The sequence below is a fragment of the Bacillus sp. FSL R5-0659 genome (assembly GCF_038008785.1).
Lineage (GTDB): Bacteria > Bacillota > Bacilli > Bacillales > Bacillaceae > Bacillus > Bacillus safensis.
In genome coordinates, this window is sequence record NZ_JBBOZU010000001.1 from 2651022 (window position 1) to 2763291 (window position 112270).

Annotated in this window: 127 protein-coding genes, 22 tRNA genes, 3 rRNA genes, 3 pseudogenes and 1 riboswitch (2 of these 156 only partly in view); of the genes and pseudogenes, 34 read left to right on the forward strand and 121 right to left on the reverse strand. The window is 41.9% G+C overall.

Annotated features, from left to right (window positions below):
* On the forward strand, positions 1-219 hold the 3' end of the coding sequence (gene pckA / locus NSQ72_RS13550) for a phosphoenolpyruvate carboxykinase (ATP) (protein WP_039180849.1). 1368 nt of this gene lie to the left of the window's left edge; the window shows 219 of its 1587 coding nt (coding positions 1369-1587); its start codon lies off the left edge, out of view; it ends in the stop codon at positions 217-219.
* Positions 220-261: 42 nt separating this feature from the next.
* Here the strand turns inward: pckA and NSQ72_RS13555 are convergent, their stop codons facing one another.
* Genes NSQ72_RS13555 through NSQ72_RS13580 form a run of 6 tightly spaced genes read right to left on the reverse strand, consistent with a single transcriptional unit; the run spans position 262 to position 5398 of the window.
* A complete protein-coding gene (locus NSQ72_RS13555) occupies positions 262-504 on the reverse strand; it encodes a DUF2584 domain-containing protein (RefSeq protein WP_025092385.1) in 243 nt (80 codons plus the stop codon).
* 39 nt (positions 505-543) lie between these two features.
* On the reverse strand, positions 544-1338 hold the full coding sequence (locus NSQ72_RS13560; protein WP_144490428.1) for an alpha/beta hydrolase family protein: 795 nt from the start codon (positions 1336-1338) through the stop codon (positions 544-546).
* Between the two features lie 26 nt (positions 1339-1364).
* Complete coding sequence (locus tag NSQ72_RS13565) at positions 1365-2846, reverse strand: phytoene desaturase family protein (RefSeq protein WP_260774642.1); 1482 nt, start codon at positions 2844-2846, stop codon at positions 1365-1367.
* Complete coding sequence (locus NSQ72_RS13570; protein ID WP_341084289.1) at positions 2843-3970, reverse strand: glycosyltransferase; 1128 nt, start codon at positions 3968-3970, stop codon at positions 2843-2845. The genes NSQ72_RS13565 and NSQ72_RS13570 overlap by 4 nt, the downstream gene beginning before the upstream one ends.
* Positions 3955-4701 (reverse strand): lysophospholipid acyltransferase family protein, encoded by a 747-nt coding sequence (locus NSQ72_RS13575; protein ID WP_151284030.1) that lies wholly within the window; start codon positions 4699-4701, stop codon positions 3955-3957. Before NSQ72_RS13575 ends, NSQ72_RS13570 begins: the two co-directional genes overlap by 16 nt.
* Complete coding sequence (locus tag NSQ72_RS13580) at positions 4670-5398, reverse strand: carotenoid biosynthesis protein (protein WP_341084290.1); 729 nt, start codon at positions 5396-5398, stop codon at positions 4670-4672. Before NSQ72_RS13580 ends, NSQ72_RS13575 begins: the two co-directional genes overlap by 32 nt.
* Before the next feature lie 174 nt (positions 5399-5572).
* Here NSQ72_RS13580 and NSQ72_RS13585 point away from each other — a divergent pair, with 174 nt between their 5' ends.
* From NSQ72_RS13585 to NSQ72_RS13595, 3 genes are read left to right on the forward strand one after another with little or no spacing between them, the layout of a single operon-like run.
* Entirely contained in the window at positions 5573-6574 is a 1002-nt protein-coding gene (locus NSQ72_RS13585) for an ABC transporter substrate-binding protein (RefSeq protein ID WP_341084292.1), read from the forward strand.
* Positions 6575-6589: 15 nt separating this feature from the next.
* Positions 6590-7360, forward strand: a complete 771-nt coding sequence (locus NSQ72_RS13590; RefSeq protein WP_144490433.1) for an ABC transporter ATP-binding protein — start codon at positions 6590-6592, stop codon at positions 7358-7360.
* A gap of 34 nt (positions 7361-7394) precedes the next feature.
* Positions 7395-8141 carry an ABC transporter permease gene (locus NSQ72_RS13595; RefSeq protein WP_422388274.1) on the forward strand — a complete coding sequence of 249 codons (747 nt, stop codon included), beginning with the start codon at positions 7395-7397 and terminating at the stop codon, positions 8139-8141.
* Between the two features lie 32 nt (positions 8142-8173).
* Here NSQ72_RS13595 and ytkD read toward each other — a convergent pair whose 3' ends face one another.
* On the reverse strand, positions 8174-8650 hold the full coding sequence (ytkD, locus tag NSQ72_RS13600) for an RNA deprotection pyrophosphohydrolase (protein WP_039180876.1): 477 nt from the start codon (positions 8648-8650) through the stop codon (positions 8174-8176).
* Positions 8651-8898: 248 nt separating this feature from the next.
* Here ytkD and NSQ72_RS13605 point away from each other — a divergent pair, with 248 nt between their 5' ends.
* Complete coding sequence (locus NSQ72_RS13605; RefSeq protein WP_224929199.1) at positions 8899-9510, forward strand: TerD family protein; 612 nt, start codon at positions 8899-8901, stop codon at positions 9508-9510.
* Positions 9511-9532: 22 nt separating this feature from the next.
* Entirely contained in the window at positions 9533-10318 is a 786-nt protein-coding gene (locus NSQ72_RS13610; RefSeq protein WP_039180879.1) for an AIM24 family protein, read from the forward strand.
* A 28-nt stretch (positions 10319-10346) separates the two neighbouring features.
* Here NSQ72_RS13610 and NSQ72_RS13615 read toward each other — a convergent pair whose 3' ends face one another.
* From NSQ72_RS13615 to NSQ72_RS13630, 4 genes are all read right to left on the reverse strand, one after another.
* Positions 10347-10655, reverse strand: coding sequence for a hypothetical protein (locus NSQ72_RS13615; RefSeq protein WP_024425787.1), 309 nt, complete (start codon positions 10653-10655; stop codon positions 10347-10349).
* Positions 10656-10698: 43 nt separating this feature from the next.
* Positions 10699-11103 (reverse strand): phage holin family protein, encoded by a 405-nt coding sequence (locus NSQ72_RS13620; RefSeq protein ID WP_064497782.1) that lies wholly within the window; start codon positions 11101-11103, stop codon positions 10699-10701.
* Between the two features lie 155 nt (positions 11104-11258).
* Positions 11259-11450, reverse strand: a complete 192-nt coding sequence (locus NSQ72_RS13625) for a hypothetical protein (RefSeq protein ID WP_024424925.1) — start codon at positions 11448-11450, stop codon at positions 11259-11261.
* A gap of 127 nt (positions 11451-11577) precedes the next feature.
* Positions 11578-12015, reverse strand: coding sequence for a Dps family protein (locus NSQ72_RS13630; protein ID WP_039180885.1), 438 nt, complete (start codon positions 12013-12015; stop codon positions 11578-11580).
* A 131-nt stretch (positions 12016-12146) separates the two neighbouring features.
* Between NSQ72_RS13630 and ytzI the strand changes: the two genes are divergently transcribed.
* Positions 12147-12293 (forward strand): YtzI protein, encoded by a 147-nt coding sequence (gene ytzI / locus NSQ72_RS13635; RefSeq protein ID WP_059375225.1) that lies wholly within the window; start codon positions 12147-12149, stop codon positions 12291-12293.
* A gap of 8 nt (positions 12294-12301) precedes the next feature.
* Here the strand turns inward: ytzI and NSQ72_RS13640 are convergent, their stop codons facing one another.
* Positions 12302-12739, reverse strand: coding sequence for a FixH family protein (locus tag NSQ72_RS13640; protein ID WP_341084294.1), 438 nt, complete (start codon positions 12737-12739; stop codon positions 12302-12304).
* A gap of 118 nt (positions 12740-12857) precedes the next feature.
* Positions 12858-13331 carry an S-ribosylhomocysteine lyase gene (locus tag NSQ72_RS13645; protein WP_003217624.1) on the reverse strand — a complete coding sequence of 158 codons (474 nt, stop codon included), beginning with the start codon at positions 13329-13331 and terminating at the stop codon, positions 12858-12860.
* Positions 13332-13457: 126 nt separating this feature from the next.
* Here NSQ72_RS13645 and yidD point away from each other — a divergent pair, with 126 nt between their 5' ends.
* Positions 13458-13682: a membrane protein insertion efficiency factor YidD gene (gene yidD, locus NSQ72_RS13650; protein WP_041107381.1), complete on the forward strand. Its 225-nt coding sequence runs from the start codon at positions 13458-13460 to the stop codon at positions 13680-13682.
* Between the two features lies 1 nt (position 13683).
* Here the strand turns inward: yidD and NSQ72_RS13655 are convergent, their stop codons facing one another.
* On the reverse strand, positions 13684-14250 hold the full coding sequence (locus NSQ72_RS13655) for a beta-class carbonic anhydrase (protein WP_024424929.1): 567 nt from the start codon (positions 14248-14250) through the stop codon (positions 13684-13686).
* A 214-nt stretch (positions 14251-14464) separates the two neighbouring features.
* Here NSQ72_RS13655 and NSQ72_RS13660 point away from each other — a divergent pair, with 214 nt between their 5' ends.
* Positions 14465-15448 carry a metal ABC transporter solute-binding protein, Zn/Mn family gene (locus tag NSQ72_RS13660; protein ID WP_047203536.1) on the forward strand — a complete coding sequence of 328 codons (984 nt, stop codon included), beginning with the start codon at positions 14465-14467 and terminating at the stop codon, positions 15446-15448.
* Between the two features lie 77 nt (positions 15449-15525).
* Here the strand turns inward: NSQ72_RS13660 and NSQ72_RS13665 are convergent, their stop codons facing one another.
* Positions 15526-15768, reverse strand: coding sequence for a type B 50S ribosomal protein L31 (locus NSQ72_RS13665; protein WP_034665302.1), 243 nt, complete (start codon positions 15766-15768; stop codon positions 15526-15528).
* Positions 15769-15944: 176 nt separating this feature from the next.
* On the opposite strand from NSQ72_RS13665, the gene NSQ72_RS13670 reads away from it, so the two are divergent.
* The 4 genes from NSQ72_RS13670 to NSQ72_RS13685 all read left to right on the forward strand — a co-directional run bounded on the left by NSQ72_RS13670 (position 15945) and on the right by NSQ72_RS13685 (position 18789).
* Complete coding sequence (locus tag NSQ72_RS13670; protein ID WP_039180899.1) at positions 15945-17276, forward strand: cytochrome ubiquinol oxidase subunit I; 1332 nt, start codon at positions 15945-15947, stop codon at positions 17274-17276.
* Positions 17277-17298: 22 nt separating this feature from the next.
* Positions 17299-18345, forward strand: a complete 1047-nt coding sequence (locus NSQ72_RS13675; protein ID WP_169510868.1) for a cytochrome d ubiquinol oxidase subunit II — start codon at positions 17299-17301, stop codon at positions 18343-18345.
* Positions 18346-18413: 68 nt separating this feature from the next.
* A complete protein-coding gene (locus NSQ72_RS13680) occupies positions 18414-18572 on the forward strand; it encodes a DUF1540 domain-containing protein (protein ID WP_008342921.1) in 159 nt (52 codons plus the stop codon).
* Between the two features lie 25 nt (positions 18573-18597).
* Positions 18598-18789 carry a hypothetical protein gene (locus NSQ72_RS13685; RefSeq protein WP_041086813.1) on the forward strand — a complete coding sequence of 64 codons (192 nt, stop codon included), beginning with the start codon at positions 18598-18600 and terminating at the stop codon, positions 18787-18789.
* A gap of 105 nt (positions 18790-18894) precedes the next feature.
* Here the strand turns inward: NSQ72_RS13685 and menC are convergent, their stop codons facing one another.
* The 6 genes from menC to NSQ72_RS13715 all read right to left on the reverse strand — a co-directional run bounded on the left by menC (position 18895) and on the right by NSQ72_RS13715 (position 26338).
* Entirely contained in the window at positions 18895-20019 is a 1125-nt protein-coding gene (menC, locus tag NSQ72_RS13690) for an o-succinylbenzoate synthase (RefSeq protein WP_058838180.1), read from the reverse strand.
* Complete coding sequence (locus tag NSQ72_RS13695; RefSeq protein WP_144464268.1) at positions 20006-21466, reverse strand: o-succinylbenzoate--CoA ligase; 1461 nt, start codon at positions 21464-21466, stop codon at positions 20006-20008. The genes menC and NSQ72_RS13695 overlap by 14 nt, the downstream gene beginning before the upstream one ends.
* Positions 21467-21539: 73 nt before the next feature.
* Entirely contained in the window at positions 21540-22358 is an 819-nt protein-coding gene (menB, locus tag NSQ72_RS13700) for a 1,4-dihydroxy-2-naphthoyl-CoA synthase (protein WP_039180914.1), read from the reverse strand.
* A gap of 14 nt (positions 22359-22372) precedes the next feature.
* The gene (gene menH, locus NSQ72_RS13705; RefSeq protein WP_341084298.1) at positions 22373-23200 is read right to left on the reverse strand and encodes a 2-succinyl-6-hydroxy-2,4-cyclohexadiene-1-carboxylate synthase; all 828 of its coding nucleotides are present in this window, start codon (positions 23198-23200) and stop codon (positions 22373-22375) included.
* On the reverse strand, positions 23182-24927 hold the full coding sequence (gene menD, locus NSQ72_RS13710) for a 2-succinyl-5-enolpyruvyl-6-hydroxy-3-cyclohexene-1-carboxylic-acid synthase (protein ID WP_144491303.1): 1746 nt from the start codon (positions 24925-24927) through the stop codon (positions 23182-23184). The genes menH and menD overlap by 19 nt, the downstream gene beginning before the upstream one ends.
* A complete protein-coding gene (locus tag NSQ72_RS13715) occupies positions 24920-26338 on the reverse strand; it encodes an isochorismate synthase (RefSeq protein ID WP_059375200.1) in 1419 nt (472 codons plus the stop codon). Before NSQ72_RS13715 ends, menD begins: the two co-directional genes overlap by 8 nt.
* A gap of 378 nt (positions 26339-26716) precedes the next feature.
* Here NSQ72_RS13715 and NSQ72_RS13720 point away from each other — a divergent pair, with 378 nt between their 5' ends.
* From NSQ72_RS13720 to NSQ72_RS13730, 3 genes are all read left to right on the forward strand, one after another.
* Complete coding sequence (locus NSQ72_RS13720; RefSeq protein ID WP_039183276.1) at positions 26717-27655, forward strand: 1,4-dihydroxy-2-naphthoate polyprenyltransferase; 939 nt, start codon at positions 26717-26719, stop codon at positions 27653-27655.
* Between the two features lie 118 nt (positions 27656-27773).
* The gene (locus NSQ72_RS13725; RefSeq protein ID WP_341084302.1) at positions 27774-28508 is read left to right on the forward strand and encodes a TraR/DksA C4-type zinc finger protein; all 735 of its coding nucleotides are present in this window, start codon (positions 27774-27776) and stop codon (positions 28506-28508) included.
* Between the two features lie 86 nt (positions 28509-28594).
* Complete coding sequence (locus NSQ72_RS13730; protein ID WP_024424942.1) at positions 28595-29071, forward strand: TspO/MBR family protein; 477 nt, start codon at positions 28595-28597, stop codon at positions 29069-29071.
* 77 nt (positions 29072-29148) lie between these two features.
* On the opposite strand, the gene NSQ72_RS13735 is transcribed toward NSQ72_RS13730, so the two are convergent.
* The 24 genes from NSQ72_RS13735 to NSQ72_RS13850 all read right to left on the reverse strand — a co-directional run bounded on the left by NSQ72_RS13735 (position 29149) and on the right by NSQ72_RS13850 (position 36462).
* A tRNA-Glu gene (locus tag NSQ72_RS13735) sits at positions 29149-29220 on the reverse strand.
* Between the two features lie 7 nt (positions 29221-29227).
* Positions 29228-29318 (reverse strand) — tRNA-Ser (locus tag NSQ72_RS13740).
* A gap of 3 nt (positions 29319-29321) precedes the next feature.
* A tRNA-Asn gene (locus tag NSQ72_RS13745) sits at positions 29322-29396 on the reverse strand.
* Positions 29397-29402: 6 nt separating this feature from the next.
* Positions 29403-29479, reverse strand: a tRNA-Ile gene (locus NSQ72_RS13750).
* A gap of 17 nt (positions 29480-29496) precedes the next feature.
* Positions 29497-29570 (reverse strand) — tRNA-Gly (locus tag NSQ72_RS13755).
* An 11-nt stretch (positions 29571-29581) separates the two neighbouring features.
* Positions 29582-29657, reverse strand: a tRNA-His gene (locus NSQ72_RS13760).
* 25 nt (positions 29658-29682) lie between these two features.
* A tRNA-Phe gene (locus NSQ72_RS13765) sits at positions 29683-29755 on the reverse strand.
* Between the two features lie 18 nt (positions 29756-29773).
* Positions 29774-29850: transfer RNA gene (locus NSQ72_RS13770), tRNA-Asp, on the reverse strand.
* A 4-nt stretch (positions 29851-29854) separates the two neighbouring features.
* A tRNA-Met gene (locus NSQ72_RS13775) sits at positions 29855-29931 on the reverse strand.
* 23 nt (positions 29932-29954) lie between these two features.
* Positions 29955-30047 (reverse strand) — tRNA-Ser (locus tag NSQ72_RS13780).
* A gap of 7 nt (positions 30048-30054) precedes the next feature.
* Positions 30055-30131, reverse strand: a tRNA-Ile gene (locus NSQ72_RS13785).
* A gap of 4 nt (positions 30132-30135) precedes the next feature.
* Positions 30136-30209 (reverse strand) — tRNA-Met (locus tag NSQ72_RS13790).
* A 25-nt stretch (positions 30210-30234) separates the two neighbouring features.
* Positions 30235-30307: transfer RNA gene (locus NSQ72_RS13795), tRNA-Ala, on the reverse strand.
* A gap of 8 nt (positions 30308-30315) precedes the next feature.
* Positions 30316-30392: transfer RNA gene (locus NSQ72_RS13800), tRNA-Pro, on the reverse strand.
* 7 nt (positions 30393-30399) lie between these two features.
* Positions 30400-30476: transfer RNA gene (locus NSQ72_RS13805), tRNA-Arg, on the reverse strand.
* A gap of 10 nt (positions 30477-30486) precedes the next feature.
* Positions 30487-30572: transfer RNA gene (locus tag NSQ72_RS13810), tRNA-Leu, on the reverse strand.
* A gap of 12 nt (positions 30573-30584) precedes the next feature.
* Positions 30585-30656, reverse strand: a tRNA-Gly gene (locus tag NSQ72_RS13815).
* Between the two features lie 30 nt (positions 30657-30686).
* Positions 30687-30769 (reverse strand) — tRNA-Leu (locus tag NSQ72_RS13820).
* A gap of 8 nt (positions 30770-30777) precedes the next feature.
* A tRNA-Lys gene (locus NSQ72_RS13825) sits at positions 30778-30853 on the reverse strand.
* A 37-nt stretch (positions 30854-30890) separates the two neighbouring features.
* Positions 30891-30966, reverse strand: a tRNA-Thr gene (locus tag NSQ72_RS13830).
* A gap of 33 nt (positions 30967-30999) precedes the next feature.
* Positions 31000-31075, reverse strand: a tRNA-Val gene (locus NSQ72_RS13835).
* A 548-nt stretch (positions 31076-31623) separates the two neighbouring features.
* A 5S ribosomal RNA gene (gene rrf, locus NSQ72_RS13840) occupies positions 31624-31739 on the reverse strand.
* Positions 31740-31800: 61 nt separating this feature from the next.
* Positions 31801-34731, reverse strand: a 23S ribosomal RNA gene (locus NSQ72_RS13845).
* Between the two features lie 182 nt (positions 34732-34913).
* Positions 34914-36462 (reverse strand): 16S ribosomal RNA (locus tag NSQ72_RS13850).
* Together the 16S, 23S and 5S rRNA genes form the textbook arrangement of a ribosomal RNA operon.
* 392 nt (positions 36463-36854) lie before the next feature.
* Positions 36855-36956: riboswitch (TPP riboswitch) on the forward strand.
* Positions 36957-37054: 98 nt separating this feature from the next.
* On the opposite strand from NSQ72_RS13850, the gene thiT reads away from it, so the two are divergent.
* Positions 37055-37630, forward strand: coding sequence for an energy-coupled thiamine transporter ThiT (gene thiT / locus NSQ72_RS13855; protein WP_039180928.1), 576 nt, complete (start codon positions 37055-37057; stop codon positions 37628-37630).
* Positions 37631-37870: 240 nt separating this feature from the next.
* Here the strand turns inward: thiT and NSQ72_RS13860 are convergent, their stop codons facing one another.
* The 3 genes from NSQ72_RS13860 to NSQ72_RS13870 form a co-directional block, all read right to left on the reverse strand.
* Complete coding sequence (locus tag NSQ72_RS13860; protein WP_151284635.1) at positions 37871-38425, reverse strand: GNAT family N-acetyltransferase; 555 nt, start codon at positions 38423-38425, stop codon at positions 37871-37873.
* 157 nt (positions 38426-38582) lie between these two features.
* Positions 38583-40130 (reverse strand): flotillin family protein, encoded by a 1548-nt coding sequence (locus NSQ72_RS13865; RefSeq protein ID WP_039180936.1) that lies wholly within the window; start codon positions 40128-40130, stop codon positions 38583-38585.
* 11 nt (positions 40131-40141) lie between these two features.
* Positions 40142-40672, reverse strand: coding sequence for a hypothetical protein (locus tag NSQ72_RS13870; protein ID WP_059376341.1), 531 nt, complete (start codon positions 40670-40672; stop codon positions 40142-40144).
* Between the two features lie 207 nt (positions 40673-40879).
* Here NSQ72_RS13870 and NSQ72_RS13875 point away from each other — a divergent pair, with 207 nt between their 5' ends.
* On the forward strand, positions 40880-41359 hold the full coding sequence (locus NSQ72_RS13875) for a DinB family protein (protein ID WP_180272435.1): 480 nt from the start codon (positions 40880-40882) through the stop codon (positions 41357-41359).
* 40 nt (positions 41360-41399) lie between these two features.
* Here the strand turns inward: NSQ72_RS13875 and NSQ72_RS13880 are convergent, their stop codons facing one another.
* Positions 41400-42608, reverse strand: coding sequence for an iron-containing alcohol dehydrogenase (locus NSQ72_RS13880; RefSeq protein ID WP_341084304.1), 1209 nt, complete (start codon positions 42606-42608; stop codon positions 41400-41402).
* Between the two features lie 27 nt (positions 42609-42635).
* Entirely contained in the window at positions 42636-44105 is a 1470-nt protein-coding gene (gene betB / locus NSQ72_RS13885; protein WP_144491466.1) for a betaine-aldehyde dehydrogenase, read from the reverse strand.
* A gap of 207 nt (positions 44106-44312) precedes the next feature.
* On the opposite strand from betB, the gene cudC reads away from it, so the two are divergent.
* Positions 44313-44870: a choline uptake/conversion transcriptional regulator CudC gene (cudC, locus tag NSQ72_RS13890; RefSeq protein WP_059376350.1), complete on the forward strand. Its 558-nt coding sequence runs from the start codon at positions 44313-44315 to the stop codon at positions 44868-44870.
* Positions 44871-44942: 72 nt separating this feature from the next.
* Positions 44943-45015: transfer RNA gene (locus tag NSQ72_RS13895), tRNA-Ala, on the forward strand.
* A 53-nt stretch (positions 45016-45068) separates the two neighbouring features.
* Here the strand turns inward: NSQ72_RS13895 and NSQ72_RS13900 are convergent.
* From NSQ72_RS13900 to NSQ72_RS14015, 24 genes are all read right to left on the reverse strand, one after another.
* The gene (locus NSQ72_RS13900) at positions 45069-45257 is read right to left on the reverse strand and encodes a hypothetical protein (RefSeq protein WP_341084307.1); all 189 of its coding nucleotides are present in this window, start codon (positions 45255-45257) and stop codon (positions 45069-45071) included.
* Positions 45258-45373: 116 nt separating this feature from the next.
* Entirely contained in the window at positions 45374-46177 is an 804-nt protein-coding gene (locus tag NSQ72_RS13905; protein ID WP_341084308.1) for a peptidoglycan recognition protein family protein, read from the reverse strand.
* 19 nt (positions 46178-46196) lie between these two features.
* Positions 46197-46460 carry a phage holin gene (locus NSQ72_RS13910; RefSeq protein WP_341084309.1) on the reverse strand — a complete coding sequence of 88 codons (264 nt, stop codon included), beginning with the start codon at positions 46458-46460 and terminating at the stop codon, positions 46197-46199.
* Between the two features lie 11 nt (positions 46461-46471).
* Complete coding sequence (locus NSQ72_RS13915; protein WP_008344062.1) at positions 46472-46684, reverse strand: BhlA/UviB family holin-like peptide; 213 nt, start codon at positions 46682-46684, stop codon at positions 46472-46474.
* 56 nt (positions 46685-46740) lie between these two features.
* On the reverse strand, positions 46741-46887 hold the full coding sequence (locus NSQ72_RS13920) for an XkdX family protein (RefSeq protein ID WP_224929347.1): 147 nt from the start codon (positions 46885-46887) through the stop codon (positions 46741-46743).
* On the reverse strand, positions 46888-47241 hold the full coding sequence (locus tag NSQ72_RS13925; protein ID WP_445285746.1) for a hypothetical protein: 354 nt from the start codon (positions 47239-47241) through the stop codon (positions 46888-46890).
* Positions 47238-48650 (reverse strand): pyocin knob domain-containing protein, encoded by a 1413-nt coding sequence (locus NSQ72_RS13930; RefSeq protein WP_341084314.1) that lies wholly within the window; start codon positions 48648-48650, stop codon positions 47238-47240. The genes NSQ72_RS13925 and NSQ72_RS13930 overlap by 4 nt, the downstream gene beginning before the upstream one ends.
* A 102-nt stretch (positions 48651-48752) precedes the next feature.
* A complete protein-coding gene (locus tag NSQ72_RS13935) occupies positions 48753-48896 on the reverse strand; it encodes an XkdX family protein (protein WP_034624530.1) in 144 nt (47 codons plus the stop codon).
* Positions 48893-49213 carry a hypothetical protein gene (locus NSQ72_RS13940; protein ID WP_126682237.1) on the reverse strand — a complete coding sequence of 107 codons (321 nt, stop codon included), beginning with the start codon at positions 49211-49213 and terminating at the stop codon, positions 48893-48895. The genes NSQ72_RS13935 and NSQ72_RS13940 overlap by 4 nt, the downstream gene beginning before the upstream one ends.
* A 13-nt stretch (positions 49214-49226) precedes the next feature.
* Positions 49227-50543, reverse strand: a complete 1317-nt coding sequence (locus NSQ72_RS13945) for a hypothetical protein (protein WP_247543660.1) — start codon at positions 50541-50543, stop codon at positions 49227-49229.
* Between the two features lie 230 nt (positions 50544-50773).
* Positions 50774-51979, reverse strand: a complete 1206-nt coding sequence (locus tag NSQ72_RS13950; RefSeq protein WP_126682239.1) for a hypothetical protein — start codon at positions 51977-51979, stop codon at positions 50774-50776.
* Positions 51980-51981: 2 nt separating this feature from the next.
* Complete coding sequence (locus NSQ72_RS13955; RefSeq protein ID WP_073979164.1) at positions 51982-52158, reverse strand: phage portal protein; 177 nt, start codon at positions 52156-52158, stop codon at positions 51982-51984.
* Positions 52155-52484: an XkdW family protein gene (locus tag NSQ72_RS13960; RefSeq protein ID WP_144494261.1), complete on the reverse strand. Its 330-nt coding sequence runs from the start codon at positions 52482-52484 to the stop codon at positions 52155-52157. The genes NSQ72_RS13955 and NSQ72_RS13960 overlap by 4 nt, the downstream gene beginning before the upstream one ends.
* 10 nt (positions 52485-52494) lie before the next feature.
* Positions 52495-53367, reverse strand: a complete 873-nt coding sequence (locus NSQ72_RS13965; protein ID WP_341084317.1) for a hypothetical protein — start codon at positions 53365-53367, stop codon at positions 52495-52497.
* A gap of 15 nt (positions 53368-53382) precedes the next feature.
* Entirely contained in the window at positions 53383-53766 is a 384-nt protein-coding gene (locus NSQ72_RS13970) for a phage tail-collar fiber domain-containing protein (RefSeq protein ID WP_047203992.1), read from the reverse strand.
* A gap of 11 nt (positions 53767-53777) precedes the next feature.
* Positions 53778-54701 (reverse strand): YmfQ family protein, encoded by a 924-nt coding sequence (locus NSQ72_RS13975; protein ID WP_341084318.1) that lies wholly within the window; start codon positions 54699-54701, stop codon positions 53778-53780.
* Positions 54685-55734: a baseplate J/gp47 family protein gene (locus NSQ72_RS13980; protein ID WP_341084320.1), complete on the reverse strand. Its 1050-nt coding sequence runs from the start codon at positions 55732-55734 to the stop codon at positions 54685-54687. Before NSQ72_RS13980 ends, NSQ72_RS13975 begins: the two co-directional genes overlap by 17 nt.
* Positions 55727-56149, reverse strand: coding sequence for a DUF2634 domain-containing protein (locus NSQ72_RS13985; protein WP_024423252.1), 423 nt, complete (start codon positions 56147-56149; stop codon positions 55727-55729). Before NSQ72_RS13985 ends, NSQ72_RS13980 begins: the two co-directional genes overlap by 8 nt.
* A 14-nt stretch (positions 56150-56163) precedes the next feature.
* Positions 56164-56430, reverse strand: a complete 267-nt coding sequence (locus NSQ72_RS13990; RefSeq protein WP_341084322.1) for a DUF2577 family protein — start codon at positions 56428-56430, stop codon at positions 56164-56166.
* Positions 56427-57437, reverse strand: a complete 1011-nt coding sequence (locus NSQ72_RS13995) for an XkdQ/YqbQ family protein (protein WP_341084324.1) — start codon at positions 57435-57437, stop codon at positions 56427-56429. The genes NSQ72_RS13990 and NSQ72_RS13995 overlap by 4 nt, the downstream gene beginning before the upstream one ends.
* Positions 57438-57448: 11 nt before the next feature.
* Entirely contained in the window at positions 57449-58117 is a 669-nt protein-coding gene (locus tag NSQ72_RS14000) for a LysM peptidoglycan-binding domain-containing protein (RefSeq protein ID WP_058838044.1), read from the reverse strand.
* Positions 58110-62249: a transglycosylase SLT domain-containing protein gene (locus NSQ72_RS14005; RefSeq protein ID WP_341084325.1), complete on the reverse strand. Its 4140-nt coding sequence runs from the start codon at positions 62247-62249 to the stop codon at positions 58110-58112. Before NSQ72_RS14005 ends, NSQ72_RS14000 begins: the two co-directional genes overlap by 8 nt.
* Entirely contained in the window at positions 62250-62387 is a 138-nt protein-coding gene (locus NSQ72_RS14010) for a hypothetical protein (protein WP_095285871.1), read from the reverse strand. It abuts the gene before it with no gap.
* A 41-nt stretch (positions 62388-62428) separates the two neighbouring features.
* The gene (locus tag NSQ72_RS14015; protein WP_012011040.1) at positions 62429-62869 is read right to left on the reverse strand and encodes a phage tail assembly chaperone; all 441 of its coding nucleotides are present in this window, start codon (positions 62867-62869) and stop codon (positions 62429-62431) included.
* A gap of 185 nt (positions 62870-63054) precedes the next feature.
* Between NSQ72_RS14015 and NSQ72_RS14020 the strand changes: the two genes are divergently transcribed.
* Entirely contained in the window at positions 63055-63111 is a 57-nt protein-coding gene (locus NSQ72_RS14020) for a putative holin-like toxin (protein ID WP_231730857.1), read from the forward strand.
* 286 nt (positions 63112-63397) lie between these two features.
* Here NSQ72_RS14020 and NSQ72_RS14025 read toward each other — a convergent pair whose 3' ends face one another.
* The 18 genes from NSQ72_RS14025 to NSQ72_RS14110 form a co-directional block, all read right to left on the reverse strand.
* Positions 63398-63841: a phage tail tube protein gene (locus NSQ72_RS14025; protein ID WP_024423257.1), complete on the reverse strand. Its 444-nt coding sequence runs from the start codon at positions 63839-63841 to the stop codon at positions 63398-63400.
* A gap of 1 nt (position 63842) precedes the next feature.
* Positions 63843-65189 carry a phage tail sheath family protein gene (locus tag NSQ72_RS14030; RefSeq protein WP_039180985.1) on the reverse strand — a complete coding sequence of 449 codons (1347 nt, stop codon included), beginning with the start codon at positions 65187-65189 and terminating at the stop codon, positions 63843-63845.
* Positions 65190-65192: 3 nt separating this feature from the next.
* Complete coding sequence (locus tag NSQ72_RS14035) at positions 65193-65405, reverse strand: hypothetical protein (RefSeq protein ID WP_039180988.1); 213 nt, start codon at positions 65403-65405, stop codon at positions 65193-65195.
* The gene (locus tag NSQ72_RS14040; protein WP_039180991.1) at positions 65392-65847 is read right to left on the reverse strand and encodes a phage tail terminator family protein; all 456 of its coding nucleotides are present in this window, start codon (positions 65845-65847) and stop codon (positions 65392-65394) included. Before NSQ72_RS14040 ends, NSQ72_RS14035 begins: the two co-directional genes overlap by 14 nt.
* 4 nt (positions 65848-65851) lie before the next feature.
* Positions 65852-66349, reverse strand: coding sequence for an HK97 gp10 family phage protein (locus tag NSQ72_RS14045; RefSeq protein WP_341084326.1), 498 nt, complete (start codon positions 66347-66349; stop codon positions 65852-65854).
* Positions 66346-66702, reverse strand: coding sequence for a YqbH/XkdH family protein (locus NSQ72_RS14050; RefSeq protein WP_039180997.1), 357 nt, complete (start codon positions 66700-66702; stop codon positions 66346-66348). Before NSQ72_RS14050 ends, NSQ72_RS14045 begins: the two co-directional genes overlap by 4 nt.
* Complete coding sequence (gene yqbG, locus NSQ72_RS14055; RefSeq protein WP_039181000.1) at positions 66699-67082, reverse strand: protein YqbG; 384 nt, start codon at positions 67080-67082, stop codon at positions 66699-66701. Before yqbG ends, NSQ72_RS14050 begins: the two co-directional genes overlap by 4 nt.
* A gap of 13 nt (positions 67083-67095) precedes the next feature.
* Positions 67096-68019 (reverse strand): phage major capsid protein, encoded by a 924-nt coding sequence (locus NSQ72_RS14060; protein WP_341084328.1) that lies wholly within the window; start codon positions 68017-68019, stop codon positions 67096-67098.
* Positions 68020-68041: 22 nt separating this feature from the next.
* A complete protein-coding gene (locus NSQ72_RS14065; protein ID WP_341084330.1) occupies positions 68042-69130 on the reverse strand; it encodes an XkdF-like putative serine protease domain-containing protein in 1089 nt (362 codons plus the stop codon).
* A 38-nt stretch (positions 69131-69168) separates the two neighbouring features.
* Positions 69169-70626, reverse strand: a complete 1458-nt coding sequence (locus NSQ72_RS14070) for a phage portal protein (RefSeq protein ID WP_039181005.1) — start codon at positions 70624-70626, stop codon at positions 69169-69171.
* A complete protein-coding gene (locus NSQ72_RS14075; protein ID WP_180272438.1) occupies positions 70623-71924 on the reverse strand; it encodes a PBSX family phage terminase large subunit in 1302 nt (433 codons plus the stop codon). The genes NSQ72_RS14070 and NSQ72_RS14075 overlap by 4 nt, the downstream gene beginning before the upstream one ends.
* 8 nt (positions 71925-71932) lie before the next feature.
* Positions 71933-72577, reverse strand: a complete 645-nt coding sequence (gene terS / locus NSQ72_RS14080) for a phage terminase small subunit (protein WP_024423266.1) — start codon at positions 72575-72577, stop codon at positions 71933-71935.
* 151 nt (positions 72578-72728) lie between these two features.
* Positions 72729-73247 (reverse strand): sigma-70 family RNA polymerase sigma factor, encoded by a 519-nt coding sequence (locus NSQ72_RS14085; RefSeq protein ID WP_039181011.1) that lies wholly within the window; start codon positions 73245-73247, stop codon positions 72729-72731.
* A 127-nt stretch (positions 73248-73374) separates the two neighbouring features.
* Positions 73375-73527 (reverse strand): XtrA/YqaO family protein, encoded by a 153-nt coding sequence (locus NSQ72_RS14090; RefSeq protein WP_371412189.1) that lies wholly within the window; start codon positions 73525-73527, stop codon positions 73375-73377.
* Between the two features lie 50 nt (positions 73528-73577).
* On the reverse strand, positions 73578-73979 hold the full coding sequence (locus NSQ72_RS14095; protein ID WP_059375845.1) for a hypothetical protein: 402 nt from the start codon (positions 73977-73979) through the stop codon (positions 73578-73580).
* A 50-nt stretch (positions 73980-74029) separates the two neighbouring features.
* Positions 74030-74269 (reverse strand): hypothetical protein, encoded by a 240-nt coding sequence (locus NSQ72_RS14100; protein ID WP_107163135.1) that lies wholly within the window; start codon positions 74267-74269, stop codon positions 74030-74032.
* Positions 74247-74399, reverse strand: coding sequence for a hypothetical protein (locus NSQ72_RS14105; protein WP_181286102.1), 153 nt, complete (start codon positions 74397-74399; stop codon positions 74247-74249). The genes NSQ72_RS14100 and NSQ72_RS14105 overlap by 23 nt, the downstream gene beginning before the upstream one ends.
* Positions 74396-74659, reverse strand: a complete 264-nt coding sequence (locus tag NSQ72_RS14110; RefSeq protein ID WP_341084333.1) for a helix-turn-helix transcriptional regulator — start codon at positions 74657-74659, stop codon at positions 74396-74398. The genes NSQ72_RS14105 and NSQ72_RS14110 overlap by 4 nt, the downstream gene beginning before the upstream one ends.
* 159 nt (positions 74660-74818) lie before the next feature.
* Between NSQ72_RS14110 and NSQ72_RS14115 the strand changes: the two genes are divergently transcribed.
* From NSQ72_RS14115 to bioB, 3 genes are all read left to right on the forward strand, one after another.
* The gene (locus tag NSQ72_RS14115; RefSeq protein WP_341084335.1) at positions 74819-75196 is read left to right on the forward strand and encodes a helix-turn-helix domain-containing protein; all 378 of its coding nucleotides are present in this window, start codon (positions 74819-74821) and stop codon (positions 75194-75196) included.
* 237 nt (positions 75197-75433) lie between these two features.
* Positions 75434-75784, forward strand: a complete 351-nt coding sequence (locus NSQ72_RS14120) for a hypothetical protein (RefSeq protein ID WP_039181025.1) — start codon at positions 75434-75436, stop codon at positions 75782-75784.
* Between the two features lie 152 nt (positions 75785-75936).
* Positions 75937-76932 carry a biotin synthase BioB gene (gene bioB / locus NSQ72_RS14125; protein ID WP_341084338.1) on the forward strand — a complete coding sequence of 332 codons (996 nt, stop codon included), beginning with the start codon at positions 75937-75939 and terminating at the stop codon, positions 76930-76932.
* Positions 76933-76967: 35 nt separating this feature from the next.
* On the opposite strand, the gene NSQ72_RS14130 is transcribed toward bioB, so the two are convergent.
* From NSQ72_RS14130 to NSQ72_RS14145, 4 genes are all read right to left on the reverse strand, one after another.
* Positions 76968-77441 (reverse strand): hypothetical protein, encoded by a 474-nt coding sequence (locus NSQ72_RS14130; RefSeq protein ID WP_024423274.1) that lies wholly within the window; start codon positions 77439-77441, stop codon positions 76968-76970.
* Between the two features lie 171 nt (positions 77442-77612).
* A complete protein-coding gene (locus NSQ72_RS14135) occupies positions 77613-78446 on the reverse strand; it encodes an undecaprenyl-diphosphate phosphatase (protein ID WP_039183288.1) in 834 nt (277 codons plus the stop codon).
* Between the two features lie 127 nt (positions 78447-78573).
* Complete coding sequence (locus NSQ72_RS14140; RefSeq protein WP_039181030.1) at positions 78574-79716, reverse strand: AI-2E family transporter; 1143 nt, start codon at positions 79714-79716, stop codon at positions 78574-78576.
* A gap of 65 nt (positions 79717-79781) precedes the next feature.
* The gene (locus NSQ72_RS14145) at positions 79782-80174 is read right to left on the reverse strand and encodes a DoxX family protein (protein ID WP_341084339.1); all 393 of its coding nucleotides are present in this window, start codon (positions 80172-80174) and stop codon (positions 79782-79784) included.
* Between the two features lie 197 nt (positions 80175-80371).
* On the opposite strand from NSQ72_RS14145, the gene NSQ72_RS14150 reads away from it, so the two are divergent.
* Entirely contained in the window at positions 80372-81364 is a 993-nt protein-coding gene (locus tag NSQ72_RS14150; RefSeq protein WP_064498113.1) for a Gfo/Idh/MocA family oxidoreductase, read from the forward strand.
* 73 nt (positions 81365-81437) lie between these two features.
* Here NSQ72_RS14150 and NSQ72_RS14155 read toward each other — a convergent pair whose 3' ends face one another.
* The 8 genes and pseudogenes from NSQ72_RS14155 to NSQ72_RS19365 form a co-directional block, all read right to left on the reverse strand.
* Entirely contained in the window at positions 81438-81962 is a 525-nt protein-coding gene (locus NSQ72_RS14155) for a type 1 glutamine amidotransferase domain-containing protein (RefSeq protein ID WP_341084342.1), read from the reverse strand.
* A 90-nt stretch (positions 81963-82052) separates the two neighbouring features.
* Positions 82053-84041: a methyl-accepting chemotaxis protein TlpB gene (tlpB, locus tag NSQ72_RS14160; RefSeq protein WP_058838059.1), complete on the reverse strand. Its 1989-nt coding sequence runs from the start codon at positions 84039-84041 to the stop codon at positions 82053-82055.
* A gap of 164 nt (positions 84042-84205) precedes the next feature.
* The gene (locus NSQ72_RS19340; RefSeq protein WP_369880186.1) at positions 84206-85153 is read right to left on the reverse strand and encodes a methyl-accepting chemotaxis protein; all 948 of its coding nucleotides are present in this window, start codon (positions 85151-85153) and stop codon (positions 84206-84208) included.
* A pseudogene (locus NSQ72_RS19345) lies at positions 85145-86182 on the reverse strand (HAMP domain-containing protein); the annotation flags it as partial. The gene NSQ72_RS19340 and the pseudogene NSQ72_RS19345, both read right to left, overlap by 9 nt.
* 172 nt (positions 86183-86354) lie before the next feature.
* Complete coding sequence (locus tag NSQ72_RS19350) at positions 86355-87305, reverse strand: methyl-accepting chemotaxis protein (protein WP_445213898.1); 951 nt, start codon at positions 87303-87305, stop codon at positions 86355-86357.
* A pseudogene (locus NSQ72_RS19355) lies at positions 87300-88346 on the reverse strand (HAMP domain-containing protein); the annotation flags it as partial. The pseudogene NSQ72_RS19355 and the gene NSQ72_RS19350, both read right to left, overlap by 6 nt.
* 125 nt (positions 88347-88471) lie before the next feature.
* The gene (locus tag NSQ72_RS19360) at positions 88472-89422 is read right to left on the reverse strand and encodes a methyl-accepting chemotaxis protein (RefSeq protein WP_369880190.1); all 951 of its coding nucleotides are present in this window, start codon (positions 89420-89422) and stop codon (positions 88472-88474) included.
* A pseudogene (locus NSQ72_RS19365) lies at positions 89414-90544 on the reverse strand (cache domain-containing protein); the annotation flags it as partial. The gene NSQ72_RS19360 and the pseudogene NSQ72_RS19365, both read right to left, overlap by 9 nt.
* A 99-nt stretch (positions 90545-90643) precedes the next feature.
* On the opposite strand from NSQ72_RS19365, the gene NSQ72_RS14180 reads away from it, so the two are divergent.
* Positions 90644-91384, forward strand: a complete 741-nt coding sequence (locus NSQ72_RS14180; protein ID WP_039181052.1) for a protein-glutamine gamma-glutamyltransferase — start codon at positions 90644-90646, stop codon at positions 91382-91384.
* Between the two features lie 21 nt (positions 91385-91405).
* On the opposite strand, the gene NSQ72_RS14185 is transcribed toward NSQ72_RS14180, so the two are convergent.
* From NSQ72_RS14185 to NSQ72_RS14210, 6 genes are all read right to left on the reverse strand, one after another.
* Positions 91406-91654, reverse strand: coding sequence for a hypothetical protein (locus NSQ72_RS14185; protein ID WP_039181054.1), 249 nt, complete (start codon positions 91652-91654; stop codon positions 91406-91408).
* Between the two features lie 24 nt (positions 91655-91678).
* Positions 91679-92710 carry an NAD(P)H-dependent flavin oxidoreductase gene (locus NSQ72_RS14190; protein WP_341084350.1) on the reverse strand — a complete coding sequence of 344 codons (1032 nt, stop codon included), beginning with the start codon at positions 92708-92710 and terminating at the stop codon, positions 91679-91681.
* 16 nt (positions 92711-92726) lie between these two features.
* Positions 92727-93128 carry a secondary thiamine-phosphate synthase enzyme YjbQ gene (locus NSQ72_RS14195; RefSeq protein WP_039181060.1) on the reverse strand — a complete coding sequence of 134 codons (402 nt, stop codon included), beginning with the start codon at positions 93126-93128 and terminating at the stop codon, positions 92727-92729.
* Positions 93129-93240: 112 nt separating this feature from the next.
* The gene (locus NSQ72_RS14200; protein WP_024423287.1) at positions 93241-94533 is read right to left on the reverse strand and encodes a hemolysin family protein; all 1293 of its coding nucleotides are present in this window, start codon (positions 94531-94533) and stop codon (positions 93241-93243) included.
* 48 nt (positions 94534-94581) lie between these two features.
* Positions 94582-95256 carry a zinc metallopeptidase gene (locus NSQ72_RS14205; RefSeq protein WP_024423288.1) on the reverse strand — a complete coding sequence of 225 codons (675 nt, stop codon included), beginning with the start codon at positions 95254-95256 and terminating at the stop codon, positions 94582-94584.
* Positions 95257-95337: 81 nt separating this feature from the next.
* Entirely contained in the window at positions 95338-95562 is a 225-nt protein-coding gene (locus NSQ72_RS14210) for a hypothetical protein (protein ID WP_341084351.1), read from the reverse strand.
* A 126-nt stretch (positions 95563-95688) separates the two neighbouring features.
* Here NSQ72_RS14210 and NSQ72_RS14215 point away from each other — a divergent pair, with 126 nt between their 5' ends.
* On the forward strand, positions 95689-96675 hold the full coding sequence (locus NSQ72_RS14215; RefSeq protein ID WP_341084353.1) for a potassium channel family protein: 987 nt from the start codon (positions 95689-95691) through the stop codon (positions 96673-96675).
* On the opposite strand, the gene NSQ72_RS14220 is transcribed toward NSQ72_RS14215, so the two are convergent.
* The 5 genes from NSQ72_RS14220 to NSQ72_RS14240 form a co-directional block, all read right to left on the reverse strand.
* Positions 96672-97073: a YugN-like family protein gene (locus NSQ72_RS14220; protein ID WP_024423291.1), complete on the reverse strand. Its 402-nt coding sequence runs from the start codon at positions 97071-97073 to the stop codon at positions 96672-96674. The genes NSQ72_RS14215 and NSQ72_RS14220 overlap by 4 nt on opposite strands.
* Positions 97074-97116: 43 nt before the next feature.
* The gene (locus NSQ72_RS14225) at positions 97117-97320 is read right to left on the reverse strand and encodes a spore germination protein (RefSeq protein ID WP_231730856.1); all 204 of its coding nucleotides are present in this window, start codon (positions 97318-97320) and stop codon (positions 97117-97119) included.
* A gap of 111 nt (positions 97321-97431) precedes the next feature.
* Positions 97432-98787, reverse strand: a complete 1356-nt coding sequence (locus NSQ72_RS14230; RefSeq protein WP_024423293.1) for a glucose-6-phosphate isomerase — start codon at positions 98785-98787, stop codon at positions 97432-97434.
* Positions 98788-98913: 126 nt separating this feature from the next.
* The gene (locus tag NSQ72_RS14235) at positions 98914-100086 is read right to left on the reverse strand and encodes an iron-containing alcohol dehydrogenase (protein ID WP_047203925.1); all 1173 of its coding nucleotides are present in this window, start codon (positions 100084-100086) and stop codon (positions 98914-98916) included.
* A 120-nt stretch (positions 100087-100206) separates the two neighbouring features.
* Positions 100207-101370 (reverse strand): iron-containing alcohol dehydrogenase, encoded by a 1164-nt coding sequence (locus NSQ72_RS14240; RefSeq protein ID WP_251181220.1) that lies wholly within the window; start codon positions 101368-101370, stop codon positions 100207-100209.
* 144 nt (positions 101371-101514) lie between these two features.
* Between NSQ72_RS14240 and NSQ72_RS14245 the strand changes: the two genes are divergently transcribed.
* Positions 101515-101751: a DUF378 domain-containing protein gene (locus NSQ72_RS14245; protein WP_003212952.1), complete on the forward strand. Its 237-nt coding sequence runs from the start codon at positions 101515-101517 to the stop codon at positions 101749-101751.
* A 58-nt stretch (positions 101752-101809) separates the two neighbouring features.
* On the opposite strand, the gene yugI is transcribed toward NSQ72_RS14245, so the two are convergent.
* The 3 genes from yugI to NSQ72_RS14260 all read right to left on the reverse strand — a co-directional run bounded on the left by yugI (position 101810) and on the right by NSQ72_RS14260 (position 104095).
* On the reverse strand, positions 101810-102202 hold the full coding sequence (gene yugI / locus NSQ72_RS14250; protein ID WP_008345795.1) for a S1 domain-containing post-transcriptional regulator GSP13: 393 nt from the start codon (positions 102200-102202) through the stop codon (positions 101810-101812).
* Between the two features lie 198 nt (positions 102203-102400).
* Positions 102401-103594 (reverse strand): aminotransferase, encoded by a 1194-nt coding sequence (locus NSQ72_RS14255; RefSeq protein WP_341084354.1) that lies wholly within the window; start codon positions 103592-103594, stop codon positions 102401-102403.
* Positions 103595-104095: an Lrp/AsnC family transcriptional regulator gene (locus tag NSQ72_RS14260; RefSeq protein WP_003213765.1), complete on the reverse strand. Its 501-nt coding sequence runs from the start codon at positions 104093-104095 to the stop codon at positions 103595-103597. It abuts the gene before it with no gap.
* Between the two features lie 175 nt (positions 104096-104270).
* Here NSQ72_RS14260 and NSQ72_RS14265 point away from each other — a divergent pair, with 175 nt between their 5' ends.
* The gene (locus NSQ72_RS14265) at positions 104271-105095 is read left to right on the forward strand and encodes an alpha/beta fold hydrolase (protein WP_024425926.1); all 825 of its coding nucleotides are present in this window, start codon (positions 104271-104273) and stop codon (positions 105093-105095) included.
* On the opposite strand, the gene NSQ72_RS14270 is transcribed toward NSQ72_RS14265, so the two are convergent.
* A complete protein-coding gene (locus NSQ72_RS14270) occupies positions 105092-105352 on the reverse strand; it encodes a YugE family protein (protein WP_039181076.1) in 261 nt (86 codons plus the stop codon). The genes NSQ72_RS14265 and NSQ72_RS14270 overlap by 4 nt on opposite strands.
* An 83-nt stretch (positions 105353-105435) precedes the next feature.
* On the opposite strand from NSQ72_RS14270, the gene NSQ72_RS14275 reads away from it, so the two are divergent.
* Positions 105436-106611, forward strand: coding sequence for a MalY/PatB family protein (locus tag NSQ72_RS14275; RefSeq protein ID WP_341084355.1), 1176 nt, complete (start codon positions 105436-105438; stop codon positions 106609-106611).
* A gap of 133 nt (positions 106612-106744) precedes the next feature.
* Positions 106745-108037 (forward strand): sensor histidine kinase, encoded by a 1293-nt coding sequence (locus NSQ72_RS14280; RefSeq protein WP_039181080.1) that lies wholly within the window; start codon positions 106745-106747, stop codon positions 108035-108037.
* Here the strand turns inward: NSQ72_RS14280 and NSQ72_RS14285 are convergent, their stop codons facing one another.
* Positions 108038-108214: a hypothetical protein gene (locus NSQ72_RS14285; RefSeq protein ID WP_162860193.1), complete on the reverse strand. Its 177-nt coding sequence runs from the start codon at positions 108212-108214 to the stop codon at positions 108038-108040.
* A 91-nt stretch (positions 108215-108305) separates the two neighbouring features.
* Between NSQ72_RS14285 and NSQ72_RS14290 the strand changes: the two genes are divergently transcribed.
* Positions 108306-108698: a kinase-associated lipoprotein B gene (locus NSQ72_RS14290; protein WP_039181082.1), complete on the forward strand. Its 393-nt coding sequence runs from the start codon at positions 108306-108308 to the stop codon at positions 108696-108698.
* On the opposite strand, the gene kapD is transcribed toward NSQ72_RS14290, so the two are convergent.
* A complete protein-coding gene (kapD, locus tag NSQ72_RS14295) occupies positions 108695-109312 on the reverse strand; it encodes a 3'-5' exonuclease KapD (RefSeq protein WP_059375878.1) in 618 nt (205 codons plus the stop codon). The two genes, NSQ72_RS14290 and kapD, sit on opposite strands and share 4 nt — an antisense overlap.
* Before the next feature lie 217 nt (positions 109313-109529).
* On the opposite strand from kapD, the gene NSQ72_RS14300 reads away from it, so the two are divergent.
* Both NSQ72_RS14300 and NSQ72_RS14305 read left to right on the forward strand, forming a co-directional pair.
* On the forward strand, positions 109530-110708 hold the full coding sequence (locus tag NSQ72_RS14300) for an MFS transporter (protein ID WP_221885112.1): 1179 nt from the start codon (positions 109530-109532) through the stop codon (positions 110706-110708).
* A gap of 108 nt (positions 110709-110816) precedes the next feature.
* Positions 110817-112270: the 5' portion of a transglycosylase domain-containing protein gene (locus NSQ72_RS14305; protein WP_341084360.1), read on the forward strand. The gene runs 448 nt beyond the window's last position; only the first 1454 of its 1902 coding nucleotides appear in the window; the start codon lies at positions 110817-110819; its stop codon lies off the right edge, out of view.

The following is a 112270-nucleotide window of genomic DNA, read 5'->3' on the forward strand; positions in this document are numbered from 1 at the left end:
GACAATGCTGAAATGATCACTGATGACATCTTCGGACTACACATCCCGCTTCATATTCCTGGTGTACCAGATGAAGTGCTTCAACCTGCTAAAACATGGGATGATCAAAAGGCTTATCAAGAAAAAGCACACTTCCTTGCCAATGAATTTAAAAAGAACTTCCAAAAATTCAGTCACGCGGCAAGTGACATTGAAGCCAAAGGCGGACCACTCGTATAACCAACTAAAAAAAGCTGAGGAGATTCAATCCCTCAGCTTTTTTTAGTTTGTTGAATGCAATGACACAAGGCGGTATGTCACCTTCGTGACATTGTCTGTCAGCTCTAGTTTTTCAACATGTGCTGTCCCTGTTTTTTCTCCGTCTTTCGTTTTGCGCACCTCAAGTGGAATATTTAATGGATAAATGCGGTATCCATCCTTCATGAGTTCAAATACATTTTCTTCAATTCTTGTCTCTTTTCCCTTTGTGACAATCATTGTATTAAATTCAACAGGCATTCCCATAATGAAAATCCCCCTACTTTCTATATTTCGTTATAATGCTTATTTTAACACATTTCCGCTTTTTCGGCTGTGCATCCATGTGGTCAGCCTTCTCACAATTTCTCGATTATGCTGCGGCGGGAAATAGTGGTTGTATCCATGGAAATACCACGTCTCCACAGACTTCCCGTGCTGGCGCAGTGCATCTTCTAACAAATATGCATGCTCAATCGATACATTTTGGTCCTCTTCTCCGTGGATGATCAGGACAGGTGCTTCAATTTGATCCACATCATTTAAAGGGGTTCTGTTTTCATATGCCTCTGGCACCTTATGCGGCGGACCGCCAATCACACGTTTCATCATCCGTCTCATATCCACACGCTCTTCATAAGTAAGTTTCATGTCACTGACGCCTCCCCATGTGACAAAGGAAGCCGCCTCCTGTTTCATTTCTACAGCGGTCCAGATGCCCATAATACCGCCTCGCGAAAAACCAAAGATATGAATGCGATCCTTCTTCACTTTTTTGTGCTGCTTTAACAGCTGAAAGGCAGCAAAAGCATCTTTTCGATCTTCTCCGGCAAAATCTTCGTTCCCTTCGCCTCCTTGGTTTCCCCGGTAAAAGGGAGCAAAGACGACAAAACCCTGCGCGGCAAATTGCACAATCCGGCCAGGTCTGACCATCCCCACATTTTTAATGCCGCCTCGTAAGTACAAAAAGCCGTCGTAGAGACCTTCTCCGGCCGGCTCAGCGAGCAGTCCTTTCATCCGAAGTCCATCTGCCTCATAGGTCACTGTATATAAGTGAATATGCGGATGGGGCGACGGAAACCTTCTTTTTTCCACAATCACTCGATTTCTCTCCTTTTCATCTCTGTTTACGTCCATTGCTTCAGCATCGCTTCTGCGACAAGCTGGCCTGATTTTGTCACCATTGGCGTGCCGCCGCCTGGATGACTTGTTCCCCCAACAAACCAAAGTCCTTCAATGTCCTTTGACTGATTATTGATGCGAAAGAACGCCTGTTTGAATGAGTTTGAAGACATGCCATAAATGGCTCCACGATATGCCCCCGTTTTCTGCTGCAGATCGAGCGGGGTTTGAACCGCTTCATATTCGATCAGCTCATCCAAACCAAAAAGACCTTTTTCCATTAATTTGTTTTTTACATGCTGACGATATGTCTCCTTTAGCATGTCCCAATCTTGCTCATTTGTCACATAAGGTGCATTGGCCAGTACAAACAGGTTGCTTCTTTCCGGTCCTCCGCTTAAAGCTGGTTCTGAATGACCTGAATAGCATATGTAAAGCGTCGGGTCTTGAGGCAGTTGTTTTTTCTGAAAAATATCCTTGAATTCTTGCTCATAATCCTCAGGGAAAAACACATTGTGATGAGCCAGCTGCTCATAGACTTTAGGTACACCTAATAAAAGAACAAAGCCAGACAACGACGGTTCAATACCAGCCAGTTTTTGATTTAAAAAACGAGGACGGTCTTTTTCATCTATAAGATGACGGTATACAGTCAGCGCATCTGCTCCTGCAATGACTTGATCTGCCTCATACATCTGCTGATCCGTCTCCACTCCTTTGATCCGCCGACCCTTCACATGAATCTTGTTTACTTGTTCATTGAGGTGAATCTGAACGCCTAATTCTTTTGCCAGTGTCTCAAATGCCTCAACTAAACGATACGTACCGCCTTGTATTCCATAAATCCCTTTCTCCCCTTCTAAATATGCCATCATGTTAAAAATAGCCGGCGCTTCGTAGGGAGAAGAGCCGATATAAGTGGCATACCGTCCAAACATCGCCAATGTATGGGGATGACGGAAATATTGACGCAGCAGGCGCTGAACGGATGTGAACGGTTTGACAGCGAGAAGTGCTTTCATCAGCTTTAAATCCGCCTTATCCTTCCAGCTCAATAACAAACGATTTAAAAACTGCTCCTCTGCCTTTTGAAAAAGCGTCTTTGATTCCTGTAAAAATGCGCGGTATTGCTTCGCATCTTCAGGACTGAATACAGCAATTTGTGACTCCATTTGCTCAATATTCGGCGTAAACTCGACCATATGGCCATCTGAAAAATTATTTTTGGTCAGCGGAGAAATCGGATAAAAGGTCACATAATCCTCCATCCGTCTATGACAGGCTGTAAACACTTCTTCAAAATATGCCTTCATTGTAATGGTACTCGGTCCTAAATCAAAAGAGTAGCCTGCCTCGTGATGGCGCTGCAATTTCCCGCCTAAAGCCGCTTCTTTTTCTAAAATGGTGACCTGAACCCCGCGTGACTGGAGACGGATCGCGGCTGATAATCCGCCAAGTCCGCCTCCGATGATGATCACTTTTTTCATTCGTACCTTCTCCCTTTCCATTCATACCCTTCTTTTTTCAGACCGATTTTCATAGAAGCAAAACCGATAGCAATCAGGCTTAAAATACTGACAGGCAATAAAAAAGCCATCGCAGATGTCCGCCCATTTTCAGTATCTATTGCCGCTTTAATCGACACACCCAGCCCATAGCAAAGAATCGCTAAACATATGCTCAAAACATCCAGCTGAAACAATGCGATCATGAAACAAATGACAGGAACCAAATAAAGGAGGGTGTATAAACAAAAGACACTGCTTAACAAAGCAATGCTTCGATTCACACCTGGGAATAAATTTTTCCGGTAACCTTCCCAAACCTCTTGTCCACTCTCATACATTCTCATATACACAAATGGATGAATGCTTGCAAGTGTGAACGGAAAGCCTTTTTCCTTCACACGTCTAGCCAAGGCCATATCATCAACTAGTGAATCCTTGATCGCTTCATGCCCGCCAATATCGTGATAACAATTCTTTTCAATGGCAATAAAACCACCATGTGCTGCGGCAAAAGCGGGGTTCTTAGATTTCCTTACCCATTTCACTGGCAGATGACAGCCAATGGTAAACATCATCATAGGAACCACAAGATGCTCAAAAAATGTACCTGTTTTCTGTTCTGGAAAACCTGACAGCATGCCCGTTTTTTGCATGCATAACTGCTTGTACACTGATTCAACTGCCCCTTTTTTTAATCGGACATCCGCATCTAAAAATAGCAGCCAGTCAGAAGCAGCAGCTTCCGCGAGCTGAGAACAGGCATATGATTTACCAAGCCAGCCGCGCTTTAATGGTTGACCTGACTGGACACGGATCCACGGGTATCTTTCTGCAAAGCGTTCCACCATCGCTCTTGTCTGATCTGTCGAATGGTCATCAAGAACGATGAGCTCTTTCGGGTAAAGACGTTGATCAACGATCGACTGAAGACAGGCTTCGATCCGATTTTCCTCATTTCGCGCTGGAATCAGAATTGATAACGAAATAGGTTCACCCGGTGGAAAGGATGCTGGCTTTAAAACAGGAAGCTGCCTCATATTCCATATGGTGAAAATAAACTGACAGAGCAAGAGTACACTGATCACAGTTAGGAAGACCGCCATGTTTTCACCCACTTTTTAAAGGAATCAAACGCATCACTTGTTGACTGACTTGTCCTTGTCATCTGTCTAAATTCTTGATTGTTTGAAAAATCAGGATCTGCGATGACCTGTGCTTGATGTGCGTTTAGCTGCGTTTCAAGCAGATCTCTGAGCAGATGCGTCACGTCCTTGCTTCGAAGTGCCCCGCCAGATACTAAGGTATCTTCCCCAAACAAAGCAGATACTGTCGGCTTTTGAAATTGATTAAATGTATAATGCAAGGTCACAGGCTTCACCACGACTTGCTCAAATTGTCTCACTAAAAATGAAGCCCCGCCCTCTAATTCAAGCGGCCGCATGTCCTGATGCATGATTTTCCCCTGTGGAAAAAGCCATACAGCCCCGCCAGCCTGCATGTTTTCTCTAGCCGTCATTAATGCTTGCTTCACACTTTTCAGATTCTCTTTCTGAACCGGAAAGGCACCTAGCTTACGAAAAAAGGCATATTGCTTCAGCTGCTTCTCTTCCATCATCATATAGTGATCGAGTTCGGACGCTTTTTCTGTTAAAAGAAAGAGGATCAGTCCATCCCACCATGAGCTATGATTGGCGAGATAAAGAACAGGCAGCTTCTCGTTTGGGTCCACAGCGCCTTTCATCATCACGCAGCGAAAATGTTTATGAAGTAAATACCGCTCAAGATAAAGAGAAAATATACGTCTAAACGATCGGCTTTTGTCGCTTTCTTTCAAATTGAACCCTTCCTTCACACAAAATAACAATGATCAGTGCTAAATAAAAAATAACCTCGAGCCCGCCCTTTAATGCCAGCACACCAAAAAAGAACACCATTGCCTGATAAATACGGCTCGTCCAGTTCAGAGCCTTTTGATCAATCTGAACAAGCGGGAAGAGAAAGGAAAGTCCTGCTCCAATCATACCCCAGCTCACAAAATTCTCAAAAGGAATACCATAAAAACCACCGCCGTCATACCACACCCAAAATTTCCGTTCAGCTGCTACTGGGTCTAATATGAGGTCAAGCAAGACAATCCATATCCCCGTTTCGACCGCTCGTTTCCACTTCGACTGCTGACTGGATAAAAAAAGACTGTTTAAAAATACTCCAACCCATGCAAAAGCAATGGTTAAAGGCACCCCTGCCACTAGAAAACCTAACGTTGGATAATAGTCATAAGCCCCGAAAGGAAACCCGGTTGTGATCCCAATCCATTCAACCGTAAATGTCAGCACGCCGACAATGGCTGCCCGTTTGATCACAATTCCCCATGAACCATAAATATTTCGCCCAATCTCTATCACACAGCAGGCATACAGCACAAGGAAAATGCCATTTGCAAATTGAAGCCATGCTGGCACCTCAAAAAAGACCATTAATATGAGCCCTATTAAATACCACCCAAGAAATACCCAACTCACTCTATACACGAAACCGCCCCTTTATTTCTTCCAAATTCAAGAAAGTATTCATGCTTCTAGTATAGAAAAAAAGACACGTTCTATAAATAAACAATGCGCTTCTTATTTTCATCTAGGCACTCACCAAAAATCCCTTTTGACATACTTTAATTAGTGATCTAGAACAAAGGAGGCGAATTACTCTTGAATCGTTCCATCAAAGTCAGACTGGCATTCATCGTCGTTGTCCTGCTCTTTATTCCATTTGTCGCCTGTAAAAAAGAACAAGAGCAGACCGTACAAGTAGCCGAGGTGACCCATTCGGTTTTTTATGCTCCGCTATATGTTGCCTTATCTGAGGACTTCTTCAAAGAAGAAGGGCTAGAGGTTGAATTAAAAACGACTTGGGGCGGCGATAAAACGATGACAGCTCTCTTATCCGGTGGTGCAGATATTGCCCTGACCGGTTCTGAATCCTCTATCTATGTAGAGGCTCAAGACTCAAAAGACTCTGTCATCAACTTTGCACAGCTGACACAAACAGACGGTACATTTCTTGTTTCAAGGGAGAAAGTGAGCGAATTCTCTTGGAATCAATTAAAAGGAAAAGACTTTCTTGGACAGCGGAAAGGCGGCATGCCGCAAATGGTCGGTGAATATGTCCTGAAAAAGGAAGGCATTGATGTAAAAAAGGATCTCCGCATGATTCAAAATATTGATTTTGCCAATATTTCAGGTGCTTTCTCCTCTGGAACTGGCGATTTTGTGCAGTTATTCGAACCGACAGCATCCTTAATTGAAAAAGAAGGCAAAGGGTACATCACCGCCTCCTTTGGAGAGGCTTCCGGAAAGGTGCCGTATACCACCTTCATGGCAAAGAAAAGTTACTTAGAGGAAAACAAAGAGACAGCAGAAGCCTTCACTCGTGCCATTTACAAAGCGCAGAAATGGGTGGAAGCCAAGCAGCCGGAGGAGATTGCCAAAACCATTCAATCTCATTTTCCTGACACAGAACTTGATGTCTTATCAACAGCCATTAAACGCTACAAACAGCAGGAATCCTATGCAACAGATCCCCTTCTGAATGAAGAGGAATGGAACAAATTGCAGGAAATTATGAAGGAGAGCGATGAATTGCCGAAATTTATCCCGTACAAACAACTTGTCGATTCATCCATTGCAAAGAAGGTCACAGAACATAAATAGAATAGGAGGTAGCACATGTCTTTCCTTCAAATTGACCATGTGACCCACACGTACTTCTCTTTAAAAGAAAAAACAACGGCCATACAGCACATCAATATGGAGATAGACCAAGGAGAATTTATCTCATTTATTGGTCCCAGCGGTTGCGGAAAAACCACCCTGCTGTCTATCATTGCAGGAATAACGCCGCCTTCTGAAGGCCGAATTTTAATCGAAGGAAAAGAACCGAATCAAAAGGAGCATCAAATCGGCTACATGCTCCAGCAGGATTATTTGTTCCCTTGGAAAACCATCAAGGAAAATATCATTCTCGGATTGAAAATTACCAAACAAGATTCACATGAAGCCACCTCCGCCGCTCTTGGCTTACTGCCTAAGCTTGGCCTTCATGATGTAGAGGAAAAATACCCGAAAGAGCTGTCAGGCGGTATGAGGCAGCGTGCGGCTCTCGCCCGAACGCTTGCAGTGAATCCCGGTCTGCTTTTACTAGACGAACCCTTTTCAGCTCTAGACTACCAAACCAAACTAACATTAGAGGATCTCGTCTTTCATACACTCAAAGACTATCAAAAAACAGCGGTCCTTGTGACACATGACATTGGCGAAGCCATTGCGATGAGTGACCGCATTTTCTTATTCTCAAAGCATCCTGGCTCGATTCAGCGGATTTTTACCGTTCCAGATGATCTGAGGACTCTTTCTCCTTTCGAAGCAAGACAGACCCAGAGTTTCCAAGAGCTCTTTCAAACGATTTGGAAGGAGCTGAAAACCGTTGAAACACAGTGATCTTTTACATGAAGCCTATCGCAAAAAATACCGAATGGAAAAACGCATGACCCGAATCTATCAATTCATTATTTTCGCCAGCTTCTTTTCGCTTTGGGAGCTTGCCAGTCATTTTCGTCTCATCGATCCACTGATATTTAGTTCACCATCTGCGGTCTGCCAATTGTTTGTCCAAAAAATATCCGATGGGTCTTTAGTGAATCATATGAGTATTACATTATTTGAAACGATGCTCGGATTTCTACTTGGTACCTTTTGCGGCATTTTGCTTGCTGCCGCCTTATGGTGGTCCACCCGCCTGGCAAACGTTCTTGATCCTTATTTAGTCATTTTAAATGCCATGCCAAAAGTTGCCCTCGCCCCGATTTTAATTGTTGCCCTTGGGCCTGGCATGATCAGTATCGTTGCCATGGGCGCAATCATTAGTGTGATCATTACGACGATCGTCATTTATACAGCCTTTCAAGAGGTCGATGAGAATTATTTAAAGGTGATGAAAACCTTTGGTGCGAAAAAAAGCGTCGTCTTTCGCGAGGTCATTTTACCAGCTAGTATTCCAACGATGATTTCTGCGATCAAAGTCAATGTCGGCCTTTCTTGGGTTGGGGTTATTGTGGGGGAATTTCTTGTTTCCTCAAAAGGGCTCGGCTACATGATCATTTACGGCTTTCAAGTCTTCAACTTTACACTCGTGTTCTTAAGTCTTTTCATTATTGCTGTGTTTGCGACCATCATGTACCAGCTTGTGGAATGGCTCGAACGCCGTTTTCTTCAAAAATAAAAAAGCACAGGGAATGTCTCCCTGCGCTTTTTTTAACGAATTAAACCGTTTTTTTCTAAATAAGCAAGACTTTGTCTTAACACATCATCTTTCATAATAAAACTGAAATTCTTATTTTTTGCGATGGATCTTGGCAAGTCTGCGAAAAGAACGGGTCCTTTCGTTTCAAAATACGTGTCTTGCTTCACTAGCTTTTCAATATCAGCGAAATAAATATTCTTGACAATGACCTTTTCTCTGCCCAGCACCTGATATTGACCAATATACGTTAATTCACGAACAACAGCACCCGTCTCTTCTTGAATCTCCCGTATAGCAGCTTGGTCTGCTTCTTCATCCGGCTCAACTTTCCCTCCTGGAAACTCATAGCCCCGATCCTCATGTTCAGTGAGCAGCCACTTCCCTTGGTAGCGGCAGATGGCCCAAACATGCTTAGGATGACTTGAAAAAGGCTTCCCCTCAAAAGAGAGCTTGACCGTATTATGATAATAGTCTTTAAATACATGCATGTGAAATCCCTCATATCCTGTCCTTGCTTCTTGTAAAACATCATACCACAGATCACATTTATCTGAAGAATTTTTATCAAAAGTGAAACAAACGAGTGGTTCCAACTCGTCTGTATCTAAAATGAGGTATTGTTGCTAAAACCTTTTTATCATCTCCAACTTCACCCAATTTTAATCATGAAACCTTTTATCCCTATATGACGTAAATGAATCAGTGTTTGTCCTATGACAACAAGGAGGAAATCAGCATGAGTATAAAAAATGGGTCAAAACAAGACGCACCCCATGAGGTGATCAAGAAACACCTCGTGAAAGGGCAAAAGTTAGATTTAACAAAAGACAATCCAGCGGTCGACCAAATTCATATCGGGCTTGGCTGGGACCTGGCCGGTCAGCCAATTGATTTAGATACGCAAGTGTTTCTTTTAAATGAAGAGGACAAACTGTTGTCTCCTAAGCATCTGATCTATTATCACCAGCAGCAAAGCTTAGACGGAGCTGTTCGTCATCTTGGTGATCATCAAGTTGGCGGAGGGTATCGAGACAATGAAATGATTATTATGCAATTAAGCAGAGTCTCACCTGATATTCATAAAATTGTCGTCACAGCCACAATACATGATGCACACGAACGCCAGCATCATTTTGGACAAGTCACTAATGCCTATGTGCGCCTTACTGATCAAATCTCGCAGCAAGAGATTTGTACCTTTCAGTTAACAGAAGATTATTCGTATTGTACATCCATTATATGCGCAGAACTCACGAGAGATCAGGAGGAATGGAAAATCACTGCGACCGGGCAAGGGACTACTCTAGATTTACATGATTTATGCCGCATCTATGGATTCACATCTTGACGCAGGAAAGGAGCCGGCACCCATGGGATTTCATTTCATCACAATAGAAGAACTTACCTTACAAGCAGAAGGCAGCGGAATCTTTTTTGCCAAAAAGGGCGCAATGATTGCCGATCAAGGAAGTTTCCAATACCGCAAGCGATTACTTGGAACGAATAAAGGAAATATGGTCAGCCAAGTATTTAACCATATCAGCAGGAAATTCACAGGTGAAAACCTTGAGATGATGGAAGTGAGTGGACAAGGTACTTGCTATCTGGCTGATTCAAGCGAGCATGTAACAGTGATTAATCTTGAGCCAAGCGGTCCTTGGCAGCATGTAAGTGTAGAAAGTGAAGATTTACTTGCCTTTACTGAGGAATGCCATTACGGCGTCACACCAGTAGGCGTTGGTATTTTATCGCAGAAAGGACTGTTTACATCAAAACTCTCTTATCAAGGGCACGGAGCGCAGGTCGCCATCAAAACGAATGGAAATCCGCTCATTTTAAAAGCCCCCTGCCGCGTAGACCCTGACGCAATTGTCGCTTGGACGGGCAAAGCACCAAAGGTCAAATTAGATGTGAACTGGAAAACTTTCATTGGACAAACATCTGGTGAATCCTATTTATTTGAGTTCCAAGAACAAGACCAAATTGTTATTATTCAGCCATCTGAGCGCACATCTGGCTTACGGGTTGGCTTAGATGATAATCGCTATAAGCCTCAGAGCCAAAGCTCCTCTCATGAATTCACCAATTCACAGCAAGAAAATAGAGGCGGCGGGATCACTGATCTGATCGGAGGCATTTTACAACCGCGAAAATAAAGCATGTAGAGATTCTCTACATGCTTTTTCAATTCATCAAACCATTTGTCTCAATAAAGCTCCTTGTCTCTTCATTGCCGAGCTCATAAATCATTGTGTAAATCTCTTTTCTTTTTCTATCCATTTCATCATTTGGACTATCATAATGATATTCAAGAAAAGGAACATGTGCCCGAAAGAAGCCTTTCCAATCTGTCATATACTGTTCATCGAAATAGTCTCTCAGCTGCAAAATTTGATCATCATCTGCTTCTATTTGAAATTGCCAAGCCGCTGCATCTCTATGCTGCGATATCGATCCATCTTGTACGGATACATAGTAGGTGTGTCTCGCCATCTGAATCATCCTTTTTCCTTTAGTATGACCAGATATAAGGAAATTACGGCTTTTTGCGCAATTTATTTTTCAACATGTCCAATACATCAATAAACAACTGTGGAATGGGAACTCCAAGGGCTCTGGCTGTCGAGACGATTTGGTAAGATTCATAAATAATATAAAAGATGATCGCTAAATCCTTAATCGCCCCATTTGTCTTCAGCATGACATCAAAGAAGTGTGCCATAGATATTAAGGAGACTGTCACAATCTTTCGAACAAGCCGCGTAAAAAACCGCTTCATTGTGAGCTGTCCAGTCAAAGATTCTCTTAGGCTTGAACAAATTAATTCAATAGCCATCAACGTTACTAAAATCATCAGTAAATACCCTGCTCCACCAAACAGAAAGCCCATCGCCGACAAACTCACTGTAACCAACGAAAAGATGCCTAAATCCTTGCTCACTTGGCATCAACATCCTTTCAAAGTGGAACTCCTTACCTCAATAGTATATGCAGGATTTTCGCAATAGCTTGGACGACAAAAAATAAAGGCGCTGTTATGTACGCAGGGATACGAATGAGACCAAAAAAGCCGCCCCATGAGGCGGCTTCTCTTTTTTAGACTCTAACATCAATAAATGAAGCATCTGAATCCTTTGGCTGAACAGCTTGAGGCTGCTGCTGCACTTGATCCAGCATCACCATAGCTTGTGCTGTATTCGTAGCAAGCTGTGAATTCAACAAACTAATATTGAGTGTCTTTTGAATGCTCGCTACTTGCTGACTCATCATTCCTGCAATAGAAGACATCTTCTCCCCTCCCTTCTCTTTTCTCTTCGGCTGAAAGCCCTATGATTTCAATGGGCTGTCTGTCCCGATTCCAATAAAAAAAGAATGTCGATCGATATATGACCGACATTCTTTTCCTATACGTGTATTATCCTAAATATGCTTTAAGCATCCAGTTGTGTTTTTCAATGGATTGATGAATCGCAAGCAGCATATCACCTGTTGTTTCATCGCCAACCTCTGCAGCCAGCTCCATTCCTTTCTTTAATTCCTCAGCGATATTGGAGAAATCATCATATAGATTTTTCACCATTTGCTCCGCTGATTCTTTGCCTTCTGCTTCTTGAATGCTGGAAATTTCTAAGCACTCTTTCATTGTCGCAACAGGCTGTCCATTTAAAGCTAGCATACGCTCAGCCAAATCATCAATATATGTAGCTGTTTCTGTATAGAGTTCCTCAAATTTCTCATGGAGTGTAAAGAAATCTTTCCCCTTTACATACCAATGATAGTTATGTAATTTCACGTAAAGTACAGTCCAATCAGCTACTTGTTTATTGACAACGTTTAATAAATTTTCAGACATGTTTATTCCTCCTTATGTAATTGCGTTTAGTATGAGAATACCCTTTTCTTATTATACTGAAACCTGCCGTCAATTTCTTCTATTTTGACTGCATGAAATATATGTTAATATGGAAATAAGGAGGGAGTTAGATGCTGTTACTTGGGATTATCAGCTTTATCATTATCTCAATCGTTGTCTTTTTATCATTATGGACGACATCGAAGGCTTATGAATATAAGCATAAAGTCGATTCACCACAAGATACTGAACCAAACCAACGTCCTAATCCAAAATGAAACCGCTTTTAATGATGTGAGGTTTTTTCATCTTCAATAGATGAACTCTCTTTCTTCACCTCACCTACGTGGATGTTCGTTTTCGGCATATTATGCTGCTGTTTAGCTGTCACATGGACTTGTATGATATAAAGGCCATCTTTTTTGAAGGCTGTGTGCAATTCGTATACACCTTTGTTTTCTTTCTTTGGCTGAATCATCTTACTGTTATCCTTGTCGCCATCTTTCCACACTTCAAATTGAACATCATCTGCATCATCAACAGGCGTATCACCGTATGTGACAGCTGCTTTTACTATAACGCTTTCATTTTTCTCCACTTGCTCAGGTCCTGTAAGCTTTACTTCTAATAACTCAGGCACTTCCCCTTTTCCGCTGTTTGCTGCAGAGTTTCCACATGCACTTAATAACGTGAGCATCAGAATTATTCCCAACATTTTTCGCATCGTGCGTTTCCCCCTTCTTTTACTGACATGTCCATTTTAACAAATATCCCCTATTTTGACATCACTGTTGGAATTCAAATAAAAAACCGGACATCTAAATGTCCGGTTCATCATTCTTTTAACCAAATACTTTTAAAAGCTCTTCTTGATCCTGAGAAAGCCAGAAACGCATTAAACGTTTTGCTCCTTCAAGATCATGAAGCTTCGCTTGGCCGCATTGCTCTTCGTTTGCAGCAGGAATTTCTGTTACTTCAACTGCATCCTTGAATGTTGCATCAAGAAGTTCAACGATTTCTTTTGGAGTTGGTGCACCACTGACAACTAAATAGTAGCCTGTCTGGCAGCCCATTGGAGAAATATCAATGATATCAAAATGATCATATTTCTCTGAGTGTGTTCTAATATTAAACGCAAGCAAATGCTCTAATGTATGAATCGTATCAGGTTTCATCGCCTGCTTGTTAGGCTGACAAAAACGAATATCAAATTTATTTACTTCTCCATCTGATCCCACTTTATGAACGCCGCAATGACGAACGTATGGCGCTTTTACAGCATTATGATCAAGTTCAAAGCTTTCAACTGAAGGCATAATCACCACTCCTATAATTGCAATTTCCTATATTATAACATATTTCTCCGACCAGTTTAGTTTATAAAACTTTCCTTCCTTGTCCTTTTTTCTTATACTGTGGAAGACAGACAAGGAGGAACCTCTATGAAACAAATTTTTATCGGCATGATACGCTTTTATCAAAAATGTATTTCCCCTCTTACACCGCCAAGCTGCCGGTTTTATCCAACATGCTCAAACTATGGACTAGAGGCGATCAAAACGCATGGCGCGATCAAGGGTGGCTGGCTGACCATAAAGCGAATTTTGAAATGTCATCCGCTTCACCCTGGCGGCATCGATCCTGTTCCGCCTAAAAAGGAAAAGTAACTTACTTTTCTTCATATCCGTTGACAACTAAGTCAAGCTTCCCTGTTCCAGGGTCAATGACAAGCCCATGTACAGGTACATCTGATGGAAGAAGCGGGTGATTTTTTACTACGGACACACTGTCCTTTACGCTCTCTTCAACTGAACTAAAGCTTTTGAGCCACTGTTTAAAATCAATTCCTGAGTATTCCAGTACTTCAATACGCTTTTCTGGAATACCACGCTCAACGGCTTTATTTAAAAGTGTCTGGCTGTCAATTTTGCTCATCCCGCAATCATGATGCCCAATGACATATACCTCGTCAGCATTTAATTCATACACAGCAACTAAAATGCTTCGCATAATACTTCCAAATGGATGAGAAACAAGCGCTCCAGCACTTTTGACAATCTTAATATCGCCATTTTTCATGTTCATTGCACGCGGAAGCAGTTCAACAAGTCTTGTATCCATACACGATAGAATGACAGCTTTTTTCTGTGGAAACTTTGTTGTTGTAAATTCTTCGTATTTCTTTTCTTCAATAAATTGTTGATTATATTCGATGATTTCATCTAAAAGTTTCATACGTTTGTCCATTCCTTTATCTTTTTTTAAAAATAAATATAGCACAATGTAAGAAATTTCGTCACGTTTTGCAGCTTATTTTTTCAGAGGAAACATCTGCTGACGAAAATTTTTTATTTTCCTCTTTTCAAATCGTAATTATTACGATACAATAACTCAGGACATTAAATCGTAATCATTTCTATCTATTAGTTTGAGAGGAGACATTTTCTACATGAAAAAAATCTTTTTTATTTTAACAGCTGCTTTATTCGCGATCGGCCTTGCCGCGTGCTCAAGCAGTGCGGGCACTAATGCTTCAAAAGGAAAGGCAGACGGGAAACTAATCATTTACACCACGATCTTCCCAATTCAAGATTTCACTGAAAAAATAGGCGGCTCTCACGTTCATGCTCAGAGCGTGTATCCTGCCAATGCAGATGCACACAGCTTTGAACCAAGTTCGAAAACGATGGTTGAAATGGCTGAAGGTGATGCCTTTATCTACAGCGGCACAGGGGCTGAAGCATTCGCAGACAAAACTGCTGCCACATTAAAAGACCAAGGTGTGAAAACAGTCAAAGCAGCCGAAGGCATCAAATTGTTATCGACAAATGAAGAACATGCACATGAAGAAGGCGAAGATCACGATCATGAAGGTGAAGACCACGACCATGACGGGCACGATCACGGAGATAAAGACCCTCATGCATGGTTAGACCCAGTTTATGCGCAGCAAATGGCGAAAAACATTAAAGACACACTCGTCTCATTAGATCCAGATCATAAAAAAGAATACACAAAAAACTATGAAAATCTAAAAAAAGATTTACAATCCCTTGATCAAGAATTCAAAACAACGTTATCTAAAGCCAAACATAAAGAAATTCTTGTTTCTCACGCAGCTTATGGTTATTGGGAAAAGCGCTATGGCATTGAGCAAATCAGCGTTTTAGGATTATCTGCTTCCGAAGAGCCTTCACAAAAGCAGCTCGAAAACATTGTACAAAAAGCGGAAAAGCATCACATTCAATACGTTATTTTTGAAAACAACGTCAGCAGCAAAGTATCAGATACAATCCGCAGTGAAATTGGGGCAAAAAGCTTAACCCTTAAAAATCTAGAATCCATTACTGAAGATGATGCCAAAAATGGCGAAAGCTACGTCAGCTTAATGAAACAAAACTTAAAGACCTTAAACACCGCTTTAAATGATTAATGTTTTGAACCCCGGGCTTTATCAGCCGGGGTTTTTTGCTGTAAAAAAGCACACCGTTATCAGGCGTGCTTTTTTGATTACATTTGATATTTTTTCTTAAACAACTCGGCTCTTCCGCCTTTTTCTCCGAATTTTTGACGTCCTGTATAAAAAGGATGCGTATCAGAGCTTGTTTCTACTTTAATGACAGGATACGTTTTCCCATCTTCCCACTCTACTGTCTCATTTGATGTCTTTGTTGATTTACTCAAGAAGCGGTAACCGCTGTTTACGTCCATAAATACAACTTCATGTGAGGTTGGATGAATATCTCTTTTCAATGTCAAAACTCCTTTCGTTATCAAAACGTAATGATTACGCTTTATAATTATATTCTACTCCCTCTTATACAACTTGTCAAAAAACAAGCTTTCTTAGTCAGGAAGAATAATCTAAAAATGGTGGAGAATAATAAGCATCATGAAAAAGAGAAGCGATAAGAAAGGCGGAGAAAAAATTGACTGATCTCGTTTTAGCTAGAAGCCTGTTCGGCACAACCATGGGCTTTCATATTATTTATGCCTCGCTTGGCGTTGGCATCCCGCTAATGATTTTGTTAGCTGAACTCATCTTTCAAAAAACGAAGGACCCGCATTATGCCATCATGGCCAAGCGATGGACAAAAGCACAGGCAGTTCTGTTAGGGGTCGCCATTCCAACAGGTACTATTGCTGGTACGCAGCTTGCCCTTTTATGGCCAGGTTTTATGGAGGTTATCGGAAAAGTCATGTCACTGCCATTCCAGATTGAAATCTATGCGTTCTTTATAGAAGCATTATTTATGTCTATTTATGTGTATGCAGCGGATCGCCTATCAAATGCAATGCGCATCATTACGGTTATTTTTATCGTCATTGGTGCAGCTGCATCAGCGATTCTGATTACAAACGTACATGCTTTTGAAGGGACACCTGCTGGCTTTCAGATGGTGAATGGAGAAATCACAAACATCGAGCCTTGGAAGGCCTTTTTCAATCCAAGCTTTGCTGTGACTGCTACACATGTTGTGCTGTCTGCTTTTACAACAGGTGCTTTTGTCATTGCTTCCGTTGCAGCTTTTAAAATGCTCAAAACTAAAAAAAATGAGAAGCTCTATACATTTCATCGAAAAGCCCTTTTTCTTGGACTCATTGTAGGAGGACTTTTCTCTTTTCTCACAGCCTTAAATGGCCACGAATCTGCTCAGCTTCTGTATGAATATCAGCCTGAAAAGCTGGCTGGAGCTGAAGGTTTATTTGAAACTCAATCACATGCGCCTCTTGCAATAGGTGGTTTTACGGATGCTGATGCGCAGGAAATTAAAGGTGCGATCGAAATTCCTTGGGCGCTTAGTTTTCTTGCAGGAAATAGCTTCGATACGGTGGTCAAAGGGTTAAATGATTTTCCCCGTGACGAGTGGCCACCTTTATTTATACACACATTATTTAACGGCATGGTCATTATTGGATCGGTGCTCATTCTATTTGCGGTATTGGCACTGCTTTACCGTAAAATTTTAAAACGTGAAAAATTTCCGAAGTGGCTTCTTTTTCTTTACTTATTCGGCGGGCCTCTTAGTCTTTTGGCTATTGAATTTGGCTGGATCTTTGCTTGTACAGGCCGTCAGCCATGGGTCATTTATCGAATGCTCAAAACCTCCGAGGTTGTCACATCATCTGGCTCGATCGGGACACTTTTTATCCTTTTTGCCATTGTCTATCTCATCTTAGGCATAGCAACCGTTATTGTGCTGACGTACTACTTTAGAAAACATACGATTGAAGAAGACCTACGGTTAACAGAATCTTAAAAAGGGAGCGATCTTGATGCAAATGGATGTTACAACTGATGCGCTCATTGCAATCACCATCTTATGGGGATTCGTTTTTATCTATGCAGTGATGGCATCAATGGATTTCGGTGCAGGATTTTGGTCGATGATTTATATGAATAGAGAACAAACAAAGGCAGCTAATATCGCGAATAAGTATCTTTCTCCAACATGGGAAGTGACAAACGTTTTTATTGTGGCCATCGTTGTCGCATTGTTCAGCCTGTTTCCAGGTGCGACCTTTGTACTTGGTACCGTTTTATTAATACCCGGCAGCATCATCTTATTGCTTCTTGCACTGCGAAGCGGGTTTCTCGTGTTTTCTCATTCACTGCCTAAGAAGTACCGAAAAGCAGTGACTTATATTTCAGGGATCAGCGGCTTTATCATTCCGTCCATCCTGATCATGGTTCTCCCAATTACCCATGGTGGATTTATTTTTCAGGAGAACAACGTCTACTCATTAGATCTTGGACTGGTCTTTACAAGTGCAAATGTTTATTCTTTTGTCGGCTTTGCCATCTTCAGCACCCTTTTTCTTTCGTCCTTGCTTTTAGCTGATTTCTCTAATGTAGCTAATGAAGATGAAGCTTACAGCATTTATAGAAGAGGGGCGCTCATTACAGGTCCACTTTCACTCATGATGGCCTTTTTTATCATGCTGACATTACGAAGCGAGGCGAATTGGCTGTTCACAAAAATGATGCAGAACATCCCTATTCTTCTTGTATCTCTCCTAATGTTCCTGCTAGCAGGACTAGCTCTATTTTTACCAAACAGCCGTTTTAAGCATCGGAAAGGGAGACCACGCCTTGCCGTCATTGCGATTACCATTCAATATTTCTTAGCAAGCTACGTGTACGGGCGTGCTCACTTGCCTTATATGGCCTATCCAGATATTACAATCATGTCTGGATTTACAGACCCTGTCACATTTAGGGCGTTATTTATCACCTATATTGTAGGTTTTATCATCTTATTTCCTGGGTTCTATTTCTTCTGGAAATTATTTATGAAGGATAAGCGCTATATTCGTCAGGAAGATTAACATGAATGGACGAGCTTCATTTCGGTTACATTATAGATGAAAGACATACTCAAAAGGAGGTCATCTGTATGAGTCAAAAAATCCTTTGTGAAGTCAATAACTGTTCCTATTGGAATACTGGAAACCGCTGTGGTGCAGATGCAATCTATGTCGTCAGCCACACAGGAAATACGGCTGAGAAAAGTGAAGAAACGGATTGTAAAACGTTTAAACCACAAGATCTTTAAGTCTCATTAAAGGAGGCGCTTCAATTTGAAACACGATCGGCTGCTTCAAACGTTTTTTGACGAAATTCATGACGCGGATGAAGCCGCATTCCATCAAGCCGCTCACTCCTTTTTAAACCTTTGGGATTATGAATATGGACATGCAGCAAACATGCCCAATGAAATGCATCAGTATATCGGACAGCTTGCTTATGACAGCGAGCTGGTAGAAGAGTAAGAAAGAGCGGTTCACCGCTCTTTCTTTTTGTTCAGACAGGAAGGAAAAACTTTCCCTCACTATACATCCATTCTATTGGATAAGCAAAAGGTGATTTCTTCGTTTTTATCTCACAAAATCATGTTTTGTAAACACGTCGATTTTATCTGAAAACGAACGGAGCGCTTGGTAATCAACTTCCACGCCCATTCCTGGCGAGCGAGGCACCTCAATAAATCCATTTTCAACCTTAATTTCAGGAAAAATGATATCCTGCTCCCAAAATTTTGACGAAGCTGAAATATCACCGGGAATTGTAAATTGAGGAAGTGAAGCAAGTGCCACGTTCTGCGCGCGGGAAATACCTGTTTCAATCATCCCCCCGCACCATAACGGAATTTGATGCTCCTTACTGAACGTATGAATTTTAAGCGCCTCTGTCAGTCCGCCAACTCGTGAAGGCTTCACATTAATAATTTGACAGCTGCCAAGCTCTACAGCTTTTCTGGCATCATCTAAAGAACAAATACTTTCATCTAAACAAATCGGCGTTTTTAAATGCTTTTGCAAATGGCGATGGTCCACAATATCATCTGCAGCTAAAGGCTGTTCAATCATTAATAAACGAATATCGTCGAGCTGCTTGAGCTTGCTAATATCTTTTAATTCATAAGCAGAGTTTGCATCTGCCATTAATGGCAGCTCAGGAAAAGACTCTCTGATCTTTTGAAGAAGTCCAATATCTTGTCCTGGTTTAATTTTCACCTTCACCCGCTGATAGCCTTGATCAACAAATTGCTGAATTTGCTCAAGCATATCGTCAATAGGGCCTAACCCCGCCACAACACCAGATGGTATTCTATCTTTTGTGCCGCCTAATACATCGCGTAAAGACTTATTCTCACGCTTCGCATAAATATCCCAAACAGCCGCTTCAATGCCTGCTTTGGCCATCCTATTGCCTTTAAATTGATACAGACTGTCCGGTATTTCTGAAGGATGTGTAAAGGTGCGTGTCAGCACGTTCGGGATAAAGAAAGCCCTCAGCATATGATAGCAAGTCTCAATTGTTTCTTCTGTATACCACGGAGAAGAAAAAGCAGATACCTCTCCCCATCCAGTTAGTCCTGTTTGGTCTTTTACTTCAACAATAATAAACTCACGCTCTGAAATGGTTCCAAGACTTGTTGTAAATGGTTGTTTAAGCTTCATCGTGACATGATATAAAATTACTCGTTCAATTTGAATCATTTGAAAACCCCTTTGATCTGAGTCTGTGCCTTTGCAATTTATTCGACGCATTTCTTGGCAGCTCGTTCACAAAGTGAAAAGCGGCGGGCCATTTATATTTGGCTAAATGCGACTCACATAAAGCATAGAGCTCATTCTCCGGTATCTTATCATCTGTTACAAGGAAAGCAGCCGGTACCTCTCCCCATCTATCATCATACATACCCGTTACTCCGGCTTCCTTTACATGCGGATGTGTTAGCAGCACCGCTTCAATTTCCGCAGGATAAATATTTTCTCCGCCAGAAATAATCAAATCTGAACGGCGGTCAAGCACAAATAAGAACCCTTCCTCATCCACATAGCCAATATCACCCGTCTTCAGCCAGCCCTCATGAAAGGCAGCCGCGGTCGCTTCTTCACGGTAAAGGTATCCTTTCATCACATTTGCACCTTTCACCATAATTTCGCCATGCTCAAAAGGACGGCAAATGCGATCATCATCTTGAATTTTCAGCTCACACCCAAAAAGAGGTTTTCCCGCTGACCCAAGCTTCTCTACACTAAATTCAGGTGCAAGCGTCACAATTTGTGAACAGGTTTCCGTCATACCGTACGATTGAAAGACAGGAAAGCCCTTCTCTTTGCTTTCTTGGAGCATCGCATATGGCGCAGGTCCTCCGCCTAATAAAAGACAACGCAAAGAAGACGGACATTCTTCTAGTCTGCTTAATAACCGAGATAACATCGTCTGCACAACAGAAATCATCGTCACACGATGCCGTTCAATAGAATCCTTTACTTCATCAACGTCAAACTTCTGATGAAGCACGACTGTCATTCCATAGATTACAGACTTAAATAAGGCAGATAAACCGCTAATATGAAAAAGAGGCAGGGCAATGAGCCAGCGGTCATCCTCTCTGAGACCCAAATTCAATGCAGAGGAAACAGCACTATGAAAATGATTGCCAAACGTTTGCTCTACACCTTTTGGACGTCCTGTTGTCCCAGATGTATACATGATGGTTGCTGTTTCATTCAAATCAAATTCGCTCTCGATCTTTTTTTCATGGCCTTTCCCTGGTTGAGGTAAAGTTTCCATTGTATAAACGGGTAAATCACCCTTATGATCGCTTGCATAAATAGATTCCGTTAATAACGCCGCTGCTTTTGCATCTTCTAGCTGATAGCGCCTTTCAGCTTTTGTCAGCTTATTATTCAATAGCACAATTTTTAATCCTAATAAAAAACACGCATGTACAAGCATCACCATGTGAGGATGATTGTTCATCAAAAGCGCAACTGTTTCCCCTCTTTTCAATGATGCCTGTGCAAGTCTATTTGAAAGCTCGTCCGCTTCTTGAGCTAATTCGTGAAATGTCCACTCTTTCTCTTGATAAATAAGTGCGACTCGATCTGGTGTTAAATAGGCACGGTGCAGCAGCCAATTAGGTTGCTTCATCATGAGACACCTCCTTTTCGTAAAAGAAAACAGCTTAGTCTGATGCACTAAGCTGTTGTTCATTAATATCATTGAATCAAGGGAAACGCGGGAACTGACCGAAGTCCGGCTTGCGTTTTTCCTTAAAGGAATCGCGTCCTTCTTTTGCTTCATCTGTTGTGTAATAAAGAAGTGTCGCATCTCCTGCAAATTGCTGAATTCCAGCTAATCCATCCGTATCTGCGTTAAATGCAGCCTTCAAGAATCGTAAAGCAGTCGGGCTCTTTTCTAGCATTTCCTCACACCACTTTACTGTTTCCTCTTCAAGCTGATCTAATGGGACAACTGTGTTAACAAGTCCCATATCAAGCGCTTCTTGTGCATTGTATTGACGGCATAAGTACCAGATTTCTCTTGCTTTCTTATGACCTACAATACGTGCAAGGTAGCCTGAACCGTAACCGGCATCAAAGCTGCCTACTTTTGGACCTGTTTGTCCAAAAATCGCATTATCTGCTGCAATTGTCAGATCACATACTATGTGGAGAACGTGTCCGCCTCCGATTGCATAACCTGCAACCATCGCAACAACCGGTTTTGGAATCACACGAATCAAACGCTGTAAGTCTAATACATTTAGACGTGGAATTTGATCGTCTCCTACATAACCGCCATGGCCGCGGACTTTTTGGTCTCCACCAGAACAGAATGCTTTTCCGCCAGCACCTGCAAGTACGATCACACCAACTTCTGAATTATCACGAGCTCGTGAAAATGCATCAATTAATTCACTAACAGTCTTTGGGGTAAACGCGTTATGTACGTGTGGACGATTAATCGTAATCTTTGCGATCCCATTATACGTTTCATATAAAATTTCGTCATACTGACGCTCAGTTTGCCATTCAATAGCCATCAATATTTCCTCCTCTAATCTTGCGCTAAAATAAACTCACTTACTATTTTACCAAAAAAATGTGGTTGTTCCACATGAACTGTATGCCCAGCATGCTCAGCCAATATGAATTGACTTCCCTTCAGCTCCTGCTGCATACATTTGCCGATATGGCAGAACTTTTCATCAAGCGTTCCGCAAATGAGCAAAACAGGTAAATGAATATGCTTTAATGCCTTCCAAATAGACGGCTGTGAACCTGTTCCGATTCCTTCTAAGCTGCGAGCCAGCCCAAGTGGATTGGCTTTCAGTCTTCCCTCTCTCAGTTGAGCCTGCTTTTCCGCCGATAAAGCTTTCTGCGAAGCAAACAAAGGAATGCTCTCCCAAAAATCCACAAACTTCACTAAGCCTTCATGCCTGATTTTTTGGGCAAGCTGATGATCCTGCTTCAGTCTTGCCATCCGCTCTTTAAAAGTGCGAAGCCCTGGAGACGTACTCTCAAGGATCAGTTTGTTGACACGATCTGGATAACGAGCAGCAAATGATAAAGCAATACGCCCTCCCATAGAATATCCGAGAATATTCACTTTGTGAAGCTTTAATTGGTTTAAAATCTCTGCAAGATCTGCCAGCTGCTGAGACATCGCATATCTTCTCACACTTTCTGGCGAGTCCGTACGCCCATGTCCGAGCAAGCTGACCTGAATCAGTCTTGTATTCTCCAAATTAGCATTCAAGAACGTCCAAGACGCTGCACTTCCAGTGAAGCCGTGTAAGCATAATGTGGCATTTGCTGCCGATGGGTTCTGATCCACCACTTCGTACGCTACCCCATCACGCATTCTTATGATGAGAGAAGGCATTCTTTTTTCACTTCTTCCAATATGTCATCCATCATTTGACGATGCTTGTCTACACGGGAATGACGATCTGTTTCAATTTCAATTAAATGAAGCCCAGGTTCATCGATATGCGCCATATACACATCATGCAACTCTTGTTTCGTTGCGGGTTTCGAATAGGTTCCCCCATATAACCTCGATGCATACTCAAAATTCAGTCCTGTCGGCGTTCCAAAGAGCTTTTCATAATACGGTTCATCAGACGCCTGCGGAAGGAAAGAAAAGATACCTCCCCCATCATTGTTTATCAAAACAACTGTCAAAGGAATGTCCATCAGCTTAGCTGCAAGCAGACCGTTCATATCATGGTAAAATGATAAATCTCCAATGACCAAAGTGACAGGCTGCTTCAAAGCTGCATACGTGCCAAGTGCTGTAGACACAACGCCGTCAATGCCATTTGCTCCGCGATTCGCCATCATTCGAAAAGGCTTGGACTGAGTTTCAAAAAATGTATCTACATCACGAATCGGCATACTATTTCCGATAAAAAGGACGCTCTCCTTTGGCAAGAGGTGCTGAAGCTGACGGTACACATTCCCTTCAAAGGACAAATCCTCATCTGAATAGCTGGCTGCATTCGTTCTGAATGAAGAATTAGCATTCTGCCATCGGTTTAAGAAACTTGTCTCTTTACGTTGTACTGCTTGATTTAATACTGCTTCTACAAAAGCAGAGACAGTACTTTCAATGACGTATGAAGCACTTAACCCAGGATCACGGAAACCTCCGGCAGCATCTACAACAATCTGCTTCACTTCCGCATGTTTTTCCAGCCACTTGAATAAAGGCTTAGATACAGGCATCGGTCCAAAACGAATGACCATATCCGGTAAGAGATGCTGCTGTAATGCCTCATCTTTTAATAAAGAATCATACGCATCGATAATGAGATCTTCATTTTCATGCCCGTTGCGCAAAAGAGAAAGCGGGTCAGCTAAAATAGGTAAATGCAGGGCTTTCGAAAGGCGTAAAACCGCCTCTTTTTCTTCCTGTGTATGAAGTTCACCAGCCACAATCAGTCCCTTTTTGGATTCGTTCATGACGGTCGCGATTTCAGACATCACCCGATCATTAGGGAAAGCCTGACCTGATGCTAATACCTTTTTCGTATCCTCTTTTTCTCGCGCGAAAGGATCAATAGACAGATCAGGAAGCAATGGCTCTCTCAGAGGTACATTGACCTGAACAGGCCCCTTTGGCTCCTGCATCGACATGTGATTTGCTCTCGCAGCTGCCGCCTGAACATAACGCAGCATCGTTTGACTGTCCTCCGGCAATGCTAAGTCTGTGAACCATTTAACAAACTTACCGAATAAGAATTGCTGGTCAATCGCTTGAGGTGCCCCAACTTCCCTCAATTCGTGCGGCCGATCAGCAGTTAAAACAATAAGAGGTACACGAGAATAATGCGCCTCTACAACGGCTGGATAAAAGTTAGCAGCTGCCGTACCTGATGTACAAATAAGCAGCACTGGTGATTGACTTGCTTTTGCAAGACCAAGCGCATAAAAAGCAGCAGACCGTTCGTCCACTAAAACATGGACATGGATGTCTTGATGAGCAAGGGCCAGCATCGCAAGCGGAGTTGATCGAGAACCAGGACAGACAACTGCCTCTTTCACACCACCTTGGACGAATTCATCCATCAATCTGCCTATATATGTTGTCATGATGTGATTATTCAATAGGATGACCTCCAAGAGCAGACAGCATTGGTCTTAACTTCACTTGTGTTTCTTCATACTCCTGCTTTGCAAGGGAATCCTCTACAATTCCGCAGCCAGCGAACAAACGAACACGGTCTTCCTCAATAAGACCTGACCGAATGGCTACAGCAAATTCTCCATTATCCTGAGAATCAATCCAGCCTACGGGCGCTGCATACCAGCCGCGCTTGAGCGGTTCGATTTCACGAATCACTTCAACCGCCATTTCCTTTGGATATCCGCCTAGTGCCGGCGTCGGATGGAGCTGCTCAATTAATGAAAAGAGGGAACAGCTGCTTTTAATTTCTCCCACAATCGGTGTAAACAAATGCTGAATGTTTTTTGTTTTATAAAGACTTGGTTGATTTGGTTTATGCACGTGAAGGCAATTCGCTTCAAATGCTTGCTCAATCATATTGACAACAATTTGATGTTCAATCAAATTCTTCTCATCATGCAGCAGTTCCTCGCCTAATGCGTGATCCTCCGCTTCATCTTTTCCGCGAACAATGGAGCCTGCTAAACAGGAGGAAAAGACCTCTCCGCCGCTTTTTTTCACTAAGCGTTCCGGCGTGGCTCCGACAAATGCTTGTCTTCCCTGTTCAACCGCAAATACATAACTCGTTGTTTGATGCTTTAATAATTCCGCTAATAGTGGAGCGAGTTCAATTTGATTTTTATAGTGAAGCAAGACTTCTCTTGCTAAAACAACCTTTTCATATTCGTTTGCACGAATGTGGTCTGTCGCTTCTTCGATCGCCTTCATCCATTCCTTCACATCCAGCTCTTCCACATGAACAAGTTCAGCTTGTCCACCAGTCCGAACTGGCAATGTCTCGAAACGAGAGGCTTTTTGTTCTAATTCCTGAATAAGCTGATGAACGTTCCCATCCACCTGCTTCCACTCATTGATCGTAAGAAAACTGCCTTCTTTTGAGACAGTCAGCATGATCGATGGCACAAAAAAATGAGCCTCGCCAAATGCTTCCCAATGACGCGCCTTCTCTTCATACGGATCAAACGAGAATCCTCCAAATAAAAGCGGACCAACAGCCGCTTGCTTTAACTCCTTTTCATCATGAAAATGGAACATGTGCTGCTTGAGCTGTTCCCATTCTTGATGGACTATATCGAATCGTTCCTTGCCTTGCTCAGATGATTTAATGACGGCCGCTCTGCCAAGTCCAGAAAATATCATTTGGCTTTCTGGATCAGACCAAAAAAAACGCTCGCCTAAAAAATCCGCTTCGCCGCTTTGGAAAAAGGCAAGAGGATCCAGATCGTCAACTCTTCTGGAGTAGCTTATCAAAACAGCATGGTTGACGTTATTCGCTTCTTCTAATGTCGCAAGCGCTTCCTGCCGGAAAGTACTTTGCACTGTTGTCACCATGATACATTCCTCCAAAATCCATGAATTACATAAAAAATAAAAACATAATGAAAAAATACATGAACATTCGAATATGTCGAATGACCTGCTTTTCTATTATAAACCTTAACAGATGAACTTAGTAAAGAAAACAGCTTCTAAAACCTCGAATCCTTATTATATCACGCTTTCAAGATTTTTTCGCTCTTGCTTATTGAAACGAGAGCATCTAAAGCAAAATGGCAGGACCGTTCTAAAATCAAGCTTTCCTTCGATATGGCAACGATTAGCAAACATCTTTTTCCCGATTCATCGCATCAATATATTGACACCTTTTTGAACTTTGCTAAACTGGAATTTGGACGTGTACGTATTTTTTTATTTAAAGGAGTATATTTTATGCAGCATCAATCGATATCAGATCAGCTTTCACCAATAAAGCCTGATAAAAACTGGCGAATTTGGTGGAATTTACTACGACCACATACACTAACAGCGGCATTTATTCCCGTTACTTTAGGAACTGTTTTAGCACTTCCAAGTGGTCAAATACATGTTGGGCTATTTTTAGCCATGCTGTTTGCATCTATGTTTATCCAAATCGCAACAAACATGTTTAATGAGTACTTTGATTATGTTCGCGGGCTGGACAACGAGAAATCTGTCGGCATCGGCGGAGCCATTGTAAGAAACGGTGTGAAGCCAAAGACAGTCCTCAGCCTCGCTTATGCACTATTTGCACTTTCTTTATTACTTGGGGTCTATATTTGCATGATGTCTAGCTGGTGGATTGCATTAATAGGACTTATTTGTATGGCAGCAGGCTATTTCTATACTGGCGGCCCTGTACCAATTGCATATACACCGTTTGGAGAACTTGTTTCAGGTGCTTTTATGGGATTAGGAATCATCCTGATTAGTTTCTATATCCAAACAGGCACTCTGACGTCTAAAGCGGTTCTCATTTCACTACCAATTTCTATTTTAGTGGGTGCCATCTTACTGTCGAACAATATCCGTGATTTAGACGGGGATAAGGAAAATGGACGAAAAACACTTGCCATCCTTGCTGGACGTAAAGCTGCAGTGAACATTTTACTTTCCATGTTTTTGGTATCATATGTACTCATTTTTGTTTATATCTTCACAGATATCGTCGGTCTTTGGAGTCTTCTTGTTTTACTCAGTGTGCCAAAAGCCTATACAGCCATTAAAGAGTTTAAGCAAAAAGAAAAACCGATTGAATTAATGAATGCCATGAAATCTACAGCTCAAACCAATACATTTTTTGGTTTTCTGCTGACGATCGCTTTGATATTACAATACTATATCGCGTAACAAAGAACGCCTGCAGCCGCAGGCGTTTTTTTAATTAGGAATTGCTTCAAATTGGAACTAGTCTTACATACAAAATTGCTCATACTAACAATATGTTTGATATGAAAGGATGATCGCTTTGTTGTCAAAAGACGAATTACATCATTTGAAGCAGCGTCTTCTCGATGAAAAGAAAGAACTTGAAGCCAAAAGCCATGACGATGAACAGAAAATATCCTTTCCTTACGATTCAGTCGGAGAACTGTCTGCCTATGATAACCACCCGGGCGATCAAGGGACAGAGCTGTTCGAGCGTGGGAAAGATATTGCTTTAAACAGCTTGGAACATGAACATATGTTAGATATCGATGAAGCACTTCAAGCCATTGCAGACGGCTCTTATGGACTATGCAAGGTCTGTAAGGCCCCTATTCCAAAGGAACGCTTAGAAGCCTTGCCTACTGCCGTCACATGCACAGAGCACACAAAAGAACAGACCGTTTCACAAAACCGTCCGATTGAAGAGGATTTATTAAGTCCGCCAGCTGGACAATTTGAAAATGAAGAAAGTGCTGCGTACGACGGAGAGGATGCCTACCAAGACGTAGAACGCTACGGAAACTCTGATACCCCGTCTGATATGGAATTCCCACCTTTGACATACGATGATGTGTATACACAATCAGAAGATGAAGATTATGTGGAGGACTACGAAGGATTCGCAGCTGCTGATATTGAAGGAAAAGCAAGCAAGGTGTATCCGAACAAAGCACACGAGGCCTATGAAGAAGCATTAGACGAAGAAGGTGTCATGACGGTATTTGGTGACTTGAAACCGTACGAGGAAGAACCTTATACAGAAGAAAATCATTAGTCCCCTCATATTGGGGGCTTTATGTTTATATCATGTAATGATTGGGAAATCACTTTAAGAGTGAATTTGATTGGAGGAGATTCTTGATGGCTAGAAAAAGTATCATTTGGGCGATTGTCGTCTTCTTTATTACATACGCACTATTCTCTATTGCCGGATTTTTGTTCCCCATCGACAGAGAATGGTATGACGCATTAAATAAACCAGAATGGACACCTGGTGGCGGTGTGATTGGTGCTGTGTGGGCTGTCTTATTTGCACTCATCTCATTGTCCGCAGCGATCATTTATGGAAAATATGGATTCCAAAAAATCACTTTACCATTTTGGATTCTTTTCCTTTTAAATTACGTATTCAATCAAGCCTTTAGCTTTTTTCAATTTACACAAAAGGATTTGTTTGTGGCTACGATCGACTGCCTGCTCGTTGCACTGACAGCACTTGCACTTGTCATCGTCTCACGTAAACTAAGCAAAGTCGTTCCAATTTTACTGATCCCTTATGTCTTATGGGGCTTCTTTGCGACATACTTGTCTTATACGATCTATTCCATGAATATGTAAAAAAAGACCGCCATGATAGCGGTCTTTCGTTTTGAAGAAAACAAAAAAGAGATCTTTGACAAGATCTCTTTTAAAAATGACCCGTACGGGATTCGAACCCGTGTTACCGCCGTGAAAGGGCGGTGTCTTAACCGCTTGACCAACGGGCCAGATCAATGGCGGAGAAGGAGGGATTTGAACCCTCGCGCCGCTTACGCGACCTACACCCTTAGCAGGGGCGCCTCTTCAGCCACTTGAGTACTTCTCCATTTGGCTCCGCAGGTAGGATTCGAACCTACGACCGATCGGTTAACAGCCGATAGCTCTACCACTGAGCTACTGCGGAAGATCATGGTGGGCCTGAGTGGACTCGAACCACCGACCTCACGCTTATCAGGCGTGCGCTCTAACCAGCTGAGCTACAGGCCCATGAACAGATATACAAATGGAGCGGGTGATGGGAATCGAACCCACGACATCAGCTTGGAAGGCTGAGGTTTTACCACTAAACTACACCCGCAAAAATATGTATGGGGCGATTGATGGGAATCGAACCCACGAGTGCCAGAGCCACAATCTGGTGCGTTAACCACTTCGCCACAACCGCCATACTATGAATATTTTTATAAAAGTGGCTCGGGACGGAATCGAACCGCCGACACACGGATTTTCAGTCCGTTGCTCTACCAACTGAGCTACCGAGCCAAGTATTCTTTTGAAAAATGGCGGTCCGGACGGGACTCGAACCCGCGACCTCCTGCGTGACAGGCAGGCATTCTAACCAACTGAACTACCGGACCATTTTGGTTGCGGGGGCAGGATTTGAACCTGCGACCTTCGGGTTATGAGCCCGACGAGCTACCGAACTGCTCCACCCCGCGATGATATGGTTTTTTAAAAAATATGGCGGAGGAAGAGGGATTCGAACCCCCGCGGGCTTTGACACCCCTGTCGGTTTTCAAGACCGATCCCTTCAGCCGGACTTGGGTATTCCTCCGTATAGATGGTGGACCTTGTAGGACTCGAACCTACGACCGGACGGTTATGAGCCGTCTGCTCTAACCAACTGAGCTAAAGGTCCTTTATAGCGGCGGAGGGGATCGAACCCCCGACCTCACGGGTATGAACCGTACGCTCTAGCCAGCTGAGCTACACCGCCATGATCAAAACAATCTTTTAAAAAGTGGAGCCTAGCGGGATCGAACCGCTGACCTCCTGCGTGCAAGGCAGGCGCTCTCCCAGCTGAGCTAAGGCCCCATAAAAGATGGTCGGGAAGACAGGATTCGAACCTGCGACCCCTTGGTCCCAAACCAAGTGCTCTACCAAGCTGAGCTACTTCCCGATCTTAATGGCGCGCCCGAGAGGAGTCGAACCCCTAACCTTTTGATCCGTAGTCAAACGCTCTATCCAATTGAGCTACGGGCGCTTATTTATAATGCCGAGGGCCGGACTTGAACCGGCACGGTAGTCACCTACCGCAGGATTTTAAGTCCTGTGTGTCTGCCAATTCCACCACCCCGGCGTGGATGGTATAAGCGGAAGACGGGATTCGAACCCGCGACCCCCACCTTGGCAAGGTGGTGTTCTACCACTGAACTACTTCCGCATTACAGGATTTCTTTATTTTATTTGGCAATGCGGGTGAAGGGACTTGAACCCCCACGTCATAAAGACACTAGATCCTAAGTCTAGCGCGTCTGCCAATTCCGCCACACCCGCATGAAACATGGTGAGCCATGAAGGACTCGAACCTTCGACCCTCTGATTAAAAGTCAGATGCTCTACCAACTGAGCTAATGGCTCGCTTTAAAAGCGACTTGTCTATCTTACCATATGAAAGTGGTGCCGGCAAGAGGACTTGAACCCCCAACCTACTGATTACAAGTCAGTTGCTCTACCAGTTGAGCTACACCGGCTTTATCTATCCTAACATTATGTAAGAATAAATATGGTGGAGGATGACGGGCTCGAACCGCCGACCCTCTGCTTGTAAGGCAGATGCTCTCCCAGCTGAGCTAATCCTCCACTATGTAAGAATCTCTCGATCCGACAAAGATTATTATATACAGGTTTTAATCATTTGTAAAGGCTATATTAAAAAAATTTTATTTCAATTTTCATTGCGTTATTTTTTAACAAAAGATCGTCATATCACCTATTCATACAGCTGCTGTTCAACGTTCAGCAGGTGAGCTTCTCTTCTCTATATTCTCTTTCAAAACGTTCAATTCCTTTAGAAATATTAGCAGTCTTTCATTTTTATACTTTAATGATATAGGTATCTCTTTAGACATAAAGCATTTATAGAAATCGAATAGGCTTACACATCTTCAATTTAATTAAAGATATATGGAATGCGCCTATATAAGCTCATACTCTGTCTCTCTATTGTTTTGTATAGATAAGGTTTTATGCCATGAACATCTTTAGGTTCAAGTGTTTCACATGCTACGCTTGGACATAAGAAGGTGCGACGATCTTTCATCAAACAAATGGTATAAGATAAAGTATGATGTATGACCCTCAATCAGCACAAAAAAGATCAGTTCCAAATGGAACTGATCCTGATAGAAGCTTGGCGGCGTCCTACTCTCACAGGGGGAAACCCCCAACTACCATCGGCGCTGAAGAGCTTAACTTCCGTGTTCGGTATGGGAACGGGTGTGACCTCTTCGCTATCGCCACCAAACCTGATGGAGAGAATGTTCTCTCAAAACTAGATAACAATGTTCATGCTTCACAATAGAATATAGGTTAAGTCCTCGATCTATTAGTATCTGTCAGCTCCACGTGTCACCACGCTTCCACCTCAGACCTATCAACCTGATCATCTTTCAGGGATCTTACTTCCTTGCGGAATGGGAAATCTCATCTTGAGGGGGGCTTCATGCTTAGATGCTTTCAGCACTTATCCCGTCCGCACATAGCTACCCAGCGATGCCCTTGGCAGAACAACTGGTACACCAGCGGTGCGTCCATCCCGGTCCTCTCGTACTAAGGACAGCTCCTCTCAAATTTCCTGCGCCCGCGACGGATAGGGACCGAACTGTCTCACGACGTTCTGAACCCAGCTCGCGTACCGCTTTAATGGGCGAACAGCCCAACCCTTGGGACCGACTACAGCCCCAGGATGCGATGAGCCGACATCGAGGTGCCAAACCTCCCCGTCGATGTGGACTCTTGGGGGAGATAAGCCTGTTATCCCCGGGGTAGCTTTTATCCGTTGAGCGATGGCCCTTCCATGCGGAACCACCGGATCACTAAGCCCGACTTTCGTCCCTGCTCGACTTGTAGGTCTCGCAGTCAAGCTCCCTTGTGCCTTTACACTCTGCGAATGATTTCCAACCATTCTGAGGGAACCTTTGGGCGCCTCCGTTACATTTTAGGAGGCGACCGCCCCAGTCAAACTGCCCACCTGACACTGTCTCCCTGCCCGATAAGGGCAGCGGGTTAGAAGGTCAATACAGCCAGGGTAGTATCCCACCGATGCCTCCACCGAAGCTAGCGCTCCGGTTTCCAAGGCTCCTACCTATCCTGTACAAGCTGTACCAACATTCAATATCAGGCTGCAGTAAAGCTCCACGGGGTCTTTCCGTCCTGTCGCGGGTAACCTGCATCTTCACAGGTACTATAATTTCACCGAGTCTCTCGTTGAGACAGTGCCCAGATCGTTGCGCCTTTCGTGCGGGTCGGAACTTACCCGACAAGGAATTTCGCTACCTTAGGACCGTTATAGTTACGGCCGCCGTTTACTGGGGCTTCAATTCGCACCTTCGCTTACGCTAAGCGCTCCTCTTAACCTTCCAGCACCGGGCAGGCGTCAGCCCCTATACTTCGCCTTACGGCTTCGCAGAGACCTGTGTTTTTGCTAAACAGTCGCCTGGGCCTATTCACTGCGGCTTCTCGGGGCTTTAACACCCTAAGAAGCACCCCTTCTCCCGAAGTTACGGGGTCATTTTGCCGAGTTCCTTAACGAGAGTTCTCTCGATCACCTTAGGATTCTCTCCTCGCCTACCTGTGTCGGTTTGCGGTACGGGCACCTCTCACCTCGCTAGAGGCTTTTCTTGGCAGTGTGGAATCAGGAACTTCGCTACTAAATTTCGCTCGCCATCACAGCTCAGCCTTTACGGGAAACGGATTTGCCTATTTCCCAGCCTAACTGCTTGGACGCGGATATCCAATACCGCGCTTACCCTATCCTCCTGCGTCCCCCCATTGCTCAAATGGTGAGGAGGTGGTACAGGAATATCAACCTGTTGTCCATCGCCTACGCCTTTCGGCCTCGGCTTAGGTCCCGACTAACCCTGAGCGGACGAGCCTTCCTCAGGAAACCTTAGGCATTCGGTGGACGGGATTCTCACCCGTCTTTCGCTACTCATACCGGCATTCTCACTTCTAAGCGCTCCACCAGTCCTTCCGGTCTGGCTTCACAGCCCTTAGAACGCTCTCCTACCACTGTTCGTAAGAACAGTCCGCAGCTTCGGTGATACGTTTAGCCCCGGTACATTTTCGGCGCAGAGTCACTCGACCAGTGAGCTATTACGCACTCTTTAAATGGTGGCTGCTTCTAAGCCAACATCCTGGTTGTCTAAGCAACTCCACATCCTTTTCCACTTAACGTATACTTTGGGACCTTAGCTGGCGGTCTGGGCTGTTTCCCTTTCGACTACGGATCTTATCACTCGCAGTCTGACTCCCAAGGATAAGTCATCGGCATTCGGAGTTTGACTGAATTCGGTAACCCGGTAGGGGCCCCTAGTCCAATCAGTGCTCTACCTCCGAGACTCTTACCTTGAGGCTAGCCCTAAAGCTATTTCGGAGAGAACCAGCTATCTCCAGGTTCGATTGGCATTTCACCCCTACCCACACCTCATCCCCGCACTTTTCAACGTGCGTGGGTTCGGGCCTCCATTCAGTGTTACCTGAACTTCACCCTGGACATGGGTAGATCACCTGGTTTCGGGTCTACGACCACGTACTCATGCGCCCTATTCAGACTCGCTTTCGCTGCGGCTCCGCATCTTCTGCTTAACCTTGCACGGGATCGTAACTCGCCGGTTCATTCTACAAAAGGCACGCCATCACCCGTTAACGGGCTCTGACTACTTGTAGGCACACGGTTTCAGGATCTATTTCACTCCCCTTCCGGGGTGCTTTTCACCTTTCCCTCACGGTACTGGTTCACTATCGGTCACTAGGGAGTATTTAGCCTTGGGAGATGGTCCTCCCGGATTCCGACGGAATTTCACGTGTTCCGCCGTACTCAGGATCCACTCTGGAGAGAACAACATTTCAGTTACAGGGCTGTTACCTTCTTTGGCGGGCCTTTCCAGACCTCTTCGCTTATATCGTTCCTTTGTAACTCCGTATAGAGTGTCCTACAACCCCAAGAGGCAAGCCTCTTGGTTTGGGCTGTTCCCGTTTCGCTCGCCGCTACTCAGGGAATCGCATTTGCTTTCTCTTCCTCCGGGTACTTAGATGTTTCAGTTCCCCGGGTATGCCTTCTCATACTCTATGTATTCAAGTATGGATACTACTCCATTACGAGCAGTGGGTTTCCCCATTCGGAAATCTCCGGATCAAAGCTTGCTTACAGCTCCCCGAAGCATATCGGTGTTCGTCCCGTCCTTCATCGGCTCCTAGTGCCAAGGCATCCACCGTGCGCCCTTTCTAACTTAACCATTTCTTACTTTAGAAAGAATCACTATGTGTGATGAACTTTGCATTGCATTCAATGTGAATGTATTACTTATTGTTATCTAGTTTTCAAAGAACAATCCTGTCTCGCTAGAGACATGTTTTGAAGGAATGATCCTTCAAAACTAAACAAGACGAAAACGTACGCTGCTCCATATATCCTTAGAAAGGAGGTGATCCAGCCGCACCTTCCGATACGGCTACCTTGTTACGACTTCACCCCAATCATCTGCCCCACCTTCGGCGGCTGGCTCCATAAAGGTTACCTCACCGACTTCGGGTGTTGCAAACTCTCGTGGTGTGACGGGCGGTGTGTACAAGGCCCGGGAACGTATTCACCGCGGCATGCTGATCCGCGATTACTAGCGATTCCAGCTTCACGCAGTCGAGTTGCAGACTGCGATCCGAACTGAGAACAGATTTATGGGATTGGCTAAACCTTGCGGTCTTGCAGCCCTTTGTTCTGTCCATTGTAGCACGTGTGTAGCCCAGGTCATAAGGGGCATGATGATTTGACGTCATCCCCACCTTCCTCCGGTTTGTCACCGGCAGTCACCTTAGAGTGCCCAACTGAATGCTGGCAACTAAGATCAAGGGTTGCGCTCGTTGCGGGACTTAACCCAACATCTCACGACACGAGCTGACGACAACCATGCACCACCTGTCACTCTGTCCCCGAAGGGAAAGCCCTATCTCTAGGGTTGTCAGAGGATGTCAAGACCTGGTAAGGTTCTTCGCGTTGCTTCGAATTAAACCACATGCTCCACCGCTTGTGCGGGCCCCCGTCAATTCCTTTGAGTTTCAGTCTTGCGACCGTACTCCCCAGGCGGAGTGCTTAATGCGTTAGCTGCAGCACTAAGGGGCGGAAACCCCCTAACACTTAGCACTCATCGTTTACGGCGTGGACTACCAGGGTATCTAATCCTGTTCGCTCCCCACGCTTTCGCTCCTCAGCGTCAGTTACAGACCAGAGAGTCGCCTTCGCCACTGGTGTTCCTCCACATCTCTACGCATTTCACCGCTACACGTGGAATTCCACTCTCCTCTTCTGCACTCAAGTTTCCCAGTTTCCAATGACCCTCCCCGGTTGAGCCGGGGGCTTTCACATCAGACTTAAGAAACCGCCTGCGAGCCCTTTACGCCCAATAATTCCGGACAACGCTTGCCACCTACGTATTACCGCGGCTGCTGGCACGTAGTTAGCCGTGGCTTTCTGGTTAGGTACCGTCAAGGTGCGAGCAGTTACTCTCGCACTTGTTCTTCCCTAACAACAGAGCTTTACGATCCGAAAACCTTCATCACTCACGCGGCGTTGCTCCGTCAGACTTTCGTCCATTGCGGAAGATTCCCTACTGCTGCCTCCCGTAGGAGTCTGGGCCGTGTCTCAGTCCCAGTGTGGCCGATCACCCTCTCAGGTCGGCTACGCATCGTCGCCTTGGTGAGCCATTACCCCACCAACTAGCTAATGCGCCGCGGGTCCATCTGTAAGTGACAGCCGAAACCGTCTTTCATCCTTGAACCATGCGGTTCAAGGAACTATCCGGTATTAGCTCCGGTTTCCCGGAGTTATCCCAGTCTTACAGGCAGGTTACCCACGTGTTACTCACCCGTCCGCCGCTAACATCCGGGAGCAAGCTCCCTTCTGTCCGCTCGACTTGCATGTATTAGGCACGCCGCCAGCGTTCGTCCTGAGCCAGGATCAAACTCTCCGAAAAAGTACAAAACCGAAGTTTTGTTTTTCGTCAGCGTTTGACTGACTACCTATGAAGTATCATAGGATTTTTTTATAATAACTCGAATTAACAGGTACGTTTTGTCTTGTTTAGTTTTCAAAGATCATCTTCGTCGTCTCTCAGAGGCGACTTTATTAATATAACATTCTATCAAGATAAAGTCAACAACTTTTTTCTTAATGTTATTTATCAACCGCGCTGTTTCAGCGGCGAATACAAATATAACACCTTTTGAAAGAAGAAACAAGTATTTTTTCTAAATAATTTATTTTTCCTTATCTCTTCCTATATATTGATACAAATGCTGCTTATCTCGGGAATTGCCTATTGTTGATCCTGCAGGTCTTTAGTATATTTATAATAGATTGAAACTAAATAACCGCAGGGGGAGCTTTGTGCTGAGAGTGAACATTCGTTGTTCTGACCCTTTGAACCTGTCAGTTAATACTGAAGTAGGAATGTGGAATCACTTGGATACATATGGTGTATTCAAATCGATATGTTTTTCTATGAATAACATACTCATCCTTACACGGTCTCTCCTTGCTCAATTCATGAAAAAGGAGATTTTTTTATGCAGCAATCAAATCAATTGGTACGACTGATGGAAATCGCGATTATGACTTCACTTGCACTTGTATTAGATTACTTATCAGGTCTCTTTTTAAGAATGCCGAATGGCGGATCTCTTGCTCTGATTATGATTCCCGTTATTCTCATGTCTATTAGATGGGGGATATCTACCGGATTTATCATCGGTGTTTTAATCGCAGGTCTTCAGCTGATGAATAGCCCGATCATCGCTACACCTGTTCAAGGATTCCTCGATTACTTCGTTGCATCTGTTGTCATTTCTTTAAGCGGCTTGTTTTCTGGATTGATCAAAAAAGCCATTCAGGATCAAAAGCGAAAGCAGCAATTTTTCTATATTACCTTAGCCGTTTTTGTTGCTAGTTTCTTCAGGCTGCTGACGTTCTTTATTTCTGGCGTCGTTTTCTTTTCTCAATATGCACCGAAAGGAACACCAGGATGGGTCTACTCTTTAATTTATAACAGCACATATATGGTTCCTTCATTTATTATTTGCAGTATTGTTCTTTGTATACTCATTCCAAGTGCATCCCGTTTGGTTTTTCCTCATCAAAAATAACCGGCTGATGACAGCTGGTTATTTTTTTATGCATAATTTGCTGCTCTATGGAATCTATTAATAATAGAAGATTTCATGCTGGAGGTACGACAATGAGCCCTTACTCCATTATGCTTTGCTGTTATATTCTCAGTCTTGCTTATTTTTTGGCAGGTTTCTATGAAGCTTTAAAAATAGCAGGTGTGAAAGGAAAAGTAGAAGCTTCACCGTTTATTTCTTACATGTTGCTTGCTGTACTTTTCACTTTTTTCTCTCATTATTACTGGAAGCTGACGATTTAATTCGTTTTACATGGTTATTCAATCTAGACAACTCCCATCCATACCCTATTTCATTATGGTTCTCGCCAGCCAGCTCGAACTGGCTGGTAACGACAAAACTAGGTTGAAGCTTTTGATAAAATTGTTTCGCCGAATTTTGTTCAAACACCCATAGCAGCATATTCTGATAACCCTTTTCTATTAAATATTCCACTCCTTTTTCCATTAGAGCAATACCCGCCCCTGATTTCTGTTTCTGTTGGAATAAATAGATGGCATATAGCTCTCCATCATATGTAGAATAACGTTCGTCACGTTGTTTTCCGAAAGAAGCAAAACCAAAAACGCCATCCTCATCTTCCGCGACAAACGTGCCTTCAAGCGGTCTTCTTCTCCAGCTCTCTTCCCGCTCTTCAATGGTTAAACCATCTAAATACTCCTGCGAAATAATCCCTTGATAGGTCGTCTGCCAGCTTTTCACATGAATCTCGGCGATTTTTGGAATATCTTGATGTACAGCATGTCTCACCTTCATCCGCTCCACTCCTTTTAGCTTTTTCCACCTTATCTTCATTATGATAAATTTCTATTACATAGAATTCAATGACTAGCGTTTTGTCAGCACATCTTTCAATGGTTAAATCTTCTTCTATAAAAAAGTGACACCTTCTGGTGGAAGGTGTCTTTTGATTTTATTGTTCTATTTGATCATCAGCTTTTTCGATTTTTCTTGGTTGTTTGATTTCATTTGTCAGTTCTTGAATGCTTTGCTTCACATTGCCTTTGCCAGAAAAGTTCTCAATAATTTCTTTCACATCAATTCCAGAGGATGCTTTCAGACTCTCTTGAAGACTAGACATGAGATTTGTGGCATAGCCTGTAACTTTATTGGCACCGCTGCCTTCACCGTTACCGCCTGTATCCACAACAGTAATTTTATCAATGTTAGAAAGTGGTGCAGATACTTGCTTCGCATATTCAGGAAGCATTTTGACAATCATATCAAGAATCGCTGCCTGACCATACTGTTCGAATGCTTCCGCAATTTTCTCTTTCGCTTCGGCTTCTGCAAGTCCTTTTAGTCTAATGACTTCTGCTTCTGTTTCCCCTTTCGCACGATCCGCTTCCGCTTTGGCAAGCCCGTCAATACGAACTTTCTCAGCTTCTGCTTTTGCCATTGCTTCAATGCTGTATTTCTTCGCATCTGCTTCAGCAAGACGTTTTGCTTTTTCTGCCGCAGCCGACTGCTCAACAGCATAACGGTCCGCATCTGCTTTCTTTTTCACTTCAGAATCATATTGACGTTCACGACGCTGAATCTCTTTTTCTTCTAATTCAATTTGTTTCTGACGCTCAATGATTTTGACTTGCATTTCTTGTTCAGTTACGTGCTGACGGTTACGAGCGGTTTCTAAATCGTACGCTTGGTCAGCACTTGCTTTCGCTGTATCCTGTTCACGTCTGAATTCTGCTCTTTTCAATTCATTAATCTTTTCTGCTTCAGCGATTTCAGTAGCACGCTCAAGCTCTGATTTCTTCGCATCTTTATCTGCCTCGGCACGTTTGATCCGTGTTTCTTTATCTGCTTCAGCTGTTGCAATATCTGCATCGCGTTTTACTTGGGCAATTCTTGGTTTACCTAGAGACTCTAAGTAGCCATTTTTATCACGAACATCTTTGATCGTAAACGAGACAATGACTAGACCCATTTTCGCTAAATCTTGAGAAGCAACGCGTTGTACTTCTTGTGAAAATTTTTCTCTGTTTTTATAAATCTCTTCAACTGTCATTGACCCTAAGATGGAACGAAGGTGACCTTCTAATACTTCTCTCGCTTCGTTTTCACGATCTTCTTTTGTTTTACCTAAAAATTGCTCTGCAGCAGTAGCAATTTCTTCAATCGATCCACCAATTTTTATGATGGCCGTTCCATCCGCCATGACCGGTACACCTTGTTCGGTATAGACTTCAGGGGTTGAAACATCTAGCTTGCTAGATAGTAAGCTGAGCGGCTCTGCTTGTTGAAAGACTGGAAGGACAAAGGTACCGCCGCCTCTTACAATCTTAATCTTGTTTCCACCTTCGTCCACGTGGACATTTTTACTTCCTAGATAACTTCCTGTCACGATTAATGCTTCATCTGGACCTGCTGTCCGGTATTTAGAAACAAATACACCAATAAGTGCAATAAGAATGACAAGCACAATTCCAATGATCACTAAAATAGTTGTTCCTGGCATAGCATTCCCTCCTAGATTTCTTCATTTGGTATAACAGATAAGACGCCTTTGTTCACTTCGACAACTAGCACACGGGTTCCATATGGAATCTCCTCTTTGTCGAAGCTGACAGCTGGCTTTGAGATTTTCCCGCTGTTACTGATTAACAGCACTTCTCCAAACCCGTCTTTTGGAACAGATACAATGATCTCCCCAGTTCTTCCTTTTAAATCGGCCTCCGTATAAGAGAGAGATTCTTCAGCAGAGGAAAGCGGGACTAATACAAATACATTCAAACAGGTCACAAGGATCACTGCGAGGATGGCAGATAATACTGCGCCAAGTCCACTTCCTACAATTGCTGTTTTTTCAGAGATAAACCCTCCAGCCGAGAAAAAGGTAAGAAATGCGAGGATCAATGTTGGTTGAAGGAATGGAACAGGGATCGCTTCAAACCATCCATCAAATACATCGCCGAAAAAGACGAAAACAAGTGTCAGGATTCCTGATATCATCAATATGTATAAATACAGCGTCTGAAGAGGCAGCCCAAACACATCCATCTTCCTCACCCTTTCTTCATGAAATGAACATCTGTTGTTTCATTTAGATCATACTCACCTCCAATGTATTCCTTGTAACAGGTAATACGAACCACTTTTGTAAAGGTTTCATATTTCATCACAATTCTTCAAAGGGATTTTCGGATAGCTCAAGAATGATTGTCATGTACCCTTATGTTAAAATTTGATCTTGAGGTGATGAAGAAAATGAGTTTATTACATGAAGCAAGACAAGAATTGTGGCACGAGCTGCAAGGTTTGAGCGAAGAACAATTGAACCAAAAATTATCTGATGATACTTGGAGTATTCAAGAGGTAGCAGATCATTTAAAGAAAATGGACCTAGTTGCAGCAAAACATCTAGCTGCTGAGGGGAAAAAAGCACCGATCAAAGAATATGAACCAAAGCCGGTGGAAATGGCAGAGGATCGTTCGAAAAAAGCCACTGCGCCTAGTATTGTTGCGCCTGAGCACAAGCATGTGACACCTACACATTTAAAGGATGAGCTCGATACAGCTCGTGAGCAGCTCAATCAAATTTTATCAACATTTACTGAGGAAGATTTCAAACGCGTCATTGCACACCCTGTGTTTAAAGAGCTATCCCTTAAGCAATATCTTGATTTTATCGGCGCACATGAAAAACGCCATATTCATCAAATCAAAGAAATTAAAGAACAACTATAAAACATAAAAAGGACTCCCTTTAGGGAGCCTTTTTTCATTGTTACACTGTTTTAGGTGTTAACTCAAAGCAGCGCGCATAAATCCATTTGTACGCTTTTTCGTTTAGATCTCTTGGGTTTCCAACTGTTTGCGGATCTTTCATCGCTTCTTTAGATAAACGGTCAATCATATCTTTTGATACACCTTGTTCTTCTAATGAAGGAATTTCTAAATCTTCTACTAAATCATACATCCAGTTCACGGCTGCTTTGGCTGCTTCCTCTGTTGTCATTCTGCTTGTATCAACCCCAAACGCTTGCGCAATTCGTGCGAATTTTTCCGGATACCCTTTCCAGTTATATTCCATCACTGGTCCCATCATCGCTGCAACACACTGACCGTGCGCGACAGGAATAATGCCTCCGAGTGTTTGGCTCATCGCATGTGCAGCGCCAGCTGATTCACTTCCATAAGAAAGCCCGGCAAGCATCGCAGCTTGTGCCATTCCATATCTGGCTTCCAAGTCCTCACCATCAGCAAAGGCACGGCGAATATAATGAGCTGCATATTCAATGGCCATGAGTGCTACCGCATCTGTAATCGGCTGAGCAAATTTCATCGTATAGCATTCAATCGCGTGAGCAAGCGCGTCAATTCCAGTCATTGCTGTCACATGAGGCGGCATGGATACATGAAGCTCTGGGTCAATCACTGTAAGATGAGCTGCAATAAGAGGACCACCTGTATTGAATTTGAATTCTCTTTCTTCATCAGTAATGACTGCCCATTGCGTCACTTCTGAACCTGTACCAGCTGTTGTCGGAATAGTGGTTAAAGGCGGGATTCTGTTTTCAAGCGGTTTTTTCCCCTCTGCCGCTTCGTAATCAAGAACTGAGCCTTCATGAGTCGCCTCTACTCCAATTGCCTTGGCTGTATCCATTGAGCTGCCGCCGCCTACTGCGACTAATCCATTACAGCCTTCTTTTTCATATAAAGCAGATCCTTCGTTCACTAGACGGACTGGCGGATTTGGCTCTACTTTATTAAATAGAACAACATCAATTTGCACTTCTTTTAATGAAGCAATTACGGGGTCCACCACGCCCGCTTGATAAATGCCGGGGTCTGTTACAAGCAATACCTTTGAAACGCCGTATGCTTTTACTTCTTCCCCGACATGTTTCACTGCACCAATGCCGTGTTTGATGACAGTCGGAATTTCAAATGTATGGAATTTCTGCATGCTTTCAATTTTCATATTTAGTGTCATATAGAATCTCCTCCAAATGCGTAATTTTTATTTAAACCAATGAACTGCTTCAGGTTTTGTATTTCGATATAAATGCTTCAGCTCGGTATATTCTTCAAGTCCCGTGCGTCCTAATTCACGCCCAATGCCTGATTGCTTGTAGCCACCCCACGGTGCTTGAGCAAAATAAGGATGGAAATCATTGATCCAAACCGTGCCTAATCTTAATTGCCGAGCCACTCTTTCGGCTTTGCTGATATCAGAAGACCACACAGCTCCTGCTAATCCATAAATCGTATCATTTGCCAGCTTGATGACTTCTTCCTCTGTATGGAAGGATTCGACTGTCAGGACAGGTCCAAAGACTTCTTCTTGCACAATCCGCATATCTGACGTGCAGCCTGAGAAAATGGTCGGCAAGTAGAAGAACCCATTTTGCAGCTCCTCTGCGTCAGGTCTTTTTCCACCTGTCTCTAACTTAGCGCCTTCTTCTAAACCGATGCTGACGTATTTTTCTACTTTTTCTCGATGCTCAGCTGAGATGAGCGGCCCGCTCTGGGTGTCTTCATCAAAGCCGTTGCCTAGCTTGATTTTTTTCGTACGCTTCACCAGTTCTTCTAAAAATTCATCATGAATGGATTCTTCCACCAGCAAACGTGACCCTGCTGAACACACTTGCCCTGCATGGAAAAACACAGCATTCATTGCCTGGTCAACCGCTACGTCTAAATCAGCATCTTGAAACACAATATTTGGATTCTTTCCGCCAAGCTCAAGGGCTATTTTTTTCACATTACCGCTGGCTCCCTGCATAATTTTCTTCCCTGTATCAATACCGCCTGTAAATGAAATCAGATCTACTTGATCATTCACAGCAAGCTCGTCTCCAACCGTTGCCCCAGGTCCAAGCACTAGGTTTGCAACGCCTGCCGGAACGCCCGCTTCTTCCATGAGTTTAAATACTTTTATCGTGGTGAGTGGTGTGATTTCACTTGGCTTTAGAACGATTGTATTTCCCGCCGCAAGAGCCGGCGCGATTTTCCAGCTTGCTTGAAGCAATGGATAGTTCCAAGGAGTGATTTGTCCGCATACACCGACAGGCTCTCTGATTAATTCACTTTTCGAGTTTGGAATTGGCGATGCAATGATTTCCCCGCCATCTTTATCAGCCAGACCTGCGTAATATTGGAACACGTTCGCAATATCATCCATATCTGCCTTGCTTTCCTCTAATGTTTTCCCTGTATCAAGCGATTCCAATTTGGCTAGTTCATCAAGATCACGTCTAATCAATTCAGCTATCTTAAACACAATATTTCCTCTTTCAAGTCCAGAAAGATTTGCCCAGTCCCCTTGATCGAAGGCTTTTCTCGCTGCTTTAATGGCTAGCTGCGCGTCATTTCTAGATCCTTCGCTGACTGTCGCGATCACTTCTTGATTGAACGGATTGATGATATCCCGCGTGTCGCTACTTTTAGCGCCAACCCATTGTCCGTCTATAAATAGTGTTTGACTCATAGAAGGAACCTCCTCTGATTCTCTTTGGTAAGTTTGTTAAATAAAAATTTAACGTTTTGAACATAATTAACTTATCATGTTCAAATTTTTCTGTCAAAGGGGAGATATGCTTCATTTATTTTGACTTTTTGTATTCTTTCGTTAACATATAGTCCATAAAGATTTTTTTGAACGTATTGAATTCTCTTAATAGAAAGCAGGGACAAAATGAAAAAGCAGGAACAGCCGCAAGCAGAAGATCGTATTTTAGCTGCTAAAGATCTAGTCATTGATTCCATAGCTGAAACGATGGATCTTTATGGCATTACACGAAGTGCAGGTATTCTATATGGGACGATGTATTTAAACGAGGAAATGACACTCGATGAAATGCGTGAAGAACTGCAAATGAGTAAGCCGAGTATGAGTACGGGTGTGAAAAAGCTGCAAGACATGAATATTGTCAAAAAGACGTTTCACAGAGGCCGAAGAAAACACAGCTTTGTTGCTGAAAAAGACTTTTTTAAGTTTTTCACAAACTTTTTTCCGCAAAAATGGGAACGAGAGGTTGAGGTCAATTTAACAGCAATTGAAGAAGCGCAGGAGCAGCTTCAAGAGGTGGCGCATAATGATCAGCTGGAGGAACATGTAAGAGTGGAAGCGCAGCAGCTCATTGAGCAGCTTGAAAGCTCAAAAGCCTATTATGACTGGCTGAGACGATTAGCCCATTCTGTTCATTCTGGCGAAATCTTTGACTATATTCCAATTGAGCAGAAGGAAAAATAGACATTGTGTTTACATTTTACAGCTTGAATTTCACAGGAGGATTGATTATAATAAATTATGTCGTCATACCTCGGGGCATTAGCTCAGCTGGGAGAGCGCTACGCTGGCAGCGTAGAGGTCAGCGGTTCGATCCCGCTATGCTCCATACGAAAAACCATTCTTGAGAAATCAAGGATGGTTTTTTTATGTACATATCTTCTACAGCTCTGTTTGTTCTTTGTTTTTTCTTAGTCTTAATAACTTTATGATGCGGTATGTAATCACAGAGAGATAAGTTAGGATGAGAATGATTGTATAGGACACAGGAAAATCGCTCGTCATTCCGTGATAAATGAAATAGATGAGTAACGCTGACAGCATGATGATCTGGAACAGTTCTTTTTTCATTTTTCTCTCCTCTCATGATAGTGATTTGGTTGATTGTATCACACATGATGTCATTTTTTGTTAGCTATCAGCAAGGAAGCATTTCCTCACTTGCTGATAGCACTTTTTATAGATCATCACTTCTTCAGCAATTGTTCGATTTTGTTCTTCGTCTTCGGTCCGTAAATTCCGTCTGCTGTTAAGCCGTTCATAAGCTGGAACCGCTTGACTGCATTCGCTGTTTTCGGTCCATAATAGCCATCAATCCCGTTGTTTTTTGCCCCTTTGTCTGGGTAAAAATAGAGGGATGATAAGGCTTTTTGCACGGCTGTGACTTGAGGGCCTTTTGTTAAGGGCTTGGTGACTTTTAAAATGCCAGACGGCAGGTTTGACGATTTCTGTTTGGAAGCGGGTGCTTTGTGGCTCAAGCTTTCTGCCTGAACTGGTTTTCTTGTGCTTTTGCTGCCGGTATGTGCTGTGGCTATGCCAGCTTTAAACTGATCCCATCGTCCGAGAAGTTTCCTTGGACACTCTTTCCCGCTCCAATGTTTATGAGGCACTACATTTGATAAAGGAATACCCAAATCTCCTATCAGCTTGCGAATGAGCCATTGGGCATTTTCGACTGCTTGTTCAAAGTTACCGTCTGCATTTTCACAAATTTCAATTCCAATTGACTTCATATTGCCGGTGCCTCTGCCATCCCCTGCATGCCAGCCGTTTTCGTTTAACGGTAAATGCTGATAAATCACCTGATCATCTACAGTGTAATGCCAGCTGACACCGGTACTTGAACGTGCAACAAACGCTGCATGACTGGCCGCATTAGCACCTTTTGCACTGTTTGACGTATTATGCACTGTAATATAGAGCGGCTTCATCGTGTTTCCTGGTCTGTTGCGATGTTGTTTTGGGATCAATGCTTGAATGATTTTCACCATGTCGTTTCTCCTTCAAGTATTATTTTGTTAGCCCTCTTTGTTTCAGAGCATCTTTTTGTAATTGTCCTTTGTAGGTCACATAATTGTTTTTAAACCAAGCGATAACCGCTGTGACCATAGTAAAAATTGTAGAACCTGCCACATAAAGTGCTTCACCTGCGGTTTTTACTTGCTCCTCACTAATCGGCAGCACCGTCTGTCCAAACATGACAAGCGTTTGATTGATCAGAGCAATAAAAAGAAGCACTGTGCGAATCACAGTGCCTTTGTCGGATGTTTTCATGATCTTTCCTCCTATTTTAAATTTCGTTCTATTTTGTCGAGTTTGTCGATCACGACGTCATACTTTTCACTAAACTTTGCTAGTACATCATTTTGCGCCTCGATTTGCTCATTGAGCTTGTTTTCTCGTTCCTTTGTTGTGTTTAATACGTAAAACAGCACCCAACAAAACAACACCGCAAACGGTCCTTGTGTCATTAAATATTGAGTCAAATCCATTTCCACTGCACTCACCTACTCCCTCACTTTGCCCATCTTTAAAGAAGGCAAAATAAAAACGCCTATTCAGCGTTTGTTGGATATTCTTCTCTTGTTATTTCTTTGTATTGTTTCGGCGTAATCTTCTCAAAACGAACAAATTTTGCTACATCTTCATTTTCATAACACTTCCATTGATAGAACAATGAAATACTACGGAACCAATCCAATTAAATGACCCCCTTTTCATTCAGCAACATGATAAGCTCTGATATTGTTTTTGATTGTTCTTCTACTTTCTTTTCTGACTCTGACAGCTGCTGAAGCAGATCAGCATTTTGCTGTTTTAATAGATCAATTTCTGATGGTGGCAGCGGTTTTGGCTGCAAGCTATCAATGTATTCCTGTGTTGCCGACTCATACCATGCTCTTTTCGTTTCATTGTATTTACCTTTGTACAAACCATCTTGAGGTCTTACATTTGTATATCCTTTTGGGATGTCTGCATCCTCTTCAATTTCTATTTCTTCCCCTGGAAGGTAATTGAATTTTCCGTCGTATTTATATATCCAGTTCACTTTCATCCCTCCTGTGCCGCCATGAATTTAAAGCCGAAAGTAATAAATTCATTTGGGTTTGTTGAATTGGAGACACTTTGTATATACACATTACCATCAGTATCAATATGTGTCCTGTGTGTTTGTGGTGTTGAACCAGCACCGATACTAGATGCTACCCCTATGAAATGCATTCCCTGTATAGGACGATAACCACTTGGCAATGTAAAAACAGGTACTTCAAAACCGATAGTCCCCCCTGTAATAGAACCAATTAACTCTACCTCTCCAAATGGATTCTTATAAAATTGCACTTTTTGAGTGCCGTATTGTTTCCATCCGTTTATTATTGTTGTCGGGGATTTCCATTCTATTTGCTCTGCGCTGGTTAACAAACGTTCCCATTTTGACCATACGCTATTTACAACTGTTTTTCGCCATGTTCGGCCGAGATTATCAAAAGCAATAATAGAACCGTAGTTTCCTGCACTATTACATACCCAAACCCCTCGTAAAGCAACACCTGGTCCGTTAATAGCTGATGTGTCTGAGGTGAAATGAACAAAACCTTTATAACGAGGTAGTATGTCATGAAAATCAACAGAATTGATTATGTGAAATTTTCCAAAACCATCTGGATTGGTAATAGGAAATGCTTGAATAGCATTTAAATCTTTAACTGTGAGCTGCCTTTCCCATTCAGTCCATGTATAGTCAGTCTTCCTGATTCTATAAAAAGAGTTCAGACCATTGACTGCATCATAGATAGCTTGTAGCAGGGTATTCCCATAACTGATAACAATCATAAACGCCCTTTTGATCTCTTTTGGACCATTTAGACCTGCATTATAAACGAGATACATTCCTGTTTCCGTAATTTCGTTATAGTCGGTGGTCTCACTTGTACCTTTATAAAAGGGTTGACCGTTATCCCTTGTTATTTTATGAAGCTGACTGTTGTTCCATTTATCTTTTTCAGCTGCTGTCGGAATTTGAGTCCAAGTGATAGATAAATGGCTAGAATTATAGTAGAAGTAATATGCATTGCCTGATGTATCTATCGCAAAACCTGTTCCAATGTTATTTTGTCCCACTGTCTGTATCCCTCTAATGGCGAATTGTGAAGGGCTATCCTCTATTCCACTGGGCGCATAAAATGTACATGTCCCTTTGTCTTTAATTGAGTCATAAATTTTTGAGCCGACAGGAATATTTAAAAGTTGTACTCCATTATCTCCTGTAATTTTATACAGCTGCGACTCATTCCATTTCTTTTTTTCTACTTCTGAAGAGTGTTGGCTAGAATCATCGATATGAAGAGTTAATTGTTCTGATATACCAGTGTCGTTATAAAGCAATGTTTTCAACATATCGTTGAATAGATCAGCATGAGCTTTATCACTCGTTTCAAAAGAACGAGGAGTTTTTATATCCAATTTGTTCTCTCCTTTGTTTCAATGAGATTGAGAATAATTTATGATTTATTAGTTTTTTAACGCCATCGGAATCACCTTTTTTCCGGCAAAAAAATAAAGCCATTAGGCTTCGTATTTGTCTCCTGTTATGTCTTGATAGTCATCTGCCGAAATCCAGCCAATGCTTACATAAAATGCAATGTCCTCTGGGCCGTAACATTGCCAGTCCCAAAATTGTTTGATATCTGCTACAGTCGGAAACATCATTCTGATTCAGCTCCTTTAAAAATAGCAAATAGCTGCGTTAATTGTTTTGATAACAAAGCATTTTGTTTTTTCAAAAGCTCTATATCATTTGGCGGGAGAGGGGCTGGTTTTAGGCTATCTATATACTCCTGTGTCGCTGATTCATACCATTGTTGTTTTTCCACATCAAAAGCAGCTTTATAAAAAGAAGGATTATTGGGTGGAGCAATTGTTGTGCATTGATCTGGAATGACATAATTACCTTCATCATCCCTTTCGAACACTTCGATAGGTCTGACCAATTCATTTTGATGATTGTATTCATAGGCTTGTATCATCTTTATCACTTCCTTAATTTAATGGGACGACTGTGTCTAAATAGTATCCAGTTACTGCACTGTTATTCACTGCATGTAAACCGGTTAATTTTAGCTCTCCTGTCTTATATATATATAATTTACTATGACCGGTTGTACCCGATACTGGTACTGATACTACTATGCCTTTATCAGGTAATCCATTAATTGGAATTTTACCACAAATAACTTCTCTATTCGCTACTAGATGACCTCTCAACAATAATAAGTTTCCCCATTTAACATATTGAACTGGTCTGTCACCAATAGAAGAACCATTATCTAATGTGACATCTAGCCACTTGACACTTTCAAAATCAGCATCAGTTACTATTTTTTTCCACCCTTTGAAAACACCGTCAGTATGAACAGTACCAAACCAATGAGTGTTGTCATAACTTCTAATGATATGAATAGTCTTTCTACCATTTACAGTTTCTAAGATATCGATATTAAACCAAGAAGAATCATTATCGACAGGCATATTTAAAACATTAGATCCAACAGCAAAGTAAAATCCGGATGGCAGCGTTAAAATATCGGTACCTATTGGCATTGAAAGTCTTAATCCCTTTGAGTTTAATAGGTTATGGTCATTGAGACGTTTCCACCCGCTCCACTCTTGTTGGGTACCTGTTACATCAGTTGTAGAACGGTTAATATAGACATCTCCTGTATTGTTTGCACCGATGACCCAGCCGTAGGTATTTTCACTAAAAACAGACAAAGCCCTCATGGAACTTCTTGTCGGAAGATCTGGATGTGCTTCATGGATGTACCATGAGTGAACTCCAGGCAATTTTATCAATTTATCTAAAATACTAGGATCATCTGCATTAATTCTTTCAAAAGCTTTTCCATCATCAGCAGTGATTTTAGATAATTGTCCCGCATCCCATTTGTTTTTCTCATTTTGAGTCGGCATTTGCACCCAGTTGATTCCAATGTCTTTTACATGATAGGAAAAACAAAATGAGTTGCCTGATGTGTCAATTGCAATTCCTACTCCAATATTATTTTGGCCTACAAATTGAAAGCCTCTTAATGCCGCATTTCCAACAGCAGGAGAATCAACTACTCCAGAACCTCCTGGGGCATAGAATGAGCAAGCACCTAGCGCTTTAATTTCCTCATAGATACTGCCACCAGCAGGGATATTAATCAATTGGGACCCGTTATCATTTGTTAGTTTATATAGCTGTGATTCATTCCATTTCTTCTTTTCTGAACCAGAGACGTGAGGGTTTGTATCTCCCGTATGAAGGTTGAATTGTTCTAATAGTTCCTGATCATTTTCAATCAAAATATTCACTAGATTGTTAAAGAGATCTGCATGAGCCTTATCGCTCGTCCTAAAAGGTTGAGGTGTTTTTATGATCTTTTTCTCCTTTCAAAAAACTATTATTATTTAGACGATGTTATGCATTGAACTTATGTTCTCGTTCCTTTGTTGTATTATGCACATAAAACAGAATCCAGTGGACCTTGTGTCATTAAGTTTTGAACGACAGCTACCTCCGATTTGTTCACACACTTTCAATCCTATCTTAGCTGTGACAAGGTAACATAAGCTCTATTTACCGTAATGGTTCTCCCAGTGTTTTTGGGTGTAATATAAAATGTTAATTTGTCTCCTGCTTTAAACTTTTGTTGAAGGTACAATACACATATACTTGATGAGATAACAGGATTCCAATTACCTAATCGTTGAAATTCTGTACCATTCACATAACATGACAAAATGCTATCTGATCCAACAGGAATGTTATTGCTATTAAGATAAAGCCTAATTAAATACAGACCATTGTTTTTCAGTGTAATTTCAGCGCGCGAACGATTATACTCTCCTAAATCGTCTGATCTTGTATCACCAAAATTCAGTTTTGTTGGAACGTTTTCAACGGCTGATACAGAAGAATTATCGAGATCATACGTATCAACAAAAGAAGTATTATCCATATCCTCCTTTGTTAAAACACGTTTCCAGCCTTGCCACCCCAAATTTAAATCAAGATAGTTTGTATACATGTAATTGTTATAATCTATTGCTATGACCCATCCAAATGTACCTTTTCCATTACTATCTTGAGAAGTAAAATGAAACATACCACGACAAGATCTTATTGTTGGGCTGTTTAATGCTTTACCTGTGGCATAAAATGTACCATGCTTCGGGCCTAAAGAAACAACCTTTTCGAGTAAATCTTCACCATCAGAAACAGATAGAATCACCCCTCCATTATCTGAGGTGATCTTAGATAATTGTCCATCATTCCATTTATTTCTTTCAGCATTTGAAGGGAGCTTTGTCCAGTTAATAGCGGTATCTGCAGCATTATAGTAAAAACTATAAGCATTACCAGCAATATCTACAGCAAAGCCAGTACCAATGTTATCTTGACCTACTGTCTGTAATCCTCTCAATGAAATATTTGCTGGGGAATCTTCTACTCCAGAAGCTGCGTAAAAAGTACACGTTCCTTTCCCTTTTATCGCATCAAAAATCTTAGTATCAGCTGGCACATTAATTAACTGACTTCCATTATCCGCTGTAATCTTATAGCTCTGAGAATCGTTCCATTTCTTCTTTTCTGCTTCAGATGCATGTGGATTTATATCTTTCATATGTTGATTGATTGCTTCTAATAGACCCACATCATTGTCAAGAAAGGCCTCAACCATGTCATTAAATAGATCAGCATGGGCTTTATCAGTTGTTTTAAAAGTGCGTGGTGTCTTAATCTCCATGATCATTCTCCTTTCAAATCTATGCTTGGTTCTATTTCTTTCAGCTGCTCTAAAGTGAGCATCCTTTGCTCATATCCTGCATTTAGATCTTCCATAGAACAATCACCTAATTCAACTGCTTCTTTGACCAATTCAGGTGTCACCCATTGGAAATATAATGCCATGACCCAATAATTCATGTTTCACCCTCTCCTTTACTGAAAAGGATCTCATTTTTTAGCGCTTTTAGTTCGTTTGTTAGAAGATCACATTTGTGTTCAAGTTGTTTCCTCATCAACTTTTCTTTTGCTACTTCTTGCGCTAGATAATCTAGTGGAAGAGGGGGTTGATACCTCGGATTGGTTTGAGATTCCTCCCACCATTTTTTCAACTCTTCTACCGTTGGCTTTGGCACATCTAGATACCACTCATTTATATACGAACCGTCGCCGTCATTTCTTAGTTCAAAATCCTTTTGCGGGTCCGCACTAGGGTATTTATACTTAATGGCTTCATATAAAATCATCAGAACCCTCCTACACTCTCGGGAAATTGCGGCCACCCAATTCTGTAATATCGAAATAGTTGTACCAACCTGAATTATCAGATATATAACGATCGGAATTTCCCGCATAGCCTATATACATGTAGATTTCAATGTAATCTCCTTTATTCGCTGGAACATTCGCAGCTCCATATAAACCTATATCAAGTTTTGCTGTTTCAGAGGGTGTGGCAGGGAGATGTCTATAATGAGATATATTTTTATAATTTTTACCATTTAAAAAGATAGACAGCTCAAAATTTGCATACATTTGAAACGTCTCAATATAAACTCCAGCGTTTACTAGGTACATTCCGTTTTCCGGACAAATAAAACGACTATTTTTTATATCAAAATTATTGTGACTATCTTTGATTTTTCGATTAAAAAGGATTTTTTGTCGCTCAGCATTATTAAGCAGCTGCTTCCCAGTTGTACCAATGTTCGTATGAAGAAAACCAGAGATTTTGTGCCACTCAGTCCACCCAGAAGCGATATACCATTGTCTAAACCAAATACCAGTACTAGTAAAATAACTATTTGTTTCATTACCGTTGCCATAAAAATATTGTACAAAACGATACTCATTCATTTTTTCGTTCTTCACAAGACCTAATTTTGTAGGATATCCGGTATCATTGGCTATAGCCATGAACGTAATCCCATTTGGATATTGCTCACCGCTGACTGATGCATCTTGAATGGCTTGATCACCTGTTAAGATGAGCAAACTTTCATTTGTGATTCCTTCTATCTGTCTACTGAGTGCATGATCATTCTCTACAAGTGTGTCGACCATCTGGTTAAACAAGTTGGCATGGGCTTTGTCAGTGGTTTCAAACGGTAAAGGTGATTTTATGTCCACTTCATTTCCCCTCCATTAATAAATATCATCAATCTCAAAAACGAATTCGATGTCGCCGTCTTTTTGTTTGTCTGTCATGGTGCGGATAGCGGTGAATTTGCCGTCTTCGTCGACAAGTGCTAGTTCGTTGATCACTTCTCCTGCCAGTTCTCCTTCGGCGATCGTGCAGGTGTAGCGAATTTTTGCTGGTTCCATGAAGGTAAATGAATCAATATTTTTTTGGACCAGTTCCTTTTTAAGTGCTTGTTCGGTACCATCGAGAGAGATCGGTTTTCCATCCTTCGTTCCCCCATTTCCAAATGCCATTTTGACGACTTTTGTGAGTTTTGTTCCTTCTGCTCTTGCCTTTGCCATTTGTTGACGTGCATACAGTGTTGTTACGGTTAATTGATCAGCCATTGTGATCCTCCTTATAGCTCTATTTTTTTAGAAGTTGCTGCGAGCATTTTTGATCCGTCCAGCGGAACAGATCCATCAAGAATCCAGTAATGGTCCTTGATTAGTAAGCTTCCACCCTGCTCAGTTTGGACATGTACTGGCAGACGGAATGTCATCTTCTTTTTGGTTTGATGCTGAAGATGATTTTTTGTGCGTAAAGTCAATGCCGCTCCTTGCTTCGTTTCATGTACCGCTCCAGTCATGACATAGTTCATGCGCTGTGCTGTTTCCGACTGATGTTGAAGCCGCATTCTCATGTTTAATGAATGCCGAAAACGAGCAGGCACATCCGTTGTACCTCGTGTTCCACTGAGATAAAACGTACCATTTAAGACAAATTCACCATTGAGTAAAATCGGGATATGATCGAAAAAACCCACCTTGCTTCGCAGTGTGAGCCTCACGTGATGATCATTTTTTTCATGTACGTCGGTATGATGAAAAGCCGTGAACGTATAAGCCAAGTGAGCAGGCTTTAACGTTTCAAGAATTTCTACAATATATCTCGTGTTTTGCAGATCATCAAGGTTCACACGTAAGGCGAAGTGATAACGATTGGTTGTGAGACGGATGACAGCACTTGGATTTTTGAGAAAGCGATTCACTGATTTCTCTAATGAAAGATACGTGATTGGCGGAATATTTGACATCATATTGAGTAAGCGTGCCCTGCGCAGTTCAATTGAATCATCTGATTCCCGCTGCACCTTCAGCATCCTTTCCCATCTATTCAATCCCCATGTCGCTGTTAAAGGAAAGAACTGATCCGTTAAATCGAAAATGGATTCGTCCAATTGCTCAAATTCCGGTGCCTCTGTCTTGAGCAGGTGATCCACTTCATAAATTTCTGTAAAATATGGCGGCAAATAGTTTTTCATTTCATCCTGTTTGCTCAATAACCTTCACCTGCCTAAGACGCGGAATTTCAATGTCCTGTAATACTAAGTTTTTCGACTCGCCATTCAATAACACATCTGCATAATCTGACACACTTTCTGAATGATACAGAATATCATTTAAGGCGGACATTCGAATGGTACTCTTTTCAAATGCGATTGATTTCAACAACGTCTTGACCTTTTCTTCTATTTCTTTCTGAGCTCCTTCAAGGGTCCAGTCCATTTGAAGTTCGACAGTCACTTCTATGTCGATATCCAGCCATTTGGCGCTTTCAACGGTTGCTTTTGAACCGATAGGCGCTTGTCCTTCTCCTTCACCTGGCACTGGGTCGATATATTCCTGTACCCTTTTGACAAGAAGGTCTGATGCAACATCTAGATTGCCATCTGTGATGACGATTTTGACCGTCCCTTCTCCGTTCCAAAGCGGGAACACTTTCGCTCTGCCAACACCGGCTACTTCCTCAGCCCATTTTTTATAATGTGCCCTGTTGGCACTGACAGCCTCTCGCCTCGCACGTATTAAATATCGATCGTATAATGAAGCGTCATCTTCCTCCTCTTGACCAGGTATTACCAGTTCTTTCATCGTAATCGATTCAAGTCCTGGAATTGTATCAAGTGACAGCAGCGGCTGATCTGTTAATTGAACATTGCCTGCTTTACCAGGTGTCTCGCATTCTAGCGTGCCATCCTTCGAATATTGGAAATAAACGTCTTCAATAAAAAAACGTGAGCCAGCTGGAATGTTGATATTCTCTGGCTGAATGGCCGCTGACCAAACCGCTTTAGTGGCTGGTTTTCTTTCAATTCCTACTTCAGCAGCCCGCCGATCTAGAAACTCTCCTTGTGCTGTATCTGCAAAGACCAGCTCAAACACTTGATCAAGCCAAATATAGGATTGGGCCAGTTCAGCAGCAGCAGGTGCCAAGGCATTCCAAATCACGCTGTTTTCTCTTTTATCTATATCATCTGGCAGTCTGTCCAGCATTCTTTCCATTAATGCTTCGTACGTCTGTTCCTCAAACATCGCCCTCCATCACCTCCTCTATTTCTAATGTTCCCTCATCTGTGACAATAGCTAATTTGACATGAAACGAGTCATTTTGCTTTGTGACCTCTAACTCTTCAATATGATCAATCCGCTCGTCAACGAGCAGTGCCTCCTCTAGCAGCCTTGGAATCTCCATTTCTTTGTATTCATCCGTGGCTTCTGTATCCGTCAACAGCTCCTGAATTTCTGTGCCAATGTCGTGGCTGTAGATAGGATGTGCATATCGCTCTGTCCTAAGTGTCATATAAATAAATTGCCGGATTGCTTCAATACCTGAAATGGTTTCGCCTGTCAGTCTGCCAGTTTCAAAATCTATTCGATACGTCGTCGAGGTTTCGACCTCTTCGTCTTCTTCTATTTCCTCGATTTCTTCCTCTGGTGAAAGTGCCACGTTCATCACCTCCTTTACAATTTGTCGATGATGTAAAAGGACTGCCCTCCTGCCATTGCAAGCACCATAATACTGTCTCCTCTTTTCAGCTCATCATCCTCACCCTTATTTAAGCGCTTCGGCCAAATCAGTAATTCTTCTGGAATGGTCAGCTTATGATTTTCATTTAATCGGATGCTCAGCGGGGAAACCGCCGTGACTTCTCCAATGACAAGTTCGATTGGAGATTCCGCGTCTACTGCATTCACTGCCAATCGTTTAATCGCTTCACTTAATCTCACGCTTGATCACCCTTTGGCATTGAATTTTTCTCAACAACATCAATTGTCATGGTGTGTTTCACCCCACTGAATTCATGTTTGTCTTGATCGATCCAGTAAGTTTTTTTTACGTTGATTTCAGGAATTTTCAAATAGATTGGGAGACCGCTTTGCAGCTCAGGAATTCCTAGCGCTTGGATGCTTTTGACTTCTTGTTTGACGCCTTTTTTCTCTGCCAGCCGTACTTTGGCTCTCTTTTGCAGCTGCGGCTGGTTAATTTGCCCCGTGACTGTCTCAACATGCTGTAAAATACCGTATTTATTCTGACCGGCTTTATCCTGTTCGACCACAACAATCTCTGATTTACTGCCTTTTTTCTTATTTTTCCCCTGTTCATCAGCAGACGTACGCATCTTAACACGAGTGGCTGTCTCTTCAATCGAGGTGTTGTATTGATAGCTGATGAGATTGACACCTGATTCAATGACCCATACGTCCTCTGGATCAGGCCAGGCTCTCAGCCCCATCTTGCCTTTAGCAGAATAGATTTGATAGTTTCTTCCCGTTTGCCGCTTCGTTTCTTTCAATGCTTTCAATATCATGTCATACAAACTCGTATCATTTTTAAAGACTAGTGATTTGATGACATGTCCTGTATTGGCGATAGAAGTCATTGGAATTTGAAAGTCAGCTCCAATCCGCCTTAAGATTTGATCTGCTCTTTGATTTGAAAAAACATAGACATCTTGGTTTTTCACCAAATATTGAAGCATATCGTATGCGGTAAAGGTCATCTTCCCTTCAACAGGTGTCCGGGAAAAAACGATGCCTCTAAAAAGCTCTTTTCCTTTCCATTTAAAAAGAACCGTGTCCCCTTCCGAGACACGGTAATATGTTTGACTGCCTTGTTTAGTGATAATATTTGCTTGAATAGAGCGAGGGGCTTGATACCTTTGCCCCTGAAGTGTCACACTCTCTGTGACAAGCTCATACATGGTGCCGCTTCTGATGGCAAAAAGCTCGATCAATGCCAGCCCCCCTATTGTGGTATTTTTAACCTTTGTCCAGGGAAAATCCAATGCCCCGGCTGCTTAATATTACGTCTGCTACGTTTAATCATCGCTAATTTATTTGCATTCCAAATACGCCGCCATTTTGTACTGTCGCCATAAAACCTGCCAGAAATGGCCCATAGCGTATCCCCTTTTTTGACGGTGTACATTTTTGGTGGTGTTTTTGAAGGCCGTTTCTTTTTCGTTTGTTTTGCTTTTTTCTTTCGTTTGATTTTCCTAGGCGATGCAGTTTTATATTCCTTTAACTCGATCGTAAATTCACGATCTCCAATATCATATGACCCTTCCTTGTGGGTGAAGCTTTCAATGCTGCACGTCATGTTGATTTTTGTCCCAGTTACAATCAATCGCACGGATTTCTTAGAACGCATCATTCGTTCAATTTTCGCAATTGCATTCTCTGGTGATGGAATGCCTTTATATTCAGCAATCGGCGAATATTTCTTAGGAAATAATGAGGTGAATGATACTTGTTTAGCCGATGGTACGTCAATAAAAGTCAGTTCTCCAAAAGAGGCAACCTTCACTGTTTCATTTTGTACGTTATTTGTGATTTCGAGTTCGGATGGAAGGACAGGGAATCGCAACTTGTCCTTTCCTTGGGAAATCCACAATTGATATACTGATTTACCCATCGATCACGACCCCCTTCGTTCCTGTATGAAGCTCTACTTCCAGTTCATCTACAAGCATTTGTTTAATTTTTTCGACTAGCGATTGCTGATCTTGTCCATTATGGAAATGCTGATCGCCATTGAATTGAATTGTAATTTGTTTATTACCTGACGATGTTGTACTACCAGCAGACTGAGCTGAGGTGACTTGCTGCATCTGTGCTTCTGGTAAAGGAGCAGATGCATTTGATGGATCATATACTTGCATCCCAAGCGCCTTGGCTGCCTGCGTCAATAAATACCTTCCTCGAATGCCTCTTTCTTCTGGAATAATCCATTCACGTTTGTTTCCTTCACCAACTCTAGCAACCTGCTCCTGAGTAATCAGTCCGCCATTTGCGTAGCCTTTATAAGGACCGCCTCTTCTCATACTTCGTAATCCCGGCGTGTTGAAGACTGTTCCATATCTGCCCTTAATGTAGTTAATGGCTGCTACGGCATTATGAATTGGGTTCCAAATGTCATTCATGCCCTTGCCTTTATTGGCGTTAAACGTCGTTCCAATGGTTTGCATTAAGCCTTTAGAAGGTGTTCCCTTTTTGGCATTGGAATCCCATAAGTTGATCGCTCTCGGATCTCCATGTGACTCATTCTGCGCGATGGTCATCAGACCTGGAAGCCAGCTCATAGATGTACCAGTTGCCATGATAGCCGCCATGAGCCATTGCTTCACATTAAGATTTGAAGCTCCCATGCCGCTGAAGGCTCCAATTAATGAACCAGCCTGATTCTCAGCAAATTTTTTCACATCAACTGAGTCGAGCCCTTTGACGACACCGATTGATGCAAATTTCCCAAGACTCATCATGACGCGTGAAGGGGAGTGAATGTCTAATTCCTCTCTAAACGCCTGCTCTACTTTCTTCGCCATTTCTTTGGCCGCCTGCGTGACTTCGCTTCCTTTGGAACGCATGCCGCTGTTAAAGGCGTCAATCATTCCTGAGCCCCAGCTTGGTGATTCTTGTTTTGCTTGCAGGAATGGTTGTTTGATATGTTGATCTACGTATAAGTTTGTGCCAGTTGATGTAGCATTTTGACCTGCTGCAAAACCTCTCACCGTCCCAGTGCCCCAAGTTGGTGATGTTGTCATTACTTGTTGGTATGGTGTTTTTACACGACTTTGCAAGAAGCTGGCTGTACCTGTTGGTGTCATCTGCTGACCATTTGCAAAGGCTGAAACCGTTTGTTGACCATACTTTCCTGAGTCTGATGTCAATTGACCAAAAGGCTGCTGAATATTCTTTTGTTTCCATTGATCAAGGGAAATTACTTTACGATTTAACCCTTGTTCAAAATCGTCATTAAATTGCTCGCCAATGCTAGAGGCCTGAATGTCCCCAGTCATCGAGACCGATCCGTCTATTGAACCGACAGAAGATGATGCAGCTACTGCTGTAGGAGCTGGAGAGCTTGATACTTGATTTCCAGCTGCTCCACTTGGCATAACAGACATTCCAAGATGAGAAGCGGCCTGAGCAAGCAGCATCTTTCCGCGTCCTCGGTTATTTTGAGTTGGAATAATAAATTCGTTACCTGCTTCACCAACCCATGATAAGGTTGGCTGGGTGATATAGCCGCCTGTGGCTTTTTTATCAGGGGTTCCAAAGACTTGTTTCAATACAAAATCAACCCCACCGCTAGCCTTATTAAACAAATCTTTGACCCAGCCAAACGCTTTAGAAAACCCATCACCAATAGCTTCTGCTACTTTTACAATCGGCTTTTGAATGTTGTCCTCAAACCATTTGGATAACCCATCCCATATATCTGTCACGACTTTATACGCTTCTTCAAACTTTTCCCCGATACCATCTTTAATGGTTCCTACGGTATCTACAAGTGGATTCCACACATTTTCCATAAACCATGTCGATACAGCACCAAAGATTGATTGTATCTTTTTCCATGCATTTGATAATGCTGTCCAAATCCCTGTAGCGACTGTAACAACTGTGCTGCTTAGTGGCGTCCAGACGTTCTCGATAAACCACCCTGCTACTGCACTGAATGTTTCTTGAATCCATGTCCAGGCATTGACTAGGCTTGACCAGATGGTCGTTGCTACCGTAACGACTGTGCTGCTTAGCGGCGTCCAAACGTTCTCGATAAACCACCCTGCTACTGCACTGAATGTTTCTTGGATCCACGTCCAGGCATTGACTAGGCTTGACCAGATGGTCGTTGCTACCGTAACGACTGTACCGCTTAACGGTGTCCAGACGTTTTCAATAAACCACCCTGCAACTGTACTGAATGTTTCTTGGATCCATGTCCAGGCATTGACTAAACTCGACCAGATGGATGATGCTACTGTGACAACCGTGCTGCTTAATGGTGTCCAGACATTTTCTGTGAACCAAGTCGCAACTGTTGACCAAACTTCAACAATTTGGTCTTTGATTTCAATGGCTTTTTGGCCAATCTTTTCAAATCCGCCGCCATCAAACCATTTTCCGATCGTTTCACCGATAGATTCGCCGCCCATACTTCCAGCAATGCCGCCTACAAGACCGCCGATGGCTGTACCTACTCCTGGAACTACGCTTCCAATAGCTGCACCTGCTGCTGCACCTGCCATCCCGCCGGCGATACCACCTCCAGTCGTACCGATCTTTTCACCAGCATTCTCTTTTTTCATACCGATTAAATTTGTTGCACTAAGTAAACCACCTAGAATAGGTACTTTCTTTAATAATTTACCGCTCCCTTTACCGATATTTTTCACCGCATCCCCTAGTCCACTTAACCCCTTGCCACCTTTCATTAGACCCGTAAGGCCACCAACTGAAGCTGCGATACCCGCACCTTTCTTTAGTCCACTAGGGATTTTTCCAAATAACTTACCTGCATTTGTTTTCAGTTTCCCTAATTTACTTGGAGGCCTTCTATTCATTTCGGTTCTTGATGTGGCATTTGGATTTGTTGGTCGTCTCGGTGAACGGCCATTTCTCGCTTTAGTAGATCCTCGGCTGCTTATACCTCTTGCACAACAAGGGCAACAACTACTGCGAAACAAACCTTTTCCACCTCGCGGCTTAGGCTGCGTTTTAGGAGCCGAATTAGATGGTGTTGATGTTGGTGCAGTTGTCGGAGCTGTTGTTGGTGCTGTTGTTGGCGCTGTTGTTGGCGCTGTTGTTGGTGCCGGAGTGGTACTGCTATTTTCACTTGATTGATCACTTGTACCAAAGAGGCGATCTAATCCAGTCTTCACCCATTGATCTAGTTTTTTTTCAGGATTAAATTTAATCTTCTCTTTAATTCTTCCGACCACATCTTGTTTGTACTCTTCCATTTTATTTTCAACCCAAGGAAGCGCTTTTTCATCCCAAAACTTTCTAGGACTCAATTTTTCCTTCACTTTGTCTGCAACGTCACCTGCATATTTTTGAATTTCATTTAATCCTTTATTGGCAAAGTTCTGTAGCAAACTCTGTTTAGGTTCATCCGTTTTAGCTGATGGACTAGCAGCCTCAGGCTCTTTTTTTATGGTTTTTTCTTTCACAACAGACTCTGCCTGATCTCGTTTTTTCAGCTTACTTTTTGCATTGTCTTGAACTGACACTCTGATTTCGTGTTTGGACATCGTCAAGCTTTTGAGTGTCTTTTTGATTCGTTGAATTGCTGCGGTGGCTTGGTCAACCATGTTTAATCGCATATAGTACGTTCTGTTGATGAGCTGAAGGATTGATTTTTTGATTGATGATATTTTACCTGATAATTGATCGTTCAATTTAAACGTCATCATCATGGGACTTGTCCCCACTTGTCTCAAACGATCTATGCTGGTTTTAATGACATCCAGTCCCTTTGCTTGAATGGATATGACCATATAATTCGGTAACATATTTAACTGATTTTTTAATGATTTTAGATCACGATAGATTCCCTGATCCAGCGTCATGGAAACAGCTGAAATTTTCCGGAGTGATAAAGTGAGATTTCTCAGCTTCTTTTCATCCATTTCTAGGCTTATTTTCACCGGTTTTCTAAATGGTTTGAGCTGCTTCTCAAACGTTTGAAACCGTTTTTGAATGCGTAATAGCTTTTTCGACACCCGGTCTTCTAATTCAAATCGCGCTGTAAGTTTCGCCATTTACTTACCTCCTTTCTTTGCTTCTTTTTCTAACATGTCTAGTTTGTAGCTGATCAGTCCGAAAAGGAATGCTTTGAATGGTCTTGGTGATTCGTATAAATCAAGGAGTTCAGATGGGGAGTAGTGAAGTTCGTGCATCGCGTAATATAAAAACACGGCTTCTTTATCCCCATCTTTTATTAGTTTTTTGCTGCTTCTTCTAAATCTTCAATTTCATCTTCGAATCCGTTGATTTCGATCGCTTTGTTTAACCAGTTCGCATATTCACCGCCAACTGACAGGACACGTTTTGCTACTTCAACTGGATCTTGTGTGCTGTAGGCTTCTCTTAATTCCTTTGAACGGAAATCTGGGTAAATCGTCGATTCAATTGCAATACGTGCGTAGAAGCGCTGGCTGTCTAAGTCTTTTACACGTCCTCTGCCTTTGACATTTTTGAAGGTTGTGTTTTCTTTTTCCAGTTCATCAATACGTTCAGTTGTAATAGCTTTAAAGACAAAAGGAATGACATTCCCTTTTTTATCAACAAAACGCTTAGAAATCGGTACTTTGACTTCTTCCGCTTCTACTGTTTGTCCTGGCATAAAAAATGAAAGATCAAATGTTTGTTTTTCACTCATGTTTAAAAACTCCCTTTGTTATGTTTTTTTGAATGCAAAAAAGCACATCCATTTTTTGAATGTGCTTTCCAATCTTTTCATGTATAATTTTAATTGTACAATTGAATGGCTTGCTCAAGGGCGTCTGGCTCATCCCCGATAGGAAGGGGGTGATGCATATGTCAACATTTGAAGCGATTTCCCTCATGTTTTTATTCGGGATGTTTATCCTTACTTTGTTGACGTATATAAACAAAAAATAGACTCCCCTTGAGCTTTGGACGGTTGAAGGGGAAGTCTATCCTAAAAACTATCTAAATTGATTAGCCAGCCCCTTTGAGGGCCTCATTGTACATTGCCGGGATGTTAGAGCATCCTGGCTTTTTTATTGTATGCAAATAGCTTTGCATGTAAACATATTTTAATGAATCGAATACAAGACGCTGCCAGACGAAATTTAGACGGCTTAAAGACGGCTGTATTACAACTGCATTATAGCATATTCAGTTTTTAATTTGCTAATTAATTAGCTGATTTCCTCCACTTTTCTTAGAAAGTATTCTTCAGCTTCTCAGGAAGATCAAAGTCTTCAAACGTGAAAGGAACTTCTTCTTCAAGCGCCTCTGAATCAACATCCAATCCAGCGATTTTAGCTGAATCAAAGTTGACATCAAATAATGTCACACGCTCAGTGCCACGGCCTGATGATTTATCGTCAATGACAGCTTGAAGAGTGAAATATGGATCTTCTCCTTTTTTCACGTAATTGAGCATCAATTGAACGAAACGAGATGTAACTTTATAAAAGGTTGCCGTTCCTGTTCCGTTTGCTCCCGTTGTTTTATGACCAGTCATTCGGCGGCCCATGACGTTCACTTCTGATTTGTTTTTCTCCACGTTTGCTTCGAAGGTTTTGATAAATGCAAGCTCCTCACCTTCTAAGAAAAGACGACCTTCTTTACCTGAAATTGTATTTTGCGCTTTAAAAGCCATCTTACTTCACCTCCACATTGAAATAGAATTTTTCTGCTGCATCTACTGGTTGAACCGCTAAATCGATGATAAATCCATCACGATCTTCATTGAGGCCGATCACGATATCTGTTTCTGAGTTAAAGCCTGTAATGCCGCTGCCATCTTGAAGCTGTGTGAGATACTGGGTAATCAGTGTTTTCACAAGCTGCACACCATCATCTGATGCTGGAATGTCATTGCCATTGGCTTTGCGTAATTTAATCAGATTTTTTAATTCGAAAGTTAAATCATTGTTGATCGCATCAAGCACACGAATGATTTTGTTTTTCGCCATTTGCTGGTTCTTTTCAGCTGTGAAGCTTGTCAAAGAGTTAATATCTTTTTCAACACTCACAGTACGATCTCTCGCATCAAAGGTGAAAATAAACTCCCCTTGTGATAATCGGTATTCTACTTGATCATTGTCAAGGCGTTCTAATGTATCGACTGCTCCTTCGTATTCAACAAAGGTGAGTGACTGATTGAAGTTTGCTCCGGCACTTGCACCTGCGACCCATGCTGTTGTTTGAGCAGGTGTTAGTTCTGTTCCATCTTCGAGTACAACACCGCTTGTCACATTGATGATTCCTTCTTGGTCAGCTGCGTAATTAGCCACAACCCCTTGCACCTTACGTCCTTGCTTATCACGTAAACGCTCGATAAATGAAGCGAAGGTTGCTTTTAATTGCTCACTATTATCGACTGGAAGGGCAATGACATCGAAGTATTCTGTTTCTGCTGCTTCTAGGAAAGCTGTATAATCTGCAACACTTGCCACGCCGTTTTTCCCGCCGCTTAGTGCCACACCAGCTGTGATGACTGCTTCACCTTCACCAGAAAATTGAACGTACTTGTTTTTCACAAGATCTTTGACATCAGTGACAACCTGTTTGTCCACAATATCTGTTCCCAGATAAGTGATAACATCGCGCTTTGTGCTATCAAGTACATTTTCTGCCACTTGTACTGTGATCTCATTTCCTTTTAGGCCGCCATAATTTGCTGTGACCACAAAGTTTTCAGCAATTTCAGCTTTAGCCGGCTCCCCTTCATTTAAGCGGTAAAGCAAGACCGTTTGCGCTTTTTTCTTTGCTTCACGGAAAAGAAGAAGTGACTTATCATCAATGTTAAGTCCAACCTTCTTATTTAAGTCTTCCATATTTGAAACGGAAATAAAGGTTTTTGGTTCTCCCCAGCTCATCACAAGAGGAAGTGCCACCGTACCTCGGTCACCTAAAGTAATTCGCTGCTCTGCTGTTGTTTTAAAATTAAAGTAAATGCCAGGACGCTTTTTCTCTGTACCTGGTGTAAAAGTGCCTCCGTTCATCCTTTAAACCTCCTTGGACAAAAAAGCATCAATGTGCTTTTTTGCTTCTGTTTTTGTAATTGGTTGATCTTTGATATAAAAAAGAGCGCCTTCAAGGATTTCTGGTTTGACCCCAAAAAGATCCTTGCTGTGCTCCTTTAAGGCTTCAAATGAAAAGCCAAATTCTTTTTCTTCGCCGGCTGTTTGAGCGGGCTGTGCATTTTTAGTCTTGCTCACGTTTGATCACCCCATCTGAAAAGTTGATATCTTCAAGGCTTGCCTGTTTGTCCCGGTTGTACCAATAGCTGCTATCCCATGTCAGGACAATCGCTGCTACGCCTTGATCTATCATTCTTGTTTCCACTCTTTTTATGCGGACATAATCATCAAGCACCTCTCCGTCTTCACTCATCATCTGAATGATTTGACGATCAGCAAGCAATGCATCAACGATTGTTTCTGCCGCATCATGTGCTTTTTCTGTATCAATATGAAAGACTTTCACTTGTAGCGAATAAGATTTCATAAAGGTAGAAACCGTATCTGGACCACTGATCACTGTCACAGGCGGCACATAAACAGATGGCACTTGAAAGCGTTCTGGCAAAAGACGATCATACATTGTCACAGGAAAGTGTGTGTAGATATAATGCATGATTGCCCCGACTTCTTGATTCATTCCATCACCTCCCAAAATGTCGATCGAACCAGCTTTGCAGCTTTCGATCCAGCGACTGTTCAAACATTTGCTCATAGAGCATGACAGCATGATCCCAGTAGCCATTGCCATCAATCCATTGAGAGGCAAGCATCATTCCTGTACTTGCATTCGGATCATATTCAAAGCGGCTGCCAATCCATCTGCCAGACACCCATCTTCGCTCTCCACTTGAAGAAGTGGCATGTCCGTCATTGACATAGGAGGCATATTCAAGCTGCGTTCCCACTTCAAGTGTGAGACCGCCTTTTGACATGAGAAAATGATTCTCCTTCTCGCCTAGTGTAAAGGATCTTAGAAGCCGTCCTGTATCAACAGCATTCTCCTTGATTAATTCATCCTGAATGATGTCTAAAAACTGTAGGCCCATGTCCTCCAGCCAATCTTGGTATTCTGTCTTTAAGCCGCCATCACACGCTGTCTGCAGTTGTGAAATCAGCCGTCCAAGTCCATCAATTTTCATAGATTTTCCTTCCTGACTGCCATCACTTCGATGTGATGATTTTTCACCTTTTTAGGCTGCTGTAATTTGAGTGACACGCCATTCCACACCATTTTGTCATGCAAGCGAATATCACTTCCTAAAGGAAAATGGACAAGATAGGATTGATAAATGACTGTATTCGGCTCTTCTTGCACAAGTGACTGGTTCTTTTCTATGACATAACAAGCTAGATCGGTCAGGCTGGGAGCATCGGGATAGGAAAGTGTCATTTGTAAATCATCAGCTGGAATTCCAAATTTCCCGCGCGCAGACTCCTTATGTTCAAGGTGAAAAAGATCACAGCGATCTGTTAATAGAGATTGATAGCTCATAATGATCTCACCTTTAGTTTGGCACTGCCGGCAGTCAATGTTGGTTCAATGTAATCTACAAGCAGGGCATATACATAGGGTCTGCCTTTCACTTGATCAGCTGCCTTTGCATATGAATAATCGCCCATTTTCTCTGACGTAAAGCCTTTCATCATAGATTCGTCATCATTCAGCATGGCAAAATATTGGGCCATTTTTAATAATGCGATTCTTGCTTTTTCAGGGAGAGGCTGATATTTTTCGCTTGAGAAATCGTGACCTACGATCTGAAATACCGCAGCTTCTGCTTCGATAATATCTGCTGTCAGTCTTTCTACAGATCGATTTTTCACACGATCAAATACAGAATAGGCCTGCAGTTCTTCAGCAGAAATGATCATGGTCTGCCGTCACCTACTCTTTCACTTTCATCACTTTTGCTACAGCATCCTCTTCCTCAAATTTGCTGTCTAGCTTCGCTGTGAGGACAATAATAAATTTACGGCTGCGAATATCTTTTTCTACTTCAATTCGAATATTTCGAGAGAAACCTACGATAATATTTTTAGGATGTGTCAGCAAAATATCTGATACGTCTGTTCCCGCTTCGTCATATGGCTGCATATTGGCAAGACCTTTGACCGGCACACCGAATGCAGAAGAAAGTCCGCCTTGAATGGCCGCATCTCCAAGGCCCGTCTGACGGTTTGCTACTTGATCCTTCCACTCAACTTCTAAGCTTGGGGATGTGTAGAAACGGAAATCCTGAGGGACGCGTAAATATTTTGACGGCATCGCTTTATAAGCTTGCTTAAACATTTGGCGGCTAATTTCCGCTCCGTTTGCATCTACGATATGAGATACTGCTTGTTTTCTCACGCCATCCATTTGAGCTAAAAATGGATCTGCTGAAGTCGTATCGCCATTGACGATGAGCTCTTCAATGTCAACGGCTGCTCGTTCAGCGAGCATTTGCATAATCGTCTGTTGAATGCCGTCTTTCTCAATATTGTTTTCAATGCTGTCGTAGGTCATGTGGATCTCTGCGATAACCTCTTTCGCATTTAGCTGGACAGTGCTTGTCGCTGGGACAACACGGTCTTTCGCATCAAGCGCTTTTCCTTCTTCTGCTGAGCGCAAAATACGCTGGCCAAAGCCGATTTTTTCGATTTTTTGTGAATCACTTTCCATTGGAATGATACGTGCATCATTTAAAACGGTTGGTGTATTTTGCATCATTCTAATGAATGTGTTGGATTGGGTTGCGTTCATGAGACCGCCGGTTTTTAAGCTGGCAAGTGTCATTTCGGCCTTGCGAATCAACTCTTGATTTCTCACACTGTTTCCTCCTTATTTAGGCTTATAGTAAGCCATCCCATATGGGCTTTGTACTGTCGTTTTGTGTATCGTGGATTGTTTGTTTTGACATGCCGCGCGCTTTTTCAAGCTTGTGAATTCGCTCTGAAATAGGCAAAAGCTGCTGCTGAAGCACTTGCTCAAGCGCAGCTTTTTCTCTGCTGGCTGATTTCTCTAAAGAAGAAAGCTGATGACGAATTGGTGCTACGGCTTGCTCAAGCACCTTTTGGACAGGTTCTTCCCCAGTTTGATCTGTTTCCTGCTGTTCAGCATGCTGTAAGACGTTTTCGATGGCCATTTTTGCTTTTTCAAGCTCTCGTACTTGCTCCGTCGTCAAAGCGGCGTCTTGTTTTTGTACGGAGGCTGGCCTTTCACCAATCGTTTGAAGCACATCTTCTGTCTTCAAAATCTCCTGCACGATTGGCAGCAATTGCTCAAGCGCTGATCTTACACCCGCCTCATCACCATCACTTGACTGTAAGGTTTCCAGCAGGTGGTCTAAAACGCTCCAAAATTGTTGTGACATGTTTGCACCTTCCTCTTTCAAAAAGAAATTTTTCAGCAAAGAAAAAAGCCCTCTCTCATTCGTGCTTTGAGATAGGAGCTGATCTTGTTCTTCAATTGCTACGATGTCCGCCGTTCCTGCCATTGAATATCCTGTAATGTGGCCTTTCTGAATTTGATCCCAAATCTCTTGAGAAGCCTTTGTTACAAGCACCCAAGATCCTTTTCGAATCAGCTCACCGCCTACTTCAAAATCAGCTGGTGCAATGTATGATTCAACCACTTCTCCAACACCATGTTGAAAATCATGCTGCTTGTCAATGTGGCGGGCATCTTGCATAAAACCATGTGCTGCTCTTTCAATTTCTTTGGCAGACATAAAGTCTTGGTGTGCATCAGGTGTATTCGGTTCATACACGACACCATACACAAGGCGATGAGCATCTTCTGCCTTTGTCAGCACACTCACCTCTTTTTGAAAGTCAGGCTGGCTTTTCTTTGCCTTCATCAAAAAGAATTTCTTTTTGTTTGCGGCTCTGTCCACGTAGGAAACATGCGTAATTTTTGCGTTTTTTAATTCTCTTGGCATATGTTCACCCCCTTTCAAAAAAGCGCACGCGCTTCGGTTTATTCTTTCAACTGATCTGGCTCTCGTTGAGGCTGTTGTTCAGCTGATGTCATGCGGCTTTCTAAAGGTCTGTGATAGAGATCCTCCGGCCATTCCTCTAACGTTTTCCCAAGGATACGTCCCGCCAGATCTCGCAAATCGTTTGGTGACACTGCCCCAGCCTGAATAAATGGTGTCAGAACCTTGGCAATCTCTAATGGGTCTCTAAAGTCAGGACCATTTAATAGGAAACGGACATGCCAAATATCAAGATCCGGCAGGAAAAGGGTATTGAGTTTCCCTGTGATGAGGTGCCGTTCAGGCTGAAATACCTGTTCTTCTGTTGTTTTCCGCGCCGTATCGGCTGTCGCTTTGTTATAGTCTTGAGACTCACCTGTATAAATAGGCGGCAGTCGAAAAGCAGAGCGGATTTTGTTTCTTGTTTTTTCATCGTATTCTAAAAAGAGTGCATCTTCTTGCAAGATCTCTGCTAAGGATTTGAAATTCACTTTGACATTTGAAACATCTTCTTCTCCAGTTAACCCTTTTTCCGTCGGGAGACCTTCGACTTCAAGCAATAGAAACTTATGTGCATGATCAGAGCCTTCAATATCGTCCATATAATCTTGAAGCTGCTGATAGGATGACTCAGACAGCATTCCATTTTCGACAATGATGGCACCAGGTACGTGCCGCCCTTGTTTAAAATAAAGGTAGTTCAGTTCTTCTGCCTTGCGTGCCCCATACATATTGACGATGTTGCCAATCCAGCGGGGAATCCCATACGTTCCACTGCCGATTTTAAAATGAATCACTTCTGTTGCACGCAGCGGCTCTGGGGTGGTGTCATCGTATTTGCCTGTTTCACAATGTAAAATGCGGGGATCACCATACTCCTTGAAGAAGACTTTCTTTTCATTGATCACCTGCACATATTTACGGAATCGCTTCTTTCGATTCATTGTTTTCAATTCGCCGTTTTCTGTATACCGAAACTCGACGTCGACTGGCTCACTCAGCTTGCAAATGCGGATATGGAGCGCATCTAAATACTCGATTCCTGCCGGCTTTCCCTGGCCATCTCGGAGAACTTCTAAAAAACCATTCCCTGTTTTCTCCCGGTCTTCGATGACATAGCCAAGCACCACATCAGCAGACTCATCATAGTTCATGTATTTCGTAAACTCTTCAAGTCTTGTCCATTCCTTCTCTGCTGCCTTCTTTTTTGCCGGTTTCACGCCTTCTGCATTAAAGTCAAAGGCATATTCTACACCAAAACCAAAGCCTAAAATATTGGTCTTATACGCATCAATACATTGCTGAAGAATGGTTGAATATTCTGCCATACTTTTTAATTCATTAATATTGTAAGGCGGGGGAACAATGTCATCCTTTTCGTAGGAAAATTCATCTGCATACATTTGTTTTGTATGATCAGACATGTTTGCCTTCATAATGGTTGCTTTCAATTGTTTCATTGTATGGACCTCCTCTCTCTGTTTGGACGGACACGCTCCGAGGCAGTCTGTTTCAAATCTGTCACTTCATAATCATCCAGCGCATACCAGATGGCTGATAATGTGTGTGGATCGATTTGAAATTCATCTTCCTCTAGACGTCCATCCTTATCTGCCTTATAGGTTAGTGATTGAAGTTCATAGATGGTATATGGACATGCATCAGAACAAATAATTTTCTTAAACCGTTTGATCTTTTTTGTATACTGTAAACGTGAGCCTTGGAACTTATGTGCCGCCACCATTTGAAAGCCGCGCTGCCGAAAATAGTGAATGGTTTTAGGTTCGGCTGCATCGGCTTTAATCAGTTCTTTTGATTCAATGAACTCTTTCAAGTCAAGGGCTGTTTCATCATCTGTTTTCCCGCGGTCGTAATATTCCCAATAAATATATAAGTACTTTTTTTCATGATCGACAGCTAGCCGAATGAGCGCATTGTATGATTCAACAAATCCAAAATCCATGCCTGCTCGTTTCAGCGGTCTGTCAATCTGCTGAATGGCTTCTAATACATCAGAATGGCTTCTCACCTCAAACTGAGGAAAAACCTTTGTGCCATTGATCCCGAAATATCCCTTCCTCGCAATGCGATAGAGGTCTGGATCATACTCTTTCAGCTCATCCAGCTGCTTCACGTAGCTTTTAGGAAGGAATAGATTATCTTCTGCCGTGGAGTGATGGTAATACGTATCCTTGATAACAACGGTTCGCTTTTTGTATAAGGTTTCATCATCTAAAACAAAACGCTTCAGCTGTTCATCTCGAAAAAAATGTCTATACGTCCAATTATCCTGACCAACAGGATTGGTCGATAACATCATATAAAGCGGTAAGGATGGATGCCTTAGCCTTCCAAGCAGCTCTTTAAATCCTTCATAAGAAACCTCTGAACATTCCTCAATCCAAATGATCGAGATGTTGTTGATTGATTTCAATTTTTCAGGTTTGTCCAGCCCTTTAAATAAGATGCTGCTGCCGTTTCGAAACGTCAGTGCAAGCGGCGAACTTCGGCACTTCACCACATGGTCGATGCCGAGGTCGCTGACGATCTCTTGTAATAAAGAAAAGGTTGATTCGCGGTGCGTATCATACACGTCTCGAATGACAAGTGCTGTCCGCTTTTCTTCCAGCAGCTTTAAGACGAGCTTTAAAGCAATGTGATAGCTTTTAGAGGAGCCATAGCCTCCAACTAAAAATTGAAACTTTTGATTCCAATCGAATAGAAAGTGTTCAAAGTGAGGATTGACTTCTTTTTCAATCAATGGCGTCATGAGTCGTCCTCTTTTCGCTTGATCATGATTTGAAGATCTTCCTCTTTTTCTTCACGCACTGCTTTTTTTGTTTTTTCGATCGTCAGTTCAATTTGTTTCAGCCTTAATCTTCGTTCATCCTTCGCATGTGCGAGCTCTTCAAACTGTTTTATTAAACGCCTGAGTTCACCCATTGCACGGGATTGTGCATTTAGAAACGTCGCATGCCGATCCCATGAAAATTGAAACGAATATTCTTCTGAGGTGATGTCTAGTTCTGGCTGAATGCCTTCTCCTGTTTCTTCTAATGAAGAAGGCATGTATGCCGCCTTTTTCAACTCTTTGATCATGTCCTCTTGATCTGCTACATACATGATTCGCTGCGCCCGAATAATGGCTGCATATTGAATTTGAATTTGATCCCAGATTAAATCAAGCGATGTGCGTCCATCCATTTTCTCCATGATTTCAATCGTTTCATCTGAAAGAAATTGATTGAAGATTGAGTGTGCTTGCTTTGACGAAGTTTTTTGTCTTTGCCATCCGTATCGCCTTTTCCACGATTTGACGGTATGGATCGAGACATTGTAATGATCAGCAATTTGCTGGTACGTCATCCCCTTCATATAATCCTGCTTGGCCTCTATCCGTTTATCTTTCATTTACATTCACCTGCCGCCTCCTTTTAATTCGAATGATTCCCTTTGAAGGAATCATTTGTGTAGGGCTAGCAAACATTCGTTTGGTCTTTCTAACTATAGGTGGCAACTGTAAGACAAGCTTTAGCTGATTTATTTTGGATAGAAAAAACGCCTATTCAGCAGCTCTGAATAGGCGTTCTTGTACTTTTTTGGACATCTTCGTCCGCGCTCTTTCCATATGTTTTTGCACAGTTCCTTTTTTGACATCCAGCATGACCGCAATCTCGCTAAACGATAATCCTTGTGTTGTGTGCATAAAGAATACATCCTTTTCTCGATCTGTTAAAACAGACAAAGCTTCATCAATTCGTTTTTTGTCTCTCTCACTGACTTCTCTTTCTTTCTCTTGAATAAGGGTATATTCATGTGATAAAGCCTCTAACACTTCTGGATTTGCAAGAATGGTTCGCTGATAGACTGAACGTCTGTCTAACCCTCTGCGCGCACCTGGCTCTCTTCCGATTTGTAGCCATTCTACTACGTATTCTAGATCGCTCACCATACTGGCGATCATTTTTTTATCATGCTTGTCTTGAACGGACAGCTGATGTTCTTCTTTTTCTTTAAATGGTTCATATTGTTTTCTAGCATTCTTTAAGGCTCTTTTATATTCAATGAGTAAATCTTGCATATTCGCTCTCTCCCTTTTTTAAGAAAATAAAAAACGGACACCAATCAGGTCCCCTTTTAACAGGGTCTTGATCAGTGTCCGCAGGCTTTCCGTCTTGGACGTATTATGATTTGATGTGTTTAGTCAGTTAGCTGATTTTAAAACCAATCTCGTGATCTACTCTTGCAAAATGACCTTTTGCCGTTTGAATAATGGTTTTTCCATGTTCAGGTACATCCATTTGATAAGCCGTTCCTACATTTCCATCTAACACGATGACTTGAATTTTTCCTTTTTCCATCTCACCGACAAATGTTTGGTTATCTTGAATGAATAGTTGTTTTGGCTCGTTCATATGCTTGTCTCCTTTTTTGGTGATGGCCTCGTGCCACTACCTACCGTATTGATAATGATTTCAACTCTTTCACACATACTATAAAACTGGGAAACTCTTAAATCGACAATCTGCAGAGGGACTTGATCAGCTATAGAATGAAGTGCTTCTTGAATATGCTGTAGACTTGGCTGTAAGATGCTGACGTGTATCGGGCGTATCAACCCTTTTTCTGCGTATGTACGCTTTTTTTGGCAGTCAGCAATGTTAAGCGGCATGTGATCAAATAAACGAATTTCAAGTGATAGTGCGCCTTCTAATTTTTGCGGGCATTGTACTTTTGCAGCTGATCGTATTCTTTTCATCAATGTCTCTTTTGTTAACAAATGTTCATGTTCAATGATTAAATGGATGACCATGTTATGATCTCCCGTCATCCTCTGCCCACTGGCGGATGTCTTGTTCGTTTTTACTCGCTTTGAGCAAGCATTTCAAAAATGTCATGATTTGCTTCCATCGTTTCACGTCGCCCTGATTCCTCCTTTTTTGTCATCGACTTAGCTTTCAGGAGGGTCATATATGTCTCTTTCTCTTCTGCTGTGGCAAAAACAAACATCGGTTTCTGTTGATAAAAGGCGATCCAGCCGCCAGCTTGGTCTAAACAAAGCTGCGCTTCTTTTCTAGCATCAAACATCAACTGATGTCTCATCTTCTTCAGATCCCTCCAAACTGTCCTCAATTTCTGTTTGGTATCCATATCGTTTCATGTCATATGACCAGTAGCTTTTTGGATAACCAAAGTCACTCATCTGTGTCACCATTGGATGTTCAATATTCATTCTGCTCGTCTCCCCTTTTCTAAGAACTGATCTCCTTCTAGAGAATTACTCTTTTTGTGTAACTTTTGACCAAAAAAAAGCTCTTGAACACCGGTATTCAGCAGATCTGCAATATGCTTTGCTATTTCTAAGCTTGGCTTCGTTCTGCCCATCTCTATATTCGCATAGCCGCTTGTGTACTTATAACCTAATTTTTTCGCCATATAGGTTTGTGTTTTTCCTTGCAATATGCGCTCTTCTCGTAAATTTTCAAGTTTCATCTTTCCACCTCTTACTCAATATGTGTAAATTATATTCATTATGATAATATACACAAAACGAGTAAGTCAACCATATTTTTATTCTTTTTGTGTATTTATTTATCTTTTCCGTGTAATTCATGATAAAATTTACTCATAACATGAAAAAAGGTGTTTCTGATGGATAATTTGACTGGGAAGATTTTAACTGAATTAAGAGAGAAGCATGGATGGAGCAAGTCAACAGTTGCTAAAAAACTCGGATTAAAGGCGATGTCCACTTATGCAAACTGGGAATATGGCTTGAGAAAGCCCGACGGTGAAATGATTGTGAAAATTGCTGAGTTATATGGGGTCTCAACCGATTATCTTCTCACAGGTAAGGACAAAGACAGACACGATGACGATCTTGCAGACGATCCTGATTTGCAAATTGCGTTTAAAGCCGCCTCAGATTTTTCCGAAGAAGCACGAAGACAAACCATCGATTTTATTAACTACATTAGAGAGAAAGAGAAGCAAAAAGGCCGTCAGCCAAAACAGCGAGACGACCATTAATCACTCTTTCATCTGCTTTACGTTGCTGGGATGAACCCAGCTTTTTTTATACCTCTTTTTTCCCTTAAAAAAGAAAGAGCATATGAATAAAAAATCATGTGTTTTTTTAAATATATGTCTTTCCCGACATAATATGTGACAATTTTCACCATAATTACTCTTTTTTCACACATTTAAATTGACATATAATTCTATTAATATTAATATATGTATATACCAAAAAAAGGAGTGTTACCGATGAAAAAATTCATGAAAGTCTGTACATTGTCTTTAGCTGCTTTAGGTGCTCTTACGTTCTCCCAAACTGAAGGTGCTCATGCAGCTGCACAGCCAAAAGAACCAGTCATAGCAAAAGCTCCTATTATGAATAAAGTAATTACAGTGAACCGTACGCTTTCTGTAGGTTCTTCAATCGCCGTCTCTCTTCCAGCAAGCCAAATTTCTGTGTCGGGTGCAACGTATGCGATTCAATTAGATCAAACGGCTCCAAACTTCACTTGGATTCGTGCCGTACAACGCGGTTCAGTAACCGTTTCTTACTATAATTCACAAGGCGAGCTTGTCATTAACTATATTACGGTTCGATAAGCAATCTAGCTTTACATATCTGAAGGCGATGACATGGAGTCATCGCCTTTTGATGTTTAAAGTTGGTTTCATTTGATTCGTGATTGCCAACACCTCCCCATTATGTTAACTTTTAATAAAAATAAGTTAACATAATAAGGGAGGCATTAATGATGAAAGAGCAACTGTCTTTATCTTGGGAAGCGATAGCGGAGAAGGCCATGAAAAATGAACCGATTACGGTGCAAGAGGCTTTAGACATTCTTGAAGCTGACGATAGTGATTTGTTACCTATTATGCATGCAGCCTATCAAGTACGATTTCATTTTTTTCAAAAAAAGGTGAAATTAAATATGATTTTCAACGCAAAAAGTGGATACTGCCCTGAGAACTGTGGATATTGTTCACAGTCGATGATTTCAAAAGCACCGGTTGAAAGATATACAATGCTTGATCAAAAAACCATTGTGGCAGGGGCGCGTGAGGCTCTCAAAAGAAAAGCCGGGACTTATTGTATTGTGGCAAGCGGGAGAGCGCCTTCTCATAGGGAATTAGATGAAGTTACAGCAGCAGTAAAGGAAATCACTGAAACGATGCCTTTGAAGGTGTGTGCCTGTCTTGGGTTATTAAATGAAGACAAAGCGAAGCGGCTGAAGGAAGCGGGTGTTCATCGGTATAATCACAATATCAATACACATCACGATCATCATGATCACATTACGACAACTCATACATACGATGACCGCGTGTCGACCATTGAGCAGGTCAAACAGTCTGGCATGTCACCTTGCTCAGGGGTCATTATTGGAATGGGTGAAACCAATCAGCAAATCGTTGAAATGGCTTTTGCGCTTAGAGCACTTGATGCGGATTCAATTCCAGTCAACTTTCTTCATGCCATTGAAGGAACACCGCTTGAGCATCAAGAACGGACACATCCGATCAAAGCATTGAAAGTGCTGGCAATGATGAGATTTGTCAATCCAACAAAGGAAATTCGGGTATCCGGAGGCAGAGAGTTTAATTTACGAACACTCCAGCCACTCGCACTTTATGCGGCAAATTCGATTTTCGTTGGTGATTATTTAACAACAAAAGGCCAGCAAGTTCAAACGGATCATCACATCATTGAAGATTTAGGGTTTGAAATAGAAGAATGTGCGTTATAAAAAAAGTCTGCCGATTCACCGGCAGACTTCTAAGATTAGAATCTTTTATGAAAATCGACAGTTCCGCTTCCATCTTCTCGGTCAAAGCTGCCAACAAACGTCCAGTTAATATATCCACCGTCACCATTGTTGACAAACGTACCATCTTCAAATACCCAAATACCAAACGTAATACCGTCATATTCAACACTATCATAGTAGACAACATTGTTCAGACCGCTAAAGTCGTGATCTTGGCTTAAGTTTTGGACAACTACGTTGTAGTTTTGACCTGCTTCATAGAACGCACTGTATGCCGCGTTTTTTACGAATCCATCACGATTTTGAGATGATTTTACTGCTTGTTCAATTTTATCGGCAATGGCTACTGGATCAATTGAGACACTTCCATCAACACCTGTTGTTGTAGCAGCTTCAGCCGTTTGACCAAAAGTCGTAAGAGATAGAGGGGCAGCAATCATTGACGTGGCGATGACAGAACCAACAAACATTTTACTTGTTTTTCTCATATTTTCTAACTCCTCCTTTAATTGGTATGTTTATGTACTACCCCTTTCTCTGTCTCTTAAACACTAATTTATGAAAAAAAATTCTTATTCTACCAATTAAGAGGGTGTTTTTACTGTTTAATTAGGCGAAATAACAAAAAAACTACTCTTTTATAAAGAGTAGTTTACATATTACATGAACAGGATAAATAAAATCACACCTAGGATAATTCGGTATATCGCAAAAGGCACCAGTTTGATTTTATTGATCAGTTTTAGGAAGAATCGAACAACAAAGAGAGCCACAACAAACGCACTCACAAAGCCGACGATAAAGAATGGCAGCATGTCTGTTGTTAAATATTCAGCATTTTTCACAAGGGTTAACAGGCTTGCTCCCGCCATAATTGGCATCGCCATGATAAATGTAAAGTCTGCCGCAGCACGGTGATTCAAACCAAGAATAACCCCGCCTGCGATCGTCGAACCTGAGCGCGAGAAGCCTGGCCATAATGCCAAACATTGAAACAGTCCAATATAAAGCGCCTGTCTGTACGTCATGTTATCGACAGAGCTTGTTTCTGTTTTCCGTTTATTGATCCAGTCAGCGACAAGCATCAGCACTGCCCCTAAAATCAAACCGACAGCGACCGTTCTGACGTCAAATAAGTATTTATCAATATAATCTTCAAATAAGAATCCTAAAATGACGGCTGGAACAAGTCCAACAGCAATTTGGGCGATGGTCAGCTTATGCCCGCTGCGCTTTTGTTCTTCGGTGATATTTTTCTTTAAGCCCAATAAGTTTAAAATACGATCTTTAAACACGATCATGACAGCTAAAATAGAGCCTAACTGAATCACGACTTTAAATGTATTAGCCGCTTCTGGCGTAATAATTTCCTTTGATTTTAGCCAAAGATCATCGACAATGATCATGTGACCTGTAGATGAAACAGGTGCGTACTCTGTTAATCCTTCGACAATTCCTAAAACCAGTGCCACGAATAAATCCCATAGATTCATGATTTTCTTTCCTTTCAATTCTGATCTTTTGAACACGCCAAACATCTATGTCCACATAAAGACAAGCTTCCTTTATCGAAAGCTCGTCTTTATGATACTATATTTTTTTCAAAAAAAGATTATGACATCAAACCTTTTCTTCTTTATACAAATTGGACCGCATTTTAAACCAATCAAACAGGTGGGTTGTGATAACCTTCAGAACGGCATACGTCGGAATAGCGACAATGATGCCGATGACGCTGAACAATTTACCAGCTGTTAATAGAACAAAAATAATCGTAATTGGGTGAATATGAAGGTTTTTCCCCATCACCTGAGGCGAAATAAATTTACCTTCAATGAGCTGAACCACTGTCCAGACAATAATGAGTTTTAAAAGCATCACTGGTGACGTCACAAGTGCAATCACAATCGCTGGTGTAATCGCAATTGTTGGACCAAGGTAAGGTACTACGCTTGTACATGCCGCAATGATAGCAAGCAGCAACGCATAGTCAAGTCCAATGATCATATAACCGATTAACAGAAGAACACCGATACAGAAGCTGACAATAATCTGTCCGCGAATATACGAGCTCAGCCGGTGGTTCATTTCGTGAAGCACGATATGTGTATGTTCTCTCATTTTATTTGGAATGAATTTCAAGAAATAGTCAGGCAGCTTTTTGCCGTCTTTTAATAGATAAAACAGAATGAACGGCACCGTCACGATCGAGATGATAACTTCTGTGAGCGCCCCTAAGAATGTTCCTACACCGGTAAAGGTGCTTTCCAAAATCTTCGTCGCTTGACTAGATGCTTTACTTACCAATTCAGACACATTAAAGTTCATCGTTTTTTGCACTTGATTAATAAAGTTACTTCCCGTTAATTGTCTAATTTGTTCTTCTACTGTATCGACGTATTTCGGAAGATTATGAAATAGACTCATGGTTTGAGCTTGTAAAAAAGGAATAATAGACACGATGGTCACTGTAATAATCCCAATAATGACAAGATATAAAAGCAAAATGGAATAGATCCGCTTGATTCTTGCTTTCTCTAACAAGTTGACAATTGGATTTAATAAATAATACACAACCCCCGTTAAAATAATCGGTAAGGCAATGGTTTTGACGAGTACAATGAGCGGTGTGAAAATAAATGATGTTTTCATGAAAACAAGGATATTCAATCCGATTAATAGCAGGACGAGTAAAAAGAGAACAAACTTGTTATCAAGAAAAAATTTTCTAAATCGACTGCTCCACATTTGCATAGAATTCATATCGTTCCTCCAAACACGGGCTATTTTATGAGTAAATTGTACACTACTTGATCATGATATGGTGATCATTGTTTCAGCTTTTTTTCCCATTTTGCAATAGACATCGCCCATATAATGAGAATCGGCTGTCCAATAAGTCTTATCCATAGCAAAGCTTGTTCTGTATTTTCTTGACCTGGAAATGGTATTCCCTCACGTGCAGCAAATAAGTTTGCCGGGAAAATGAGTACAAGATAGACAGCAATGAATTTTGCCGCTGCAATCCTAGAATTCGGCAAAAGCAGCAGCACGACCAGCAGCCATTCAAGACATGCAGTCACATAGACCATTACATATGGAAATGGCCAGCTTGGCATCATGCGAGCAAAGCCGCCCGGCTCTATTACATGAAAAATACCAGCAACTATGAATAAAAGCGCAAAGGTGTATGTACTTCCTATATGCAGGACGCGCTTCATGTTTCCTCCTCTCCCTTCTATCCTGAGTATTACCCGAAGAAGGAAGAAACTACCCACTTTTCGTACATTTATATCCTTTATGTAAGACGCATCAGCCTATATAAAGGTTTCATCCGCTTTTCAATAAAAAGAATATTCTTTCATACAAACGCTTTCAAAGCATGTATAATCAGAGGAAAGCAGAAGGAGGGAATCACATGATTCGATTTGCTGTCATCGGAACGAACTGGATTACAGATCGGTTCTTACAAGCTGGTGAAGGAATCGCTGACTTTACATGTACAGCCGTCTATTCACGATCCGCTGAAAAAGGACAGGCCTTTGCCGAAAAATACGGGATTGAGACGGTATTTACGAACTTACAACAAATGGCGGAAAGTGATACGTTCGATGCCGTGTATATTGCGAGTCCAAATGCCCTTCATAAAGAGCAAGCTATGTTGATGATGGAGCATCAAAAGCATGTTTTATGCGAAAAACCATTCGCCTCTCATCGAAAAGAAGTGGAAGAAATGATTGCCGCAGCAAAAAAACATCAAGTGTGTTTGATGGAAGCGATGAAAACGACATTTCTGCCAAACTTTCTGCAAATCAAACAGCACCTTGATCAGCTTGGACCTATCAGGCAAGTGGTCGCGCATTACTGTAAATATTCCTCAAGATACGATGCCTATCGAAACGGCGAGCTTCCAAATGCCTTTAAACCGGAGTTATCCAATGGTTCGTTAATGGATATCGGGGTGTACCTCGTTTACCCAGTCATATCCTTATTTGGTCTGCCGAATCAAATCACCGCGAGAGGCTATAAGCTTTCTTCTGGTGTGGATGGAAATGGTTCAGTCCTTTTACAGTATGACGGGCATCAAGCACTTCTTTTTCATTCTAAAATTTCAACGTCTCATTTATCCGCTGAAATTCAAGGCGAGGATGCCACGATGGTGATTGATCAATTCCACCGGCCTTCACGAATCACGATACATCATCGTGACGGACATCAAACTGACATCTCGCTCAAAGATGATCAGCCAGCTATGTCTTATGAAATCAATCATTTTATTGAGTGCATTCAGCAGGGAATGGGGCAGTCTCCGGTCAATACATTTGCTTTATCTGTTCAAACCATGTCCGTCATGGACGAAGCAAGAAGACAAATGGGCGTGATGTATCCTGCCGACAGACAAAATGTATAGGGCATAAAATGATGAACAAAGGGCGAATTATTTTTTGGTTCGCCCTTTGTTTTTTACGTTTCGTGTCAGTCGCTTATTTTGCCGCTAACACATCCGCAAATGCTTTCACATACGGCGGAAGGTCCGGCGGACGTCTGCTGGAGATGAGGTGACCATCTGTGACGACCGCCTCATCGAACCAGTCCGCACCGGCATTTGTCATATCATCTTTAATACCAGGTGTACTTGTCACTTGTCTGCCTTTCAGGATTCCTGCTGAAATCAGCACCCAGCCGGCATGGCAAATCTGTCCGATTGGTTTTGCCTTCGCATCAAATGTACGGACGATGTCTAATACTTTTGGATAACGGCGCAGTTTATCAGGCGCCCATCCGCCAGGGACAAGCACAGCATCATAATCATCAGCTTGAATGGAATAAAAATCTGCATCAGATACCGCCGGCACACCATACTTCCCGATGTACTCATGATTTGCTTTTTCACCTACAAGATGGACAGTCGCCCCTTCTTCTCTTAAACGCAGAACTGGATACCACAGCTCTAAATCTTCAAAATCATCACTGACAAACGCAATGACCTTCTTATCTAATAAACGCATTCTATCTCTCCTCTTCTTTCGATTTCCTCTATTGTACGAGATGTCCTCTTAAAAAGAAAAGCGGTTCCCCTCGAGGAGAACCACTTGACCTTATTCGCTGATCTTGAATTTTTTAATTAAATCGCGTAATTCTTCTGCCATTTGGGAAAGAGTCGTGGATGAAGAACTAATCTCCTCCATCGAAGCAAGCTGTTCTTCTGCTGAAGCTGCGATATCTTGGATACTTGCTGAACTCTCTCTTGATACATCTGCAATTTCATTCACTGCTTTAGAAATTTGCTCAGAACCTTTCGACAGCTCGCGCACTGTTGTATTCATTTCATTCATTCTTGCTGCAATTTCCGCTGTTTGCTCATTTATTTGTGAGAAGCTTTCTTTCGTTTGATCTGTAATAGTAAGACCGTTCTTTACTTCTTCATTCACTGCTTTGAACATATTTTGAGATGTTTCAATTTCAGAGACGATTTCATTCACAAGCTTTTCAATCTCTTTTGCTGAATCTGATGATTGAACCGCTAGTTTACGCACTTCTTCCGCAACAACAGAGAAGCCTCTGCCTGACTCGCCTGCGCGTGCTGCTTCAATAGCGGCATTTAGTGCAAGTAAATTCGTTTGATCCGCTATGCCGTTAATCACGCCTAGGATGTTTGTGATATCTTTTGATTTATGCTCGAGTCCGTTAATCACGCCTTCAGCTTCTTTCACTGAATGGTCAATCGTCTTCATTTGGCCGACAGTTTGCTCCACAAGCTGGCCGCCTGTTTCTGCGACTGTTTTTGATTGAACAGATGACGCTGTGATGACATCAGACGTTTCAGCAACTTCGTTCAGTCCTTCATTCATTTGTTTTAAATGAACTGCGCTTTGCTCCACCATTTCGCTTTGATTTTCATTGCCGTTTGAGAATGTTTCAATAGACGATGTAATATGTTCGGTTGCTTTTGTTGTTTGACCTGCACTTGCCGTCAGTTCTTCAGATGATGAAGCGACATTCTCAACAGATGTTTGTACAGCTTGAATGACATCTCTTAGAGACTCACTCATTTCATTAAAGCTTGTGCCAAGCTGTCCAATTTCATCTTTTGAGTGGACATCAATTTTTTCTGTCAAATCTCCCTGACTGATCTTCTTCGAAGAAGAGACAAGAGTGGAAAGTGGTTTTGTAATGGAACGGATGATAAAGAAGATCAGAATCCCGCCAATGATAAGCGCGCCGGCTAAAATGATGGCGGCCATATTAAAAACTGGCTGTGCAGCTTCTTCTACTTCACTGACAAACATCGTCCCGACAATCTTCCAGCCAGTCGCCTTGTTTGTCGTGAACTCCATTTGCTTTTCTTTCCCTTCAAACATATAACTCATAGATCCGTTATCTTGTGAGTACATTTTTTCTAACCATTCACCAGATAATTTCGTTCCTGCTTTTTTCTTTGGATGTGCCACATATGTGCGGTCCGGACTTCCAATAAAGGCATAGCCTTGTTTCCCAATGTTAATGCTATTGGACTCTTTTACTAGATTCGCAATGTCTAGGTTCATCGCGATGACGCCTGATCCATCCTCTAGTTTTTTAGAAATCGTTACCACCAGCGTACCGGTTGATGCCGTTGCATATGGAGCTGAAATAGACAGCTCACCGTTTTTCGCCCAGCCGTCTTTATACCAATCCCGCTCAGTTGCGACATAATCGGCAGGCATTTTTTGATTAGGATATCTTGAAAACACTTTGCCGTCACTTGAAGCGACAAAAATACCTTCTGTGTCATCATTCATACTCATGAACTGCTCAAAGCGTCCTTGAATATCGGTCGTGCCTTTTTGCTTGAGCTTTTTCTCCGTGATCCATTTGCTAAAGAAATCGGCTGCGTCTGTTTTCACTTTTACAACCTTCGTAATATTTTTATCTAGCTGCTCTACATTTTCCTTTGCGCTTTGCATAATTTGATCATTTAAGGAGGTGCTTGCCGTATGATATGAAGAGAATGCCAATACGATGATTGGGCATAAAAGAATAAATAAGAAAGAGAATACGAGCTTTTTTGATATAGATGGCTTTCTGAAATACTGTATGAATTTCATAAAAAAGAAAACTCCTTTTAGTAAGATAGTATATATATCGGAAGTACTACTAGGTTCTTTACTTTTTTAACTTATTAAAGTCTAAATAAGTCCAAATTACCCAATTTATATGCATTGAATGGAAAAACACCTGACGTTTTGGCGTCAGGTGTTTCGCTACTCTCTTACATTTTAAATTGTTTAATGAGCTCTCTTAGTTCTTCTGCCATCTGAGATAAAGTGGCAGAGGAAGAACTGATCTCTTCCATAGATGCAAGCTGCTCTTCTGCTGAAGCTGCGATATCTTGGAAGCCTGCTGAGCTTTCTCTTGAGAGCTCTTTGATTTGATTCACCGCATGAGAAATATCATTTGAGCCATGTGATAGCTCTTTGGCTGATCCGTTCATTTGTTTCATTTGTTCTGTCATTTCTGATGTTTTATCAGTGATTTTCTCAAAGCTCACTTTTGTTTCATCTGTAATGTTTAATCCAGACTGTACTTCCCCTGCTACTTGTTTAAACATTTTCTGCGATTTTTCTATTTCCTCCACAATTTCGTTCGTCAGGCTTTCAATTTCTTTTGAAGAGCTTCCTGACTGCTCTGCCAGCTTGCGGACTTCTTCTGCGACAACAGAGAAGCCTCTGCCAGCTTCACCTGCTCGTGCAGCTTCGATCGCAGCATTTAAAGCAAGGAGATTCGTTTGATCCGCAATACCGTTGATGACCCCCAGAATATTTGTAATATCCTTTGATTTCTGCTCTAAACCTGCAATGACAAGCTCTGCTTCTTTTACTGCCTGCTCAATGGTTTGCATTTGACCTGCTGTTTTTTGAACGAGTTCTCCTCCAGCCTGAGCGGTTTTGCTCGATTCGATCGACGATTCCATCATATGAGAGGTCGTGTCGACCATATGCGATAGGCTGCGATCCATTTCGTTTAACTGAACTGAGCTTTTTTCGATCATATCATTTTGATGTTCAGTGCTGTTTGAGAACTGTTCAATAGAGGATGTGATATGCTCGGTCGCTTGAGCTGTCTGTCCTGCACTTGCCGTTAATTCTTCAGACGAAGCAGCCACATTTTCAATCGAATTTTGAACAGCTTGAATGACTTGTTTCAGCTTTGCTGACATGTCGTTAAAGCTTTGCGCAAGTTTACCTATTTCATCGTGCGTACGAACTTCAATATGCTGGGTCAAATCACCTTGACTGATTTTCTCAGCCGATTCAGAGAGCTCTATCAGTGGCTTTCGAATCGATTTAATAATAAAATAAACCGCGATTCCGCCAATGACAATCGCAGCCGCAAGGATGATCATTGTTAAGTCGAGCACTGGCTGAGCGGCTTTTTTTACTTCATTCACATACATCGTTCCAGCAAGCTTCCAGCCTGTTGCTTCATTTGTATCAAAAAACATTTGCTTCGGCTGGCCATTGTATTCATATTCAAAGCTGCCTTGTTTTTTATCATACAATTTCGAGATAAAGTCACCAGTCAGCTTTGTCCCAGCCTTATCGGTTTTATGGGCAACATAACGCTGATCTGAGGTGGCGATAAACGCATAGCCTTCTTGGCCAATTTTGATGCTGTTTGTATCTTTTATAACCGTATTTAATCGTACATTTACCCCGATCACACCAGATCCATCTGCTAATTGTTCTGATATTGTGATGATCAGGTCATCAGATGACTTACTTGTAAAAGGATCTGAAATAATGAGTTTCTTATCTCCCATCGATTGCTGAAACCATGGTTCATTTTTTGCGCTCTTTGCATTATCTTTGTGTATCTCGGAATATTCAGTTAGTTTACCATTTTGATCTGCAACAAATACTTCTACTACATCGTCATCTGTTTCCGATAATTGCTCTAATTTCACTTTGAGTAAATCTTTGTTTTTAGCAGCCAATTCACTCTTTTTGACCGATTTGGATAAGTATGAAACAATGTCAATTTTAGGCTGTATATCTTTATTAATGAGTTCATTTAATTGTTGAACACCATTTGCAGCGCTAGACATAATCTCATCATTGAGAGACTTTGATGCCACTTCATAAGAAAATGCGGCCAATACGAGAATTGGCACTAGGAGAATCGCTAAAAATGCAGTAATTAATTTCTTCGACATCGTAAAGTGCTTAAAAAAGTTGATTTTTTTCATAACTCTACTCCTTTTGATTTATGATTTGTGGTCTTTCTCTTCTATTCTTAGGTAATATGAATTATTTTTCAAGGAATAATGTTCAAAAAAACCAAAAAATAAGTACAATTACCTATTTCTTTTTATTCAATAAATAAAAAGAGCCTCTAGTTGGAGGCTCTTTTCTTCATGTCTATTCAACTTTAAACTTGCTAATTAAATCGCGTAATTCTTCTGCCATCGAAGAGAGTGTGGCAGAGGATGAGCTGATTTCTTCCATTGATGCCAGTTGTTCTTCTGCTGAAGCAGCAATGTCTTGAATATTTGCTGAGCTTTCACGTGATACGTCTGCGATCTCACGAACAGCCTCTGACACATGTGCAGAGCCTTTTGAAAGCTGGACAACGGTTTGATTCATTGTTTGAAGCTGGTTAGAAATTTCTTTTGTCATGTCGAAAATATTGTGGAAGCTTACTTTCGTTTGTTCAGTGAAGCTTAGGCCTGATTGAACTTCTCGATTCACCGCAGTGAATACTTCCTGGGATACGTCGATGTCTTGCACGATTTCATTGATCAAATTCTCAATTTCTTTTGCCGAGTTAGCAGATTGAACCGCAAGTTTTCTTACTTCTTCTGCTACAACGGAGAATCCTCTGCCAGATTCACCAGCTCTTGCTGCCTCAATTGCTGCATTTAGTGCAAGTAGATTCGTTTGATCGGCAATTCCATTGATGACACCGAGAATTTGGGTAATGTTTTTAGATTTATTTTCAAGCGCCCTGATGACGTTCTCTGCTTTTTTCACGGACTGATCAATGACATTCATTTGAGAAGCCGTTTTTTCAACAAGCTTTCCGCCTTCTCCTGCGATATCTGTTGATTTGATCGATGAAGCCGTAATAGACTCAGCCGATTCATTCATATTTTGAAGACCACGGTTCATTTCCTCTAACTCGACTGAGCTCAATTCGACTTTATCATTTTGGCTTTCATTTCCGCTGGAGAATTGTTCAATGGCTAGTGTAATATGCTCAGTTGCTTTACTTGTCTGTCCTGCACTGGCAGTCAGTTCTTCTGATGAAGATGCGACATTTTCGACTGAAGTTTGAACGGCTCCAATGAGGGATCTCAATGAATCAATCATCGTATTAAAGCCTTTCCCAACTTGTCCAATTTCGTCATCTGACTGGATCTGAAGCTTATCGCGCAAATCACCATCGCTGACTTTTTTCGAGAAACGGGCAAGATTGGATAATCTTTTTGAAATAGAGCGGACGATAAAGAAAATAAGGGTTCCTGCTACAATGAGTGTGACACTGAATACGATAATGGCAGTATTGAAAACGGGCTTTGCCGCTTCTTCTACTTCAGATACGAGCATCGTTCCACCAATTTTCCAGCCGGTTAATTCATTGGTGACATATGCAACCTTTTTATCTGTTCCTTTGAGGGTATAGCTGCCGCTTCCTTCTTTGTTTTTATAAATAATACTGGCCAGATTTTCATTGACCTGACTTCCTGACTTTTGGGTTGGATCTGCTAAAACCGTTTGATCTTTCTCCATCATGAAAGCATAGCCTTTTTGCCCAATTTTGATTTCTTTTAGTTTTTGGAGCAGGCTGTCAATTTCCATATCAAGACCAATGACACCTGAACCATCTTTCGTTTTTTGGGCAATTGTGATCACCATTTTGCCTGTGGATGCTGCTACATATGGTTTTGTGATGACTTGTTTGCCGTTTTCTTCTTTCAATGCCTCTTGATACCAAGGACGCTCTCTTGGATCGTAGCCATCCGGCATCTTTTGAACTGGGTATTGCATAAACAATCCCTTTTCAGAGCCTGCATAGATCGCAGAAACATCTTTTTCGTTAATTTTTCCAAATTGCTGTAATTCTTTAATGGTCGCATTTCTATTTTTTTCTTGAAGATTAGACGCTTTGAGTGAATCTGAGAACAGTGTCACAGCATCTGATTTGTTTCCAATATTCTCATTGATTAAGGTATCAAATGCATTGACCTGACTCATCGCACTGCCCATAATCTGTTTGTCTAGCTCTGTCTTTGATGTAAAAAACGCACTAATTGTCAGTGCCACGGTCGGCAGGATAAGAACTACCAAGAAGGCAATGATTAATTTTTTTGAAATGGATGGTTTTTTGAACCATTGGATCATTTTTCCCATTTTAACTTTCCCCCTTTACTTCTCTAAAGTTAATATCGGATGAAAGGTGTATTTTTAGAGACTGGAAATGACGTTTAAAAATAAAAAAAATACCCAGACAATTCTGGATATTTTTTCATCATTATTTAATTAATTTTAAATTGACTTGTGAGCTCTTTTAGCTCCTCTGCCATGTTGGCAAGTGTTACAGAAGAAGACGTGATTTCTTCCATAGATGCTAGCTGCTCTTCTGCTGAAGCCGCAATGTCCTGAATGTTTGCTGCGCTTTCTCTTGAGACTTGGCGCATCTCCTGCATCGCTTGTGAAACAAGCTTTGAACCGCTCGATAGGTCAATGGCTGTATCGTTTAATTGTGACAGTTTTTTCGACATTCCTTCTGCCGCCTCATAAATGTGCTGGAAGCTTTCTTTAGCTTCTTCTGTCATACCGAGCCCTGCGTTTACTTCTCGATTGACTGCTTTGAACATATCTTGAGATTTAGCAATTTCTAACACAATTTCTTGGATAAGCTTCTCAATTTCTTTCGCTGAATCTGCGGATTGGACAGCTAGTTTTCGCACTTCTTCGGCAACGACGGAGAAGCCGCGTCCTGATTCACCTGCTCTTGCTGCTTCGATTGCTGCATTAAGCGCAAGTAAGTTTGTTTGATCCGCAATGCCGTTAATGACATTTAAAATACTCGTAATATCTTTAGACTTGTATTCTAATTCTTTCATGACCTGTTCTGCTTCTTGTACGGATGTATCAATATGTTTCATTTGGCTCGCTGTGCTTTCAACAATTCGCCCGCCTTGACCAGCCGCCTCTGTTGATTGAAGTGAGACAGCAGCTACTTCAGATGAGGTTTGTGACATATCTTGTAATCCTTCGTTCATTGCCACAAGCTGATTCGTACTAGATTCTACTTTCTCGTTTTGTGCTTCATTTCCATTTGAAAATTGTTCAATCGACATCGTGATATGCTCTGTTGCTTGACTCGTTTGACTGGCACTTGCCGTCAGCTCCTCTGAAGCCGAAGCCACATTGTCGACAGATTGCTGTACAGCACGAATGACGTCACGAAGAGATTCACTCATCTTGCTGAAACTTCTTGTGAGATCTCCTATTTCATCCTTCGATTTCGTTTCGAGGGTTTCTGTTAAATCCCCTTCACTCACTTTTTCTGAGAAATCAACAAGCCTTCTCAGTCCAATTGTGATCGAGCGAACGATGAAGAAGATAGCGACACCACCAAGGATAAATGAAGAAATTAAAAGAATAATGGCAGAATTCCAAACTGGCTGTGCTGCTTCTTCTGTTTCTGAGACAAACATCGTTCCAGCAATTTTCCAACCTGTTAAATCATTTGTTACAAAAACGAGGCGCTTTTGTTCTCCTTTATTCTCATAAGTTGATGTTCCTTCTTTGCCGCTGTAAAGGATAGATGAAATATTTTCTGTGACCTTAGATCCTGATTTTTCTTCTGGATGGGCTACAATTTGTTTGTTTTTATTTGCAATAATTGGATATCCTTCTCGTCCAATTTTAATATCTTTTATTTTATTTACAATGTCTTGCACATCAATATCGATTCCGATGACTCCCGACCCATCCTTCAGTCGCTGAGCAATCGTGACAACCATGCCGTTTGTTTTGGAAGAGCCCTTTCCGTTTGTTGTGGCAGAAATGTATGGATTGGAGACAACAGGCTCACCTTTTTCATCCTGCATCGCTAGTTGATACCAATCACGTGTTGTTGGATCATAGCCTTTTGGTATGTCTACTTTAGGAAACTGAATGAAATCACGATTTTTACTTGCTGCATAAAAACCTACTACATCATCTTCATTGATTTTGCTGTATATCTCAAAATGCTCATACAGTTCGTCCTGGTTTTTCTTTTTAAAGTCTGCAGCAGTAGATGTTTCAGCAAAGAGTTTCACCGCTTTTTCCTTATTCGAAAGCTTTTGCTCGATCATGTCATTCAGTTCATTGACTCTTGCATTTGCTCCGTACATGATTTCATGATCTAGTTCTTCTTTGGCAATCTGATATGAAATCGTACTGAGTGTAATAATGGGCAAGACGAGAACAAGTGTGAATGAAATAATCAATCTTTTAGAAATCGATGGTTTTTTCAACCATTTTATGACACTTTTCATGTTTTTCCTCCTTTTAAACGTTATTTTATATATCGGACGGCTTGATATTATTTTCATGTTTTTCAAATAAAAAGGATGACTTTTTGTTTATTTTCACAAATTGATTCCTTGCCCAAGCACCCTGCATACGCTAATACTAAAGGGGGCGCTTTTCATATGATTATCCTTTCAGGACAGCCAGTGACTAATGAGCAGCTGGCATCGTTTCAGCTAGAAGGACAAAAGCGGATCATTTTGATGCAGTTACAGGCCTCGAATGGTACGTTCCGCTATAGGCAAGCATCTGATTTGTTATTTGAGGTCACTTTAAGATCAAACATTATGAATGCTGCAAGAGATTTGAATAAAAGCGGTGCCTCATTTGCCATCTTTCAAAGATCGCGTGCAAATGATGCGTTTTGGCGTGTATCGGAAGCAGGAGCATTAGAGCTGCGCTATCAAGTGGAGCCATCTAGAGGCATTAAAGACATTTTTGAAAATGGTTCAAAATATGCATTTGAATGTGCAACGGCGATTGTCATTGTGTTTTATATGGGAGTCTTGCAAACAGTAGGCGAGGAGAAGTTTAATCGAAGACTTCGCAGTTTAACACTGTATGACTGGCACTATGATACTTTGTCAATTTATACAGAGCGCGGAAATGATTTTATCTATGGGGATTGTTTATATTTCGAAAATCCAGAGTTTAGCTATCAGCAGTCGCAATGGCGCGGGGAAAATGTGATTTACTTAGGAGAAGATCAATATTACGGTCATGGGCTTGGAATTTTAACAGCAGCAGAAATTATCGACAAACTGAATAAGAGAAGACGGCCAGGAGCAGTTCAATCCGCTTATTTATTACCTCAGACTACTCGGATGGATGTGATTTATCTCAGGCAAATGTTTGGCAGCTAAAAAAAGCCTCTTGTCTATTGGTTATGACAAGGGGCTTTTGTATGCCTTGCGTTTACGATAATTTTGGAGTGTGCCAAGCAACGTGTTCGCAAGGATTTCCATTTCTTCTAAATCTTTTCTTGTGACCGGTGGATCGTGCCGACTCCATTTCACGTATCGAACAAAATAGTAATGACGAATGGGCGTAAGGACGGCAGGAGAATGAGGAAAATCATCAAACCAAAATTCAATCTGACCTTTTTTTCGGTAGGAATGTTTTAAGATGTCCATCCTGTCACACCACCCGTCATGATTTTATATCTGCGTCAGTTCGTGCATGATGTCTTCAACGGTTAAAATCGAGTGAATACGTCCAACGCCCTGTCCTGCCCACAGAGCCATTTGTTCAGGGTTACCGCCGGCAGCGGCTGCTTTTCGCATCGGTGTTGTCCATACATGCTGAACTGGATAAGGAAGAACCCTATCTTCATGCAGGCTTTCATCCTCCATCCACTGATTCACAATGCCTCTCGCTCTTTTCCCAGAAAAAAGCCTTGTCACCCTTGTTTCACTGCCTTCTGCCTGTAAAATGGCCTTCTTGTATACCTCTGCCGCAGCACTTTCCTGGCTGGCTAAAAACCTTGTGCCAATTTGAACCGCATCTGCTCCAAGCGCCAGCACTGCTTTCACACCTGCTCGGTCCGTGATACCTCCGGCGGCAATCAATGGCACGCGGCAGAGCGGTTTGACATCAGAGATCAGACTGATCAGTCCCAGCAGTGCGTCTCCTTTTGCATGTAAAAATGTGCCGCGATGCCCCCCTGCTTCACTTCCTTGCAGAACAATAGCATCCATTCCTTTTTCCTCTAAAAGCAGTGCTTCCTCTTTTGTTGTGGCCGTTCCGATTAAAAAGATTCCCTTTTGTTTTAAGCGGTGAATCGTTTGTTCTTTTGGACAGGCAAATGTAAAGGAAACAATCGGAACGTCTTCTTCCAGAAGAATGTTGATTTTTTGTTCAAAATCATCCCACAATTCTTCTTCGCTTGGTATCCTATCTGCTGACGGGCGTGCAGGCAGTCTCTTTTCCCAAAATGCCACATCCTCTTTGTTCACTTCTGGAATTGGCTCTGGTACAAACACATTGACCTGAAACAGGCGAGATGTCAGTTGTTTGACCTGTCTAATCTGCTGTCTTAAATGGTCAGGCTGCACATATCCACTTGCCAGGCTGCCAAGCCCTCCGTATTCCGAAACTGCGGCTGCCAGCTGCGGTGTCACAGCTCCTCCTGCCATTGGCGCTTGGATGATTCCATGTTCAATCTGCAGTAACTTTTTGATATCCCCCATTTATTTCCCCCATCTCTTACTCGTTTGACGACACTTGTACATAAAAATGACGATGTCTCGGCCCGTCAAACTCACAGAAATAGATTCCCTGCCACGTGCCAAGTACAAGATCTCCATCATGAATGAGAACATGCTGAGACGCCCCCATATAACTCGCTTTCATATGTGCTGCCGTATTTCCTTCCATATGGCGGTCCTTTGGATGTTCCCACGGGAAGACTTCATCAAGCCGGCGAAGCATATCCCGTTTCACATCTGGATCCGCATTTTCATTAATGGTGATCCCTGCTGTTGTATGTGGACAATAGACGATGACAGTTCCGTTTTGTATGCCTGTTTCCCTGACATATTGGAGAACCTCGTGTGTGACGTCGATCATGTCATCGCGTCTGTCTGTTTGTACATTGATTTTTTTCATATGAGCTGCCCCTTTTTGACGTTTCTATAAATTCATACCCTTTTTATGTGAAACAAATCTTCTTACCTAAAGTTTACCAAGCAAAAAAACCTCGTCAAGCAGTACGAGGTTTTTAAGAAAAATGAACCTTTTTGACTTCAATGGTTCGAATATGGTGGTCTTCAGCATCAATGATCGTAAATTCACAGCCTTCTGCTTCAATCGTATCTCCAATGTCAAAATCAAATTTATGCGTCATCATCCAGCCTGCAATTGTATCAACATCATCATTCTCAATGGCTAAATCCAATAAATCATTTACTTCATCAATCAATGCTTTCCCATCCATCACATAATGGAAATCACCTTTTTTCACGATGTGAGGTGTTTCATCCTGATCATATTCATCTCGAATCTCTCCGACAATTTCCTCTAATATGTCCTCTACTGTGACAAGTCCCGCTGTACCTCCGTATTCGTCTACGAGCACTGACATATGGATTCGTTCCTTTTGCATCAAAATGAGCAATTCCTGAACAGGGGTGCTTTCAATGACCCGGATCACCGGACGCATTAAGTCTTCAATAGATACATCTTGATTTAGGAAGCTCGCTTTAAATACATCTTTGCTATTGATAACTCCAATCACATGATCTTTGTCCTCTTTAATAACAGGGTAGCGTGTGTACCTTTCGTTCAGCATATAATGGGTCACATCTTCTAAGGTCTGTTCAATCTCTATAGCTGAAATTTCTGTACGCGGGATCATGATCTCTCTCGCCACTCGGTTATCAAATTCAAAGATTTTATTCACATATTTGTACTCAGATTGGTTAATCTCACCCTTCTCATAGCTTTCAGATAAAATGAGTCGCAATTCTTCCTCACTGATCGCCACTTCATGTTCTTTGACAGAATGATAACCAAATAATTTCACGATGCTTCGTGCAGCCCCATTTAATGCCTTAATAAACGGGTACATGACTTTATAGAAAAAGATGAGTGGTTTTGCTGTCACAAGGCTGACGGCCTCTGCCTTTTGAATGGCAATTGTTTTAGGCGCGAGTTCTCCAACAACAACATGTAAAAACGTAATGATCACAAATGCGATGATAAACGAAAGGATGTCAGTTAATGCGGAATGAAGCCCGATTTTTTCAAAAAGCGGATGCAGAAAATGCTCCACCGTCGGCTCACCAAGCCACCCTAAGCCTAAAGCTGTGATGGTAATCCCAAGTTGGCAGGCGGACAAATATTCGTCCAGATTTGATATCAGCTTTTGAACATGGATGGCCCTTTTATCACCGCTTTCAATCAGCTGGTTAATTTTAGAGCCTCTAATTTTCACAATCGCAAATTCAGTGACAACAAAAAATGCTGTCGCAGCAATGAGTAATATGACTAAAAATACGTTTAAAATGTACAAAAAAACCCTTACCTAACACTGGTAAGGGCTCACCTCCTCTGGCATCAATTAATCATTACGGCCATTTAGGAAGATCATTACAAAACGGAGCAATTCAAACAGGGAGACAAGGGCCGCTGCTACATACGTAAGAGCCGCAGCATTTAACACCTTGTTCACACCTCTTTCTTCACTGCTTCTAATGATTCCTTCTGAAACAATGATATCCTTTGCACGAGAACTTGCATTAAACTCGACAGGCAATGTCACAAGCTGAAAGAATACAGCTGCTGAGAACAAAATGATCCCAAGCCCGATTAAGTTAAGGCTGCTGAGCAAAATTCCACCAAGGAAAAGAAGCGGAGCAACACCAGATGCAAAGTTCACGACAGGAAAGATCTTATGTCTCAAAACAAGCGCACCATAGGATTCCTGATGCTGCAAGGCATGTCCAACCTCGTGTGATGCGACTGAAATGGCCGAAATGGAGTGGCCGTAGTACACAGGTTCAGATAAACGAACCACACGCTGCGTCGGGTCGTAATGATCAGTCAAAGTTCCTCTTACCGGTTCAACGGGCACATCGTATAACCCGTTGCGATCTAAAATATATCGAGCGGTTTCAGCACCTGTTTTCATACTGGATGCTTCCACCTTTGAATACTTTTCAAAATTATTCTTCACTTTAAATTGTGCCCAAAATGATAATCCCAATGCGGCAAATGTTAAAAAATAAAAAAACAGCATGCTCATCAGCTTCCTTTTTATTTTATATATTTATTTACAATTTTAATGACTTTTATGTACCATGTACAGCAAAAAGCACTAGGTCTTTTTCAGGGGAATGACCGCACCAATGAAAAAGAAGAACACACCTAAGCAAGCTGTATAAAAGGTCACTGTACCATAAAGGTCTTGAAAAAAATGCAGCCATGAAAAATCACTCGTAAAATGATTCACAGCATTTAAATCAAACACGAGTAAGATGACAGCTGATGATAAAAAATGCACACCAATAAAAAGAAGTACGGTCTTTTGAACGAACGACATTCGAATTCCCTCCTTCTTCTCCCTTATTTTAAGATATGGGTTCTATTTCAATACATGACGAAGATGAAAAAATCTTTCCTCAATCGGGCATACTGACATTAGCATTCTCCTGAAAGGAAGAGTCCGATGAAATCAAACCGTATCTTTATCGCTTGGCTAAGGTGGCCGCTTTATCTTCGAATTGCTATTATCATCTGTTTCTTGCTTCTTTTTTTTGGACAATTAATCGTTTTACTAGAACCGAAGCAGTATCATACGATCTTTGATGGGATCTGGTGGGCGCTCATTACAGTCTCTACGGTTGGCTACGGTGATTTTGTGCCACAAACCATGCCAGGGCAGGTGGCGGGTATGGCACTCATTTTTATCGGAGCCAGCTTTGTCACCGCTTATTTCGCCACACTTGCCGCCGCTGTGTTCAGCAAGCAGCACCATTATGTTGAGGGCAAGGTAGCCTTTAAGGGGGAAGGACACCTGATTATCGTCGGCTGGAATGAGAAGACGAACAAACTGCTTCAGTCGTTTCAAACGATTGATCCAGCCATGCCGATTGTGCTGATTGATGACTCCTTGAAAGAGGGACCTCTTTTGGAAAATGTTCATTTTATTAAAGGACATGGGACCGAAGACGGCACACTCCGTAAAGCCAATATTACCGGTGCAGATGCACTGATGATTACAGCAGATCAGCATGAAAATGAAGTGACAGCCGATATGCAGAGTGTTTTAACCTTACTTGCAGCAAAAGGCTTAAACCCTTCGCTATATTGTTTAATCGAAATCTTAACAGATCGTTACGTGAAAAATGCCGAGCGTGCTGGCGCCAATCAAGTCATTCATACCTCAGATGCTGTCAATCATTTAATGGTTGAACATTTTCTAATAAAGGAACAGCTTACGGCGATTAAGAAAAAACGACAGTTGACGTTGCATAAACACGTCACGATCATACCTGTACCAGCTTCATTAGCCGGAGAAACATTCTTAACAGCGCTCCATCACTTTTTAGAGCATCATGTAATCATCGTTGGCGTACAAAAAAAAGAAGGACCCATGATGAATCCTCCCTTTGGCTATGAGCTTCATCCAGAGGATGAACTGATCAGCCTTTAAAGCAGTGCGTCTTCTAATTCCTTGACGAGCGAAAAGCCAATCTCAGCATAAGCCTTTGATACATCTCCATCTTTCTCTTTTGGTTCTTGGAATTGGTTAAAGGATGCGCCCACATTTCCAACCATCGCATGATCATCTAACTTGTCTTGATATACATGCTTTAAGAGAAATGGATGTCCCATTTTCACCACAACACCTGGCTGATCCAGCTGGCCTTTCTCGGCTGTAAAAGGAACTCTGAGAAAGGTATAGCCATCACGGTTATCAATTTTATAATCAAAATATCCGTGATCATAATCCCAGTTGCCATTAATGACATAACCGAGCGGCTTCATTGTTTCTTCTAAATGGTAAAGTGAAAAGCTTTCACCAGGCAGCCTGGATGGTACATGAATCATACGAAACCCTCCTTTTTTATTAGGGTTCGTTAAAGAGAGGAATTCATACATTTCCTCTCGCGATTTGTACATTGTTTGTAAACGCGGCATCAAATAAGCTTTGATTGGTTGATTGATTCGTCTCGTTATCGCTGCCGGAACCTGCTGTTTCCTTCGTAGCACTCTTAGAACAAATGCGTCCGACATTGCCAAAGTTCACGATTGCCTGGCCAGAAATATCATGAATATAGACATGATTCGTCCTCATTTTTCACCCTCCTCCATTTATTATTCTATGTACAGAACATAGGAAAGCTTGCACAGGAACCTGAAGAAAACAAAAAAGGCACACCTTTATGTAAAGGTGTGCTTTTTTGTCTTATGATTGTTTTAAACGGCTTTCAAGCTCTGCTTTTTTCTCTTCGAAGCCCGGTTTGCCTAGTAAAGCAAACATATTCACTTTATAAGCTTCTACTCCAGGCTGATCGAATGGATTGACGCCTAGTAAATATCCAGACATCGCACATGCTTTCTCAAAGAAGTACACAAGGTATCCGAATGTATAAGCATCCATCTCAGGAATTGTCACGATAAGGTTCGGTACTTTTCCATCTGTATGGGCAAGCATCGTTCCTTCAAATGCTTTTTTATTGACGAAATCAACCGTTTTTCCTGCTAGATAGTTCAAGCCATCAAGGTCTTGTTCTTCTGCTTCAATTACAAGCTCATGTCGAGGCTTGTCTACATTGACGATTGTTTCAAACAAGTCTCTTCTTCCTTCTTGAACATATTGGCCAAGTGAATGAAGATCTGTTGAGAAGTTAGCAGATGAAGGATAGATTCCTTTTTCATCTTTCCCTTCACTTTCACCGAATAATTGCTTCCACCATTCTGCGAAATATTGGAGGCCTGGCTCATAGTTAATCAGCATTTCAATCGTTCTGCCTTTATTGTAAAGGACATTGCGGACGACAGCATATTGGTAAGCCGCATTTTCAGAAAGCTCAGATGAAGCGAAGTCTTCGCTTGCTTTTGCCGCACCTTCCATCATCTGATCAATGTCTGCACCGCTCACAGCGATTGGCAAAAGACCGACTGCTGTTAATACAGAATAGCGTCCACCAACATCATCAGGGATGATAAATGATTCGTAGCCTTCTTCAGTTGCTAATGTTTTCAGTGCACCGCGTGCCTTGTCAGTTGTCGCATAAATACGTTTTTTCGCTTCTTCAGCACCGTATTTTTCAATGAGGAGCTTTTTAAAGATGCGGAACGCAATGGCTGGCTCTGTTGTTGTACCAGATTTTGAAATCACATTAATGGAGAAATCTGCATCTTCCAATAGATCCATCACATCTGTTAAATAAGAAGAACTGATGTTGTTTCCAATAAAAATGATTTGTGGTGTCTTGCGCTTGCCTTTTGGCAAAGTGTTATAGAAAGAATGGTTCAAAAACTCAATCGCCGCACGTGCACCTAGATATGACCCGCCGATTCCGACAACAAGCAGGACGTCAGAGTCAGACTTAATTTTATCTGCACTTTTTTTAATGCGAGCAAATTCTTCGCGGTCATATTGCTTCGGCAAGTCCACCCAGCCTAAATAGTCACTGCCTGCACCCGTTTGTTCATGAATATTATGATGGGCCACCTTCACAAAATCTTTTAAATATGTAAGTTCATGTTCTTGAAAGAAAGGTAACGCTTTCGAGTAGTCAAATTGAATATGTGTCATCGCTTGTAAGCCCTCCATTACGTTAGTTCTGTCCCTTTCACTTTAGCGGAACTAGCTTTTGAAATCAAGTGATCGTCACTGGCATAGCAAAAAGCCGCTTCTCATTCGGAGAAGCGGCAATCTGAATTATAAAGAAGCTTTCAAAATCGATAGAATGTCATCACGGTTAAGTTTCATAAAGTTTCCAAAACCACCATATTCCATTTCTTTTGCTGCAATGTCAGCAATTTTGTCCAGCTGATCCTCACCAATGTCATAATCAGCTAAACGGCTTGGTGCACCAAGGCTTGTCCAGAACGCTGACAGTTTGTCGATTCCTTCTAATGCGATGTCACGATCTGACTTTCCTTCTGTTTCGATGTCAAACATGTTCAACATAAGGTTTTTAAAGCGTTCTACATTATGATCGAGTGTGTGGCGCATCCAGTTTGGGAAGAGGATAGCAAGCCCGCCTGCATGCGGAATGTCATAGACAGCCGACACAGCATGCTCAATCGTATGGGACGCCCAGTCGCCAAAGTAACCCATTTGCAGCGTGCCATTTAAAGCAATTGTTCCTGCATAAAGAATGGTTTCACGATGCTCATAGTTTTGTAAGTCCTCCAGCAGTTTTGGTGCTGTCTCGATGACCGTTTGAAGAACAGCAAAACACATCCTATCCTGTAAAGGCGTGTTTTTTACATTATGGAAGTATTGCTCAAAAACGTGGCTCATCATATCGACCATACCATACACTGTCTGGTTTTCTGGTACAGAATACGTATGCTCAGGGTCTAGAATCGAAAAAGCAGGGTGAGTGACTGAGCTGCCCCACACATATTTTTCATTCGTTTCCCAGTTTGTGATGACAGAGTCCGGGTTCATTTCTGAACCAGTTGCCGCAAGTGTCAGCACTGTGCCAAACGGCAAAGCTTTTTGAGCGGTTGTTTTCTTTGAAATAATATCCCACACATCACCGTCATACTCTGCTCCGGCTGCAATTGCTTTTGTACAGTCGATCACACTCCCGCCGCCAACGGCTAATAAGAAATCAATGTTCTCTTTTTGGCAGATATCGATTCCCTTTTTCACTGTTGTGAGTCGCGGGTTTGGTTCAACGCCAGACAGCTCAAACACTTCAGCATCTGCTTCATTTAACGCACGGATGACATTGTCATAAAGACCATTTTTCTTAATGCTGCCGCCGCCATATACAAGTAACACTCGTTTTCCATAACGAGCGAGTTCGCTTTTGAGTCCTTCTAGTTGTCCTTTTCCAAACATCAATTTTGTTGGATTGTAGTAAATAAAATTCTCCATCTGTTGAAACATCTCCTTACAACGAATATATCCAAAAACATGAAAGACTACTGTAACATATGTACACGATGAACTCAAAAAAAGATAACTGCCCGCAAGCAGCTATCTTTTGTTGTTCAATTATAAAGAAGCGTTCAGAATGGCTAAAACATCTTCTTTGTTTAGCTTTTTAAATTGACCAAATTCACCGCGTGCCATTGCACGGTCTGCAATTAAATCAATTTTCTCATCGTTGATATCATAATCCGCTAAACGGCTTGGCGCACCAAGACTTGTCCAGAAAGCTGACAGCTTGTCGATTCCTTCTAAGCCGACTTCTTCATCTGTTTTGCCCGCAGGATCTACATCAAATACACGCACCGCTAATTGTTTAAAACGGCCTGGGTTTTCTTGAATGACATGTTTCATCCAGTTCGGGAACAAGATTGCAAGTCCGCCTGCATGAGGAATATCATAGACAGCAGATACTGCATGCTCAATGTTATGAGATGCCCAGTCACCACGTGCCCCCATTGAAAGCATTCCATTAAGCGCAATTGTACCAGTGAATAAAATGGTTTCACGCAGCTCGTAGTTCTCTAGATCGTCGATCAACTTCGGTGCCGTTTCAATGACAGTGCGAAGAAGTCCTTCACACATACGATCTTGATAAGGTGTATTTTCTGTGTGATGGAAATATTGTTCGAACACATGTGACATCATGTCAACCATGCCATAAATCGTATGGTTTTTAGGCACAGTGAATGTGTTGACTGGATCCAGAATAGAGAATTTCGGGAAAACTGCTGGACTTCCCCAGCCATACTTCTCATTTGTTTCCCAGTTTGTGATAACTGATCCAGAGTTCATTTCAGAGCCTGTTGCGGCAAGTGTCAACACAGTACCGAACGGAATAGCTTCCATAGGAACGTGCTTACGTGTCACGATATCCCAAGCATCTCCATCGTACTTCGCACCAGCTGCGATGGCTTTTGTCGCATCAATGACACTGCCGCCGCCAACTGCCAAAATAAAATCAATATCGTTCTCTTTGCAAAGCTCGACCCCTTTTCTTACTGTTGTTAAGCGCGGGTTTGGCTCTACGCCAGCAAGTTCAGTGATGGCAGCTCCTGATTCTTTTAGGATGCTGACAACTTGGTCATAAAGGCCGTTTCGTTTAATACTGCCTCCACCATATACAAGTAATACGTTTTTTCCGTAGTGTTTGAGTTCATCTGAAAGGGCTGATACTTCTCCCTTTCCAAAAATTAATTTCGTTGGGTTCCAATAAGTAAATCGATCCATGTGATCTCCTCCTCGCGCTACATTATGCGCCTCATTCATTCCAAAAGTAAAGTAATTTGCTTTCATCCATTTTCTTACGCATAGTTTGGCTAAAAATCTGCAAAATATAAATGTATTGATGCTGTAGCGAAAGGAGGAATCACGATGAGTGCTATTCAGCGTATTGCCCTCGTGCTCACGATTATCGGTGCTATTAACTGGGGACTAATCGGCTTTTTTCAATTTGACTTAGTAGCAGCGATCTTTGGCGGACAAGGTTCTGCATTATCACGTATTATTTATGGTCTTGTTGGAATTGCAGGTCTTGTCAACCTTGGTCTGTTGTTCAAGCCAAGCGAAGAAGCTGTTCGCCGTGACGAGCCGAATCCAGAGGTTCGTTAAATAAAAAGGCTGCCTACATGAGGCAGCCTAAGGCACCGTTTGAAGCGGTGCTTTTTTATTATTTCTTGATAAGGTCTTTACGGTTTGATTGCTCAATCCACTCTTCAAGTTTATCTTTAAGCGTATTGAAACCTTGTGGTGCAGCAGCTTCTTCTTTCACTTGCTGTGGTCTTTGTTTCTTTGGTTTGCTTTCTTTTCTTTCAGGTGCTTCTTGTGTCGCACGGATAGAAAGGCTGATTTTACCTGCATTTTCATCAACAGAAAGAACTTTTACTTGTACTTCGTCACCAATTGAAAGGTGCTCGTTGATGTCTTTTACAAAGCCATGTGTTACTTCAGAAATATGCACAAGTCCTTGAGTTTCTTCATCTAATGCAACAAACGCACCATACGCTTGTAATCCTGTTACTTTACCAGTGTAAACACTGCCTACTTCAAACTTTGTCGCCATGATAACAACTCCTAAATAAATGTTTTAATATTCGTTTATACGCAATTAAAAACTATATCACAGAACGGGCAGTTACGCAAAATATTTTTTAAATGGGTTTAGATTAGATCAAAAGGGGGAATACCTGAAAACAAGAATGCTTTCTAGTATTCCCCCCTAATTTGTGAGGCATGAGTCCATTTGGATTGATGCCTTTTTTTATTTTAAAATGGCTGATGCTTCTTCCTTCACTTGTCGAGCCTGCAAAAAGCGCTGAATTCTTGAAAGTGATTCCTGAAGATGATCAAGTGATGAAGCATATGAACAGCGAATATGACCCTCACCGCTCGGTCCGAATACATTCCCAGGAACAACAGCGACTTTTTCACTTAGGAGCAGCTCCTCAGCAAATTGTTCTGATGTCATGCCTGTGCTTTTAATCGATGGGAACGCGTAAAACGCTCCGTTTGGCTGATGGCATGTGAGTCCTAGTTCATTCAGGGAGCCGACAAACAAATTACGGCGTCTTCTATAGCTTTTCTTCATTTTCTCTACATCTTCAAGCCCATTTTTTATTGCTTCTTCTGCCGCATATTGTGCCATCGCCGGCGCGCACATCATAGAATATTGATGTATTTTCAGCATGGCATCGCGCAGTACAGGTGGTGCTGCCACATATCCTAAGCGCCAGCCCGTCATGGCAAACCCTTTAGAAAAGCCTGAAATCAAGATCGTTCTTTCTTTCATATCCTGAATAGCCGCCACGCTTGTAAAAGCTTCATCGTATGTCAGCTCTGCATAAATCTCATCCGTAATAATGAGCAGGTCATGCTCTTTCGCAAATTGAGCAATATCTTCAAGCTCTTCCTTTGAATAAACAGACCCCGTTGGATTTGATGGCGAGCAAAGCAAAATGGCTTTTGTCTTCGGCGTCAGCTTTGTGCGAAGATCAGCAGAATCCGCTTTGAAATCTTTTTCAGCGGATGTACTTAAATAGACAGGCACTCCGCCTGCTAGTGTCGTAAGCGCCCCGTATGCTACGAAACAAGGCTCTGGAATGATCACTTCATCTCCGCTGTTTAAAATCGCACGAAAGGCCAAATCAAGTGCCTGGCTTCCGCCAACTGTGATAATGAGTTCTTCTTCTGGACTGTAGTCAATGTGAAACCGCTTATATAAATAGTGGCTCAGTTCTTTTCGCAAAGAGATTAAACCTGCATTCGCCGTATAGGAGGTCAGTCCTTGTTCTAATGACATAATACTTGCTTCTCTTACATTCCAAGCTGTCACGAAATCTGGCTCTCCGACTCCAAGGGAGATAACTCCCTCCATTGTGGCAGCCAAATCAAAGAATTTCCGAATACCTGACGGCTGAATGCTTTGTACCGTTTCAGATAAATAAGACTTTTTCATTTAAGGAGACACCACGATTCTTTTGTCATCGTCTCCTGTTTCAAACACTTTCCCATCATGTTTATATCTTTTCAAAATAAAGTGGGTAGTTGTTGAAACAACGGAATCAAGTGTCGATAATTTTTCAGATACGAAGCGGGCAATATCAGACATTGATCTTCCGCGGATCACAACGGAAAGATCATAAACACCTGACATGAGATAGACAGACTCCACTTCCTGAAATCGATAAATCCGTTCAGCAATTTCGTCAAATCCGACGCCTCTTTTTGGTGTCACTTTTACATCAATCATTGCTGTAACGCCTTCATGGCCATCCACTTTTCGCCAGTCAATCATAGTTGAATAATCAATAATGACTTTTTGATCTTCAAGTTTTTGAATGATGGCTTCGGCTTCTTCTGTTGTCACGCCTGCCATTTTTGCTATTGTATTTAAATCGGCGCGGCTGTTTTCATCTAAAATCTCTAATATTTCAGTTTCTTTTTCTGTTAGTTTCATTTGATTTCACACCTCAGATTATAAAAGCTAGTTTTAAAAAATCTTCTGAACATTATAGCACGTTTTTCCCATTATGCTAAGCAGGGAAAAGATTCTAATGATAGCTTAAAATCCACTTTTTAGGGTACAATACAGTCACCTAACAGAGAGAGTATCAAGTATCGGAGTGAAGATTGTGGACATTGTTCAGCCAGCTTATATGAAAAGTACATTCGGTTTAGACATCTATTACGAGCACTATCCAAATGAGGGCAAGAAGACATTGATCTTAATTCATGGTCTCTTCTCTTCTACCTTCAGCTATCGAAAACTCATTCCGCTTCTAAAGCAGGACTTCAATTTAATTGCGATAGATCTGCCGCCATTTGGACAGTCTGAGAAGTCGAATACGTTTATTTACAGCTATCGCAACATGGGAAAAATTATTATTGAGCTAGCTGGTTATTTACAGATTCAGCATGCGATTCTAGTAGGCCATTCAATGGGAGGACAGATTGCCTTATACGCTGCCACTGAGCGGCCGGACCTATTTGAAAAGGCGGTTCTTTTGTGCAGCTCTGGATATTTGAATAAGTCAAAAAGATCACTTGTTTACAGCACATATATTCCTTATTTTTATCTGTATCTAAAAAGAAAGCTTTTAAAGCAGGGCATTATGAAAAATTTAACTGCCGTTGTGCATGATCACTCCATCATTGATCAAGAGATGGTCGACGGATATTTAAAACCGTTTTCAGATGATCAAATCTTTCGGGGAATCTTTCGTTTGATTCGGCACCGGGAAGGAGATTTAACCTCGGACGTTTTGAAGAAAATGGAAACACCTGTGCTGCTCATTTGGGGCGAGGAAGATCGAATCGTTCCCATTCAAATAGGCGAAAGACTGCACAAAGATCTGCCGAATTCGACCTTACATGCATTAAAAAAAACCGGACACCTCATTCCTGAGGAAAATCCGGTCTTTGTGTCTGATCAAATCGGACATTTCAGCCTGTCTTAGCGTGAACAGGAGCTGCTGTCTCGCAAGACAAAAAGCTGATTTGCTATATGCTGACAGCTCTCTATCGGAAGAAGCTGTTCAAATGAGTGATGGTAGATGGCTTGAATCTCTTTTGCTAAAGATAACGGGTCTTCTGCGTCGTATAATGCACTGATGACGTCAGCAGGCTCCGTTTCATAAAAATCCTCTCCATAATGAAAAGGGTCCCATGCCTTAATGAATTGAATCATCTCTTCTACAGCTTGACTATCTTTCATCGGTATCACCGCTTATAATAAATTTTGTGATGTTTATTTTAGCACAACCAAGAATGGTTGAAAAACAGCTAGAGGTGGGTTTCATGAATTTCGACGAACAGATCATACGTAAAGGTTCAAAATCAGTGAAATGGGATCAAGCAGAGTCTTTGTTCCTGACAACAGATGCCCTCCCGATGTGGGTGGCCGATATGGATTTTAAAGCGCCGCAGGTCGTCCTTGATGCATTGAAAGAGCGATTAGACCATGGTGTATTTGGCTATGCATTTCAAGATCAGGATACGCAGCAGGCAGTAGCTGGATGGCTCAAAAGAAGACACGGATGGACCATTCAGACAGAAGCGGTCACTTTTACACCAGGCATCGTAACGGCCCTTAGTTTTGCTGTTCAAGCCTTTACAGCACCGCATGACGAAGTAGTTATACAGTCACCAGTGTATACACCTTTTTATCAAATGATTGAGCGAAATGGACGTACAGTCTCAACCAATCCTTTAAAAATAGAAAACAACCGTTATATGATGGATTTTGATGATTTAGAGAAAAAACTGAGCAGACCACAAGCAAAGCTCATGTTCCTATGCCATCCGCATAATCCGTCTGGAAGAGCGTGGACAAAAGAGGAATTAAAGCGAGTTGGAGACCTCTGTGTGAAGCATGGAGTCACAGTCGTTTCAGATGAGATTCATTCTGATTTGATGCTTTATGGGAAGCAGCATGTGCCCTTTGCCAGCCTTTCTGATGACATTGCACATATCACGGTAACGTGTATTGCGCCGAGTAAAACCTTTAATCTAGCGGGGCTCCAGGCATCTGCTATTATCATTTCAGATGAAGAAAAAAGAACCCTTTTCACCAATGAATTGCAAAGAAATGGACTGTCCAAACTGAATGCATTTGCGATTCCAGCGATGGAAGCAGCATACCGCCACGGGGATGAGTGGCTTGATGCCCTTGTTCTTTATCTCGAAGGCAATATGAAGATGGCGATGGACTATATTGACGAATATCTTCCAAATATGCGTTATATGAAACCAGATGCTTCTTATTTATTGTGGTTGGACATTCAGGATTATCAATTCAGTCGAGCGGAATTAAAGCGGAATCTGCTGAAAAAAGGGAAAGTGATCCTAGAGCTTGGCCACGTGTACGGACACGAAGGAGACGGCTTTATTCGGATGAATCTCGGCTGTCCTGCTTCAACAGTCAAAGAAGGACTGAAACGTCTTCATCAAGCGTTCACACCATCAGCTGAATAAGATCTATACGGTAGAAAGAACATCCTAACGGGTGTTCTTTTTAAAGAAAAAAACCCTCCTTTTATCATATCTACTTTGTACATGAAATGATATAATGAGAGGAATTACTATTATTTACGAGGAGAGCATTTAAATGGAAATGTTCAAGGATTTTCTGCTCCATGTATCTTTTATTCTATTTCCAATTTTTTTATATCATGCGCTATGGTTAAGCCGGACCCCTGCTCATTTCCCAAAAACGAATAAACTGCTCATCACAGTATTCGCATCCATCTCTTCAGCACTATGTATTATGTATCCAGTTGGTTCGATTTTAGATTTGCAGACTGGGCTTCAATCTATTCCCCTTGTACTTGCTATTTTATACGGAGGATACATGGCGGGGAGCGTTGCCATCTTGATAAGCATCATTGTCAAATTCGTGATGTATGGCTCTTTCTTATGGATTGGACTCATTGTTGTCCCAATTTACTTTTTCATCCCATTCCTGTTCTACCGAAAATGGCATCAATATTCGAAGCCAAATAAGCTTTTTTATGGAGTGCTTATCGGTTTATCCAAAGGATTCTTTATTTACATTGGACTGCTTGCGGTCAGCTTACTGGAATACAGCCCAGCTTTTATTATGCAGCAAAAGCTCCTTGAGTTATTTTTCTCAACTCTTTACTACATATTCTTTCTTGTGCTCAGTATCTATTGTATTGAATTCGTTAAAGAAAATGCGGAAATGAGAACACAGCTTGTCCAGTCAGAAAAACTGACCATTGTAAGTGAACTTGCTGCAAGTGTCGCCCATGAAGTACGCAATCCGCTGACAGTTGTGAGAGGGTTTATTCAATTGCTCTTTTCGAGTGATCATACGAAAGAGCCGCCTGCCAATAAAGATTATAAAAATCTTGTTCTATCCGAATTAGACCGGGCGCAGGACATTATCACGAGTTATCTTGACATCGCAAAACAAAACTATTATCAAATTGAATCACTCAATCTATCTAAATTACTTGAGGAATGTGCATCACTGATGACATCCTATGCGAATTTTAAATCGGTCACGATTCATCAATCCATTGAACCTGACTTATACATTCAAGGTGACGTAACGAAGATCAAGCAAGTCATGATTAATTTAATCAAAAATGCGATAGAAGCAGCTCCCGAACATGAAGGAAAGGTTGAACTTTTTGCTTCGAAAGAAAATCATAAAATCTGCCTTTATTTCGTTGATAACGGTGTAGGTATGACAGAAAGCCAAATGAAAAAGCTTGGCGAACCGTATTACACCTTGAAAAACAAAGGGACTGGGCTTGGGCTGACAGTGACTTTTTCAATTATTGAAAATCACCATGGTACCATTCGTTTCAAAAGCTCGCTGCAGTCTGGAACAACCGTCACCGTAAAATTTCCTGAAGATACAAGAAGAAAATGATTAATCCATTTTTTTTGTTCTTTTTTCATCTATCCGCTCCTGCTTTTTAGACGCACGCACGATGAGACGAAAACAAATAAACGCAGCAATAAAGAAAATCACCGTGGTGATTGCCGCCGGGATGTACTCCCTTTTATCTTCAGGAAAATATAGTAGAAAAAGTACGATGAATGACATCTCGCCATTCCCCCTTTTGCTCGTTTACTTCACTATATTGGCTAAAAGAAATGAAATACCTTCCTATGAGAAGGAAATGGAGGAATTTCACATGACAGACATTCAAATTGGACAAGTTGTGAAAGGTTTTTATAAAACAGGTGTATACGTTGGGGAAGTGACAGCAGTGAAACCATCGACCTATCTCGTTCAAGTAAAAGCCGTTCTGACACATCCCACTCAAGGCGACCTGCATCATCCGAAAGAAGCAGACGTGCCTTTTTTCCAGGAGAGGCGGGCTTTGGCCTATAGAGAACAGACCAATATCCCTCATCATATGGTGAAACCTTATGATGGCGATATACCTGATTATGAAGAGTCACTGAAAGAAGCTGTAGATAAATTGAAACAAGCACTCCATGCGGATGATTCCAAATGGGCTGAAAAATCAAGAGCGTGCCTATCTTCTCTTGAGAAAGATTATTTTCCAGAAGACGTCCGCTAATCAGCCGAATCAAAAAAATGCGAGAAATCGATCAGCTCACCAATTTTGGTCGTTTGCGGATTTTCCACATAGGCTCTGTCTTTTTCAAAAAGGGTTAACAGCTGATAAGTCGTCATGGCATCATCGAGTGCTTTATGATGCTTACCAGCTCCTTCGCTGCCGTATTCCTTTGCCGCTTTTCGAAGCCCTGTCAGTGTGCGGTCACCAAAAAAGGTTTTATATTCAAAGGCAAGATCCCTCAACTTCCCCTTAAAAGGAAAGCTAATATGATTAAGCATACAATTTTGCTTCAATACCTTCATGTCCATGTTGCCCCACGTAATAATCTCACAATTCTCTCCCCCATCAAGAGTCACGAGCTTCTCGATAAACACCTCAAATGAAATCCCGCTCTCTACATCCTCCTGCGTAATTCCGAGGAATGATTTACAGCGCTTCGTCAGCTTTGGGAACTTTTTCGGTTTGACGTAGCTGGAGAATGTGTCTATGATCGTTTCATCTGCTGCTTTCACTACCCCAGCTTCAATAATTTCAGGAAAAAAGTTTTGTGGATGATATTTTCCATCAGGCATCGTAAATTCAAAATCGACCACAAGCACCGTCTTCTGTTCCACCAGTTTCACCTCACTTTTTCGTCAGTTTTCATTCTCATACCATTATATTAAGGTGGACCTTGAAATCACTTCATTTTCGTGAAAATAATGCAGATTCACTACGCCCAACCTATTCATCTGATGAAAGATCGTTTATTTTCCTTTATAATTATTAAGGAACACGAAATAAATAAAGAAGGTGGTCTCTATCACAAACAGGAAGAAAAACTTGTACATCATGTGGTTTGTGAACTTTTTTGTATCTGCGAGCATTACAATGATCGTCCCTTTTTTATCACTTTACATAGAATCTCTTGATAGCAGCTATTCAAATGAATTTGTTCAAAGATGGAGCGGCTATGTCTTTGGGGTCACGTTTTTAACGGCCTTCCTGATCTCTCCGATTTGGGGGCGGATTGGCGACAGGCATGGCTATAAAAAGATATTATTAATTAACGGTATTGGCATCGCCACAAGCATTCTATTAATGGGGCTTGTGCACACCGTGTATCAGCTATTCGCATTAAGGCTCTTCATGGGGCTTGTCACAGGCTTTATCTCGACTTCCATGGCACTGATTTCTGCACAGACCGAAAAGGCAACAGCCGGTAAAACCCTTGGAACGATGCAGATGAGTAATGTCGCCGGAGGATTGTTTGGCCCATTAATGGGTGGATTCATGGCAGACAGCGTCGGATTTATTTATACGTTTTTCCTCACAGCGGCTGTCATTTATGTGTCAGCTATTGTGATTATCTTCGGAGTGAAGGAACAGCCGATCCGGTCAAAAGAAGCAAAGCGTGTTTCTTACTCACGGAAGGATGTACTCTTTCACATTTTCAAACAGCCTTTACTTATAGTCACGATGCTTTTAACGTTTATTACACAAGTAGGGAACTTTAGCATTCAGCCGCTTTTGGCTTTATACATTCATGATTTACATGGTCCTGTCAATCTCGCTTTTTATGCGGGGCTTGCATTTTCTGCAACTGGACTTGGCAATTTGCTGTTTACTCGAAAATGGGGAGATCTCGGAGATCGAATTGGTCATGACAAGGTGCTGCTTGCCCTTCTCATCCTCTCCTCTATTTTATTCATCCCGCAAGCGATGGCGGATTCGTACGTGATGTTAGTCATTTTCCGTTTCCTATACGGCATGGCACTTGGCGGCATTATTCCGTGTACGACGGCGTATATTCGGATCAAAGCACCTGCTTCTATGCAAGGGGAAGTGCTCGGATACAATGTCAGCTTCCGCTTTCTCGGGAATGTCGTCGGTCCGGTAATCGGCGGCATTGTGGCGAGTCATTACGGGATTCCAGCTGTCTTTTATGTCACTGCCGGCATTTTTCTGTTTGGCGCGTTATTTTTATGGGCGGTCCGCTCGCATGCGAAGACAAAGGAAAGGAGTGTCTGATCATCTTCAGACACTCTTTTTTTCTTGCGGAAAAGCCTTATTCACTAGACTTCACGCCCATTCTTTTCTAAAAATAACCTTCTCGTATTCGCAAAAGAATGGTACGATATGGCTAGAAAATTGAAGAAAGTGAGTGACCTCATGTTTCGTGCAATCATTGGTTGGTTATTACTTGCTGCCCTCATCCCATTATTTGCTCTGACTTTTTATCTATCAAAGGAAGAAGCTGCAAGTGTAAAGCCTGTTAACGAAGTGCTTGATCAAAAAATCAAGCTGGAAAAGATAGATTTTTCCCAAAACAGTTATATGTATGACCGGGATGGTTCTCTTATCTCCGAGATCGTCTCAAACGATGAGAACCGAGTGTTTGTGAAATACGATAAAATTCCTGAACCTGTGAAGGAGCTGTTCCTTCGTTCTGAGGACCGCAACTTTTATGACCATAAAGGAATTGACTTTATGGGTGTGGTTCGTGCCCTTGCTGCAAACGTCAAAAACCATGGCATCAGCCAAGGAGCGAGTACGATCACACAGCAGCTGTCCCGCAACTTATATTTAAGCCATGAACGTTCGTTCAGCCGAAAGTTTACAGAGCTGCTCTATTCCTATGAACTTGAGCGGAAATTCTCGAAAGATGAAATTCTCGAAAGCTATTTAAATACGATTTATTTCAGTAATGGTGTTTACGGTGTCGGTTCTGCGGCTAATTACTATTTTGATAAGCCGCTTAGTTCTTTAACACTCGCACAAATGGCATTTATCTCTGCTATTCCAAACAACCCAACACTGTATGACCCATTAAAACAGTTCAAGCACACAAAGAAACGCCAAGAACGGCTGCTTGGTATTTTGAAGAAAGATGGCGTCATCACCAAAAAGCAATACAAAAAAGCCATTAAAGAAAAAATCAGCCTATCCTTAAGTGAAAAGAAAAACCTTTACCCTGACTATGTGACATATGCCAATGAAGAGTTTACCGATCTTGTGTCTGATCAGGAGGGCTTTACAAAACGATTGAAGAAGGCCAAAACGGCTGAAGCAAAAAAGGCGATTCAAAAAGAATTATCTGAAAAGGTCAGTGCTCTGCTCCAGGATGGCGTGAAGATTTATACGGCGCTTGACCCTTCCTTACAGCAAAGAGCTGTCTATCAGCTCAATGCTCAATTGCCTTACCAAGGGGTCGAAGGCGGATCAGCCGTCATTAATCATGAAACGCATCAAATTGTTGCACTTGCTGGCGGGAAAAACTATAAGAAATTTGATTTCAACTACGCTTATCAAGCGCAAAGACAGCCTGGTTCTGCGATTAAGCCGCTTTTAGACTATGCGCCTTATATTGATCAAACCGGTGCAACGGCTTCAAGCACCATCAGTGCCGGCAAGTTTTGCAGCAGCGGATACTGCCCGCAGAACTATAATCATAAAACGTATGGAACAGTCACACTTGAAACAGCCTTTAAAAATTCTTACAATACCCCTGCGATCCGAATGCTGGATACAGTAGGTGTCAAAAAAGGCTTCAGCTATTTAGAGAAGTTCTCATTCGAGCATATCGTAGCAGA

Bases quoted from the DNA above. Each gene is read 5' to 3' on its own strand.
- NSQ72_RS14005 (WP_341084325.1), bottom strand. From the start codon at position 62,249: ATGGCGAAACTTACAGCGCGATTTGAATTAGAAGACCGGGTGTCGAAA.
- NSQ72_RS13970 (WP_047203992.1), bottom strand. From the start codon at position 53,766: ATGGCTGATCAATTAACCGTAACAACACTGTATGCACGTCAACAAATG.
- menC (WP_058838180.1), bottom strand. From the start codon at position 20,019: ATGATTCAAATTGAACGAGTAATTTTATATCATGTCACGATGAAGCTT.
- NSQ72_RS13610 (WP_039180879.1), top strand. From the start codon at position 9,533: ATGGGATTTCATTTCATCACAATAGAAGAACTTACCTTACAAGCAGAA.
- yugI (WP_008345795.1), bottom strand. From the start codon at position 102,202: ATGGCGACAAAGTTTGAAGTAGGCAGTGTTTACACTGGTAAAGTAACA.
- NSQ72_RS14290 (WP_039181082.1), top strand. From the start codon at position 108,306: ATGACAGACATTCAAATTGGACAAGTTGTGAAAGGTTTTTATAAAACA.
- NSQ72_RS13625 (WP_024424925.1), bottom strand. From the start codon at position 11,450: ATGTCTTCTATTGCAGGAATGATGAGTCAGCAAGTAGCGAGCATTCAA.
- NSQ72_RS14150 (WP_064498113.1), top strand. From the start codon at position 80,372: ATGATTCGATTTGCTGTCATCGGAACGAACTGGATTACAGATCGGTTC.
- NSQ72_RS13880 (WP_341084304.1), bottom strand. From the start codon at position 42,608: ATGACACTAAATATGAAAATTGAAAGCATGCAGAAATTCCATACATTT.
- NSQ72_RS13980 (WP_341084320.1), bottom strand. From the start codon at position 55,734: ATGTTTGAGGAACAGACGTACGAAGCATTAATGGAAAGAATGCTGGAC.
- NSQ72_RS14090 (WP_371412189.1), bottom strand. From the start codon at position 73,527: ATGGAAAAAGGAAAAATTCAAGTCATCGTGTTAGATGGAAATGTAGGA.
- NSQ72_RS13875 (WP_180272435.1), top strand. From the start codon at position 40,880: ATGAGTTTATTACATGAAGCAAGACAAGAATTGTGGCACGAGCTGCAA.
- NSQ72_RS13925 (WP_445285746.1), bottom strand. From the start codon at position 47,241: ATGAAAGTGAACTGGATATATAAATACGACGGAAAATTCAATTACCTT.
- NSQ72_RS14255 (WP_341084354.1), bottom strand. From the start codon at position 103,594: ATGAAAAAGTCTTATTTATCTGAAACGGTACAAAGCATTCAGCCGTCA.
- ytkD (WP_039180876.1), bottom strand. From the start codon at position 8,650: ATGCATGTATTTAAAGACTATTATCATAATACGGTCAAGCTCTCTTTT.
- NSQ72_RS14085 (WP_039181011.1), bottom strand. From the start codon at position 73,247: ATGCAAGATTTACTCATTGAATATAAAAGAGCCTTAAAGAATGCTAGA.
- cudC (WP_059376350.1), top strand. From the start codon at position 44,313: ATGAAAAAGCAGGAACAGCCGCAAGCAGAAGATCGTATTTTAGCTGCT.
- NSQ72_RS13630 (WP_039180885.1), bottom strand. From the start codon at position 12,015: ATGTCTGAAAATTTATTAAACGTTGTCAATAAACAAGTAGCTGATTGG.
- NSQ72_RS14180 (WP_039181052.1), top strand. From the start codon at position 90,644: ATGATTATCCTTTCAGGACAGCCAGTGACTAATGAGCAGCTGGCATCG.
- NSQ72_RS14030 (WP_039180985.1), bottom strand. From the start codon at position 65,189: ATGAACGGAGGCACTTTTACACCAGGTACAGAGAAAAAGCGTCCTGGC.
- NSQ72_RS14015 (WP_012011040.1), bottom strand. From the start codon at position 62,869: ATGAGTGAAAAACAAACATTTGATCTTTCATTTTTTATGCCAGGACAA.
- NSQ72_RS14245 (WP_003212952.1), top strand. From the start codon at position 101,515: ATGAGTGCTATTCAGCGTATTGCCCTCGTGCTCACGATTATCGGTGCT.
- NSQ72_RS13615 (WP_024425787.1), bottom strand. From the start codon at position 10,655: ATGGCGAGACACACCTACTATGTATCCGTACAAGATGGATCGATATCG.
- NSQ72_RS14210 (WP_341084351.1), bottom strand. From the start codon at position 95,562: ATGTCGTTCGTTCAAAAGACCGTACTTCTTTTTATTGGTGTGCATTTT.
- NSQ72_RS14185 (WP_039181054.1), bottom strand. From the start codon at position 91,654: ATGGACATCTTAAAACATTCCTACCGAAAAAAAGGTCAGATTGAATTT.
- NSQ72_RS13940 (WP_126682237.1), bottom strand. From the start codon at position 49,213: ATGATACAAGCCTATGAATACAATCATCAAAATGAATTGGTCAGACCT.
- NSQ72_RS13565 (WP_260774642.1), bottom strand. From the start codon at position 2,846: ATGAAAAAAGTGATCATCATCGGAGGCGGACTTGGCGGATTATCAGCC.
- NSQ72_RS14230 (WP_024423293.1), bottom strand. From the start codon at position 98,787: ATGACACATATTCAATTTGACTACTCGAAAGCGTTACCTTTCTTTCAA.
- NSQ72_RS13865 (WP_039180936.1), bottom strand. From the start codon at position 40,130: ATGCCAGGAACAACTATTTTAGTGATCATTGGAATTGTGCTTGTCATT.
- NSQ72_RS13900 (WP_341084307.1), bottom strand. From the start codon at position 45,257: ATGAAAAAAGAACTGTTCCAGATCATCATGCTGTCAGCGTTACTCATC.
- NSQ72_RS14275 (WP_341084355.1), top strand. From the start codon at position 105,436: ATGAATTTCGACGAACAGATCATACGTAAAGGTTCAAAATCAGTGAAA.
- NSQ72_RS13935 (WP_034624530.1), bottom strand. From the start codon at position 48,896: ATGATGTTTCCGACTGTAGCAGATATCAAACAATTTTGGGACTGGCAA.
- NSQ72_RS14095 (WP_059375845.1), bottom strand. From the start codon at position 73,979: ATGGTCATCCATTTAATCATTGAACATGAACATTTGTTAACAAAAGAG.
- NSQ72_RS14220 (WP_024423291.1), bottom strand. From the start codon at position 97,073: ATGATTCATGTACCATCCAGGCTGCCTGGTGAAAGCTTTTCACTTTAC.
- NSQ72_RS14045 (WP_341084326.1), bottom strand. From the start codon at position 66,349: ATGAAAATTGATGGACTTGGACGGCTGATTTCACAACTGCAGACAGCG.
- NSQ72_RS14270 (WP_039181076.1), bottom strand. From the start codon at position 105,352: ATGAAAGATAGTCAAGCTGTAGAAGAGATGATTCAATTCATTAAGGCA.
- NSQ72_RS19350 (WP_445213898.1), bottom strand. From the start codon at position 87,305: ATGATTGATTCATTGAGATCCCTCATTGGAGCCGTTCAAACTTCAGTC.
- NSQ72_RS14155 (WP_341084342.1), bottom strand. From the start codon at position 81,962: ATGCGTTTATTAGATAAGAAGGTCATTGCGTTTGTCAGTGATGATTTT.
- NSQ72_RS13680 (WP_008342921.1), top strand. From the start codon at position 18,414: ATGAGTCAAAAAATCCTTTGTGAAGTCAATAACTGTTCCTATTGGAAT.
- yqbG (WP_039181000.1), bottom strand. From the start codon at position 67,082: ATGATCATTTCTGCTGAAGAACTGCAGGCCTATTCTGTATTTGATCGT.
- NSQ72_RS13910 (WP_341084309.1), bottom strand. From the start codon at position 46,460: ATGAAAACATCCGACAAAGGCACTGTGATTCGCACAGTGCTTCTTTTT.
- NSQ72_RS13660 (WP_047203536.1), top strand. From the start codon at position 14,465: ATGAAAAAAATCTTTTTTATTTTAACAGCTGCTTTATTCGCGATCGGC.
- NSQ72_RS14280 (WP_039181080.1), top strand. From the start codon at position 106,745: ATGGAAATGTTCAAGGATTTTCTGCTCCATGTATCTTTTATTCTATTT.
- NSQ72_RS13960 (WP_144494261.1), bottom strand. From the start codon at position 52,484: ATGATTTTATATGAAGCCATTAAGTATAAATACCCTAGTGCGGACCCG.
- NSQ72_RS13570 (WP_341084289.1), bottom strand. From the start codon at position 3,970: ATGGCGGTCTTCCTAACTGTGATCAGTGTACTCTTGCTCTGTCAGTTT.
- NSQ72_RS13645 (WP_003217624.1), bottom strand. From the start codon at position 13,331: ATGCCTTCAGTTGAAAGCTTTGAACTTGATCATAATGCTGTAAAAGCG.
- NSQ72_RS14260 (WP_003213765.1), bottom strand. From the start codon at position 104,095: ATGAAACTAACAGAAAAAGAAACTGAAATATTAGAGATTTTAGATGAA.
- NSQ72_RS14225 (WP_231730856.1), bottom strand. From the start codon at position 97,320: ATGAGGACGAATCATGTCTATATTCATGATATTTCTGGCCAGGCAATC.
- NSQ72_RS13555 (WP_025092385.1), bottom strand. From the start codon at position 504: ATGGGAATGCCTGTTGAATTTAATACAATGATTGTCACAAAGGGAAAA.
- NSQ72_RS13860 (WP_151284635.1), bottom strand. From the start codon at position 38,425: ATGAAGGTGAGACATGCTGTACATCAAGATATTCCAAAAATCGCCGAG.
- NSQ72_RS13695 (WP_144464268.1), bottom strand. From the start codon at position 21,466: ATGATGAAGCAACCTAATTGGCTGCTGCACCGTGCCTATTTAACACCA.
- thiT (WP_039180928.1), top strand. From the start codon at position 37,055: ATGCAGCAATCAAATCAATTGGTACGACTGATGGAAATCGCGATTATG.
- NSQ72_RS13675 (WP_169510868.1), top strand. From the start codon at position 17,299: ATGGATGTTACAACTGATGCGCTCATTGCAATCACCATCTTATGGGGA.
- NSQ72_RS13590 (WP_144490433.1), top strand. From the start codon at position 6,590: ATGTCTTTCCTTCAAATTGACCATGTGACCCACACGTACTTCTCTTTA.
- NSQ72_RS14240 (WP_251181220.1), bottom strand. From the start codon at position 101,370: ATGGATCGATTTACTTATTGGAACCCAACGAAATTAATTTTTGGAAAG.
- betB (WP_144491466.1), bottom strand. From the start codon at position 44,105: ATGAGTCAAACACTATTTATAGACGGACAATGGGTTGGCGCTAAAAGT.
- NSQ72_RS14130 (WP_024423274.1), bottom strand. From the start codon at position 77,441: ATGAGAAAAACAAGTAAAATGTTTGTTGGTTCTGTCATCGCCACGTCA.
- bioB (WP_341084338.1), top strand. From the start codon at position 75,937: ATGAAAGAGCAACTGTCTTTATCTTGGGAAGCGATAGCGGAGAAGGCC.
- NSQ72_RS13730 (WP_024424942.1), top strand. From the start codon at position 28,595: ATGGCTAGAAAAAGTATCATTTGGGCGATTGTCGTCTTCTTTATTACA.
- NSQ72_RS14100 (WP_107163135.1), bottom strand. From the start codon at position 74,269: ATGAGACATCAGTTGATGTTTGATGCTAGAAAAGAAGCGCAGCTTTGT.
- NSQ72_RS14120 (WP_039181025.1), top strand. From the start codon at position 75,434: ATGAAAAAATTCATGAAAGTCTGTACATTGTCTTTAGCTGCTTTAGGT.
- NSQ72_RS14070 (WP_039181005.1), bottom strand. From the start codon at position 70,626: ATGAAACAATTGAAAGCAACCATTATGAAGGCAAACATGTCTGATCAT.
- NSQ72_RS14115 (WP_341084335.1), top strand. From the start codon at position 74,819: ATGGATAATTTGACTGGGAAGATTTTAACTGAATTAAGAGAGAAGCAT.
- NSQ72_RS14110 (WP_341084333.1), bottom strand. From the start codon at position 74,659: ATGAAACTTGAAAATTTACGAGAAGAGCGCATATTGCAAGGAAAAACA.
- NSQ72_RS14140 (WP_039181030.1), bottom strand. From the start codon at position 79,716: ATGAATTCTATGCAAATGTGGAGCAGTCGATTTAGAAAATTTTTTCTT.
- NSQ72_RS14145 (WP_341084339.1), bottom strand. From the start codon at position 80,174: ATGAAGCGCGTCCTGCATATAGGAAGTACATACACCTTTGCGCTTTTA.
- NSQ72_RS14105 (WP_181286102.1), bottom strand. From the start codon at position 74,399: ATGAATATTGAACATCCAATGGTGACACAGATGAGTGACTTTGGTTAT.
- NSQ72_RS14000 (WP_058838044.1), bottom strand. From the start codon at position 58,117: ATGGGTAAATCAGTATATCAATTGTGGATTTCCCAAGGAAAGGACAAG.
- NSQ72_RS13905 (WP_341084308.1), bottom strand. From the start codon at position 46,177: ATGGTGAAAATCATTCAAGCATTGATCCCAAAACAACATCGCAACAGA.
- NSQ72_RS14300 (WP_221885112.1), top strand. From the start codon at position 109,530: ATGTGGTTTGTGAACTTTTTTGTATCTGCGAGCATTACAATGATCGTC.
- NSQ72_RS14040 (WP_039180991.1), bottom strand. From the start codon at position 65,847: ATGAATCAAGAAGTCGGGGCAATCATGCATTATATCTACACACACTTT.
- menB (WP_039180914.1), bottom strand. From the start codon at position 22,358: ATGGCTATTGAATGGCAAACTGAGCGTCAGTATGACGAAATTTTATAT.
- NSQ72_RS14235 (WP_047203925.1), bottom strand. From the start codon at position 100,086: ATGGAGAATTTTATTTACTACAATCCAACAAAATTGATGTTTGGAAAA.
- NSQ72_RS13640 (WP_341084294.1), bottom strand. From the start codon at position 12,739: ATGCGAAAAATGTTGGGAATAATTCTGATGCTCACGTTATTAAGTGCA.
- menH (WP_341084298.1), bottom strand. From the start codon at position 23,200: ATGCCTTCTCTCATCATAAGAATGCGTGATGGGGTAGCGTACGAAGTG.
- NSQ72_RS14190 (WP_341084350.1), bottom strand. From the start codon at position 92,710: ATGGGGGATATCAAAAAGTTACTGCAGATTGAACATGGAATCATCCAA.
- NSQ72_RS19340 (WP_369880186.1), bottom strand. From the start codon at position 85,153: ATGTCAGCAAAGCTGAAACAAGTCATTCAAGCTGTTCAAAATTCGATT.
- yidD (WP_041107381.1), top strand. From the start codon at position 13,458: ATGAAACAAATTTTTATCGGCATGATACGCTTTTATCAAAAATGTATT.
- NSQ72_RS14195 (WP_039181060.1), bottom strand. From the start codon at position 93,128: ATGAAAAAAATCAATGTACAAACAGACAGACGCGATGACATGATCGAC.
- NSQ72_RS13955 (WP_073979164.1), bottom strand. From the start codon at position 52,158: ATGAATTATTGGGTCATGGCATTATATTTCCAATGGGTGACACCTGAA.
- NSQ72_RS14025 (WP_024423257.1), bottom strand. From the start codon at position 63,841: ATGGCTTTTAAAGCGCAAAATACAATTTCAGGTAAAGAAGGTCGTCTT.
- NSQ72_RS13720 (WP_039183276.1), top strand. From the start codon at position 26,717: ATGCAGCATCAATCGATATCAGATCAGCTTTCACCAATAAAGCCTGAT.
- NSQ72_RS13950 (WP_126682239.1), bottom strand. From the start codon at position 51,979: ATGGAGATTAAGACACCACGCACTTTTAAAACAACTGATAAAGCCCAT.
- NSQ72_RS13655 (WP_024424929.1), bottom strand. From the start codon at position 14,250: ATGAAACTTTTAGATGAAATCATCGAATATAATCAACAATTTATTGAA.
- NSQ72_RS14285 (WP_162860193.1), bottom strand. From the start codon at position 108,214: ATGTCATTCATCGTACTTTTTCTACTATATTTTCCTGAAGATAAAAGG.
- NSQ72_RS13870 (WP_059376341.1), bottom strand. From the start codon at position 40,672: ATGGATGTGTTTGGGCTGCCTCTTCAGACGCTGTATTTATACATATTG.
- NSQ72_RS14010 (WP_095285871.1), bottom strand. From the start codon at position 62,387: ATGCACGAACTTCACTACTCCCCATCTGAACTCCTTGATTTATACGAA.
- NSQ72_RS19360 (WP_369880190.1), bottom strand. From the start codon at position 89,422: ATGAGTGAATCTCTTCGTGACGTCATTCGTGCTGTACAGCAATCTGTC.
- ytzI (WP_059375225.1), top strand. From the start codon at position 12,147: ATGCTGTTACTTGGGATTATCAGCTTTATCATTATCTCAATCGTTGTC.
- terS (WP_024423266.1), bottom strand. From the start codon at position 72,577: ATGAAAGATAAACGGATAGAGGCCAAGCAGGATTATATGAAGGGGATG.
- NSQ72_RS13605 (WP_224929199.1), top strand. From the start codon at position 8,899: ATGAGTATAAAAAATGGGTCAAAACAAGACGCACCCCATGAGGTGATC.
- tlpB (WP_058838059.1), bottom strand. From the start codon at position 84,041: ATGAAATTCATACAGTATTTCAGAAAGCCATCTATATCAAAAAAGCTC.
- NSQ72_RS14215 (WP_341084353.1), top strand. From the start codon at position 95,689: ATGAAATCAAACCGTATCTTTATCGCTTGGCTAAGGTGGCCGCTTTAT.
- NSQ72_RS13595 (WP_422388274.1), top strand. From the start codon at position 7,395: ATGGAAAAACGCATGACCCGAATCTATCAATTCATTATTTTCGCCAGC.
- NSQ72_RS13715 (WP_059375200.1), bottom strand. From the start codon at position 26,338: ATGGTGACAACAGTGCAAAGTACTTTCCGGCAGGAAGCGCTTGCGACA.
- NSQ72_RS14050 (WP_039180997.1), bottom strand. From the start codon at position 66,702: ATGAGCTATCAATCTCTATTAACAGATCGCTGTGATCTTTTTCACCTT.
- NSQ72_RS14135 (WP_039183288.1), bottom strand. From the start codon at position 78,446: ATGAATCTATGGGATTTATTCGTGGCACTGGTTTTAGGAATTGTCGAA.
- NSQ72_RS14065 (WP_341084330.1), bottom strand. From the start codon at position 69,130: ATGCCAAGAGAATTAAAAAACGCAAAAATTACGCATGTTTCCTACGTG.